This is a genomic window from Marinobacter sp. DSM 26671 (assembly GCF_900112835.1).
Lineage (GTDB): Bacteria > Pseudomonadota > Gammaproteobacteria > Pseudomonadales > Oleiphilaceae > Marinobacter > Marinobacter flavimaris.
This window is the reverse complement of sequence record NZ_FONF01000007.1, coordinates 57,672-173,014: the sequence shown is the minus strand read 5'-3', so window position 1 is coordinate 173,014 and position 115,343 is coordinate 57,672. Positions and strand designations below refer to the sequence as shown.

Below are 115,343 nucleotides of genomic sequence, written 5' to 3'. Positions count from 1 at the left end.
AGCGTAACCAACCCTGCCCCCGGGATTGCCAATGCCGGACATATTCGCCCACTCCCAGGCGCCCAGGGTAATGATGGCACCGGTAAAGAGCGCAAAACCCAGGGGCGGGAGAAAAAAGATCCCGCCAATGGCGATAGGAGCGAGGATCAGTGCGGTAATAATTCGAGTTTTTAACACGGTTAACGTCGCTATCGTTCGTTATTGTTGTACAGCCTTGGCCGCTATCTGATCATCCGTCTGGCCAAAGCGACGCTGTCGGCCGGCATAGGCATGCAGGGCCTTGAGCATCTCTTCCTGTTGGAAGTCAGGCCAATACACCGGTGAAAAGTAAAGCTCTGTGTAAGCCAGGTGCCAAAGCATGAAGTTGCTGATTCTTTGCTCACCGGCGGTACGAATCATCAGGTCCGGCATTGGCAGGTCACCGATGCTGAGGTGCTGCTGAATCAGGTCATCGGTGATGTCAGAGGGTGCCAACTGCCCGGAACGGACCTGCTCGGCCACCTTGCGTGTGGCCTGCGTGATATCCCAGTGACCACCATAGTTGGCGGCAATTACCAGGGTCATCCGGGAGTTGTTGCGGGTCAGCTCTTCAGCCGCCTCCATGTGTTCACGCAGTGAAGCGCTGAACGCTGACCGATCACCGATAATGCGCAGGCGGATATCGTTCCGGTGAAGTTTGCGAACCTCGCGCTCAAGGGCGAACAGAAACAGCTTCATGAGCGCGGACACTTCGTCCTTGGGCCGACGCCAGTTCTCGCTGGAAAAGGCAAACAGCGTGAGCACTTCCACGCCTTCACGGGCACAGGTTTCCACCACTGCCCTGACCGCATCGACACCGGCCTTGTGCCCAGCCACTCCCTTGAGCCGACGGGCCTTGGCCCATCGATTGTTCCCGTCCATGATGATGGCCACATGCCGGGGCCGACTGTCTGCCGACACCGGAATCTCTGCGGATACAGTTCCCGTCATGAAATCCCCTGTGCGGCCGGAGCGCCTCGGTGCTTCGGCCTTTAAATTCGCTTGCAAGTAGGTCCGGACGGTTAAACCGCCATCAGGTCCTCTTCTTTGGCCTTGAGCATCTTCTCGACTTCTGCAATGTAGCGGTCAGTCAGCTTCTGGATATCGTCCTCGCCCTTGCGCTCGTCGTCTTCGGTGATTTCCTTTTCCTTCAGCAGATCCTTGATCATGCTGTTCGCGTCACGACGCGCATTACGGATGGAAACACGACCGTGCTCGGCGTCTGCTTTTGCCTGCTTGACCATTTCCTTACGGGTTTCTTCTGTCAGCATGGGCATCGGGATACGGATGATATCGCCGCTGGTCGCCGGGTTCAGGCCAAGGTCTGATGCCATGATAGCTTTCTCGGTGGTCGGCGTCAGGTTTTTCTCCCAGGGAGAGACCGTCAGCGTGCGGTTATCCTCGACGTTGACGCTAGCCACCTGCTTCAGCGGCGTCTCCTGGCCGTAGTAGTTCACCATGACACTATCCAGGATAGAGGGGTGGGCACGGCCGGTGCGGATCTTGTTGAACGCGGAGTTAAGGGACTCCAGGCTCTTTTTCATTTTCTTTTCGGCTTCTGCTTTGATGTCGTTGATCACTTCAGCATCCTCAATTCGTTCGTCATGTCATTCTGTAATCTGGCGCCACGATCCTGTGGGGCCTGGACAGCGATTCATTCGATCAGTGTACCTTCTTTCTCGCCAGTTACGATGCGAGTAAGGGCGCCGGCACGGTTCATATCGAACACCCGCAGCGGCATGCCGTGGTCACGGGCGAGACAGATGGCTGTCAAATCCATCACACCCAGTTTCTTGTCCAGAACCTCATCATAGGTGAGGTAGTCGTATTTCTCTGCACTGCTGTCGAGGTGCGGATCCGCTGAGTATACGCCATCCACTTTCGTAGCCTTCAGCACCGCATCGGCCTCGATCTCAATGCCACGCAGACATGCAGCGGAATCGGTCGTGAAGAAAGGGTTACCGGTACCGGCGCAGAAGATCACGACATCGCCATCCTTCAGATCCCGTACCGCGCGACGGCGGTCGTAGTGCTCCACGATGCCGCTCATGGGGATCGCGGACATCACACGGGTCCGGATGTTCGAACGTTCCAGAGCATCACGCATGGCCAGACCGTTCATCACGGTGGCCAGCATGCCCATATGATCACCGGTAACCCGATCCATGCCGGCCGCATTCAGGGCTGCGCCACGGAACAGGTTGCCGCCGCCAATCACCAGACCAACCTGCACGCCGATGCCAATCAGCGCACCGATTTCCAGTGCCATGCGGTCAAGAACTTTGGGATCAATACCGAAATCGTGCTCTCCCATCAGGGCCTCGCCACTGAGTTTGAGCAGAACACGCTTGTATCTGGGCTGGGTTTTCGATGATGTCGGCATGATGATCCCCTTGTCGTCTGTTGGCTGCTATCCGGCGTGGTACCCGTTGCAGGCTTGTATCTGACATACTCCTCATAAAAAGGGGTATCTCAGATACAAGCCCGCCACGAGAGCCGGGAATTCCCGGCTAACGTGGCAGACTCAGGTGATACAGTGGCTCAAAGCCCGCTGCATCGAACGAAGGATCAGGCCTTGCCTGTGCCGGCTGCAGCAGCAACCTCGGCAGCAAAGTCCACTTCTTCCTTCTCAATGCCTTCACCCACTTCCAGACGAACGAAGCCAACCAGCTCGCCGCCGTTGGACTTGATCAGCTCGCCCACGGTCTGGTCCGGGTTCTTGACGAAAGGCTGCTCAACAAGGCTGTTCTCCTTGAGGAACTTCTTGATGCGGCCACCCATCATCTTTTCGACGATCTCGGCAGGCTTGCCTTCCATATCCGGCTGGGCCTTGATCACATCCTTCTCTCTTTCGAGTTCTTCAGCCGGCATATCTTCCGGCTTGCCGACACGCGGGTTAACGGCAGCTGCGTGCATGGCGATGTCACGGGCAACTTCAGGATCACCGGCAGTCAGGGCGACAACCGAAGCGATCTTGTTGTTGCTGTGAACGTATCCACCAACAACCGGGCCTTCAACCTTGACGACACGACGAACAGTAATGTTCTCGCCGATTTTCTGAACCAGCGCTTCACGCTTGGATTCCAGATCGCCTTCCATCAGCTTGGCTACGTCGGTTTCGCCATTTTCAAACGCAACGTTCAGCACGTCGTTGGCAAAGTTCAGGAAGTTGTCATCGCGAGCAACAAAGTCGGTCTCGGAGTTCACTTCCAGAATAAAGGCAACGGTGTTGTCGTCAGAGATCTTGATCAGTGAAGCGCCTTCAGCGGCGGTACGGCCGGCTTTCTTGGCAGCTTTCAGACCGGATGACTTGCGCAGCTCTTCGATCGCAGCGTCAACGCTGCCTTCGGCTTCAACAAGTGCCTTCTTGCATTCCATCATGCCAAGGCCGGTACGCTCACGCAGCTCTTTGACCATTGCAGCGGTAATTGCAGCCATGTTCAATCCTCTCAACTGTTCCGAATTCGGTGGGGCGGTGTGCCTCGGAAAACACCAGGCACACCTTACATCTAAACCGTGAAGGTAAAACGTTACTCAGCGGCTGGAGCAGCGCCTTCAGCGTCTTCGCTGACTTCAACAAACTCGTCAGCACCGGCACCAGCAGACTGGGCTGCTTCCATGCAGGTATCAGCAACGGCTTTCACGTAAATCTGGATCGCACGGATAGCGTCATCGTTGCCCGGGATCACGTAATCGACACCGTCGGGATCACTGTTGGTATCAACAACACCGATGACAGGAATACCAAGCTTGTTGGCTTCCTTGATGGCGATACGCTCGTGGTCAACGTCAATCACGAACATCGCGTCCGGCAGGCCGCCCATGTCCTTGATACCACCAATGGAGCGCTCAAGGCGGTCCATTTCACGGGTACGATCCAGTGCTTCTTTCTTGGTCAGCTTGTCAAAAGTACCGTCCTGACTCTGGGTTTCCAGGTCACGGTAGCGACGGATAGACTGACGGATGGTCTTGTAGTTGGTCAGCATGCCACCGAGCCAGCGGTGGTTAACGAACGGCTGACCGGCACGCTCGGCTTCTTCCTTGATGATCTTGGCCGCGGCACGCTTGGTACCAACGAACAGGATCTTGTTCTTGTTCTCTGCCAGCTGCTGAACAAATTTCAGCGCGTCGTTCATGGCAGGAACAGTCTGCTCAAGGTTGATGATATGAATCTTGTTACGGGCGCCGAAGATGAACTTCGACATTTTCGGGTTCCAGTAGCGGGTCTGGTGACCGAAGTGAGCACCTGCCTTCAGCAGGTCACGCATATTTACCTGAGCCATGATAGTTACCTTTTTAGCTTCGGGTTAGTCCTCCACGTATCCGATTACCCCAACCTGACTCCTTTAAAAGCAGGACCAGGCACCCTGGGATAACGTGCCGACACGTGTGTGAATTTGCTGGATTCGTTTCCAGCGGGCGCGTTTATACCATATTCGGCCCGACAAACGCCATTATTTTTGACGGCGAGCTTCCTTGTACCCGGGCAGCAGGCCCCTTAAAATGCCGGTTTGGCACAAACAACGGGAAACCCAATGCAGGTATCGATCAAGACACCGGAAGAAATTGAAAAGATGCGCGTCGCTGGCCGCCTGGCGGCCGAAGTGCTCGAGATGATTGGCGATCACGTCAAGCCCGGCGTTTCCACCGAAGAGCTCGACCGGATTTGCCACGACTATATTGTAAACGAGCAAAAGTGCATTCCGGCACCACTCAACTACAAGGGGTTTCCGAAGTCCATCTGCACGTCGGTCAACCACGTTATCTGCCACGGCATTCCGTCTGAGAAGAAAATCCTCAAAGATGGAGACATCCTTAATATCGATGTCACCGTAATAAAGGATGGCTACCACGGCGACACCAGCAAGATGTGGATTGTCGGCAAGCCGAAACCTGGCACCGAGCGGCTGATCCAGATTACACAGGAGTGCCTCTATAAAGGTATTGAACTGGTCAAGCCGGGAACCCGTCTGGGCGATATCGGGCATGTGATTCAGCAGCACGCCGAGAAACACCGATATTCCGTGGTTCGAGATTACTGTGGCCATGGCATCGGCGCAGTATTCCACGAGGAGCCTCAGGTAATGCATTACGGCAAACCCGGCACCGGTCTGGAGCTGCAGGAAGGTATGACGTTTACCATTGAGCCAATGATCAACCAGGGCAAGTACCAGACCAAGCTTCTGCCGGATGGCTGGACCGTCGTTACCAAGGATCACAAACTCTCTGCACAATGGGAGCACACCATCCTTGTGACGGCGGACGGTCATGAGGTCTTGACCAAGCGAAAGGAAGAGTCCTTCTAAGTGGACCAAAGCGAGCTGGAATCCCGCATCAGTAATGACCCATCTCCGGTTACGGCGGCCCGGGAGCTGTTAAAGGGCAGGTATGACGCCGATGCCGAGGCCTTTCGACAAGGCGCCGATGTGCGCGCCCTTGTCCGCTCCCGGGCTGACACGGTCGATACAGTTCTCAGATTGATCTGGAACCGCTACCCCTTTTCCGATTCACCGGACATTGCCCTGATCGCCGTCGGCGGCTATGGACGGGGTGAGCTGCACCCGCATTCGGACATCGACCTGCTCATTCTCACCCGTGCCGGCATCGAAGACAGTTGGCACGAAGACCTGGGCGCGTTCGTTACCCTGCTGTGGGATCTCAGGCTGGATATCGGCCACAGTGTTCGCAGCATCGAGGAAAGCAAGACAGCCGCCCGCGAAGATATCACCATACTGACCAACCTGCTGGAAACGCGCACGATTGCCGGCCCGGATGAACTCCGGTCAGATCTGAGCGAGCAAGTCTATTCCGATGATGTCAGCACCGACCGCGACTACTTTATTGCGAAGCGTGAGGAGCAGCAGCAACGGCATCAGAAATACGGCGATACCGAATACAACCTCGAACCAAACGTGAAGGGTTCCCCGGGCGCCTTGCGGGACATACAGACGATCGGCTGGATTACCAAGCGACATTTCGGACTGCAGAACATCGCTGACCTGACCCGCTTCAGCATTCTTACCGAGGAAGAGCATCAGATTCTGTTCCAGGGTGAAACCTTCCTCTGGCAACTGCGATACGGCCTGCAGCTGCTCGCTGACCGGAATGAAAACCGGCTGCTGTTCGATCATCAGCGAGCCCTGGCCCAGATGCTCGGCTATAGAGATGAAGGTAAGCGGCTCGGCGTCGAATTGATGATGCAGGCCTACTATCGCACCGTCCTGGCCCTCGCCGAACTGGCGGATGTGATTCTGCAGTATTACGACGAAGCGATTCTGGGTAGCCCATCGGAAGACGCCATCCAGCCCATCAACAAACGTTTCCAGATTCGTAACTACTATATTGAAGCGGTCAACAACCAGGTCTTCGCCTACGCGCCCTATGCCATCATGGAAATCTTCGTTCTGATGGCTCAGCACCCTGAGATAAAGGGCATCCGGGCCACGACGATCCGCTCGCTTCGGGCCCACCGGCATTTGATCGATGATGCGTTCCGATCTGATCTGGCAGTGACTACCCTGTTCATGGAGCTGCTCAGAACGCCCCATGCCCTGGATCAGACGCTGTCTGCCATGAAGAAGTACAACGTGCTCGGGCGCTATCTCCCGGAGTTTGGCCAGATCATTGGCCAGATGCAGCACGACCTTTTCCACATTTACACCGTGGATGCCCACACCATGCGGGTCATCCGCAACATGGTAAGGCTTGGCAGCGCGGAAGCCCGAACCGAGTATCCGCTGGCATCCCGCCTGATTCACCGGCTGCCGAAACTGGAAACCCTCTATATTGCCGGCATTTACCATGATGTGGCCAAAGGCCGGGGTGGCGATCACTCGGAACTGGGTGCCATCGATGCCGAAGCCTTCTGCCAGCGGCATCACCTGAGCGAACGGGACACCCAGCTGATTTCCTGGCTGGTGGAAAACCACCTGCTGATGTCCATGACAGCCCAGCGCAAAGACATCTCCGACCCGGACATTATCCACGGGTTTGCCAGGGCAGTGCCGAGCCAGGCGCACCTGGATTACCTGTACGTTCTAACCGTATGCGACATCAGCGCTACCAATCCCAAGCTATGGAACACGTGGCGGGCCTCGCTGTTGCGCCAACTCTATATCGAGGCCAAACGGGCTTTGCGTCGGGGCACTGAAACGCCCATCGACCGACAGGAATGGGTTCGCGCTACCCAGTCGGAAGCCCGGGAAATCCTGCATGCCCAGAACATGACCGATGAACAGATCGACGCCATCTGGGACACCGTGGACGAAGACTATTTCCTCCAGGACTCGACCGTGGACATCGCCTGGCAGACTGCTGCCATCATCAGACACGGCGACAATACGGACCCGCTGGTGCTGATTCGAGACACGCGGGGCGGCCCGACGGACGGCTACTCCCAGATCATTATCTACATGAAGGACCGGGTTGCCCTGTTCGCTGCGACAACGGCGGTCCTCGAACAGCTGAACCTGAACATCGTGGACGCGCGCATCAGCTCAAGCGAGGGGCCCTACTCGATCAGTTCCTATGTGGTACTTGATGAGAAGGGACAGCCTCTGGGCATCGACCCTGCGAGAAAAGAACGGGTGCGTTTGCGCCTGATCGAAGAACTGGACGACCCGGATGACTATCCGGACATCATCCACCGGCGCACGCCACGCCAGCTCAAGCATTTCGCTTTCCCGACGGAAGTGACGTTCTCGAATGACACCATCAACCAGCGCACCGTAATGGAAGTGATCACGCCCGACCGCCCGGGGCTTCTGGCCCGCATCGGCCAGGTGCTGCTGGAGCACCGGGTACGCCTGAGCAACGCCAAGATTGCCACCCTGGGCGAGCGCGTGGAGGACGTTTTCTTCGTGACGGACGAACACGGCGAGCCCATCCGGGAGCCGGCGGTATGCCAGGCCCTGCAGCAAGATCTCTGTAAAATGCTGGACGACATTCAATGAATCCGAACCTCGACAGACTTCACCCCTACCCTTTTGAAAAGCTTGCCAAACTAAAGGCAGGCATCAGCGTGCCCGATCATCTCCGGCCGATTTCCCTGGGGATTGGAGAGCCGAAGCACCCGTCGCCCGATTTCGTCAAACAGGTCATTGCGAACAATCTGGACAAGCTTGCCAATTACCCCACCACCCGGGGTACGGATGAACTCCGCGAGGCCATCAGTGGCTGGGCAACCCGCCGATTCAATCTGAAGGCCGGCAGCCTCAGCGCGGCGAACAACATCGTGCCGGTAAACGGCACACGTGAAGCCATCTTTTCCCTGGTTCAGGCTGTCGTGGATGCCACCAAGCCTGCCACCGTAGTCAGCCCCAATCCGTTTTATCAGGTTTACGAGGGAGCCGCCCTCCTTGCAGGCGCGACGCCCGTATACCTCCCCTGCGATGGCTCAAATGGCTTCATTCCCGATTTTGATTCAGTGCCCGAATCCATCTGGCAAGAATGCCAGATACTGTTTCTGTGCTCCCCGGGCAATCCCAGTGGTGCTGTTATCTCCCGGGAGGCGCTGACCAGGGTGATAGCCCTGGCCGACAAACACGACTTTATCGTTGCTTCCGACGAATGCTACTCCGAACTCTATCCGGAGGAAGGCAACGCGCCGGAAGGCCTCCTGCAAACCTGCGCCGCCATTGGCCGGGATGACTACGCCCGCTGCGTGGTGTTCCACAGCCTGTCCAAACGCAGCAACCTGCCCGGCCTGCGATCGGGTTTCGTAGCCGGGGATGCCAGCATTCTTGACGGCTACCTGAAGTACCGCACCTATCACGGCTGCGCCATGCCCATCCACAATCAGCTGGCGAGCATCGCCGCCTGGAGCGACGAAGACCACGTTCGGGAGAATCGTGCAGCGTACCGCGCCAAATTTGAGGCAGTGGTCCCGATCCTCCGGGAAGTTATGGATGTTGATTTTCCGGATGCCGGGTTTTACCTGTGGCCGATAACTCCGATGGACGATGAAACGTTTGCCCGGGAGCTCTCGGCACAACAGAACGTGCACGTGTTGCCTGGGCGATATCTTTCCCGAACCGTGGATGGCCATAATCCCGGAGAAAACCGTGTCCGGATGGCCCTGGTCGCCCCGCTGGAAGAGTGCGTAGAGGCAGCGGAACGCATTGTTGAATTTGTTAAGGCGAACAAGCCATGAAACTGTACGGCATCAAAAACTGCGACACCGTAAAGAAGGCCCGGAAGTGGCTGGACGAACAAGGTATCGACTACGAATTCCACGACTTCAAGAAGGATGGCCTGCAGAGTGATTTGCTGTTCCGCTGGGAACACGCGGTCGGATGGGAAACCCTGCTGAACCGCCGTGGCACCACCTGGCGCAAACTTCCGGAGGACGTTCGTGATACCATTGACGCCCAAAGCGCTCACGAGATCATGCTGGAGAACCCATCCATTATTAAGCGTCCCGTTGTCGAAAACGGCGGTGATGTGCGCGTAGGTTTCAGTGCAGACAAATGGTCCGCATGGCTGGCCTGAATCTCGGGCAAACCAGATCCAAACTTTAATTTCAGGGGTCTTCAGGCATTGCCCTGGCCCCACATTCATAACAGGAGCAACCATCAGATGAGCTTTGCATTCGGTATCGGTATCGGCACCCAGAACAACCAGGGCGAGTGGCTGGAAGTGTTTTACCAGCAGCCGGTCATGACACCCGATAACACCCTGATGGACGTCATCTCCAACGCCCTTGATTACAAGGGTGGTAACCAGGCGATCAGCGCGACCGCCGAGCAGCTCAGCCAGCTCGCCAACGCCTTGCGTCAGATCGGCCAGACAGGCCAGGCATCACTGGCGGACAAAGCAGCCGCCAGCAAGCGCCCGGTGGTTGTCACAGTACTCGAAACAGATGACACCGCGTCCAGCACCCCGGAGGTTTACCTCAAGCTTCACCTGATTTCTCATCGCATGGCCAAACCTCACGGATTGAAGCTGGACGGCATTTTTGGCCTGCTGCCGAATCTGGCATGGACCAGCGAAGGCGCGATCGATCTGAACGAACTGTCCGACCGCCAGCTTCAGGCTCGCCTGGAAGGCCGCACACTGGAAGTCAAATCCGTGGATAAATTCCCGCAGATGACCGATTACGTGGTACCGAAAGGTGTCCGCATTGCCGATACCGCCCGGGTTCGCCTTGGCGCCTATGTGGGTGAAGGCACCACGGTCATGCACGAAGGGTTTATCAACTTCAACGCCGGCACCGAAGGCACCAGCATGATCGAGGGCCGTATTTCCGCCGGCGTCATGGTTGGCAAGGGGTCTGATCTGGGCGGTGGATGCTCCACCATGGGCACCCTTTCCGGTGGAGGCAACATCATCATTGCCGTTGGCGAGAACTGCCTGATCGGCGCCAACGCCGGTATCGGCATCCCGCTGGGCGACCGTTGCAAGGTCGAGGCCGGGCTGTACATCACAGCCGGCACCAAGGTTGCGCTGCTCGACGACAACAACGAGCTGGTTGAGGTGATCAAGGCCCGCGATCTGGCCAACCAGACAGACCTGCTTTTCCGCCGTAACAGCCAGACTGGCGCGGTGGAGTGCAAAACCAACAAGTCTGCCATCGAGCTGAATGAAGAGCTGCATGCAAACAACTGATTCCCCGACCCTCGAACTTGCCGTTGATCTGATCCGCCGGCAGTCTGTCACGCCAGACGATGCCGGCTGTCAGGAACTGATGATGTCGCGCCTTGCGCCTCTGGGCTTCACCGGCGAGAACCTGCGCTTTGGCGATACCGATAACCTCTGGGCCCGAAAGGGCTCCGAGGGGCCGGTGCTGGCCTTTGCCGGCCATACCGATGTGGTACCAACCGGGCCGGAAAAGAACTGGTCGCACCCACCCTTTGATCCCGTGATCAGGGATGGCTACCTCCTCGGCCGTGGCGCCGCGGACATGAAGGGCAGCCTGGCAGCCTTCGTAACCGCATGCGAGCGCTTCGTTGCAAGCTACCCGGACCATCGGGGTTCCATAGCCCTGCTGATTACCAGTGACGAAGAGGGGCCAGCCCAACACGGTACGGTCAAAGTGGTGGAAACTCTCGAAGCCAGGAACGAAAAGATCGACTGGTGTCTGATTGGCGAGCCGTCCAGCACCCGAGAAGTGGGTGATGTGATCAAGAATGGTCGACGGGGCTCTCTGCATGGTTACCTGATCGTGCATGGGGTTCAGGGCCACGTAGCCTATCCGCACCTGGCCGAGAACCCGGTTCACCTGGTTGCGCCTGCCCTGGATGCGCTGGCAAAGGAATTCTGGGATAACGGCAACGACTTTTTCCCGCCAACCACCTTCCAGATTACTAAGCTGGAGGCCGGTACGGGCAGCAACATTATTCCCGGTGAATGCCTGGTGCACTTCAACTTCCGCTACTGCACGGAAAACACTGCAGAAAGTCTGGAGGAACGGGTGGTAGCCATCCTGGACCGCCACAACCTGAAATACGATCTGCAGTGGCACCTCAGTGGCCGTCCGTTCCTGACGGACAAGGGCGCACTCGTGTCTGCCAGCCAGAGCGCCATTCGCACGGTGACAGGCCGGGAAACCGAACTTTCAACCTCCGGCGGCACCTCGGATGGTCGCTTCATTGCACCTACCGGCGCGCAGGTGGTCGAACTTGGCCCCATCAATGCGACGATTCACAAAGTGGATGAGTGCGTAAAGGCCGAAGATTTGAATACCCTGTCTGAAATCTACGAACAGATTCTGATCGAACTGCTGGCATAAAAGCAGGAGCCGGAATCCAACGAAAAGGGATCAGATGAAACCTTCATCTGATCCCTTTTTAATGCGCCACTTTCAATAATGAGGGGGAGGTGTTTCGTCCTGCTCTGACTTGATATTGGACGGTGAAACATCTTTCAACTGTTTGTGCAGCAGCCGCTTGGCCTCCCACAACTCACGGATATCCATTTCCTGCTTGGCAACCTGTTCGCTCAGGGTATTGATAACGTCGTCCTGAAAGGCCAGCCGCGTTTCCAGCTCGTCCAGTCGGGTTTCCAGATCGTTCTGGCTCATCGGGTATTGGTACTCCCCTGGGTAGTTCTCTCTAGAATGTGATTGATGACACTGCTTATTCCGTTGCTTGGTCAGCGCTCGGGATAATCTGGTATCATGCCGCTTTTGCCCGCCAGCACTCCCGTTTTTCGGGGTACTGTCGGTTTTCACCGGCCGGATGTGCGATTTTACCCGATATCCGGTTTTTATCGTTAGCGTTACAAGAATGGAGAAATTTCAGTCAATGCGTAATCCATCCAAAGCGATCCTTTTTTCTCTCCTGATCGCCATCCCCGCACCGCTGGTGCTTGCCCTGTTGCTGTCTTTTACACCAGAGCCTCTTCGCCTGATCGCTGCAGGTCAGCTTATTGAGGCCCTCGGTAGCACTCGTGGCATCGCAGCCTACATTATTACGCTGATCGTTTTCGGCATTGCGGGCTTCCTGGCCATTGCGCTTTCAGTCAAGAAACCGGCCGAACAGCAAAGCCCATCCCGGCCGAGCAACCGTGCCCCCAGCCAGAACCACAATGATGACGATGATGATGGCTATGACGAAAGCAGCCCTGAGGGTGATGAAGAAGGCACCGTAAAGTGGTTCAACGTCAAGAAAGGCTTCGGCTTTATCGTGCGTGACAGCGGTGACGAGGTATTTGTTCACTTCCGGGCGATTCGTGGCCGTGGGCGCCGGGTCCTGCGACAGGGTCAACTGGTCCGCTTCAATGTTGTGGAGGCAGACAAAGGCCTTCAGGCCGACAACGTATCCATCCTGAGCGATTGAATCGCCCACTGAAAACAAAGAGGCAGCCCAAGGGCTGCCTCTTTCAGTTCCAGACGACCTGTTGCTCGCCCCGGTGGTCCAGACGCCACCATTTCTCATCCTCTACCGGCTCGCCCTCTTTCCAGTCTCCCGGACTGCAGCGAATTTCGGTATCCATGGCACGCCAGGCACTGCGCGCGCAGTCAAGGTCACTGTTCCAGGGCACCCTTGGCCCCTCGATGACCACTGAGGTGAAACGTTTGCCAAATGCCCCCGGATAAAGCGATATCCGCAGTCTCTCGCCCTCGAAGCGGGCAAAGCCCTTGATCACGCCTGTTACCTCAACGTCATCCAGTTCCAGTTCTTCAAGGTGGTTCTCAAGCCACCCGGAAACCGCCCCCGGCTCCAGATCACGAATGTAAATTTCCAGATCCCGCACCCGCTGAATCTCCATCCTGATTATTGCAATGCCGCACATAGTGAACCGGCCCGGGCCGCGCTGCAACCCAGCGTTCCAGTTCCTGACGCAAATCTTCAGTGCTCAGCTGCCGGAGCTTGCCGGCGGCTTTACGCTCATGCCAGGCAACCTCTGCAGCCACACGATGAAGCTGAATTTCACCAAGCGAAGCCTCGATGTCGTCGATCGGCTCTTTCCGCGCCAGGGCAACCAGGGACTGACGTCTCAGGGTATCGGCCTGCCCCGCCATAGCCATGGCTTCTGGCGGCCCTTTGCGGGCAAACAGATCCAGCCGGGCCGCCGACCGTTCCAACCATTGCAGCATTCCCCCGGGGGTGCTGACACTCCGACTCCGCCGCGACGACGCAAAGCGGATCACCGGCCCCGGAATCTGCACATTCCACTGTCTCTCAATCGCTGCCTGATGGGCAGTCAGAATCGCCTGGCGCTGAACCTTACTTGCAGCAGGCATATCAAAGACATCCAGGGATCGACCAAGGCGATGCTGCAGCGCCAACACACCTTGGCTGTCGCCGGGCTCGTCCGGACCCAATAACAGAATCGGCCCTGCCCATTGAAGAGTCAGGGCAGCGGCCAGGCCATCGGGCAACTCCATCAGGGCAACCAGATTAGCAGGAGACACATTATCGAGCACCAGAACCGGCCAACGTGAGCGGTTGTCCGGCGAGCAACAACCAACCCCGCGGTCTGGAAGAACCGGCAAATCACTGGCCATGACCTCCGCTTCACGCCTCAGATCCAACTCAACGTAATCCAGCTCGATATCGGATAGCAGCGACTGCAGCCACGCCGTTTTCCCTGTGCCACGCTCGCCGCGCACCCAGATCAAGGCCGTCTGAGATGCTGCCAGGCTTACCGCAACATCTTCGGCAAGCTCAATCCAGGCGGCATCCGCTACAACCACAGGCGCACGCTGACTTTCGTCCAGGGGGGACAAATCCCGCTCTTCCGTGTGATCAGGCCAGTGGCTGACCAACTCAAGGACCGCCACATACGCCTTTTCCTGCAACCGCTCGGCATAGCGAGCCAGGGATTCCAGCAACTGTGGCCACCCCAGCCAGGGCAACTCAGTGGCCTCACGGGCCGCTGCAAACCAGTACATCAGCTGGGAGGACAGCGGCCCTTCACCACCGACTTCGGTGACGATAGGCTGCTCACACTGGATGGTTCGGGTGAGTTCGTCCATGTCCACACCGCACCCCCGCAGAAAGCGAGTAATGCCAGGGTCGGAATCCAGGAGGGCGAGCAGGTAGTCTTCTACGGTAATTACGGAGCCCCCGCGGCGCTCAACGCTCTCGCGGGCATGCATCAAAGCAGTCTGGCACTGGGGATCCAGGCATCCTTGCCAATCTTCCATCAAACATCTCCATGTTCTGAATGCATCATCCCGATGCAATGACTGGGTATAACGGCCAAATTATACCACTTTCAACCCTCCGTCGGTCGTAACCGGCTTACCACGTGCCGGTGTTTTCCATGCTGGCCCAGGGTTCTCTGGGTGGCAGTGCCTCGCCTTTTTGCAGAAGCTCGATAGAAATATTGTCCGGGGTACGGATAAAAGCCATGTGGCCGTCCCTTGGCGGGCGGTTAATAGTGACGCCATTGGCCTGTAGGTGCTCACACAGAGCGTAAATGTCGTCAACACGATAAGCCAGATGGCCAAAATTACGGCCACCGGTGTACTCCTCCGGATCCCAGTTGTACGTCAGCTCAACCATCGGTGCCCGATCTTCCCGAGCCCGGGTCTCGTCTCCGGGCGCCGCCAGGAACACCAGGGTGAAACGGCCCTTGTCGCTGCTTTTTCGGCTGATTTCAATCATTCCCAGAAGGTCGCAGAAGAAATGAAGGGTCTCATCCAGGTTACTTACCCGGATCATGGTATGGAGATAGTGCATAAAGCCTCCCTCGGGACAGGATTAATCACGAATTCATCATCTTACCCTGGGCACAGTTTACGGTATTCTGGCTGTATGGATGCAAAAACAGCAAACAACCAAATCCCGGAGCTGAAAACCCCGGCCATCCGGCACCTCGCGTGGTTGTGCCGGGCGCCGCAGCTGCTGCACTCATCGCTGACATTTGAGCCAGCCCGCTATCTCCCGGTGGACGCGGACAAAACGCTCCGGCTATGGGATCAAAACCCTGAGACCGCGCCGGCGCTGCTTAAAGAAGCTCCCCAGAAACGATTGGGCTTTTATTTCGAGCGGCTTTACCGGGTATTGCTGCAGGATCTTCTGGGCTGGGACATTCTTCTGCAGAACCAGCAGATCCAGTCTAACGGACGAACCATCGGTGAACTGGATTTCGTGGTGCACAATGGCTCCGAGGATCGGATTGAGCACCACGAGATTGCCATCAAGTTTTACCTGGGCGTTAATCAGCCGGCCGGGCCGACCTTATGGTACGGCCCGAATGCCAAAGACCGTCTGGATCTGAAAACCGCCGGCATGCTTCATAAACAGAGTCAGCGAACCCACCTGCCCGAGGCTCGCACGTTGCTGGCAAACGCCGGAATCACCGGGCCGGTTACGCCCCGGATTTTCATGCCGGGTTACCTGTTTTACCCCCCTGCCCAGGAAGCTGTCGCGCCAGAGTATGTTCCAATCGATCATCTCCGTGGTCAGTGGTGCTATCTCTCGCAGGTGCGACCCTCCGACGTTCCGGGCTGGGCGCTATTGAACAAGCCTCACTGGATTGGCTCCTGGAGACAGACCGAGCCACCCACTGCGCAGGCAGTGATGGCGGCGCTGAACATGATCCAGCATTACGGTGTCCCTCTTCTTTTCGCGAAGCTCGAGCAAGACAGCGCTACGGGACTCTGGCAGGAAACCCAACGGCTATTTGTAGTGCCAAACAGTTGGCCCTGACAGCTCATCAGGCATCAATAAGATCGCTCGCCCATCCAGGCAGTGTTTCCACAAAGGAGCGCCACTGCCCGTCCTGCCAGACCGCAATTCGAACATAGGGGTGGTCCAGACTGGAGTTGTCGACGAGGTGGAGTTCATCAACCAACCCGATGCATTGGCGAAGATTGGCCAGGGTTCTCGGAATCCTGGCCTCTATCTTGGCTTCAGGGACGTTATGGCCGCCGGCCTTCACCCGGGAAACAACCCGCGCTTTGTTCAACGACGCCAGTTCAAGATGGAAATAAAACAACCTGATGCGAAACCCGGCGGCCTTGGCGGCGCCAACGAAGTCGACTTTTGAGGGATGGGAAAACACGGTTTCAAAGCAGAAACTCTGGCGCTCTTCGAGCAGCCGAAAGCGTTCCCGCTCAGCAATCAAAGCAGCTTCGTAGCTGTGTTTTTCGGGCGCATCCGGCCAGACGCTGCGGGCAATGTTATCGGCATTTACCAGGGGAATCTTCCGGGGGGCCAGGAAACGCTCGTAGAAGGTGGTTTTGCCCGCGCCGTTACCGCCAACCAGCAGCCAGAGTTCAGGCTGCGTTGTCACGGTCACTCAATGCCTCAAAACGCCCGTTGCGAAACTGGCCGACTTCCCTGGTACCATCCGGATCGACGGCCTCCAGGTACCCCGGCTTATCGGCAGACGCCTGATACACCGTGCGCCCCCGGCCAATAGAACGGCCCAGATCACCACTTCCCCGGGCCTGATCCACCTCAGCCCAGAGATCATCACTGGAAACAGACTCCGCCACCACCGGCTCAACTTTCACCTGGCGAATGCCCTGGAGAATGGCAATCAGATCCTCGGCACTCACCTCGCTGGCAACCGCACGCCCTATCTCGGCCCAATACTCAATCTGCTTGGGCGTCGAGCGCCTGTGAACCGCGCCCTCAGCAGCGGCGTGGCGGACCAGAGTATCGTCGAGACGGACAGCGGTTGTCATGGTGACCTCCTGAGTAGGGCTAAGTGTTAGCAACAGGTTACCACAGGTGTTGCAATATGCAACAAGCGAGATTTGGCCTCTCGGTAGGCATTAAATTGGCCAGGCACCAGCAGGCCGCAGCTTCCGATATTCCTCCATCGAGATCTTGCCCAATTGAGGCGTCAGCTTGCAGGTTCGGCTTGCCCACGGGTATGAATTCTGGCGCTGATGCACCTTCGTCCAGCCCTCTCCCTCCTTCCAGGATTCCAGATCCAGATCCCGCCAGTACCTCGGGTTCCTCACGGTTTTTCTGTCATGCTCAGCGGTTATCGGGTCCAGATGACGGAAAGGTTCCAGGCGTGGCGTGTCGGGCAGAGGCTGGGAGACATCCATGTAGCGCTGCAACATATCCCACAATGCCAAGACTTCAGACTTTTCCGACTCGATGGTGCTGAAGCCGGTTTTGTTGAACGTTTTCTGGGTGTAGCGGTGCACCAGCATCAGGCGGTAGAACACCCCGCTTTGCTGAATTACCCGCTCAATGTAGGCGTCAAATTCCACGAACGGGGCTTCAAAGAAGCGACCGCGACCAAGCGCAATGCGGACCTGACCCGTGAGGCGGTTGAATTCGCTGCATCCATCTTCAAGCGTCGCATCCAGCTTTTTGTTGATGTTTTTTTCGAACGGCTTAAGGAGGAATCCGACGCCGGTGCTCATAATCCAGTTTGTGGTTATCGGCGTGACCCAGATCGCGAACCCATACCACCCAATCGTTAGGACAATAGAGCACAATCCAATAACTAATGCCGGGAGCTCCTTCAAGACATCTACTTCGGCAATCATCCAAACCATAACTGCCGGACCAGCCAACCACAGGGAAAGCACCCAGATCAGTGGAATAATCAGCAACAGGAACTTTAGCCCCATCTTCCCGTTCAAAAATCGAATCCGCTGATGATCCCACCACCAGTCCTTGGAATTAAATTCCGGATCGGTCTGTTCATGGTCCTGAAGAGCTTCTGCATCCTGAATGGCGGACAAATAAGGGATCACCTCCGCGTAGGAACCGACCGGTTGCAACTCCTCGCCAAAACGGATGCGATCTTCCGGCGCTCTGGGGAGCGGGCCGAGCGCGGCCGCACGAAAGGCTCTTTCTGAGTACACTGTTACGTTTGATTGTGCACTCATGCGCTTACCTCAGTAAAATACCAGTATGGCGATTTGGGCTGGCTGTAGGGATTCAAAACACGCTTTTCCTTAATCGGTGGCTGGCTGTGCCGAGCCAAGTCAAAAGGTTCAAACTCCTCAAACACGGGTGTTGGAAAGACCAACGGACCCAACTCTGTATCCAAAGTAGCCTGAATGCCAACCCGAACCCGTGTAGTGACAGATTCCTGATAGTACAGACTTTGATAGTCGCTCTCAGTGATCTCACGCCGAACCAGAAACCGGACAGCAGATTGATCAGGAAGTGACTGCCGAGCGGTCACTTTTGTCAATTGAGTAGCCTTTAGCATTTGAGTACTGGTTACAGGCACCGATAGCCCAAGACTGGGAGCCTGACTGGTAGAGGAGATGTAAGCAACTTCCTGCACCACCAGACGAAATGGGGCTTCAGGTAGCTTCTCCCCGCTATTTCTGTGAAGACGCAAGCGACTGACCAATGGCGTCTGTATCGTAATAACATAATCGTTTGGTCGGGGTGCGAAGCTCGGGTGGGCCAGAGCCGGTTCAGGCTCCACATCTGAATACCGTTGCGCTGTTACGTGTATCGGTGACAGCAATGAGAGGAGCTGACTGTAATATGATTCGTCGTCCCGACCCGGTAGCGAATTGTCCGGATAATACCCCCAAGGCCCTCTCTTTAGGAGCTGCTCAAAGTCATCATCAGCCGCCAGTCCGGCGTAAAGGCTGCCGCCAACAGCCAGCCCCAAGCCAAATATGGCCCAGCCCCAGCCCGGAATGGCGAGTAACGAATTCATTAGTGGGGACGCCAGAACAAAAATACTTCCCGCCACAGCTATCGCATGACCATTTGCGGCGTCAAAGTCTTTATTTGCCAAGCTGATTCGCATTTCCCAGTAACTTAAGCCCGCACCGGCAGAGCCAGCTAGAAATGTCGCCAACCCGGTTACTCGAACCAGTGTCGAAACCTTTAACATGGTCAGGCGCTTGCCAATGAGCGGCCAGTTCTTAATGTCGAATAGTGGTCGAGTTGCGACCCTGTATATCCTTGAGGTTTCTCCGCCTAAATTGGCTACGTGACATCCCATGACTTCGCTGAGCTTTAGAGAGGCAGCAACCAAATCAGTAGTTGCGCCAACGATTTTCGCAGAGGAGAGCGCGAAAGCTGAAGAATCATGGCGAGATACCCGATTCAAGGTATGCAACTCCACGAACAAGTTAAACGCCGCCAAAGCCACCAACCCGCGAGACACTGCCGGCCCGTCAACAACATCGTTTGCGCGCTTCGCCAAGTCGACCTTTACAAGGCTCAGCTTACGTACTTCCGGATGATCGCTCGGCGCATAAAACACACTCGTATCACCAGCTATCTTGTTAATTGCTTCGTCAATAGTTCCTGCCACTCGAGAGGGGCTGCTGGACGCAACCAGTTTTCCAGAATCATCGAACAAGTCGGCATACAGATAGTCTTTGGCGCGTGTAAGTACCCCTTTCGAGCGATCAAAATCCGTCAAGCCGCGAACAAGCCCATTACCTGAGACGCCGACAATGGAGCCGCTGGTAACAGCTCCCGCTCTGGTCATAATATCAATTCGCTGCAGGGTCCGATCTACACGAACAAAATTGTTGTAAGCAGCTCCCATAATTCTCTGAATATCAACCTGCTGAATGGAATCGTCCTCGATGAGGCGCTTGCACACCGTAAGTATCGAAGAGCTCCACTCGTTAAGTGAGCTGGATACCATCCCGCTCACTTTGCCGGCGTTGGCCACACCTTTCACGCCTGACTCTACGCCACCGTTCTGTTCATCCAGCTGTTTTTCCAGATAAACCAGAGATTGCAGGTTCAGTCGCTTCAACAGCGCGTCATCGATCTCAGTTTTGTCATCAACCAGTGCCTCAATGCGATCAAGAACCGCGTCTTGGTCACTTCTGTTGCCTGTGTCATCGGGTGCCCAATCCATCAAAAAGGAACCGTCAACGATCCAGCGTCGGAGATCGCTCAGAATATCGGCTCTGTCTGCCACCCCTTGCGCCCGAAGAACGCCGGGTATCTGCTGTAGAAGAATTAGAGCGTCTGCAATCAGCAGGTAACCCTCGCATATCGCCACGTCGTTACACGTTCGATAGTCCTCAAGCACCGAGTCAAGAGTCCGGTTACCCAACATAGGCCTGAGAACAGCAAGGTTTCTGTCAATGACCGCAATGGCGTGGTCTTTTTCACTGGTTTTTAACACTTCATCCAATTTCGACCGGTCTATGGCACTCGAGTACTTTGAAAAGGGATTGCTTTCGCCGGGGCGTGGATCGAAAACAGCTTGCCTGATCAGCATGGCCGAATGTGCCAGGGGATTGTTCTGCACGGACATTTCCACAGCATCCAGGTAATGAAGCGCAAGATGCAGTTGTGTCATCGCGTGCCTGATCACAAACAAGGGGTCTGGAAGGGACACACAGGTCACGCCTTGCCGGGATCGGAGGTGGGCCAAGTGGTCGTTTCCGGGATCGCAAGTCAGATCGAAAGGAGTTTCGAGAAGATTGCCGAGTTTCGTACACAACTCGTGATCCCCCGGTTTTTTGAAGCCGACAACGAAATCACTGGGATTTTCCAGCATCAGCTCGAGGCCCAGATCACGCTCCCGTAGTTCCACCACATCCTCTATCCGCGAGGCCGGAAAGCCGGATGAAAAAGTCAATAAATCAGAAGCTTTCAAAGCCCAGGCGTGCCCGATGGCCGTTGTCCTCAAATTGCGGGCTGATTCATTTTCTTCAAGATATTCAAGGTATGACCAATCCCACTGCACCTCACTGTAGGCCATCCTGAAGTCATTCATCACCGCCCGCCCCTGAAGAAAAACAGGTATGAGCAGATCATCGATCCATTGGCCCACCGATGGGCGAACAATGTGAAGGCCGGATTTTGGATCTGCAATATCCGTGCGGACCGCCTCCAGATCCACATCGCTAAACTGGGAGTGTTCGTTTATTTCCAGTTCACGCCAGAGTCGATTATTTCGAAAAATGTAAAGAAAACCGGGGCGTAAAAGTGCGACGCCTCTCCCCTGGTTAATCCTGATTCCACCGCTTTTGACGGGCAGGTTACTTGCGATTTCGGCAAGCGGCTTGACTCGAAGCAACGTATTTTCCTGATAATCCTCCCGCTCGATATTGGATCTCGCCCGTTCAAGCAAAGGTACCCGGAGCTTGCCACCTTCTCTTGTGGGTATCACCAGCATGAGATCTCTGGGGTCAGTATCATCGTACTCCGCCCGTCTCAGGATTGACCGTTCGCGGGACTCATCGGAAAAATCCAGGGTATCTGTCATGCGTCTTGCTCCTTAACAATCCCTTTTACAGCTTCCACTGAATCCCGCTCCAGATGCCCGCCAATCACATCAATGATCAGTTTCCGGTCAGAGCCAGGTAACTGATTCAAATCCACTTGGTCAGGAGAAGCCGTTTTCCGCTGGCCAACCATGGCCAGCTCGTTAGCTTGAGGTATTGTCGCCCCGTTGGGTTGTAGATGATTGGGCAGCGCCGGATCAGCGACGCTTTGCCCACCTCCACTCCCGGGCCCGCCACCCGAATTAATCTTGATCCCAGGCCCACTCAACGTAACGCCACTCGGGTCCAGTTTGATAAAGCTGCCACCGGCAGAGATCGTAATCTCGGCCCCTGCATCCAGGACAACTTTGGCGCCCGCTTTGTGGTGCACTTGGGTGCCTGCTTCGGACGCGATGGTGCGGGCGGACTTCTGGTGAAAGGTGCCACCAATGCTCTGGCTGCAATCGCCACCGATGGATTCCCGCTTGTCACCACCTACCGTGCAGTGGTCATCGCCCTTGATCTGGCTGAATCGATTGTTCTCGACGGTGAGGTGGCTGTCGTTCTTGATGACCTCGGTGCGGTTGTGTTCGGTGCGCAGGTCCAGATCCTTCTGGGCGTGCAGGTAGATTTGTTCCTGATCCGCCTCGTCCTCAAACCGCAGTTCGTTACTGCCCTCGCCCTTGTGGGTTTTCGTTTTCAGGGTGGTGCGGGTTTTGTGCTCGGGCAGCCCATAGGGTGGCGTGTTGGTCACGTGATGGGTTCGGCCGGTGATGATCGGCTGGTCCGGGTCACCGTCCAGGAAGGAGACAATCACTTCGTGGCCGATCCTCGGTAGCGCCATAAAACCATACTGGCCGCCGGCCCAACCCTGGCTGACTCTCAGCCAGGCGCTGCTGTGTTCGTTATTTTTCGAGTAGCGATCCCACGGGAACCGGACTTTTACCCGCCCATGTTCATCGCAGTGAATCTCCTCGCCTTCCTGGCCGGTGACAATCGCGATTTGTGGGCCGTCCATCAGGGGGCGGTGTGGCGTCTGCGGGCACCAGGTCAGATCTGCAGGTATGGCCTTGAACTGGTTGTGGTACGTGGTGGGTTCGCTGCCGCCTTCCTCTTCCAGAGCCTGGGGCTGCGTTCCGGTGTGGATGATAGACGTTAGCAGCCACTCCCGATTGAGATTGTCACTATCGTGCTCGGTCAGTTCCACTTTCGCGCCGGGGCTGAAATCCGGGCGGTTGCTCTCGCCGGAGGCGGTGCTGGCGTCATTGCGAAGGGATTGCAGTCTGGCTTCGGTAAAAGGCTGGCCACTGGCGTCGGCCTTGAAGCGGCCGGGGTAGTCGTAGTGCTGGTAGTCTTCCCGGTGCTTCAGATCGCCAGAAGCATGCTCATGCATCAGGGCATAGGCGGGATTTCTGAAGGTGTAATCCTTCATTGCCACAGAGGCCACCCGCACCCGTTCTTCATACCGGAACCGATACACCGCCGGGCGCTGGGTGCTGCCGCCTGCTTTGGCGTTGTATGCTGCCGGCTCCAGTTTCGGAGCATCGCCATGATGGTCGGCGATTATAAGCGCCGACTGGGTGTCCCCGTCCACGCTCCCCTGTTCATAGCGGTAATGCCAACCCTCTTCAGCCGCGAGGCGTTCGAGAAAGGCCAGGTCGCTTTCCCGGTGCTGAACACAGTATTCCCGTTGCTCCGGCGTGCGCTTCAGATCGAAGATCGAATCGATAATGCCGCGCTCTTCCAGGAGAGTGCGCACAATGGTGTCGGTGCCCTGGGTTTGGAAAATCCGGCTGTTGTGCATCAGTCCAAGACGCCAGAGCGGCGGCTGGATAATCAGTTCATAGCGGGTACGCCGGTGGCCGGCATCGCCTCGGACGAATTCGTTGACCACCCCGGTAAACCGCCGAAGAGGCATGCTGTCCTGCCAGATAACGAGATCTACTGGTTGCTCCAGAATCTCTGCAGCCTGAATGGAGGGGTCGGTGCTGGCCAGCTCAAGGTGACCCTGAAACACCTCGGACAGGCGCTCGGTCAGTTTAAAGCCAACCACTGAAAATAAATCTGAGGGGAGTCCGCCAACACGGGCGGTAAACTGCAATCCACTTGCCTGGGGCATATCTTCATTCCTTGAAGAGCAATCGGTTTTTAAGCTCGTCCTGAGCAGGCCTCCGATTATAGCCATCAAGCCGTAGAATGAAACCCCGGGGCCAGTCTTGTGTCGGCATGATGAGAGGTTGACCGGAAATCCATTCTGCTGCACCCTAATCTGGTTTCATTATGCAACCGGAGAGAACAAGTGAGCGAATACAAGAACCGAGCCGTCGTGCTCAAACAACGCCCACAGGGCGAAATCCAACAAGGCGATCTCGTTTTGGAAGAGCGTCCTGTCCGTTCCCCTAACGAGGGAGAAGTTGTTGCTCAAGTGCTCTGGCTTTCACTGGACCCCTACATGCGTCCACGCATGAACGATGCCAAGGGTTACATGGACCCCATTGGCATCGATGAGCCTATCGTCGGCGAGAGTGTTGCACGTGTTGTTGAGTCCCGCTCGGACGACCTGAAAGTCGGCGACCTGGTTACCTGCTACTCCGGCTGGCAGGAATACGTCACCTTCCCGGCGGACGCGCCGATGGTCTACAAAATTCAGCAACGAGACAATGTGCCCCTGCAAACCTACCTTGGCGTTGCAGGCATGCCAGGGCGCACCGGTTATTGCGGCCTTATGTACGTCGGCAAACCAAAAGCCGGCGAAACCGTGGTTGTCTCGGCAGCCTCCGGCCCTGTCGGCACTGTGGTTGGCCAAACCGCAAAAACAGAGGGTTGCCGGGTGGTTGGCGTTGCCGGTGGGCCTGAGAAGTGCGATTTCGTGGTCAATGAGCTGGGCTTCGACGCCTGCGTCGACTACAAGGCGGGGAACCTGGAAGCGGATCTCAAAGCGGCCTGCCCCGAAGGCATCGACATCTACTTTGAAAACGTAGGTGGCGCCGTTACGCGCGCAGTTGCCCCATTGTTGAATGAGGGGGCCCGGGTGCCCATCTGCGGTTTTGTCTCTGCCTACAATGCAAAAGATATGGCCAGCGTGGAAACTCCCTTCCACGTGCTCGGGGCACTTGATCCGGCGCCGGAGCATCGTTTTTTCCTCGTGACCGAATGGCAGGACCAGCATCAGGAAATCACGGACATCCTGGCCTCAAGGGTTGCTTCCGGAGAACTTAAATACCGCGAAACCGTTGCCGAAGGGCTGGACAACGCCGTTGATGCCTTTAAAGGCATGCTCAAAGGCCAGAACTTCGGCAAACAGCTGGTTCACATTGCAGACTGACTGCAATACCTGAGACGCGTGTGGTCTGTGTAAATCAATCCGAGATTTTCAGGAGCACCTTGCCGGTGTTCCTGTTCTCGGCCACATAGGCCATCGCCTCTTCCACCTCTTCTATCGGCCAGGTGCTATCGATCAGAGGTTCAATCTGGCCGGCTGCGAGCAGTGGCCAGACGTGCCGGTAGAGCGCCTGCATCACCTCGCCCTTATCCTCGACCGTGCGTGAACGGAGGGTGGAACCGATCAGGCGCTGGCGTTTGATCAGCATGATGCCCAGATCCACTTCGGCCATACGGCCACCCATGAGTCCGATGAGCACAATGCGGCCATCGACGTTCAGAACCCGCTGATCTTCGGCAATATAATTGCCACCGACCGGATCCAGAACCATATCCACGCCACCCCACGCTGTAACAGCATCAACGAAGGAGCCTTCGTTCCGGTTCCAGACGCCACTGGCTCCCAGATTGCGACAAACCTCCAGTTTGGCCTTATCACCGGCGGTCGCAAAGACCGGATTGCCAAAGGCCGTTGCGAGCTGAATCACCGCAGTGCCAAGGCCGCTGGCACCCGCATGCAGGAGCACACGCTCTCCCGGTTTCAAGGCTGCTTCGTGATACAGATTCAACCAGGCGGTCGCAAAAACCTCGGGAATGGCCGCAGCTGTCTCCAGCGACACCCCTTTGGGAACGGGCAAAACCTGCACCGCGGGTACCACCACACGAGTCGCATAACCGCCGCCGGTCAGCAGGGCGCAGACTTCATCACCGGATTTGAGGTGGGTAACGCCGGATCCGACCGAAGCGATGCGACCACTGACCTCCAGCCCGAGAATATCGGATGCTCCCGGAGGCGGGGGATAGACGCCAGCGCGCTGCATGAGATCCGCACGATTGATGGCTGTCCAGACAACCTCGATTTCCACGTGGTCTGCGGGCGGTTCACCCGGTCCTTCCCAGGGCTCCCAGCTTAGATTGCCCCCGGTTACCTTGATTGCTTTGATCATGTATGACGTCTCGGCCTTGCTCATATGGGCACAGGATACCCCAAGTTTTCCGAGCATTGCACAAATGGCGCAAAGACAGGATCAGCCGGTAACTTCCAGGTTGGACAGCCACACACTCTGATAAGGTTTCAGGGTGATCGAGCCAGACAGATCATCAATAGTCATACCGGAAATCAGATCCAGCCAATGATCGGTGCCGATGAGATTGATGTCGCTCAGCGCTACCTGCTGTACCTCGTTACTGATGTTGTGAATGCAGAAGATGGACTGGTCCCGGCGCATACTCTGGCGCCAGAAACCAAACAGCTGCAGGCCAAGATGCAGGGTGAACTGGGTGGCGTTCGGGTGAAACGCTGGCTGTTTACGCCGGATGGCAATCAGCCGTTTCAGCTCCTGGAACGCCTTGCTGTGGTGGCTCAGGGGATCTGCGAGCTTCTGCTCCAGAGTACCCAGTTGCCACTGGCTGCGGTTAATGGATCGAAGCCGGCCGGTGTGCTCCACCCGCTCCAGATCGTTCTCAGTCGCCAGCAGACTGTGAATGTAGAAGGCCGGAATCCCCTCCAGCGCCAGCATTACGGTGTGGGCGCAGACGAAGCGCTGCAACTGCCAGTGATCCCGGCCCGACTCCGCCGTGCCTTGCAGCGCATCGTACAGGGCGATGTTGATTTCGTAGGGCTGGTCGCGGCCATCCGGCGTGCGCCGGTACGAGACCTTGCCGCCGAACGAGTCCATGGTGTTGATCAGTCGCTGCTTCTCTTCCTCCGTCAGCAGACCATCCGTTGGCCGCATACCCACACCATCGTGGGACGCAATAAAATTCAGATAGGTGGTGCCCATCTGCGCGGGCGGCATGCTCATCAGCCAGGTTTTCAGGTGCTTGCAGTCACCGGTAACCAGGGTATTGATCAGCAGGGGCGGCAGGGAAAAGTTATAGATTACATGGGCTTCGTTGGCGTTGCCGAAATAGGTGAGATTTTCACGGTTGGGTACGTTGGTCTCGGTAATCACCACCGCATCCGGGCTGTGGTGCTCGATCAACAGGCGCAGGATCTTGATCAGCTCATGGGTTTGCTGCAGATGGATGCAGGGCGTACCCGGTTCCTTCCAGAGGAAGGCGACGGCATCGAGCCGGAAAATGATAATGCCACGCTCCAGGTAGCGCCGGATGATAGCAGCAAACTCGATGAGCACCTTCGGGTTGGCAAAATTCAGGTCAACCTGATCCTCACTGAACGTACACCAGACATATCGCTCGCCATCGTCGGTCTGGACCGGGTTAAGGAGCGGTGAGGTACGGGGCCGCACAACGGCACTCAGATCATCCCTTGGATTGCCCTCGAAGAAATAATCCTTGCCCGGGTCTACCCGTTTGCGGAAATTCTCGAACCAGCGGCTGCGGGCCGACATATGGTTGATCACCAGGTCCGCCATCAGCTTGTAATCCCGGGCGATGCCCTCGATATCCTCCCAGTTTCCGTGGGACTCGTTGACGGCCAGATAATCCATGACCGAGAAACCGTCGTCGGAGCTGTAGGGGAAAAACGGCAGGATGTGCACCGAAGAAATTGAATCTGACAGGCAATCCGCGAGGAACCGATGCAATGTCTGCAGTGGTTTTTCTTCCGCCCGCTGAACCGTGTCGGCATAGGTAATCAGCACCACATCGGATTCATCCCAGTTATTCTGGTGCGCAGGCGGCGGGGCCTGGTTGGGCTCCAGACCCATAGTGGTCAGCAACTGTTCGGCCAGAAAGTCACAGTCCAGCTCTGGATAGACGACATCCAGCATGGAAACCAGCTTCGCTTTCAGAGCCTGGGTCATGGCCGGAATTCCTCATTATCCAACTCCACGGCCTCCAGCAACTGCTCCTTGATGTCGGGAATCGCGCTTGTGACCCGGTTCCAGCTGGGAATAAAAGGTGTGTCCATCGGGTTATCGAGGAAATAGGCGCCCGCCCGCATCACGTTCTGGGCGAACAGCTCCACCGCCTTCTCTTCCTTGTGTCGATCAAACGTCAGGCCGTTGATAATGGCGTCGTTCTGATAGGTCTCCACAAAATCCAGTGCAATACGGAAGTACGTGGCCTTGATAGTCCGGAATTTCTCATTGGAGAAAATCTCACCGTTTGTCGCCAATTTTCGGAACAGAGCCTTGGCGATATCCATGCTCATTTTGGACAGGCCCTTGCTGGCATCTTCCGGTGAGAGCTCCTGATGCTTGTGATCATAGATATCGGCAATATCCACCTGGCACAGGCGGTTGGTGGCGTAGTTGCGCTTCATCTCCGAGAGCACACCGATCTCCAGTCCCCAATCGCTGGGAATACGCAGGTCATTGATCACATCCGTGCGAAACGAAAATTCCCCGGCCAGTGGGTACCGGTAACTGTCCAGGTAATCCAGGAAATCGTTAGGGCCGCAGACCTTCTTCAGGGATCGGATCAACGGTGTTACCAACAGGCGACTGACCCTTCCGTTCATTTTTCCGTCCGCTACACGGGCGTAGTAGCCTTTGCAGAACATGTAGTTGAAGCCGGGGTTAGCCACAGGGTAGATCAGCCGGGCCACAAGATCCCGGGAATACGTAAGGATGTCGCAGTCGTGCAAGGCAACGGATTTGCTGACACCCGAGGCCAGCACATAGCCAAAGCAATACCAGACGTTTCGCCCTTTACCCATTTCCGTTGGTGCCAGGTTCTGCTCCCGAAGCTTCAGGTCAATGTTCCTGAGTCGAGGCCCGTCGTTCCAGAGCACCTTGAAGTTCTGTGGCAGCTCGGAGAAGTACTCCAGGGCGTGGCGGTATTGTTCCTCGTTGGCTCGGTCCAGGCCAATGACCACCTGGTCCAGATAAGGCACCTTGCCCAGCTCATGCACGATATTTTTCAGGGCCGGCCCTTCCAGCTCCGAGTACAGGGAGGGCAACACCAGGGACATGGGCCGGGTCTTGCGAAAACTCATCAGCTCCGCTTCGAGTTCCTCTACCGGACGCCGAACCAGGTTATGAAGGGTTGTGATAATGCCATTCTGGTAAAAGTCGCCCATGGAGGCTCTCCTTTTTTATACCCGCACTCGAACGGGTCAGTACCCGTACTCAAACAGGAGATTGAGCACGCACTCATTCCAGCCTTCGGGGCCGGGCTTGAGGGAGCGAATGGCGTGTTTTGCCGAAGGCAACTGAACCTCTTCGCTTTTTATGCCCCGGATCACCACCGGTATATCCGCCGATTCAAGCATCTGCTGATCGTTGGGGCTATCACCCAGGGCAATGGCCAACACTGGCCCATCGCCATACTGCTCCCGGTATTGCTCTTTGTATTTGTTTAGCAAGAACCGGGCCCCATCGGCTTTATCAAATATACCCATGGCATGGAGAAAACGTCCGCCCGCTACCAGGCGGAGATCCTCGGCACTCAGAGCCGCTTCAAACTCCGCCAGCTCCTGCTCCGAGCCCTGCCAGATCAATGGTTCGGTTCCCAGCCGCTCTTTGGCCCGCCCGGCCGCTGCCGGATCCAGGCCGGTCTGCGCTGCCAGTTCATCGGTAGACATGTCGGCAAAGCCCCTGAATCGCGCGCCCTTCTTCCGTTGCGTGCCCAGCACCTCAAGGACGCGTTCCCGGGTTGCACCAAAATTCACCACTTCTTCTTCCGCATTGCCCAGGGCGTGGGGCGGAATAACCACGGCTGCACCGTTTTCGACAATAAACGGATCGTTGTTTCCAAGTTCTTCCCTCAAAGCCCGGATCTCCGGCATGGTTTTGCTGGAGTTAAGCACCAGGGGAATATTGGCTGCCTTCAGCCTTTCCAGGGCGGGCCCCGCCGCGTGCCAGCGGTAGTCGTCGTGGTCCAGCAGGGTGCCGTCCAGATCCGAGAAGAGAATCAAATGGGGTCTGGCCATGGCCGGTCTCCGTTAGGCTTCGCGAAACTGCGGAAGGCCAAGGGAATGGTCCTCGGCCACGTTGATCAGAACATCAGCCCGCCCAGGCATTTCTGCGAGGCAGGCACGAGTAACCCGTTCATAGTGCATCACGAAGCGGCCGACTTCTTCGTCGGTCATAATGCGCAACTCCTGTGCACCATCATGGGGCCCGCCACTTTTTGGTGCATTACGGATTTTATTTGCCAGCTTTTGCTCCTGAAGCCGACGCCACTCAAGAACACACGCCATGGAGGGAGCCTTCAACATGATCAGAAAATCGATTTCGTCAAAAAACTTCCGATATTCCCCTTTCAACTGATCATTAACATAGCTGCGCCAGACGCCGTCCGGGTCCTCGTTCTCCTCCAGAGGATTCATCGGCTGGGCAAGCGCACTGTCTTGCTCCGGTCGCGCATCAAGGCACCACCCCTCAAGAAGAATGACCTCCGCCCTTCCCCCGAAGACAGGCCACTGATCCCGGGGAACCCGGTCGTCCCGCGACTTGTCGAATGCAGGAATCGGGGTGGCATCTTCAGGCGCTGCACTGCGCAAGCGGTTCAAGACCTGTTGCCCGAGCGCAACGTCGTGTGTTCCCGGCACGCCACGGGTTATAAACAACGGGTGCACCCGTTCGGCGAGGTCCTGGCGCTCACCCCTGGTAAGGTAAATATCATCCAGGGAAAAATTGGCCGCAGACCGGTTGCGGTGGCGCAGCAGAATTTCCCGTAAAAAGAGTGTCAACGTAGACTTACCCGTACCCTGGGCTCCGTGAATACCAACCACAATGGGTTGCTTTTCCGTATCATGGAGCGCACAGATTCGGTCTGCGAGCGGCAGAATGGTCTTTTCTACCGTTTCGGCGTAGGCATCGGGCAGGCCCTCCTGTTGAATCAGGGCACTGACGGTTTGTTCGAGCGAGCGATCAGACACGTTGGATTTCCGGTTTAATAGATTATTTAAGAGAGACGGCAGCAGAATTCATACCAATGGGAGTATAGGCGTTTTATGAGTGGCAACGATTTTCGAATAGAGCATCGCTACCTGGAGCTCCCGGACAGCTTTTATACCCGGGTTCAGCCCTCACCACTGAAAAACGCAAAGATGGTGTGTTTCAACCACAAGCTCGCCGAGCAGATGGGCTTTCGCGCCGATTCCGAATCGGACTGGACCGGCGTGGGCGCAGGCTCTGAATTACTGGAGGGCATGGACCCGGTGGCCATGAAATACACGGGCCATCAGTTCGGCGCCTACAATCCCGACCTGGGCGACGGCCGTGGACTGCTACTGTGGGAAACCGTTGGCCCCGATGGACGACGCTGGGACTGGCACCTCAAAGGCGCCGGTATGACTCCCTACTCCCGCTTCGGGGATGGCCGCGCCGTGCTTCGCTCCACCATTCGCGAATACCTGTGCAGTGAAGCCATGCACGGACTGGGTATCCCTACCACCCGGGCACTGTTCATGGTGAGCGCCAAAGACCCGGTGCGCAGGGAATCCATCGAGACGGCGGCTGCACTGGTGCGCGTGGCTCAAAGCCATATTCGCTTCGGACACTTCGAGTTCGCCGCGCACCACGAAGGGCCTGAAAGCGTAAAGACTCTGCTTGAGCATGTGATCTCGCTGCACTTCCCTCACCTGATCAACCTGCCAAATGACGATCGATACGCCCGCTGGTTCGAGGAAGTGGTGGAACGCACCGCAAGAACGATTGCGGACTGGCAGGCAGTCGGCTTCTGCCATGGCGTGATGAACAGCGACAACATGTCCATCATCGGCGACACCTTTGATTATGGCCCTTTCGCATTCCTTGATGATTTCGATGCCGGCTATATAAGCAACCATACCGACCAGGGCGGGCGCTACGCCTACAACCGTCAACCACAAGTCGGGTTCGAGAATTGCCGCTACCTGGCCACAGCCCTGCTCCCGGTAATGGAGGAGGACGACGTGCGCCGGGGGCTTCGCCGCTATGAAGTGGCCTACAACGAGCGCTTCCTCCAGAACATGCGAGACAAGCTTGGCCTGATCATCGAGGATGAAGCGGACCTGAGCCTGATCATGGATACCTTCAGCATGATGCACGAGCACCATGTCGACTACACGGCCTTCTTCCGGGCGCTCTCGAATCTGCACAGCCATGGCCATGGGCCGGTGCGGGATCTGTTTGTAGATCGAAGTGTGGCAGACCAGTGGCTGGAGCGTTATGAGGAGAGACTCCTGAACGAAAGCCGCGCTCATGATGAGCGGGAATACGCCATGCGCCGCGTAAATCCGAAGTATGTGCTGAGGAACTACCTGGCCCAGCAGGTCATCCAGGAAGCTCGAAACGGGGATTACGAGCCGATGAAAGCACTATTGAAAGTTCTCGAGCGCCCCTATGACGAGCAACCGGAAAGTGAGGCTTATGCTGCATTGCCGCCGGATTGGGGCAAGCACCTGAATATCAGCTGTTCAAGTTGAGGTAGCTGCGCCAGCCAACGAAAAAGGGCCGGACGATATACTCGTCCGGCCCTTTTGTTTTTTCGGCAACCTACCGAGATCAGACCGCCTTGGCAGCAATGATCTTCTCGTGCCACTCCGCAGGGCCTGTCTGGTGCACAGACGAGCCGCGCGAATCAACGGCGACTGTGACCGGCATGTCTTCGACCTCGAACTCGTAAATGGCTTCCATTCCCAGTTCCGGGAAGGCAACCACTTCCGCATTCTTGATGGCCTTGGAGACCAGGTAAGCGGACCCGCCCACGGCCATCAGGTAGACCGCACCGAATTCCTTGATGGCGTCGATGGCCACCTGACCGCGCTCTGCTTTACCGATCATGCCGGTAAGGCCGGTCTTCTCGAGCATGGTGTGGGTAAACTTGTCCATTCGGGTCGCAGTCGTCGGGCCTGCAGGACCAACGACCTCTTCGCGCACCGGATCAACAGGGCCCACGTAATAAATGAAGCGACCCTTCAGATCGACTGGCAGTTCCTCGCCTTTCTCGATCATGTCGACCATCTTCTTGTGGGCAGCATCCCGGCCAGTCAGCATCTTGCCGGAGAGCAGGACGGTTTCGCCCGGCTGCCAGTCCTTTACGTCTTCCGGGGTCACCGTATCGAGGTTCACGCGACGCACGTTGTCGCCCACTTCCCAGGTGATTTCCGGCCAGTCTTCCAGGCGCGGCGGCGTCTGCAAGGAAGGTCCGGTGCCATCCAGAGTGAAATGCGCGTGGCGAGTCGCAGCACAGTTCGGGATGATGGCCACCGGCTTATTGGCAGCGTGCGTCGGGTAATCCTTGACCTTAACGTCCAGAACGGTGGTCAGGCCACCCAGCCCCTGGGCACCGATACCGAGATCATTCACCTTGTCGAACAGCTCAAGACGCAGTTCCTCGGCTCTGTTCGACGCACCGCGCGCTTTCAGGTCGTGGATATCGATCGGATCCAGCAGGGATTCCTTGGCCATTTCCATCGCCTTTTCGGCGGTACCGCCAATACCAATACCCAGCATGCCAGGCGGGCACCAGCCAGCCCCCATCTGCGGGACCATTTTAAGAACCCAATCGACAACCGAATCGGACGGATTCAGCATCGCGAACTTGGACTTGGCCTCTGAACCACCACCTTTGGCAGCCACGTGCACTTCAACCGTATCGCCCGGAACCATCTTGTAGTGGATGATAGCCGGCGTGTTATCACCGGTGTTCTTACGCTTGCCGTCCGGGTCATCCAGAATAGAAGCGCGCAGCACGTTGTCCGGATGGGTGTAGGCGCGACGCACCCCTTCGTTGATCACATCATCCAGGGGTAGCTCGCAGTCCCACTGAACGTTCATACCAATGTTGACGAATACCGTCACAATACCAGTGTCCTGACACAAGGGCCGATGACCTTCCGCACACATGCGCGAGTTGATCAGGATCTGGGCCATGGCGTCCTTCGCCGCCTGGGACTCTTCCTTTTGGTAAGCCTCATACACACCATCAATGAAATCTTTCGGATGGTAGTAGGAAATGAACTGCAGCGCGTCCGCTACGCTTTCAATCAGATCGTCCTGGCGGATTACGGTGGTCATAGGCGCCTCATCAGCTTGATATCGTTATGTCGTGTCATCAAAAATCGGGAGGCGAGAGTTTACCAGAAAATCGGTTTGGCGAGTGATTCGACAGATGGCGAAGCAAGGATTAAAACCCGTGAACAACGCCACCAGAAAAAGGTATCATCCTAACCAAACTAGAATAACACCGCAGGAGGCACCGTGACTGACCTTGTCCTCACCGAAATCAAAGCCCGGATTCTCATCGTTCGACTGAACCGGCCAGAGCGCAAGAACGCCCTCACCCACGCCATGTACACCGCCATGGGCGATGCTCTGGAACAAGCCAGGGATGATACCAAAATCCGGTGCGTACTCTTTACCGGCAGCAGCGAGTGTTTCACCGCAGGCAACGACCTGGGCGAGTTTGCCGCCGGCTTGCCCGGTGATTTCGAACAAACGCCCGTAGGTCGCTTTCTTTTGTTACTGGCCAGTGCAACCAAACCTGTGGTGGCGTCGGTTAATGGCGCGGCAGTCGGCATTGGGACCACCATGTTGCTGCACTGCGATCTCGTGTTCGCCGGCAACAACACAGCATTCCAGATGCCCTTTGCCAGCCTCGGCCTGTGCCCCGAAGGCGGCTCCAGCCTGCTACTTCCCTCCTGGATTGGCCGGGTGCGCACCGCGGAGCTGCTGATGCTTGGTGGTGCCTTCTCCGCGGAAGAAGCTCTTCGGCTTGGCCTGATCAACCGGGTTTGCGAACCTGAGCAGACCGAAGCCAATGCCTTTGAAGCCTGCCAGCGGCTCACTGAAAAAGCCCCGGCGGCGATTCGAGCCACCAAAGCGCTTCTTAACAAGCCAACCATGGAAGCACTTCGGGAAACCATGCTGGAAGAGGGACAGCTGTTTGCAGAGCGTCTGAAATCCCCGGAAGCCGCCGAAGCCTTCCGGGCCTTCATGGAAAAACGCGCACCGGATTTCTCGCGCTTCGAGTAAACCTCGACTGCGCCTCAATTTCCCTGTTGCCGGACCTCGACAAACCGTTATCCGGCAACTATTTTTCTCAAAGGCCGAACTCCAACTGTGCGGGGAGGATTCAATCCAGAAGAATCACACTTTTGGCTGATCAACACTTGCCATACTGTCGCTATAGTCAGAGATACAGAAATTGGCTTACAGCGCTGGCTACAATTTCAGACAACAGTTTAAGCAGAACAGGCCACTGACAACGGGCTTACCGGATCAGACCGGCCCCGTCAGCTGCCGAACATAACGACACAACAACAGGAAAAGGTTCCACCCATGTTCAAGAAAACTCTAATAAGTCTTGCCGTGGCGTCTTCCGTTGGACTTACAGGCTGCTTTGATAGCGGCGAGACGGGGGCGAATGCCAATCCGGAATATTTAATTGAAGATACGACGATTGATAAGTCAATCGTTCGCCCAATTTACGACCCGAACCCCATCGCCGCAGAGCCAAAGTTCCCAATCAACTCTGACCTAATCCTGTTGCTGGGTGCCACCCAGAGCGCTAACTATGACTTTACAGGTCTCTCTGGCGGCACTTCTCCGGCCGATGATGCGGTCAACGATCTTTCCGGCTTTTCTACCTCCGGCGCATTCACCTTGAAATTTGATGGTGAATTGAATCCTGCGACCGTGATGGCGAATGCAACGGTTTTCTTGCTTCCCCTCAACGTCGGACCTGCTATCGAATCTGCACCGGAAGCTCTGCCTAACACCAATCCATCGAGCATCGTCGCCACTAACCCTTTCGGACAAGGATTGGATCTGGAGCAGCCCAACTTCCGCGCTGACGTCGTAAGCGTGGATGGCGGGGCAAATAATGCCGTTCGCGTTGTACCGCTTGAACCACTGACTGAAGGCCAGAAGTACCTCGTTGTCGTCACCGATGATGTTCTTGGTGCAAATGGAAAACCGATTGAGCGTTCCGTTCAGGATGTCGCGCTGGCGGATGGTGTTCTGGGCAATCCTGCACTGGCAAACGTGAAAACTCTGCTGCAAACTTCTGATCAGTTGGCCAACGGGTTCCTGGCAACTCTTCCTGTCGAAGACACGCCAAAATCGGCCCTGGCCTACACCTTCACGACCAACTCCGACATGGACGTGCTGCGCGCCATGATGGCACCGGCAGCTTATGGCACAGCTCTCGGTCAGAAGATTGGTTTTACAGCCCAGCTCAAAGCTGTTCGGGATAATTTCCCCGACCTGAATTTCTCTGAGCTAACAGCAAAGCTCACCGATATTCTGGAGAAAGTAGCTCTTCTGTCGGCAGAACCGCCGCAACTTGACCCATCGACCTTGACAGCCCAGGAACTGGCAGCCATCACAGCGCTTTCCAATGTGCAGGAAGCTTTGACTGCAGATCCAGAGACCGTTCTGCGCACCGCCATCGGAGCTGAAGTTGGCGATACGATTCATCTGCCTGTACCACGTCCGTCGTTCTTCTATCCGAAGTCCGAGGCAGGGGACCTGACCACCATTCAAGGACTGGCTCTTCAAGACCCAACGAACGCTATTGTGCAGGCAGCTGCTCAGGTTCAGGTTCATCAAGGCGCAATAACCTTACCTTACTTCCAGCGTCTTCCGGGTGAAACCGGAACTGGTATTGTCACAGGCAGCTGGACCGGCAATGAAAGAATGGAAGCAGGTCTGAATGAGAACCTCGCTCCTGGCGAAACAATTTTCTCGTTCCTTCGTGATATAGACGGAACGCTCAACGTGAATGGTTATTTCCCGTTCCCACAGAAAAACGCAGACACTACGGTTCCGGTTGTCATATTTAATCCGTCAACCGATTCCAGGCCCCAAGCCTGTGTTGATGCCACCAAGCCAAACGGCGTAACCATCTTTCAGCACGGCATTACCGTCGATCGCAGTGTGGCGATGCTCCCTGCAATACTTCTTGCGCAAAGTTCCTGTCAGGCGGTGGTCGCAATTGATCAGCCTCTGCACGGCCTAGCCGGCGCAGAACCCGGAGCAGTTCCTGGGCCGGGGACAGTGCCGGGGCTCTCAGCGCTGGACGAGACCACTCTGACAGCAGCAGTGAATCAATTGCTGCAGGCGCCAGGAGTTGCTGGCAGCCCGTTGGAGGCCCAACTCAATGCACTCATCAACGCCGACTACATTGGTGAACGCCACTTCGGTTACACGGCCAACGAGTCGCTACAGCCGGTGGCCACTGATCTGGCCAACATTTCCTCCGGCAGCCTGTTCATCAATCCGCTGAATATGATGAACAGCCGCGACAACCTTCGCCAAGGCGTTGTGGATCTGCTGAACGTAGCAGCGTCAATCCAGACCATGGACATCGATGGAAATCCCGGAACCCAGGGAGATCTCGCCGGAGTTCCGGTCAACTTCATTGGGCACTCGCTAGGCGGCATTTCTGGGACGGTCTTTGCCTCTCTGGCAAACGACGCGACTCTGAACTTTGTGCTTAACAGCACCTACGATCAGGCCGGAGCTCCGCTTGATAACTTCACGTTCCCGACCCTTGGCTCTGTGGTTTTACACAACACGGGTGGTCAAGTCACCCGCCTGATCGAAAACTCTCCGAGCATCTCCGGTCGGGTTCTTGGTGGACTGGCAAACGCTGGTGTAACCCAGGGCAGCTCTGATTTTGAGAGCTTCTTCTATGTCTTCCAGTCCATCTCTGATGCAGGTGATCCGGTGAACTTTGCCAAGGGGCTTGGCGCCTCTACAAGCAACCTGCTGATCACGGAAGTGGTGGGCGACAGCACCGTACCAAACGAAGCCAACGTCAATCCACTTAGCCCGGCATTCTCCGCACCACTAGCTGGCACAGAGCCTCTGATGGCACTGTTGGATCTGGGCATAGGTGGTACCAACCTTGCAGATGATGCCGACCTTAACCTGCTTCAGGGTGAAGACCTCTCAGGCTCTGCCGCTACACCGGTCGCTGTATTCTTTGATGGCAGTGACCCATGCTCTACCGCAAATCACGGTACTTTTGTAGCGCCTCAAGCGCCAAATGATGCTTGCCCGGGTGGGTTTGCCGTTACCAGTGATGCATTTACAGTAATGGTCACTCAAACAGCTCAAGCGCTGAGCGGTGGTAACGTCCCAGCGTCCCCCAATAACATCGATGCACTGGGAACCAGTCCGACTCTGGCCAACGCACTCGATCAGGACGAACAGGCTGCTCCGTAAGGACTTGCTTCTGTCTACCAAGCCCCGGCATCGCCGGGGCTTTTTTTTAGGATGCCCAGCAGTGGTCAGGGACGAGCGATCAACATATCGAAGAGCCCCCACACCCCAGGACTTTTGCAGCAGTTCAGAAGCTCACACTATTGAGACAAACATAAATTATGAGGATGGCTGACAGCGCTTCGATAGCCAAAGGGGGCAGTGGTATAGCGGAAGAAAGATAGCTAAAAAAGAGGGGTTTGCCTGCTTTACAAGTGGCTAGATGGCGCTCTTAATTGAGCTCAACGGCATGACTAATAGCAACAAAAAACGCCGCACTCGTTAGAGCGCGGCGTTTTCATCCTGATTTGAGCCTTACTCTGAAGAAATAACAGTCTCACCCTGCGGCAACAGATTCGCCTGAATATCTCCTTCAGTAAAGAACAACTGGCGGTAGTCCTTGTTGGAATACTGCTCGCTCTGATCACTGAAGAATGGTGACATGGCATCTGTAGACTGGGAATAACTCACTAGACCATAAGCCTCCGGGCCATTGTCCGTAAATTCCAACCCGAAGTGCCAGCTAGTACCCCTGGCCATGAGCCAACCGTCGATGCCATCAGAGCCGTCTGATAGCCCTGCCGTGTTATCGATGGTTGAAGGTGCAATCCGCGGGAACCGGGTATCCTCCAGGAACGGATCTGTCACCACACCGATCGCATTGAAAGCCCCGTCAATGCTGCCGTCACCGCCGTGCCAGGGAATTGGCTGGGTCTGGAAAACGGGAGCCCCACCGGAACCGGGAACCACACCACCGGAAGCGCGGTAATATTGCAGGTCGCCCAATGCATCAGTCGGCAAAATTCCCTGAGACTGCAGAGCAGTCACACCATCAGCAAGCGCCAGAAGCATCGTGTCGCTCGCTGTACCTGCATTCTCGTCGGAAGGATCCGCCGGTGTGCCTACAGGGTCAGCCGGGCTAAACGGCGTTGTAAGATCTGAATCCAGATCATTACGATAATTCGCCATGAACACCCGGAAAATATGAGCGCCCACGCTGTCCCGATTGTACAGGCCATCCCAAGTGCTCAGAGATTGGCACCAGGAAGACAGATCGACGCCATTAACTGCCGTACTGCCAATCGCATCACAACGCTGCAAAAGCTCCGGCAGGAACTGTTCTGCATACCAGGCCCGGTTGTTCCAGATCACGCCGATCAACTCTTCTGCACTGAACTTTCCGTCCTGTCCGGCTGGAAGCGGCGCATCCGGAAAGCCAGGATCCATCAGATTCTGAAGCATCTTGATGCCCAGGCGCGTCCGAGCATTGATAGGGGCTTTTTCATCACCAAACAGAGGTGAGAAGCCTGTCAGGAACTCGTCCGGATTGGTTGACCAGTAGCTGCTGTTGGAGTTCTGTACCCAATCCGATCTAACCAGTTTTGGCTTCTGGTCATAAGGCACCAAAGGACCACAAGCGGTCTCCACCCAGTCCTCCTGGGAGAGTCTGCCGTCGAGCAACGTAACGCCCTGGTCAAAGAGGCCAGCGTATGCTGCACTGCCTGCCCTTCTGAAATTCACGAGCGCAATGGCTTTCTCGGAAAGGTTCGGTACCGAGCTGCTGTCGATGTAGAACGCATTGCCCTGATCATCCGCATAGGTGGTATTGGTCCAGAGGGTGGAACCACAGTTCTGGAAGACACCCTGGAACTCCTCAAGATTACTGGCTCGACTCATACCCAACCAGGTGTCCAGAAGACCACCAGTGTTGGCATTGGCATCACGATAGGTGTGAGCCACCATTGAGGAGGTATTCAACGCACCGTTGTCACCCCAGGATGGCAGCTGATTACTGACAGCGTTCGCGGCGATCATCGGGCCGTACTCGGAGAAGTAGAACGTTCTCTCCAGAACCACAGGTTGAGCCATCCCCATATCGACCTCAATCTGATAGGTCTCAGAGGTGATCGGCTTTTCCACTCCGTCTTTCACATAAGTGAGAAACTCTCCGTCGTCCTTGAGTACCAGCTCATACCAGGTAAAACGACGGCTGGTCGTTACTGTGTGAGACCAGGCAAGATTCTCATTAAAATTGATCAGAGGAATCGCCGTACCCAGCAGTCCAGCGCCATGAACATTCAGGTAACCCGGCACGGTCATCTGAACCTCGTAGAGGCGCCGATGTCCTGTGTAAGGGAAGTGCGGGTTCGCCAAGAGAGCGCCCCGGCCCTGCTCGGTCAGCTCGCTACCAATACCCCACGCGTTACTGGCAAGGCCCATATCCGCGAAATTGGTCTGTGATTTCGCGCCAGCCTCTGCAGTTGCCACGACGTTCTTGAGAAGCTGATTAACCTCATCAACATTGGTCACCGAACTTACCGGTGTCGGTGCCGGAGTCTCTCCCGGAGGAACTGCGAGGAAAACCGCCCCTGTGGCAAACAGCGCACCGCTGGCGTACTGACCAACAATGCGATAATGAGCCAGCAAATCCACCGGCGTTATCGGTTTGACCCAATCCTGATCCGCACATTCTACAGGGAACTGAGAGGCATCGGTTTCGTTGACGTACCGGTTGTACCCCTCTGTAAAGCCTTCAATCAGCGCTCGACTCTCAGGGCTCAGCGTGGGGAACTCGGCCTCTGCGCCGGCGTATATCTGCTGAGCCTTGTAACTAAAGTCATTGACTATATTGATACCGACACCAAATCCCGCATCCGGTCCAGGCCCAAAGTACTTCGCTCTCTCGCTTCGGGCCTTCACAACCGCCTCAGCCAGCATACAAACATTGTCCTGCGCCTGCGCATAGCCATGTCCGAAAGCCGCAGATTTCAGGTCGTCAGCGACGATATGAGGCACGCCGCCCGTAGTTCGACGGATGGTCGCCTCTAGCTGACCATCAGACGGAAAAAGATTGGGATCCACCTCAGCCTGTGAGGGGCCGGAAGAGTCGTTATCGCTATCAAAACAACCTGCCAGCAAAGTACTGCCAAGCAGGGCGACAGTGAGACTGAGGGCATGTTTGCCACTCGGGGTTTTCCTGAGCTTCATAGTGTATTCCTTGTATTTGTTCACTACGTTTTCACCATTTCCGGTGACATTTATAAAACTAGCAGAGCCCTCCTTTTCAGCCAGACAAAACTGAACACTTATTCACGTTATTTTCTTCTAAAGAAACTGATCGTTATCAGCTCCGAGCATTTTGCCAATGCGGGACGTTTCCGATGGCGTTTTCTCGAACTTGATCGGGAATCCGATCTGCGGTTGTTGAGTGCCATCCCCCCTATCAACACCAATCACCATGTCCCTTGCCTTAAGCTGTGGGTGCTCGGCGGCCTCCGAAATGGTCAGAACCGGCTCCACGCAGGCATCCTCGTCGGCAAAAATCTCCTGCCACTCCGCCAGGGGTTTCTCTACAATCTTTTCTTTCAGAACCGCTTTCAGGTGTTGCTGATGCTCAGGATTCTGGCTCATGGCGAGGCTGGTTACCTCAGAGATCCCCAGGGTGTGGAACAAGCGGGAAGCGAACTGCGGCTCGAGACTGCCAACTGAAAGCCAGCGACCGTCGCGCGTCTGGTAGTAGTCGTAAAAGGAGCCGCCGTTCAGCAACGCGCGTTCCGGCTTCTGTTCCTGGCCTCCGGCGAGGCAGGCCGCCCCGGCCATGGCGTTCAGCGCGAACGCGGCATCGGTCATGCTGATATCAACAAACTGCCCTTCTCCGGTTTGTTGCCGGTGAATTACCGCAGCCAGGATGCCCATCACGGCATGGTGAGAACCACCAGCCACATCCGCAATCTGTATACCCATGGGTGGCGGGCCGCTGTCGGCTCGGCCGCAGTGGCTGCTGACGCCCGCCAGGGAGAGATAATTGATGTCATGGCCCGCGCGGTCCTTGTAGGGGCCGGTCTGGCCGTAACCGGTAATGGAGCAATAGATGAGACGAGGATTTACTGCCTTGAGGGCCTCGTAGCCAATGCCGAGCCGGTCCATCACTCCCGGGCGGAACTGCTCGACAACAATGTCGTGGTCTTTGACCAGCTCCAGGACTTTTTCCCGGCTCCCCGGCTCTTTGAGGTTGAGACCGAGCGACTTCTTGCCTCGATTCAGAAAACCATGAGCCGTGCTCACTCCCGCATCATGGGGCGGCATCACCCGTGTCAGATCCACCCGGTCCGGCGCTTCCACACGTAATACATCTGCCCCCATATCGGCCAGCAGCATGGTGGCGTAGGGACCGGGCAGCAAGGTACTGAAGTCCAGAACTTTCAGCGAAGTCAGAGGACCCGCCATGATGATCTCCTTTTTATTGTGAGAGTTGTCCGAATAGCATTCGTTTCCTTCATGCTGCCCGGTTTTGCCAACGGGGCCAACTGCCGGTTCCGTCATTCCGATTGGCCGTTTCTACCAGCCTGTCCGGACGGCTTCGGTTGCATTGTTCTGCCGGGGTTTTATGATGGGTTTCGTTTTTATGGAATGGCGAGCGTGATGTCCGATCTGACGGTTTCGAAGCACTTTGTTCAGGCTGCCCTGGGGGGTGCTGAAAGACTTGGTTTTGATACCCGGGAAATGCTCCGGGAGGCAGGAATCTCGCCCGATCTCCTACGTATCGAGATGGCCCGGGTCAGCAGCGACCAGTTCAGCCATCTTATGCAGGTACTCTGGAACCGGATGGGGGACGAGTTTATGGGGCTTGGGCCCCGGCGGGCCCGGACAGGCACCTTCGCAACCATGTGTGCGCTGGTGATTGACTGCCCCAACCTGGAATCGGTGTACCGGCAAGCCTTCCAGTTTTCCCGGCTCTTCGAGCCCATGGTATCGATGGAGCTCGAAATCGGCGAGGACAATGCCCGACTGGTGGCCCGGATGGAAGGCGAAATAAACGATCCCAGTTTCTTCTTGAGGGAAAGCATCCTCGTAATCTGGCATCGCTTGGGAAGCTGGCTCATCGGGCAACCGATAGAACTGGAAAAGGCGGAGTTCGATTACCCCCGGCCGACCCACGGCGACGAATACCGGCACATTTTCCACTGCCCCCTGGCGTTCGAATCCGACAGGATTGCCCTCACCTTCGACAAACGCTTCCTGTCTGCGCCAGTTATCCGCGACAGGCCGGAGATGCGGCAATTCCTGAAGACGTCGCCCGCAGACCTGCTGTCCCGGCCTGACGAGAGCAACACCTTTACGGGGCGGATTCGTGCGCTGATCGGGAGAGATTTCTCAAAGCCGTTACCGGATTTCGAATGGATTGCCGCAGAGCTACATACCAGCCCGCAAACGCTGCGTCGCCGGCTGAAGCAGGAAAATACCTCGTTTCAGGAAATCAAGGACCTGCTACGGCGGGATATGGCGATTTACTACTTGAGCCGGCAGGACCTGCCCATCAACGACATCGCGGCCAAGGTTGGCTTCACCGAGCCCTCAACCTTCCACAGGGCTTTCAAGAAGTGGACAGGGGTGACGCCCGGCGCATACCGGGAGGGCGAACGAGGCAACCTCCCTGATTGAATCAGGATCCGGACGGTAGCTGAAGTGTCCGGATCAACTGCCCCAGCGTCTCAGCAATCTCCTGAACTCGCTCACGGTTCGCGGCCAGTTGAAGCAGGCGGGAGCCATCCCTTGGATCGTAAACCCAGCAGGTCGAAACAGCGGCTTCACAACGCCACTCAACCTGGGGGTTAATGCCAAACACCGACATCGGCTCGGTGCTCCTCAGTATACGGCCATCTTCGGCTCGCCTGATTTCCTGCACCTGAATCTCGTCTCCCTGGGTTCCCAGGCGATATTCCACATCTGCCGGCCGGTCCAGCCGCACCACTGCCTGATCACGGCGCCAGCCTGCGAGTTCAAGAAGGCTGTTGATATGAAGGGTCAAGGCTTCACGGTCTGAATCCGCCAGATAGAGCTTGCGCAGTGACTCAACGCGGCCCTCACCCGCTGGTTCAATAACCGCAACCGGCTCGCTTTCGCCAGCAGCCTGGGGTGCGACAGCGTTCTGTCGCCTGGTCTTCTCGATAGAGGTGATCAGCTGAAGGGATTCCTGATAGTGGGCTCCCTCCGCACCCGCCTGGCTTACATAGGTCTCAAGGGCCGACTGGGCCTCGTTCAAATGGGAGGACTGGAGCATCACCCTGCCCCGATAAAAATAGTAGTCTTCCGGCTTTTCCCCCTCCAGTTGCTGCAACCGGTTGAGGTATTCCGCAGCCTCACCCCAGTTTTCTGCAACAACGGCCTCTTCCGTAGCCAGCATCAGCCTGCGGGTTTCATGTTCGGGCGCCAGCGCCAGCGCGGGCCCCGCCAGGAGCATGGAAGCCAGGGCGGCCCCCAGGACAAAACAGCGACCTGTTCCAAATAATACTGCCATGGCATCTACTCCTGCTCGTTATCTGCACCAATCGCCTGCTCCTCAGAATCAGGCCGGTCGTCGTCCCCGGAATGAAGGAATTCGTCGGAATCGTCCACTTCCGCCTGATCCATGATCCCCTTGGGCAATTCTTTCTTGACCCGAACACCCAGCTCAACAAAGCGATTGGCCTGCGAGATCAGGTTACCCCGCCCGCGGGTCAGGGTGTTCATGGCCGAGTCGTAGGTTCCCTGGGCGGTATGCAACTGGGTGCCGAGGCGTTCCATCGCTTCCACGAACACCCTGAGTTTGTCATAAACCGCGCCTGCCCGCTCGGCGATTCGTCGGGCATTCTGGCTCTGACGCTCATAACGCCAGATGTTTTCGATTGTTCTCAATGTTGCCAACAAGGTTGTTGGAGTTACCACAATAATCTTTCGCTCAAAGGCTTCTGCGAAAAGGTTCTCGTCCTGTTGAAACGCCGCCACAAAGGCAGGCTCGATTGGCATGAACAAAAGCACGAAATCCGGCGAATGAAGGCCATGCAGTTGGCTGTAGTCCTTTTCACTCAACGTACGGATGTGATTTCGAACGGCCTCAACATGCTGTTTCAAAGCCTCTTCCCTGACCACGGAATCCTCGTCTTCCGTAACCCACTGCTGGTAAGCCACCAAAGACACCTTGGAATCAATGATCAGGTTACGGTTGTCTGGCAGATGCACGATGACATCCGGCCGATACAGCTGATTATCGCTGTCCCGATAACTGCCCTGGGTGTCGTATTCAACCCCCTTACGGAGGCCGGACTTTTCCAGTACACGCTCGAGAATCAGCTCACCCCAGTTGCCCTGGATTTTCTTGTCACCCTTCAGTGCACGGGTCAGGTTGGCGGCTTCTTCCGTGATCTGTCGGTTCAGGTCCTGTAGTGATTTGATCTCACTGCGCAGGGCCTGACGGTCCCGGGTTTCATTGGTATACACGTCCTCGACGCGCTTTCGAAAGTCCTGCAGCTGATCCCTGAACGGATTAAGCAGGGTATCCAGGCTGGTTCGTGTCTGCTGGCTGAAACGCTCGCTCTTCTGCTCGAAAATCTTGTTGGCAAGGTTTTCAAACTCCTGCTTCAGGGCGTCACGGTTACGCTCAAGCAGCTCCAGCTTCTCACTGGCTGACCGGCGCTCCTTATCAATTGTCACTTCCTGCTCCCGGAGCGACATGCGGGCCTCACCCAGCGCTTCGGACAGCTCTTCCGCCTTTGCCCTCAGGGTCTGACGTTCGCTTTCCACCTGCGCAAAGCGCTCTTTCCGGCTCTCCAGCTCCGACTCAAGCCCGGCCAGTCGGTTCTCGAGGCTTGCGGCATGCTGCCTCCAATGTTCGACGTTCTGCTCAAGTCGACCATTCCTGCCCCAAAGCCCTTTCAGAACGACCAGAAGAATCAAAACAACCATCAGCGCCGCCATCAGATCAGGACGGGACAACATCTGTTCCATGATGGCTTCAGGCACCTGGCAATACTCCCATTAAAACTCTTTTCAGATGAATGATCGGTACGATTCTGCTTGAACAAAGTCTAACCCACGCAGGGAACCTTTTGCCCGGCGCACCGTCAAGTTGACTGGTGCTGCCAGTAAGGACCACGACTGTTTGGCAATAATTCGAAGCCCGGGCATCTAGCTCTGGACGCCCAACGTAATATCGTCTAAAAGGGTAAAATGTTCACCCGCCAAGTGGTTATTACCCTTTGGTAACCGTATGACGGGCACGGACGGGATCAGAAATGGATAACAGATCATGCTGAAAGAATTGTGGCGAAAGCTGGGGGCGGAGTTTCTCCACGATGACGGCTCCAGTCAGGACAGCCAATCCGGATTGTTCGGTACAGGCGCATCTGGCAACAAGGAAGCATTCAGAATCCTGCCGCACATTACCCACACTGGCGAGTTTCACCTCGAGCGCCTCACCAGCCTGCTTAAAACCCGGTACGGAAAGAGTTTCGGGATGCCTTCCAGCAGTGCCGAAAGCGACGAGAACATCCGGGAGCTGATCAGTTTTGCCGCCCGAATTCAGGATCAGGATGTGCAGCGCGAACTGCTGCTTTTCTACCTCAATTGCTCCCCCGTGATTCAGGAATACCTGCGTGCTGAAACCGTGCTCGGTGAAGGACATTTCCTGTCACGGTAAACACTACTGCCCCTTAACCATCTGTAAATCAACCACACAGGTTGGATGTTGTATACTTCCATTCCGTTTTTATCCGGTTTCACATGCACAGACCGTCATCACCGTTCCCACTCGGGTATGACAGGCTGCCAGCTCAGGGGTTATTCATGGGTTTGAAATGTTTTCGGGCTGGACTGCCTAAACCTTCCTTCATCGCACTCGCAGGCATCCTCACACTGACGGGATGTTCGGCAGACCGTTATTTCATGGTTCCCAAAACAGACCTCAATGAGCTGCAGGGATCCGTCAAGAGCCAGCGTGCTACTCTGGTTACCATGGAAGAGAATGCAGCGACTCGACACGAGCAAGCCGTTGCCCAGACCCGCTCATCGACTCAAACCATACTGGACGCGATCGCCACCCAGGTAGAAAAGCCCGAATGTCCGCCCGTTCAGGTCCAGAAGCAGTGCCCCGCAACAGACAACTCAAAAGGCCGCGCTGATCGCCTGAAGGGGAAAGTCATTGTCGGCGAGGTAGAGAATTTCTACCTCGCGGGTCCCGGCTTGATCTACAAAGCTCGAATCGACAGCGGCGCCGAAACTTCCTCCATCGACGCACGCAACATCACGCGGTTTGAGCGGGATGGCAGCAACTGGGTGCGGTTTGATGTACCCGTTCCCGGCGCCGACAAGTTCGTGACCCTGGAGAAAGAAATTTCCCGTCGTGTCCGGGTTATCCAGGCCAGCGCGGACGAGGCTGAGCGCCGTGTTGTTGTCGAACTCCAGTTCTTTATTGGCGACCATCGGCAGGTAGCCGAGTTCACACTTGCCGACAGAACAAACCTGACCTACGAAGTTCTGATTGGCCGCAATATCCTGCGTGACGTAATGCTGGTCGATGTCGGCAAGGAGTACGCCACCGAATTGCCTGAATCCATCCGCAAAAGCAACGGGAACGAATCGTGACCACCCGCTCGCGCCTGCCATTTTATATTGCCGTTTTTCTCCTCATCGCAGCGGGCATTTCGCTTGCTGTCTGGAGACACATTGAGCTTCGTATCCCCTGGCTGACAGGCGAGCAGCGTCCTGTCTGGATGGTCGAGGCCCGAATCGATTTTGACGCCGGCGACGGATCAGTGCTTGCCAGCCTCAACATACCCGAGCAACCTCCGGGATTCCGTATCCTTACCGAGCAGGCTGCATCACCTGGCTACGGCTTCTCTATCATCGACAGCTCGGGAAGCCGCCGGGCGGAATGGAGCAAGCGGGAAGTCTCCGGACCGCAGACACTGTATTTCAAAGCCCAGTTTATTCCGGATGCTAACGCCCAACCGGAAATTCCCGTGCGGGAACCGAAAACACCAAGGACCTTTTGGGAAGAACCCGAAGCCACAGCCGTTCAGGAAATACTGGACCAGGCCAGGGTCCGTTCGAGTACTCCAGAAAGCATGACCCGAGAGCTGATCCGGCTGATGCAGCCAGACACCCGCACCCAGAACACCACCCTGCTGGTCTCGGAAGAGAACTACCTGGACCTTCTGGTCGATATGCTCAACCATAGCGGTATCGCTGCCAGGATAGCCGACGGCCTCAGGCTTGAGGATGCGCGCCGGCGGCAACAGCTGATGCCCTATCTGCAAATCTACAATGGCAAACAGTGGCTCACCTTCAACCCGAAAACCGCTGAACAGGGCGTACCTGACGATCTGTTGCTCTGGCGTCAGGGCTCTGCTTCTTTGCTGGATGTCGTGGGCGGGGAAAATTCCGAAGTGAGCTTCTCCATGCTCCGGCAAACTGTTCCGGCCCTGCAACTGGCGACCATGGAATCCGCCTCCAACGGCCTCGGTTTCCTGAGCTTCTATGAGCTGCCCATTGAAGAACAAAGCATGTTCCGGATGCTGCTGTTGCTACCACTCGGCGCACTCATGGTGGCCTTCATGCGGATCGTCATCGGCATCCGTACCTCTGGCACTTTCATGCCCGTGCTCATCGCCGTGGCCTTCGTCCAGACAACTCTGGTGCCCGGGCTGATTGCTTTCCTGTCGGTTGTCGCCATAGGTCTGCTCATGCGCGGTTATCTGTCCAGTCTCAACCTGTTGCTGGTGTCTCGAATATCCGCCCTGATCATTCTGGTTATTTTCATCACCGCGGGCTTGAGCATTATCGGTTACCAGATGGGATTCAACACTGGCATGACGGTCACTTTCTTCCCGATGGTTATCATTGCCTGGACGATTGAGCGCATGTCCATCCTCTGGGAGGAAGAAGGCGCCCACGAGGTCATGGTTCAGGGTGCCGGCAGCCTGTTCGTGGCCATCTGCGCCTATCTGCTGATGAGCGCGCCTCTGGCTGGCCATCTGACCTTCAACTTCCCGGAGCTGCACCTCGTGATCCTCGGGCTGATCCTGTTGATGGGCCAATACACCGGCTACAAGCTCAGCGAGCTTCGACGGTTCACGCCAATGAAGGCTTACGACTGATATGGACTGGATTTCACCGCGATCTCTCAAGAGGCTCGGGATGCTCAATATGAACCGGAGAAATGTCGACTACATTTCCCGGTACAATGAGCGCTCGTCGTACCCTCTGGTGGACAACAAGCTGAAGACCAAGCTGGTGGTTGCTGAATACGGGGTAAAAACGCCCAAGCTGCTTCAGATTGTCCGCCAACAGCATGAAATATCCCACTTCCGGGAGATGGCTGAAGACCTTGAAGGCTTTGCGATAAAACCGGCGAAGGGGTCGGGCGGCAAAGGCATTACGGTGATCACCGGGCGCGATGGTGATGATTACATCAAGGCTTCAGGTTCCCGTGTCGATTCTCCTTTCCTTGAGCGTCACCTGACCAATATTCTGGCCGGTCTCTACTCTCTTGCAGGCACTCCGGACGTTGCGATTGTCGAGAACCTGGTGGAATCCGCTCCTTCACTGGCAAAGTATTCGCATCAGGGTGTGCCCGACATCCGTATTGTGGTGTTCCAGGGTTACCCAGTGATGGCCATGCTGAGACTGGCTACAACCGCATCGGACGGTAAAGCCAATCTGCATCAGGGAGCCGTAGGCGTCGGTCTTGATATCGGGTCCGGTCGAAGTCTGAACGCAGTTCAGTTCAACCGTCCCATTACACTTCACCCGGATACCGGTCTTGCTCTGGAAAACATCCAGATTGAAGCCTGGGACGAGATGCTGGAAATGGCCTCTCGTTGCTACGAAGCGACCGGACTCGGCTACATGGGGGTTGATCTGGTGGTAGATGCCAACGAAGGGCCACTGTTGTTGGAACTTAACGCCAGACCCGGGCTGGCGATCCAGATGGCAAACGGTCGAGGGCTTCTGCCTCGCCTGAGGGCTATTGAGGCTCTCAAGCGGCCACACTTCACGCCACTGGAACGCTCTCGTTTCGCCATGGACACGTTCGCCAGTTTCTGAGCGCTAATCAGACATAAAAAAACCGGGGCCAGGGCCCCGGTTTTTTTATCTCAAAGCACTCTTAGGCGAGCTCACCTCTGGCAATCAGAAGTTTACGCTCGTGACTGAGGCCCTTCAAAAGTCCCCACGTCATGACCAGGAGAACGACCGTAAACGGCAGACCAGCACTGATCGCAGTCGCCTGGATTGCGCCGAGCGCATCCTCACCACCACCAAAGATCAGGGCTGCAGCAATGGCACCCTCTGCAACTACCCAGAACACACGCTGAGCGGTCGGAGCGTCGGTCTTGCCGCCGGCTGTGATGCTGTCGATAACCAGCGAGCCGGAATCCGACGAAGTTACGAAGAACACCAGCACCAGAATAATGCCCACGAATGACAGGATCCCGGTCAGCGGCAGATTCGCAAACATCTGGAAGGTCGCAAGTGAAACCTCAGTCAGACCGTTCTCAGCCAGTTCACCAACGCCCTGCTGAATCTGTTCGATAGCAGCACCACCGAAAGCACTCATCCAGACAACCGTGATAACGGTCGGAACGATCAGCACTGCAGTCACAAACTCACGAACGGTACGTCCCTTGGAAACACGGGCAATAAACATACCTACGAACGGTGACCAGGAAATCCACCAGGCCCAGTAGAATACAGTCCAACCCTGGAACCAGGCCTCATCTTCACGGCCAAACGGGTTACTGAGCTGCAACGCGTTGCCAACATAGTTGGAAGAAGTCACCCACAGGGTTTCCAGAATGGTCATGGTTGGACCGGCGAAAATAACGAACAACAGCAGAATGGCTGCAACGCCCATATTGATGTTACTCAGGACTTTCACGCCTCCATCCAGGCCCCTTAACACTGAGATCAAGGCAAGCGCTGTAACACCCACGATAATTGCCATCTGGACGTTCGTTCCAGCGCCCACATCAAACAGATAATTGAGGCCAGAAGCCGCCTGCTGGGCGCCAAAACCGAGGGATGTCGCAAGACCAAAAATGGTCGCTACAACCGCCAAAACATCAATAATGTGACCGGGCCAACCCCACACTTTGTCTTTAAGCAAAGGGAAAAAAGCCGAGCGGATGGTCAGAGGCATGTTCTTATTGAAGGCAAAAAACGCCAGGGAAAGAGCAACGATCGCATAGATGCCCCAGGGGTGCAGACCCCAGTGGTACATGGTCGCGCCCATGGCAAGATTGCGGGCTTCATTTGTTCCGGCCTCCACGTTGAGTGGCGTCTCATACCATCCTGTGTAGTAAGCCACGGGCTCGGCAACGGCCCAGAACATGAGACCAATACCCATGCCGGCCGCGAACAGCATGCAAAACCAGGAAATCGTAGAGAATTCAGGCTTGCAGTCTTGGCCGCCAATACGGATCTTGCCCATTGGCAAGAAGATCAATGCCAAACAAACCACCACAAAAATGTTGGCACTGATCAGGAAAAACCAGTCAAACGTCGCGATAATGTCCCATTTCGCTCCATCGAGCAGCTCTTTGGCCTGCCCGGGGAACATCAGGGTCCCTATTACGAACGCAACAACCAGTATCGCCGTAATCGGAAATACCGGTGCGTGGAGATCCAGCCCGAACGGTGTGATATTGTCCTGGCCGGCCACGTAGTCCGTCGAATATTCGTCTTTAACTACCTCGCCCACGTTATGGCGCCTCCTGAGTTGATAAGTCGTTTATTCAGAATCGGAGTTCAAACATTACAAGCGCGTTATCATAATGTTTTGAGTTCAAAACATCAAAACTACAATTATTACCGCCGCCTTGATATTTATCATAGACCATGATCGACAACGGACCAGCCAAAGTCCGGACCAATCGCGGCAGAACTCCGCTTCGTAGGACTAAACTCTTCTTTATCCGGTGAGCGGGTCGAGCCGGTTTTGTGAGACAACCAGAGGATCCCATGGAAAAAACCAAGACCTTTCCGCTTCGCTATTCGGCCTACGCGCTCAGCATCATCGGCTTTATCGTCTCTTTTGGACTGGTCATGTTCGCAGGCGTAAGCTTGGCGTTTCCGCTGATCTTTGGTGCCTTCGCAGCCCTTGGCACCTACGACCTGCTGCAAAGACGGCACACGGTCAGCCGGAATTACCCGATCATGGCCAACTTCCGGTACCTGCTCGAATCCGTCGGGCCAGAAATCCGCCAGTATTTTATCCAGTCAGACACCGAGGAGCGTCCCTTCTCTCGGGAGCAACGCACGATCGTTTATCAGCGAGCCAAGAATGTCCTCGACAAACGCCCTTTTGGCTCCCAACTCGGGATGTATGACGAGGGATTCGAGTGGATGAACCATTCACTCGCTCCCACCCGCCTCGACAGCAGTGACTTCCGGATTCTGATCGGCAGGAACTGTGATAAACCCTACAACGCCAGTGTGTTCAATATTTCCGCAATGAGCTTTGGCTCGCTTTCCGCCAACGCCATCCTGAGCCTGAATACCGGTGCCAGAATGGGCGGTTTCTATCATGACACCGGAGAGGGCTCCATCTCCCGATACCACCGACAGCCAGGTGGCGATCTGGTCTGGGAGATCGGCTCAGGGTACTTCGGCTGTCGCCACAAAGACGGTTCGTTCAACGAAGATATGTTTCGGCAGAACGCCACGATTGAACAGGTCAAAATGATAGAACTCAAACTATCTCAGGGTGCCAAACCGGGCCACGGTGGAATTTTGCCGGGTGCCAAGGTTATCCCTGAGATCGCCGAAGCCCGGGGCGTTTCGGTGGGTGAGGACTGCGTTTCTCCCGCCAGTCATTCGGCGTTCTCAACCCCCATCGAGATGCTTGAGTTCATCGACCGCCTGCGTGAACTGTCTGGCGGCAAGCCCGTCGGCTTCAAGCTTGCCATTGGCCACCCCTGGGAGTGGTTCGCCATCGTCAAAGCCATGCTGGAAACCGGTCGAAAACCTGATTTCATCGTCGTCGACGGAGGTGAAGGCGGCACAGGAGCCGCTCCACTGGAGTTTATCAACCGCCTTGGCATGCCAATGACTGAGGCACTTCTGCTGGTTCACAACACACTGGTCGGCACCCATTTGCGGGAAGACATCGCCATTGGCGCAGCGGGCAAGATCACCTCGGCCTTCAACATAGCCCGAACTCTGGCCCTTGGTGCGGACTGGTGCAACGCGGCCCGTGGCTACATGTTCTCCCTGGGCTGCATACAGGCGCTCAGTTGCCACACAGGGCGCTGTCCGAGCGGCGTGGCCACCCAGGACTCCAGGCGCGGCAACAAGCTCGACGTAGAGCTCAAGAGCCAGCGGGTGTACAACTACCATAAGAATACTCTGGACGCGCTGCAAAACCTGCTTGAGGCTTCCGGGCTCAAGCATCCATCCGAGCTTGGTCCGGAACACGTTGTCCGGCGGGTGTCTAAAACCGAAGTTCACTCTTACATGGACCTTTTCCCGTTCCTTGAGCCGGGGGCCCTGTTGGAGGGAAAAACAGACCTGACTGTGTTCGATAAGTACTGGGAATCAGCCCGGGCGGACACCTTCGAACCACCGGAATTCATCCTCAAACTTCGGGAGACCAAGCTACGCTAAAAATTGCGATCAAAATCGCCGTCGGATGTTTATTTTTTCCATGGGCTCGTGTAGACTTCGCTCCCGCTAAGCCACTGAGAATACTCTCAAGTTTCGATGTGGCAAAGAGCGAATCGGGGCGTAGCGCAGCTTGGTAGCGCACTTGCATGGGGTGCAAGGGGTCGTAGGTTCAAATCCTACCGTCCCGACCAGATTCCGACAAAAAGCCCGGGCCGAAAGGTCCGGGCTTTTTGTTATAGGCACTTACTCGGCAAACGAACCCGTAAATTCAATTTTGCCGCGCGCGAGACGCAACCTGCCCTTTCGCTCAAGCTCTTTGAGCAGCCTGCTTATCACCTCTCTCGCTGTGCCGAGCTCAATGGCAAGCTCCTGGTGGGTGATGGTGATTGCGCGGTGCCCGGCTCTTGCCTCAAGCCAGTGAAGAAGTCGTTCGTCCATTCGCCTGAACGCAACCTCCTCCACCAGCAGCATCAGATCGTTCAGGCGGCGACCGTAAGACTCCATTATGCCCAGCCGGAAATCGGCGGACTGGTCCATGAGCCGATCGAACAACCCCCTGGGCACCATCAACACTTTGGCATCCTCCTCAACCACGGCCTCTGCGCGAAAGCCGTCACCGGTCATCAGGCACCCGATCGAGAGCGTGCAAATGTCATCCGCGCCCATCCGGTACAGGACGATGCTATTCCCCGACAGCCCTGTCATCTGAACCTTTACACTGCCATGGAGCACCAGTGGAAGGCCCTGACACGGATCTCCCGCTCTAAAAAGCACCTTTCCATGCTCAAATTGAATCGCCTGCAGTCCGTTCAGAGCGTCCCGCCGAAGGGATTCCGGCAATGTTTCAAGAATGCTGTGTTGCAACGTCAGTTTTTCCATAGTTAACGAGACTAGCTTATCCAGTGCTTTTCCTTGTGTGACTTTATCACTGAACAGCCCGGGAGCAGGCGTTAGAGTGGCCTTACTGCCTCAAATCAACCAAGGAGAATGGATCATGAGCATCAATATGGGATCTGCGGACCGTATCATACGCGCCATTGTCGGCATTGTACTTCTGGCGCTCGTATTTGTGGGCCCACAAACCGCCTGGGGCTGGATTGGCATCGTTCCTCTGGCCACTGCCGCAGTGGGCAACTGCCCCGCCTATTCAATTCTGGGCATCAAGACCTGCAAGAAGCAATAAACCTGCAGGCATAAAAAAACCGGGGCAGCTTCTCGCTATCCCGGTTTTTCTTCAAAGCTTCGGAAGCATTATTTGACCGGCGCGTTGAGAACCTCGAGCACCTCTTCCAGCTCTGTAATCATCTGCCGGATCAGCTGCTTGTACTGGGAGGTATCGTCTTTCACCTCGTGACTGCTCAGCTTCTGCTTCGCGCCACCGATAGTGTAGCCCTGGTCATAGAGAAGGCTACGAATCTGGCGGATGGTAATAACGTCCGCCCGTTGATAGTACCGACGGTTGCCCCGACGCTTTACCGGCGACAGCTGCGGAAACTCCTGCTCCCAATACCGCAGGACGTGTGCTTTCACAGCACACAGCTCCGCTACTTCACCAATGGTGAAATAACGCTTCCCCGGAATGGTGGGAAGTTCGTTGTTATGACTGGGTTCCAGCATACGCTTCTACTTTTTGCTTTAGTTTTTGTCCCGGGCGAAACGTAACGACACGCCGTGCACTGATCGGAATCTCTTCACCGGTTTTCGGGTTCCGTCCCGGCCGCTGCTTCTTGTCCCGCAGATCGAAGTTACCGAAACCCGACAGCTTCACCTGCTCGTTGTGGCTGAGAGCGCCTCTGATCTCATCGAAAAAAGCTTCTACCATTTCCTTGGCTTCGCGTTTGTTCAGGCCCAATTCCTCGTACAACCGCTCCGCCATTTCCGCTTTCGTCAAAGCCGCCATCTCTCAACTCCTCAGTGTTGCCCCCAGCTCTTCTTTCAATGCGTCGATCACACCGTTGAAGAGCGAATGCACTTCATCCTCGTTCAATGTACGTTCGGGGTGCTGCCAGAACAGACTCAGAGCCAGGCTTCGGTTACCCTCACCCAGACTCTCGCCCTCATAGACATCGAACGCACGCAACGCTGTCAGCTGCTCGCCGGCATGCTTTCTCGCTACACGCTCCACATCGGCGAACGCTACCTCGCTTCCGATAATAATAGCCAAATCCCGACGAACTTCCGGGAATTTTGAAATTTCTTTGAAATTAGGCACATATCCGGTAACGATTGAATTCAAGAATAGCTCAAACATCAGGATCGTGCCATTAAGTTCAAGATTTTTCTGAACTTGTGGATGCAGAGTCCCCAGCCAGCCCACGTGCTCGCCGTCGCGCATGAGTTCTGCAGTCTGTCCCGGGTGCAGCGCAGGATGCTGGCTGCCAACAAAATGGATCTCAATGCCCAGCAGACTGAACAGACTCTCCAAATCCCCTTTTACATCAAAGAAATCCGCGGTTCTGCGACCGTTTGCCCAGTTTTCAGGATACTGGCTGCCAACCACCACACCGGCCAACATCGGTTGTTGATCAATCCGCTCGCCCTCCTGGAGGAAGCGCAGACCGGTTTCGAACAGACGTATGCGCGGCTGCTGGCGATTCTGGTTATGGGCCACGGTTTTCAACAAGCCACTCCAGAGGCTGGTACGCATCACCGACAGATCCGAAGAAATCGGATTGGCCAGCGCGATGCCCTGACGATCGGGGTCCACCAGTTGCTGAACCTTAGGATCGACAAAGCTGTAGGTCACCGCCTCCTGGTACCCATGATCCACAAAGAAGTTGCGGATGGCCGATACCGGGCGAACAGCTTCCTGCTCCGGGCGCAGACCGAGTGAGCCCGTAGGCTCGGTTACAGGCAGATTGTTGTAGCCATAAATTCGACCGACTTCCTCGATCAGGTCTTCTTCAATAGAGATGTCCGGGCGGAAGCTGGGCACACTGACACGCCAGCCGTCTTTCAGGAGCTTTTCCACCCGCAGGCCGAGCCTGGTCAGGATCTCCTCGACGGTGGTGCGATCAATTTCCATACCCAGAACATCGTGAAGCCGGCGGGATCGCAGGTCGACAACCCGATCCTCGGGAATATCCTCATCGCTGGCAACTTCGACGATTTCGCCAGGCTCACCACCAACGATGTCCATCAGCAACCGGGTGGCCCGCTCCATCGCATCCCGCGCCAACTTGTAGTCAACACCTCGCTCGAACCGGTGCGATGCGTCAGTGTGCAAACCATAGTGACGAGCCTTGCCCGCCAGCGTAATCGGATCGAAGTAAGCGGATTCCAGCACCAGGTCCCGCGTTTTCGGACTGACTCCGGAATGCTCACCGCCCATGACACCGGCAATGGCAATCGGCTTCTCATGATCCGCGATCACCAGCGTTCCCTGGGTGAGCTCGACCTCCTGACCATCCAGCAGAACGAGCTTTTCACCAATTCGCGCCATTCGGACAACGATCCCGCCCTGGATTTCGTCACGATCGAAGGCGTGCATGGGCTGGCCTAGTTCCAGCATGACGTAGTTGGTGACATCCACGGCGGCATCAATGGAGCGAATACCTGAACGGCGAAGCTTTTCCTGCATCCACAGGGGCGATTCCGCCTGCAGGTTCACATTGCGCAGAATACGGCCAAGGTACCGCGGGCAGCCTGCCGGCGCCTCCACCCGGATATCAGGCACTTCAGAGTGCACCGATTCCACGGGCTCGATTGCCGGGCTGTTGACCAGCATGCTGTTCAGAACACCCACTTCACGGGCGATACCCTTGATAGACAGGCAATCGGCGCGATTCGGAGTCAGATCCACATCAATGGTGACATCGTTCAGCTTCAGGTAATCGGCCACGTCCTGCCCCACCGGTGCGTCCGCCGGGAGCTCCATCAGGCCATCGTGATTATCGGAGAGCCCAAGCTCTGACTCGGAACAAAGCATGCCCTCAGAAGGCTGACCGCGAAGCTTGGCCTTCTTGACTTTGAAATCACCGGGCAGAACCGCCCCCACCACGGCAAAAGGAACCTTCATACCTTCACGGACATTGGGAGCGCCACAGACCACCTGAACCTCGGAGGCACCATCACTGACCTGGCAAACCCGCAGCTTGTCTGCATCAGGATGTGGCCCTACTGACTGAACTTCTCCAACGACCACGCCGCTGAATTGACCGGCCACCGGCTCGAAACCGTCCACTTCCAGACCTGCCATGGTGATCTGGTCCATTAATTCCTGGGTATCGATTTGCGGGTTAACCCACTCGCGCAGCCACTGTTCACTGAATTTCATGGTTATTGCCTTGTCCTGATGCGGTTATGCCTGTTTGATTGGATGCCGTGATCTTGCCGGTTAACGGAACTGGCGCAGGAAGCGCAGATCATTTTCGAAAAACATACGCAGATCGTTCACGCCGTAGCGAAGCATGGCCAGGCGCTCTACCCCCAGACCGAATGCGAAGCCACGGTATTCCTCGGCATCGATTCCGCAATATTCAAACACCTTGGGATGCACCATTCCGCAACCCATGACTTCAAGCCACTTGATGCTGCCATCGGCTTCCCGACCCCATTCAATGTCCACTTCTGCGGAGGGCTCCGTAAACGGGAAATAGGAGGGCCGAAAGCGGACCTGAAGGTCCCGCTCAAAGAACACTCGCAGGAATTCTTCAACAGTACTTTTGAGATCCGCGAAGCTGACATTTTTCTCGACCAGCAACCCCTCCACCTGGTGGAACATGGGGGTGTGCGTCATATCCGAATCACAGCGGTAAACCCGGCCCGGGCAGATCATCCGGAATGGTGGCTTGCCCGCTTCCATGGTTCGAATCTGTACCGGCGAAGTGTGAGTTCGCAGCAGGGTGCCCGGGTTAAAATAGAACGTATCGTGCATCGCGCGAGCAGGGTGATGGCCAGGGATGTTGAGGGCCTCGAAGTTGTGGTAATCGTCTTCGATCTCGGGCCCCTGCTCGACGGTATAGCCGGCCCGGGCGAAGAAATGCTCGATCCGCTGGAGGGTGCGGGTAACCGGGTGCAATCCACCCAGGTCCTGACCACGGCCAGGCAGAGTCACATCAATGGATTCACTGGCAAGTTTCTGCTCGATGGCGGCACGTTCAAGATCGCTTCGCCGGGCATTGATGGCTTCTTCGACCTGCCCCTTGGCTTCATTGATTTTCTGGCCGGCGGCAGGGCGCTCCTCAGCAGAAAGCTTGCCCAGAGTTTTCGCCTGCTGGGTAATCACACCCTTCTTGCCAAGATACTCAACACGAATTTGATCAAGTGCCTGCAGGCTGTCGGCGCTATCAACTGCTGCCAGCCCGTCCTGAACCAGTTGCTCCAGGTTTTCCATTGACCCTGCTCCAAACCAGAAATGGAAGTGCTTAAAAACGTAACTTCAAAAACAAAAATAGGGGAAGAGCGTGCCCTTCCCCTATCAGGAGGCGCCGTCATGAAATCATGAGACGCCCATATCGATCAGCAATCGATGAAAGAGCTAAGCGATCACAGGGACGCTTTGGCCTTCTCAACAACAGCGGCAAACGCCTGCTGCTCGTTCATGGCCAGATCGGCCAGAACCTTACGATCGATTTCAACGTTAGCCTTTTTCAGACCAGCGATCAGACGGCTGTAAGACAGACCGTTAGCGCGGGCACCAGCATTGATACGGGCAATCCACAGAGCGCGGAAAGCACGCTTGCGGTTACGACGGTCACGGTAGGCGTACTGACCGGCCTTGATAACCGCTTGCTTGGCTACACGGAATACCCGGCTACGAGCGCCGTAGTAACCTTTGGCCTGATTGAGAATCTTTTTGTGACGACGGCGTGCGACCACACCACGTTTTACACGAGCCATACTTTAATCCTTCTACCTGTACTTTCTAAGGAATGATACTCGCGGCTGGATCAGCACGCGGTCATACGCTTGATAGATGCAACATCCGACTTGGCGATGAGCTTGGTGCCGCGCAGCTGACGCTTACGCTTCGGGCTCTTCTTGGTCAGGATGTGACTGGTGAAGGACTGCTTGTGCTTGAAGCCGGTGGCGGTTTTCTTGAACCGCTTGGTGGCTCCGCTTTTGGTTTTCATCTTAGGCATTTTTTAAAACTCCGCATTCTATTTTTAAATAAACAATAATGTGCCCCTGAACGACAAATCCCCCGCATGCGCGGGGGACAAGCACCCGATCAGGTTCACTTCTTCTTGCGGGGCGCCACAACCATGGTCATCTGCCGGCCTTCCATTTTCGGCCGCATCTCTACCTGGGCAAGCTCTTCAATATCTGCTTCTATGCGCTGCATGAGCTGCATACCAATTTCCTGGTGTGCCATCTCACGGCCACGGAAGCGGATAGTGATTTTGCCGCGGTCCCCGTTTTCAAGGAAACGTACCAGGTTGCGTAGTTTGACCTGATAATCCCCTTCTTCAGTTCCTGGACGGAACTTAAGCTCTTTGACCTGCGTCTGCTTCTGCTTTTTCTTGGCAGCCGCCTTGGCCTTCTTCTCGTCGAAGATTTTCTTGCCGTAGTCCATTATCTTACAGACGATCGGATCGGAATCCGTAACCTGGACCAGGTCAAGAGATGCCTCTTCTGCTTGCTTGAGAGCATCCTCTATTGGTACTACACCGACCTGATTGCCTTCTGCGTCAATCAGTCGGACTTCGGTTGCGTCAATATTCTCATTGATAGGCGCCTTTGGTGTGCGCCCACCCCGATTCGCTCGCTGTTTAATAATCAGATCTCCGTCTTTGTTTTGCCCTTGCGTTCAACATCTTCACTTAAGAATTGCTCAAACGCTTCAAGCGATAAAGTTCCCAAATCTTCGCCCTTGCGGGTTCTCACCGCAACGGCGTTGTTGTCGACTTCTTTGTCACCGACAACGACAAGGTAGGGAACCTTGTTAAGAGTATGCTCGCGGATTTTAAAGCCGATCTTCTCGTTTCTCAAGTCAGCATTAACCCTATAGCCCAAAGAATCCCACTTTTTCGCCAGATTCTGACAATAATCACGCTGATTATCGGTGATATTGAGGATAGCCACCTGAGTCGGCGCCAGCCAGGTCGGGAATGCACCTTCGTATTCCTCGATCAGGATACCAATAAAACGTTCAAAGGATCCCAATACCGCCCTGTGCAGCATGACCGGGGTCTTCCGCTCGGAATTATCGGCAACATACTGCGCACCCAGACGACCCGGCATCGAGAAGTCCACCTGAATAGTGCCACACTGCCATACCCGTCCGATACAGTCTTTCAGCGAGAACTCGATTTTGGGTCCGTAGAAGGCGCCTTCGCCTGGCAGCAATTCCCAGTCTACCCCTTCGCGATTCAACGCTTCTTCCAGGGCGGCTTCCGCCTTGTCCCAGACCTCATCGGAGCCAACCCGTTTTTCCGGACGGGTTGAGAGCTTGTACAGGATTTCGGTAAACCCGAAGTCTGTGTAGATCTCGTGCAGCATTTCAATAAATGCCGAGACTTCCTGCTGAATAGAATCTTCTTCGCAGAAAATGTGGGCATCGTCCTGGGTAAAGCCCCGAACACGCATCAGTCCATGCAGCGCCCCGGAGGCCTCGTTCCGGTGGCAGGAGCCGAATTCCGCCAGTCTCAGGGGCAGATCCTTGTAGCTTTTCAGACCCTGGTTGAAGACCTGCACGTGGCAGGGACAGTTCATGGGCTTGATGGCGTAGTCGTGCTTCTCCGACTCGGTGGTGAACATGTCGTCCTTGAACTTGTCCCAGTGCCCTGACTTCTCCCACAGGGTCCGTGACACCACCTGTGGTGTCTTGATCTCCTTGTAGCCATGCTCCTGCTGCTTGCGGCGCATGTATTGCTCAACTTCCTGATACAGCGACCAGCCATCCGGGTGCCAGAAAACCATGCCCGGTGCTTCTTCCTGCATATGGAACAAGCCAAGCTTCTTGCCGACCTTCCGGTGATCCCGCTTCTCGGCCTCTTCCAGACGGTGCAAATAGGCTTTGAGATCTTTCTTGTTACCCCAGGCGGTTCCGTACACGCGCTGAAGCTGCTCATTGCTGGTGTCGCCACGCCAATACGCGCCGGCCACCTTGGTCAGTTTGAAGGCCTTCAGCTTGCCGGTGCTGGGAACGTGGGGACCGCGGCACAGGTCGATAAAATCGCCCTGGCTGTAAAATGAAAGGTCCTCATCGCCGGGAATGTCCTGAATGATACGGACCTTGTATTCTTCGCCCATATCCTCAAAGAGCTTGATCGCCTCATCGCGGGACATGATGGAGCGAGAAACCGGCAAGTCCTGTTTGGAGAGCTCTTCCATCCGCTTCTCGATCCGCGCCAGATCCTCATTGGTGAACGGGCGGTCGTACTTGAAGTCGTAGTAGAAGCCATTGTCGATAACCGGGCCAATGGTGACCTGGGCTCCTGGAAACAGTTCCTGGACAGCCATGGCCATCAAGTGCGCCGTAGAATGGCGAATGATATCAACGCCGTCTTCATCACGCTCGGTGACGATTGCCAGCTCGGCATCGTTTTCGATGCGATAACTGGTGTCCACGAGCTGGCCATCCACCTTTCCGGCAAGGGCGGCTTTGGCAAGGCCAGCGCCGATATCGGCGGCGACATCATGAACGGTTACGGGTTCGGCAAAACTGCGATGGCTACCATCGGGCAGGGTTACGACGGGCATGAAAGGCTCCTGTTGGTTACTCAGCGGTGATCTATACCAGAGACCACATGGTGACGGCACGGCGCGATACAAACCGCGGGCCGCTTCGAGGCGAAGTCTAACAGAAAAAAACCCGGCAGGTTAATGCCGGGTTTGCACGGACAGGTGTGGCGTCAGGCTGGCTGGCCGGCGGCTTCCTCCCTGGCCCGCCGACGCAACTGACCAAACGCCAGAAGGCCGAGTAACACCAGAGCAGGAATGAACATCAGCTCTTTTGGCGGCCGTTCCAGGTCAACCTGCACGGCATCGATGGTCCAGCCAAACTGGATGCCAGCATCCTCCGCCGGGCTACCGAAACCAACGAAGTCTACCGCCATCTTTTCGCCATCCGGGCTGAGTTCAAGGCCGGCGTCCATCAGACGTTGCTCGGGCGTGTCGCCAGCGGGAATCTCAAGCCGCACATAGGTGGTCACCTCGTCGCCGTCAATCGTCATCCCGGAAGCCTTCAGGACAATCGGTTTGTCTGCTGGCACATCCTCAACATACTCCATGATCTCGGCGCCGGGCCGATCTGCCGTGGGCGGGTAAACCATATCCCACCAGAAGCCGGGCCGGAACATGGTGAACGTAATCAGCAGCAATAACAGCGATTCCCACTTATAGCTCTTGGTAAACCAGAACCCCTGCGTGGCCGCGGAAAAGACCAGCATCGCAGTGACTGCACTGAAGATCGTAACCAGCAGGTCAAACCATCCGGTCAACCCAATGAGCAACAACTGGGTATTGAAAATAAACATGAACGGGAGGATCGCCGTACGGATGTCGTAGGTGAAGCCCTGGATACCCGTTCGTATGGGATCGGCGCCGGATATGGCAGCGGCGGCATAAGCCGCCAACCCCACGGGCGGCGTATCGTCCGCCAGAATGCCAAAGTAGAACACAAACAGATGCACCGCAATCAGCGGCACGATCAGCCCATTCTGGGCGCCCAGAGTGACGATTACCGGCGCCATCAGCGTGGACACAACGATGTAGTTGGCAGTGGTCGGCAAACCCATGCCGAGGATCAGGCTGATAATGGCCGTGAAGATCAGCATCAGCAGCAGGTTGCCGCCAGACAGGAACTCGACAAATTCGGTCATCACCAGGCCAATACCGGTCAGGGTAACCGTACCCACCACGATACCGGCGGTGGCAGTTGCCACGCCAATACCCACCATGTTTCGGGCACCGGTGGCGAGCGAATGCGCAAGATCAAACACGCCATCCTTGAACGCAGTGAGGAAGTTGCCGTGCTTGTAGAAAAAGGCCTTCAACGGTCGCTGTGTAACAACAATGAAAATCATGAACAGCGTGGCCCAGAACGCCGACAGCTGTGGCGAGAAACGCTCAACAGTAAGGCACCAGACCAGCACTACAACGGGCAGAAGAAAGTACAGCCCGGTCTTTACAGTTGGGCCAACCGGCGGCAATTCGCCCATGTCCTTATCCGGATCGTCTTCCTCGAGTTCCGGAAATCGGGTGGCATAGCCAACCAGGCCGATATAGATCAGCACCAGCAAAGGTGCCAACACCCACATCGCCGCTTCACCGAAAAGCGTTTTCGTCCAGCCGATCCCGTAATACACCACCAGGGTCAGCACACTCAGGCCGATGAGGATAACGACCCAATTCAGCATCCGCTGGGCAAGAGTCGGCTTGTTGAGACGCTCAATGCCCTGCATGTTCAGCTTGCAGGCCTCAAGGTGCACGATATAAATCAGTGCCACATAGGAAATCATCGCAGGGAGGATGGCGTGCTTGATGACCTCCAGGTAGGAGATACCCACATATTCGACCATCAGGAAAGCGGCAGCGCCCATGATGGGCGGCGTAAGCTGGCCATTGGTAGATGCGGCAACTTCTACAGCACCGGCCTTGGTCGCCGGAAAGCCGACTCGCTTCATCAGTGGAATAGTGAACGTGCCGGTTGTAACAACGTTCGCGATGGACGAACCGGAAATAACGCCGCTCAGACCGCTGGAAACCACGGCGGCTTTGGCAGGGCCGCCTCGCATATGCCCCAACATGGCGTAGGCAACTTTTATAAAATAGTTACCGGCACCCGCCCGCTCAAGCAACGCACCAAAAAGCACAAACAGGAAAACGAAGCTGGTGGAAACCCCAAGTGCAACACCAAACACGCCTTCGGTGCCCAGCCACTGGTGAGACGCCAGTTTACTGAGGCTCACGCCTTTATGGGCAATCACATCCGGCATGTAGGGGCCGGCAATCGAGTATGTGATGAAGACCGCAGCAACGATAGTCAGCGGGAGCCCGAGCGACCTACGCGTTGCTTCCAGCAAAAGCACGAGACCGATAAGCGCAACCCACAAATCCTGAGTGATTGGCGCGCCGGGTCGCGTTGAAAGCTCTTCGTAAAAAACGTAGAGATATGAGGCGCAGAAAGCAGCAACAAGCGCCAGAATCCAGTCGTAGATGGGGACGATATTTACATGCCGCCCCTTGATCATCGGGAAGGCAGAAAACGCCAGGAAAACGGCAAACGCAAGATGGATTGAGCGCGCTTCCGTGGAATTAAAGATTGCGAAATTGAAGATATAGGGCAGCGGTGACGCAATCCAGAGCTGAAACAGTGACCACACCAGGGGAACGATAAAGAGAATAACCGCAGCGTATCCACTGGTCGCCCTGCCCCCGGTTTCAGTCTGCAGGATCTGGTCTACATTACTGCTACCACCAGCACCAGCTCCGTTAGCCGGATCGCTCGTCGCCATAAATTAGTCCCGTACGTAAAAATCAATCTCTGAAAGGGCGTCACAGCGGGCTTGAGCCCGCTGTGACGGAGTGCAGGCAGATCAGTCGATCAGACCAGCTTCCTTGTAGTACTTGGCAGCACCCGGGTGCAGAGGCGCACTCAGGGCATCAGAGACCATCTCTTCCTTATTCAGGTTGGCAAACGCAGGATGCAGGCGCTTGAAGCTGTCGAAGTTCTCGAAAACAGCCTTCACAACCGCGTAGACAACGTCATCGGGCACATCAGTGGATGACACGAAGGTTGCCGCAACGCCGAAGGTGGTAACGTCATCGTCACTGCCACGATACATACCACCAGGGATGACTGCCTTACGATAGTACGGGTTCTCGTCGATCAGCTTCTGTGTGGCAGCGTTATCAACGTTGACCAGGACACTGTCACAGGAAGTGGTCGCTTCCTTGATGGCACCAGAGGGGTGTCCAACCGTGTAGAAGAAGGCATCAATGTTACCGTCACACAGGGCCTGGGACTGCTCCGCGGCCTTGATTTCGGCAGCCAGGGAGAACTTGTCCAGCGTCCAGCCCATCTCATCCATCAGAACCTCGGCGGTGGCGCGCTGGCCAGAGCCCGGGTTACCAACGGATACCCGCTTGCCTTCCAGGTCTTCAAAGGTCTTGATGCCCGAGCCCTTGCTGGCAACAACGGTGAACGGTTCCGGATGCAGGGAAAACACCGCCCGAAGGTCCTTGTTGGCGCCATCGTCCTTGAACTGGCTGGTGCCGTTGTACGCGTGGTACTGCCAGTCGGACTGGGCTACGGCCAGATCGAGTTCGCCCTGGCGAATCGCATTCAGGTTGTATACGGAACCACCGGTACTCTCAACGGAACAGCGGATTCCATGCTCTTTGCGGTCCATGTTCACCAGACGACAGATCGCACCGCCGGCCGGATAGTAAACACCGGTTACACCGCCGGTACCGATGGTCACGAAACGCTGCTCCTGCGCGGAAACAGAGGTTGAAGCAGCACCCAGGCTGACTGCGGCAGCGACAGCAAATGCGGAGGCTTTCAGTTTCAGTGTCATGTGAGTTCTTCCTTTTTCTGCTCGTTGTAATTAGATGACCGCCTGTAGGGCGGGCAAGACATACGGTCACGGTAAAACATAGACCACTTCACGTCATAAATAAAGCACGGATTAGCTCGCTAACCGGTTGACCAGACGACAAAAAAGCCCGCAGTGCGGGCTTTTTTGCAGGTCGGTGCGAATGTTATTTCGCAGCTCGAGCCTTGGCAAGCATCTGATCCGGCCGCAGCAGGAACCGGGCCAGGGCCGGCAACAGCCAGATGGCTCCAACCATGTTCCAGAGGAACATGAAGAACAGCAGGAAGCCCATGTCGGCCTGGAACTTGATTGGCGAGAATATCCAGGTGACAACACCCAGACCCAGAGTCACACCGGTAAACATAACCGCCTTACCAGTGGAGCGCAGGGTCTCGTAGTAAGCCTCCTGAAGCGTTTTGCCTTCAAGCAGGTATTTCTCCAGCTTGCTGTAGATATAAATGCCGTAGTCGACACCTATACCGACACCCAGGGCAATAACCGGCAGGGTCGCCACTTTGATACCAATGCCGGATACCGCCATGATTGCCTCACAGAGGATCGAAGTCAGTCCCAGAGGTATCACGATACACAGCACCGCACGGATCGAACGGAAGGTCGCGAAGCACAGCAAACTCACCACACTGTAAACGAGGATCAGCATCTTATCCTTGGCGCCGGAGATAACCTCGTTAGTAGCGGCCTCGACACCGGCGTTACCCGCCGCTAGCAGGAACCTGTGCTCATCAGTGCTGTTGTTCCCGGCAAACTGTTCGACGCGCTCAACGACGGTTTCCAGAGTTTCTGCCTTGTGGTCCTCAAGGAAGACCAGTACTGGCGTCAGGCTGCAATCAGTGTTGATCAACCCGGCAGGCGCCTCACGAATGGACGCATTGATAATGGTCTGGTTGCGGGAGATCTCATACCACTTCCAGTTGCCCTCGTTCAGAGCCTTGGTCACCATCTTGGAAACATCTGCAAGTGATACCGAAGACTGAACGCCCGGCGTGTTCTGAAGCTCCCACTGCAGAGTATCCATGGCCCGCAGCACATTATACTGCGTGCACTGCTCTTCCGGTGTTTTGACCATCACCACCAATACATCCGCACTGGTCGAGTAATTATTGATGATGTAGGCATTGTCCTTGTTGTAGCGGGAGTCCGCACGAAGCTCAGGCGCACCCTGATCCAGGTCGCCAATCTTCAGGTCCTGCTTGTAATAAAGACCAAGACCGAGACCAATTACAGCAATCAACAACGAAATTGGCGCAACGCCCGGATGGGAGAAGTAGGACAAAACACGCCATTTCCGATCCTGTTTTTCGCCGTGATTCTGCACGTGACGAATACCCCCTTTGGAGATACCGACATAGGACATAATCAATACATGCAAAACCAGGTTGGTGAAGATCACGAACGCCACACCAATACCTGCGGCAACAGCCAGGTCCCGGATAACGTCGATCTCGATAAAGAACAGGGTCAGGAAACCAAAGGCATCCGAAATCAGAGCCAGCATGCCCGGAATGTAAAGAGCACGGAAAGCCAGGCGCGCAGCGGTCACCGCATCAAAGCCCTTGGCAGCTTCAACCGCCATGGCATTCACAATCTGAACGCCGTGACTGATACCAATCGCAAACACCAGGAATGGCACCAGCACCGAATAAGGATCCAGCCCGTAGCCCAGCAGCCGAAGCGTACCCAACTGCAGGAACACTGCAATGATTGAGGTAAAGACAGGAACCAGGGTGCCGGCAATAGCCCGCGAGTACCAGAACAGAAGCAGCGTGGTCAGCAGAATGGTAATCCCTGCAAACCAGGCAATAGAACCAATCCCCTCAATCAGATCGCCGACCTTCTTGGCGAAACCGACTATATGAATCTTGATGTTCGGGTTCTGTTCTTCGTACTTTTCACGAATCTTTTCTTCAAGCTGACGGGAAAATTCGCCGTAGTCCAGAGCCTCACCGGTCTCCGGATTCTTCTCGTACAGCGGCGCGTAAACGATCGTTGATTGGAAGTTATCAGAGATCAGGCGCCCGACTTCGTTGGAACGAAGAACGTTCTGGCGAAGCTTCTCCAGACTGTCCCGGGAGCCGTCATAGCCGTCCGGTATGACAGTGCCACCCTGAAAACCCTGTTCGGTAACCTCAACCCAGCGGACATTCGACGTCCAGAGGGATTTGAGCCCCGAACGATCCACGCCGTTGAGATAAAAAACCTCGTCGGTGATCTGCTTCAGGGTTTCCATGTACTCTTGGGTGAAAATATCGCCCTCTTCTACCTCGACGGCGATACGAACGAAGTTACCGAGGTTTTCAAGATCATCCCGGTGCTCAAGCATATTTACAATGTAGGGATGCTCAAGCGGAATCATTCGCTCGAAGCTGGCATCCGGCTGGATCTTGACGGCGTTATACCCCAGAAACAGCGTCAACACGGCGAAGACGACAAGAATGATTGGCCGATTATTGAAGATCAGCCTTTCGAGAAAGGGTTCGGCCTTGGGCGTGGTCAGATAGTGCTCGCCCTTGTCATGCTTAGGGTTGGACATTCAAAAGCCCCTCTATTATTCGTTCGGTTGTTGCCACATCAGGGCGTTATTGAAGGTTTCTTCCACGGGCGTCTGTGATTTTTACGCCACCTTCGCCGACAATCAGCAGGTCTGTTCCTGAGATAGGCACCGCGCTCATGACACCTTCACGATCACTTCTGAAATGCTCGCGGAAGGTTTCGGCGCCATTGGTGCTCATCAGTACCGCACCACTATTACCTACCAGGGTGATACGACCATCTTCCGAAACGACGCCGTCGTTGAGCGTAGCCCCAGCTGAATTGGGGACCATCCGCCAGCTTCTGCCGAGGTCTGAAGAGAACAGCATGTTGCCACGAAGGCCGAAGGCGAGCATCTCGTTCACCCGGCCTGTACCGATGACACCGAACAGGGAGCCTTCATAAGGCGCCTCACGGCGCTCAAAGGTCTCACCACCGTCTACAGAGACATGTATCTGACCGGCTTCACCAACGACCACCAGTGCACCACCCGTGATCCGGGTAATGCCATTGAGATGGAAGTTCTGCCGGTTATCAATTCTTGGCGCCCAGTCTTTCCAGGTCTCACCACCGTCCATGGTGCGCAGGAACATACCGTAAGCGCCTACCACAAAACCGCGGTTCTCGTTTTCAAACCAGACATCCAGCAGCGGGTTAACTGGACCAATGTCCATATCCGCCTGAATGTTCTCGAGGGCAAAGTAAAGGTCGTCCAGTGCCCACTCGAGATCCTCTTTCTCTTCTTCGGGCGCTTCTTCGATGCGCTCCTCCATGGCGGCAATCTGCTCTTCCCGGCTCTCAATGGCCAGTTCCATGGCGCGGATACCGTCAATCTGAAGGTCCCAGGTGGCCCCGGCGTCGCTGGTATGGAGGACAACGCCGCTGTGGCCCACGGCCCAGCCATGGCTGTCGGAGCCAAAATCGATCCCTGTCAGGGTCACAGAAACAGGTACCTCACCCTGAACCCAGGTTTTCCCCTCATCATCCGAGTAGATGATATGGCCGCGTTCTCCCACGGCCACAATGCGATCCCCAACCCGGGTCGCATCGGTGAGAAGATTTTCCGGGGCCAGATCCGTCGGCCGGGCCGGGGTTTCGATGATATCTGCAAGCGCAAACGCTGCAGGGGCAGACCAGACCATGGAAAGTCCAAGGCAGGCAGCGCCCAGAGTCTTGCACATCAACCTTTTAGCCATTCAGATTGCCTATTATGTTGTATTGAACTGTGTCTCTGACCGGCAAAGCCGGGAATAACTGTAAACATACCGGCAACCTTACGATTGCCGGTATGTCGGGTCGCCACTTCCTGTGGGCGGGGACGCATCCCTCGGCCAACAGTGCGTTAGCGAACACTCCTGCGGCGCAGGGAAGCCGGCGAGAAGTAACGCTTGTTCGGGACCTCATTGGTGAACACGCGGGTATTGGCCTCTTCTGTGTCCAAACCGAGTACATGATAACGACGGGCCTGAAGGTCATGATAGACGTCAAGAACCGTCCACACACCTGGAAGTTCATAATAATTTTTCGGCAGCCCCATCGTGACACGCCAGAGTTCGCCGCGACCGTCGTATTGATCCAGCAGAACCGTGTTCCAGCTGTCCTCGTCGATATAGAAGCGGCGCTTGCCATAGATATGGCGCTCACCGTCTTTCAGTGTGGCTTCTACCACGTGCACACGGTGAAGCTCCCAGCGGGTGAGGTCCGGATTCAGATGGGAGATACCGAGGATTTCCTCGTAAGGAAGACCTTTTTCCCCAATTCGGTAATTGTTGTAGGGGATGTAGATTTCCCGCTTGCCTTCGTAATTCCAGTTATAGCGATCCAGGGCCCCGTTGAAGATATCGGTATCATCTGCGGTCCGGAGGTTGTCAGCCGCTGCAATCGGGGAGTCGTACCCCAGGTTTGGCGCCCGACGTACCCGACGCTGACCGGCGTTGTAGCCCCAACCATTCCGGGGATTGATGATCTGATTCAGGGTCTCATGAATCAGAATGGCGCCACCGGCAAGGCGGGGTGGTGACTGGGTAAACGACAGGTAGTAGAAGATCACGTTATCCAGATCTTCTTCACCGCCTTCCGGGTTGTAGTAGTTGAAGAAGGCTTCCTGTTGAGAGGTAACCAGCGAGTAGTCACCGTTGGTCTGGACTGCCACCTCACTGGAGCGACGGGTTATATTCACGCCCCGCCAGCGGGTCAGGTGGTTCCAGACCGCCTGCCAGGCCTTCTGCTCGTCATTGCCGTGCAGGATCGGGAATGGGTAACCGCCAAAGGCTCCGTCCAGGCCTTCGCCCTGGCCAACAATCTCCGCGCTTACCGCGTTTTCACGGGTATTCTCAGCCACCCAATCAGGGACCGCATGGGTACGACGGGACTGGTAAACGGGCACACGGAATGTGGTCGGGTAGGTTTCGAGCATCGCCTTCACACCGTCAGTGAGGTACTCCTCATACTGATCCATGTTGGCAGGCGTAATGGTAAAAAGGACTTCATCATCCGGGAACGGATTAATGTGGTGCTGTCCGCTGCCCTCATAGCCGGGAGGCGGTTCTGTCAGCCCTCCGGTCCAGGCCGGGATGGTGCCGGCACTGTTGCCGGCCTTGGGCGAGCCAAAGGGTGTCAACTCCTGGCCCAGACGGGCCGCTTCACTGGCGGAGACCGCCGCCCACGCAGGCGCTGATGCCACGGAGAAAGCCAGCAGGCCGCCGAGAATCGCATTTTTGTTATACATCATTGTGAAACCTTAAGTGCGTCTGGAAGCCTCTGCGGAGGCTTTTTTATTGTCGTCTGATGGAATTACAGACCTTACTCCAGATTACCCGATCCCAGACTAAAGTCTATCGACCGAAAGTGCGATTTTGTATCTGGCTTCACTCCGCGAGGCTCTTGTGCACCACCTCATAAACATCCCGGGACAATCCGGATTTGTCGCGAATACGCTCCAGGGCAGATTTCATCTGAGCGCTGTACGCGGGCGCAAACTTTCTCCATCGGGTAAGCGGCGTCACCAGGCGCGCAGCAATCTGCGGGTTGCTGTCGTCCAGGCGGCAGACCTGATCCGCCAGGAATTCATAACCAGAACCGTCAGGCTTGTGGAAAGCAGCCAGATTCTGACCCGCAAACGCACCCACCACAGAGCGAATCTTGTTGGGGTTTTTCCAGTCGAACGCCGGATGCTCCAGAAGCTTACGGATGTCCGCCAACTGCCCGGCCTGATCACTGGACGCCTGCACAGAGAACCACTGTTCAACAACCTGCGGATCTTCCTGGAACCGATCATAGAAGTGATCAAGCGCCTGCCGGCGATCAGCCTCAAAGCCCGAATTGACGAGCGCACGCAAAGCACCCATGCGATCGGTCATATTGTCAGCAGCGTTCAACTGGCTCACAGCCAGGCCCCGACCCTCCTCGTCATCAATCATCAGCAACCAGGCCAAAGCGGTATTGCGCAGGCTACGACGGGCAATGGCCTCCGGCGTCACCTCGTAGGGACCACTGTCCTGTTGGCGCTGGTAGCAATCAATCAGCTCGCCTTTCAGGGCACCGGCCAGGTGCCGCAGCACTGAGTCACGAGCCCGGTGAATGGCTGGCACATCGGCGTTTTCGGTAAGCTCAATCAGGTACGCTTCCGAAGGAAGCTGTAGCATTTTCGCCACCAGGGCCTGATCCAGATCGGTGTCGGAAATCAGCTTGCGATAAGCCTCAACCAGTCTTGGTTCGATGTCCGCATCGTCCGGCGCTCCGACCAGTGACTGGATGACATCGACGGCCAGTCTCTGGCCCGCATCCCAGCGGTTGAAACCGTCCGGATCATGGCTCATCAGGAAGAGCAGCTGTTCTCGGCTCCAGTTGTAGCGAACCCGAACCGGCGCGGAGAAGTGCCGCAAAAGTGATGGCACAGGTCTGGATTCGACGCCATGGAATTCGAACGTGTGGACGGCTTCGGTCAGCTCAAGCACCCGCTCCGTCGGCGCACCCGAATCTCCGGATTCAAGCTGCAACGGCAGGGGCTGGCCATCCTGTCCAAGCAGACCCAGCGCAAACGGGATGTGCTGGGGTTTTTTGTTGGTCTGGCCCGGGGTATCCGGAATGCTTTGCTCAATAGTCAGGCGGTACACACCTGTCTCCGCGTCAAAGTCGTCCGAAATGGCCAACACCGGCGTGCCGGCCTGCTCGTACCACAGACGGAACTGGCTCAGATCACGGCCGGAGGCATCCTCCATGGCTTTTACAAAATCATCGGTTGTGACGGCCTGGCCATCGTGGCGCTTGAAATACAGGTCACTGCCCTTGCGGAACATGTCCGGCCCCAGCAGGGTATGGATCATGCGTACGACCTCTGCACCTTTCTCATAAATGGTCAGGGTGTAGAAGTTAGAGATTTCCATATAGGAAGCCGGCCGCACCGGATGCGACATCGGGCCTCCGTCTTCAGCAAACTGGGCGGTACGCAGCAGCGTGACATCCTCAATCCGCTTCACAGTCGGCGAACCCATGTCTGCCGAGAACTGGGAATCCCGGAAAACGGTAAAGCCCTCTTTCAGGCTGAGCTGAAACCAGTCGCGGCAGGTGACCCGGTTACCCGACCAGTTGTGGAAATACTCATGGGCAACGATGGCTTCAATGCGCTGGAACGCCATGTCAGTGGCGGTTTCCTGGCTGGCCAGCACACAGGAAGAGTTGAAGATGTTAAGCCCCTTGTTTTCCATGGCGCCCATGTTGAAGTCGTCGACGGCCACAATCATGAAGATATCGAGATCGTACTCACGACCATAGACCTCTTCATCCCAGCGCATGGAGCGTTTCAGAGAGTCCATGGCGTGATCGCACTTCTCGGCGTTGCGGGGCTCCACGTACATTCTCAGATCAATATCGCGTCCGGAGCAGGTAGCGAAGGTGCCCCGCTTTTCCACGAGATCACCGGCGACCAGGGCAAACAGGTAGCAGGGTTTGGGGAACGGGTCCTCCCAGGTAACGAAATGCCGGCCGTTTTCCAGCTCGCCTTTTTCAACATCATTGCCATTGGACAGAAGCACCGGATAGGCGTCCTTGTTGGCCTCGATGCGAGTGCGGAAACGCGCCATCACGTCCGGGCGGTCCGGGAAGAAAGTAATGCACCGGAAGCCTTCCGCCTCACACTGGGTGCAGAACATGCCGGAGGATTTGTACAGACCTTCCAGGCGGGTGTTGTTCTGGGGCTCCAGCCAGGTCACCACAGTCAACTTGAACTGATCCGGTACCGACCGGATTACCAGCTGGTCGCCCCGGTCTTCGTACTCACCTGCAGTCAGTTCACTGCCGTCAAGGGCGACGGACTCAAGCTTCAGGCTGTCACCATCAAGTTCCAGTGGCGCAGCTACTTCTTCAGATTCGGGATTCCGACGAAGCTCCAGCGTGCTGTGCACCCGGGCACCATCCTCGAAAAGCTCGAACCGCAGGTCTACAGTATCGACCAGATACGCAGGTACCTTGTAATCGCTCAGATAAATGGTCTGTGGCTGGCTGGTACGCATTGGGTTTCTCCAGAGTTCGCGGCCGGCGGGCGCTGGAATTCAGGGCCCGCTGGCGTGAAAAGATCGGCCGGGCAAGGCGCTGTCAGCCTTCCATAACCCGGAAACGGACTTCATAACCGGTGAACTTCCGAATATTGATCACACCGGTATCCAGAATAAGGTATTGCCCCTTAATGCCCTCAAGGACGCCCTCCACTTCCGGCGTTTTGTCGAGATTATGGGTTTTGATCTTTGCTGGCCAGACCTGAACCGGATAGCTCAGGCCAAGCCCCTGCTCATCCACTTGCCGGATCGAGTCCTGACCATGGGTCTCCCTGAGCGCCTCAAGATCTGCAGCAATCAGCCCGAGCATCCGCTGACGCTCCTGTGCCAGATCGAGCTCAGGAACATCGCCCTTGAGCATGGCCCGCCAGTTGGTCCGGTCAGCGACATGGGCCTTGCAGGCGACTTCCACCAGGCCGGCAATATACCGCGTTGCAACACGTACCATCGGTATGGCGTCTACTGCCCCCTGATCAATCCAGCGTGTTGGCACCTGGGATCCGCGGGTAATGCCCACCTTCAAACCCGATGAATTGGCCAGATACACCACGTGTTCCACCATGCAATGGGTTTCTCCCCATTCCGGCTCCCGACAGGTACCAAGGTGATAGTGGCACTTCTCCGGACTCATGATGCAGCTGTCACAAGCGGCAAGCTTGCGGAAACAGGGGTAACAAAAGCCCTGATTGAAGCTTTTGTTGGTTTTCCTGTCGCAATGAATACAACGAATCACGCCATCAAAATCCAGGCGCAAAGGCCTGCCGATCAGATCATTCAGAGGAATGCGGGTATCGCCAACGGCAATGGAGTAGGCCACCGGGTTTCCGGCCTCCGCCGGCATTTTCCGGAGCCGGCCGGTGACATCAATCAGTTCGCTCAAGACTTGACCTCGACAAACTGGCTGGGATCCATATCGTCTTTATCCTGCTTGCGCTGCACCGAAGGATCGCAGGCGGTACCGGCTTTGCTGCCCCGATCCAGGTAGCCAGTGCGCTCTTCTTCAGGAATGTTGTGAAGGTTCTCGTAGTAGATCACCGCTTCCAGGCTGATTTCACGCTGTTCGGGCGTCAGTTTTCGGCCATCAGGCCATTTGCCGAGTTCAATTGACTGCCGGAGGCTCCGGTAGACATTGGGATCCAGTCGCTCGATCAGTTCTTCGTAAGTCATCCCGCTCTCCTGAAAAAACGTTCATTAAAAATATGGCGGAACCGTTTGACAGCATCAAACGATAATGATTATCATTACTTCACCAAATGACGACGGTCGTATCATTTGGTCTCTCTCATCAGGAGCTAAAAGCTCTTTTAATGCCCCGCCTCTGGCGGGGCTTTTTTATGCACCCCTTCTGCCTTTTACGGGCAAAACCACCGCAAGGGCCAGGCCGGCAACAAACCCGCCCAGGTGCGCCTCGTTGGCCATACGCCCGAGCCCGATCATTTCCGGCAGCGGGGTAAATCCGATGACCATCCACGCAACGGCAAAGGTTACCAACGCAGGTGGAAACTGAAACCTCGGTGCCGATCGCTGGCTGAGCCAGCAATAACCCAGAATCCCATAAACCACTCCCGATAGCCCACCGAACAGCGGACCCGAGACAAAATACTGCAGGCCGTTGGAAATCAGGCTGGTGATCACAAACAGCATGATTAGCCGGGCGCGACCATCAAACCACTCGATCTGGCTACCCAGAAACCAGAGCATGACCGAATTGAAAATGATGTGGGTCCAGCTGAAGTGCAGAAAATCCGGCGTCAGCAGCCGCCAGACCTGGCCGCTTGCCAGCGTCGCTGTGAGCGCTTCAATGCGGCCGGCCATGGTGCTCCAGTCGTAATCCCGGGGGTCGATCACCATCAGGCTGGCCGCCAGCTCATTCTGCCCCATGGCCGTGAGCCAGACCATCGCTACGGCAAACACGATAATCCCCAGCACCAGCGGCGCATGACGTGGAGAAGGTTGCCAGCGGCCACCAACAAACACCGGTGAGCGGTTCTGACGATCCACCGCTTCCCTGATTTCCGGTTCCGCCATAAAACGGTCAAGGGCCGAGAGCACGGGTTCCGCATGGGCAGGATCTTCCAGCCAGAGCACCTGGAACCCGCCCTCTTCCGTGATGCGGTGGGTCACACCCTGACCGTTCAGCCAACGGCTGAAGCCCGCCAGGTTTACCGTGGTATCCAATTGCTTGACTCGGTACACCGCTTACTCCGCCTCCGGAAATGATTCAGCCACAACGCTCGGTCTAGCGTGCAAGACTGTCCTCGCTATTGGGATAATCCGCTTGCTCCGGTCTTTCCACATCAACCCAGACAAATTTGTCCCGGGAAAGTGCCCGCTCACCATCCATTCGGTAAGCGACCAACCGCCCGTACTTCACGGCACTGTAGTCGATGCACGCGACATTGGATTTGAGCGGCGCCGGCTCTCCTTCCATCCAGTAATGCCCGACAAAAACCGGGGGCGCATCGAGAGGATAACTGATCAGCTGCTTTCGCTCGCTTTCCGTCAATACGCGGCTTGCCACTTCCGGTGGCAACGGGTCCGGCTGGAAGACAACATCGGCATAGGTATGGGGATCGTCGGCCCAAAACTTGGTTCGGAAAAACTCGCGCACATAGCCATCCCGACCGGTGATGGTCATTCCCCGGGGGAGCCGTAGATCCGTCCCCCTCAAAAGGGTATCCATAACCTGCCCGGCAAAAGACTCGATGGCGGCAGAGGCGTGCAGGAAATCCTCATCAATGCACGCACCACCCTGCGACTGCTTGAATTTCTCGATCAGGTCGCCATCCCAACAGGCGTGCACAACGCGGAAATCCTCGTCGTCGATGAACAGCGGTATGGTGTAGAACCACTCGAGAAACTCATTCCACTCGTAGGGGTGCGCTTCGAACTGCTCGAGAGTCTCGCGGATCAGGCGGTCGTGACGCGCGTTGTGCTCGCGCAGGAAGGTTTTGCCGCTGCCCGGGCGCGCCCGCGTACAGTAACCCAGGGCATTGTACTCATGGTTGCCCATGACAATTCGAGCCGAACCATGTTCCACCATATCGCGCACAAGGTGCAGGGCTTCACGGATGCGTGGGCCACGATCAATGATATCGCCGATGAAGATCGCCTGACGACGGGGGTGCTGGTAGACCCCGTTGATCTTCCGATAGCCCATCTGGTCCAGCAATCGGGCCAGGGTATTGGCACAGCCGTGAATGTCGCCAATGATGTCGTAACCGCGGTTTGCGGTCGGTTTTGTAGCAGCCATGATCAACTCGCTGATATTTCACTAGCCCAGCCAAGCTTGTCACGGCAGGTGGCGTAGAAATTATGGTCTGTGGGGTGAATCAACCGGATCTTGAACGGCTTTTTGGTAATGCGAATGATATCGCCTGGCGCGCAGGCAATGTTCATCTGGCCGTCAAAGCTGATTTGCGGATAGGTTTCATTGGTCTCCCCGATCACCAGTTTGATTTCACTCTTGCCATCGACAACGATCGGCCGGCTACTGAGAGTGTGGGGAAACATGGGCACCAGAACAATGGCGTCCAGCTTCGGGTGCATAATCGGACCACCGGCAGACAGCGAATAGGCGGTAGACCCTGTCGGCGTAGAGACAATCAGGCCATCCGAACGCTGGCTGTAGACGAAATGGCCGTCGATGAAGAGGTCAAAGCCAATCATCCGGGTGGATTTACCGGGATGCAGTACGACATCGTTCAGGGCCGTACCAAACCCCAGGGGCTGGCCGTTGCGCTCAACATTGCCATCCAGCAGGAACCGCGTCTCCTCCATGTACTCGCCTTCCAGAACCTTGCCCAGGCGTTCCTCAAGATCGGACGGCGAAATGTCAGTCAGGAAGCCCAACCGCCCACGGTTCACCCCAAGCAGGGGAATCTTGGACTTGGCCAGCTCCCGGGCGGCGCCCAGAAGGCTGCCATCCCCGCCAACCACGATGACCAGATCACAGATTTCGCCCAGAAGCTTTTTGCTGGCCACCTGCAGGCCATGCCCTGGCAGCATGCTGGCTGTGTCTTCTTCAAGAATGACGTGGTAATTGTTGGTGATCAGGTACTGTTTGAGCTGGCGCAGTGATTCAACCACTTTCACACTGCCCATTCGGCCAATTACACCAATGTTCCTGAACTGATCCATGAAGTTTCCTGTGATGTCGGGATGCGGCGGGGACCAACGAAACCGTTACCCCGGTGACAATCTGGCGTACAGTTTAACGAAAGTCACCCCGATACTGAAAAAGTTCAAACCTCAGGCCTGGTGTTTCTCACACCGATCGTCAACGCCCGGGCGGAATTCCGAGGGCTGGCTTACCCGCAGGATCGGCTCACCACAGGGTTTGCCATCGTTGCCCTTGTGGGTGCACACAGGATTTTCATAGTGATCCAGCCATTCACGATAGGCGGGCTCATTCATGCCGCAGCGTTCCGCGGCGTAGGCGGTGGGGTTGCTGAAGTAGGTCTCAATGTCCTTGAAGGGCAGCGTTACGTGACCGACGCCTGGCTGGTAGGCCACCAGGAACACCGTCTGGCGCTGCAGATGGTCCATGATGGAGTCTTCCGGAGGTTCGCGGTTTCTAAGCTCGTGGTTTTCTTCCTCGAGAGCGACAATCTTCTCGTCTCTCAGCTCCAGTTCACGCTGACGCCGCTCCAGCTGCTCCCTGAGGAGCAGGAGCTCGGCACCCGCGTTTGAATCCTCCCGCTGTTTCTCCTCACCTACCGCGGCCATCTGCTCCTGCATGGCGAGGTACTGCTCGTTTCTTTCGGAAAGTCGCTTCTTGAGCTGCTCATTACTGAGGCGCTGGCGTTCGTATTTCTGCTCGAGATCCGCAATATCACTGCGTAACCCCTGGACCTCCAGCCGGTGCTCTCGCTGGATATCCGAAAGCGCGTCGCGGTGAACACTCTGGAGGGTCTTGATCCGCAGACGTTGCTCACGAATCAACTGCGCCAGGCGGGAACGGTCGGCGGCGGCTGCGGCCTCTTCGCGCTCCGAAGAATCTTCTGCCTGCTCACTCAGAACCGGAATATTCTCTTCCTGTACCGGCTCAACTTTACGGAATTTAAGGCTATTGGCCTCTACTGCCTTGCGAATGGCCTGGAAATGATTATTACCCGGGGTCATGTCCGGGTCCCAAAGATCCTCCTTGAACTTGGGATCGGGGCATTGGCTTCGGCAAACCAGCCGGATCGGACCACCGCCCATGTCCGGCCCCTTGGCGCCTTGCCTGGCGAGCTCTTCAATCGGCAGGTTCCAGTGACTGTCTGCCCTGCCCTCCTCATCAAACCAGATTCGGAAAAACACGAGTGCCTGAACCCGAAGATCGGGACTCAACTCAACCAGAACAGCCCTGACATCGGTTTCGGCAAGATCGGACAGCCCAACATAGCCATCCAGGAAAGCGCCGAATTCCGTGGCCCGCATTTCGCGAGCCACCTGGCTTCCTTCCACAAAAAATACCGCCGAATAACCATCGGTTGCCTGGTCGGCAGACACCATTGCACGTTCTCCAAAGTTCAACGACTCGACACCACACGACAGAACACTGAGAGATGTTCCATCCGATCGTAGTGCCGGCCTCTTCAACCCCAGCCTCCCGGAGCCGGGGCGAAGACGCAAGCTGACAGACTCAAAGCTATTAGTCTAGCCAGACAATCGTTTCTGCACAGGGAAAAAGTGCAACGATTTGTGATCGCGTTTGCGCTTAAAGCTCTGCTGCCAGGCGACTGCCCTGGTTGATCGCTCGCTTGGCATCGAGTTCAGCCGCCACATCCGAGCCACCAATCAGGTGAACTGGCAGGCCCGCTGCCTCAAGCTCGCTTTGCAGTTCGCGCAGCGGCTCCTGGCCCGCGCAGACGATAATGGTATCCACGGGCAGCACACGATCTTCGCCCTGCTCTGCACCTTTCGGCGTGACCGTTATATGCAGCCCCTCATCATCGATTTTACGATAGGTCACACCGGGCACCATCTGAACCTGACGGTTTTTCAGGGAAGTCCGGTGAATCCAGCCGGTGGTCTTGCCCAGGTTTTTGCCCACTTTCGAGGCCTTGCGCTGAAGCAGGTAGACTTCCCGGGCCGGCTCCGGTACCTGGGGCTCAACGCCCTGGATGCCACCACGATGCTCGACACTGAGATCCACACCCCACTCACGCATGAAGTGATCGGTATCCAAAGCAGCTGACGTGCCCTTGTGGACGATAAACTCGGAGACATCGAAACCGATACCGCCGGCGCCGATCACGGCCACTTTCTGGCCAACCGGCTTGCGCTCCAGCAGCGCGTCCAGATAACCGATCACTTTGGGATGATCGATACCCTCGATTTCCGGCGTACGCGGCTTTACGCCCGTGGCCAGAATCACTTCGTCAAAGCCACCGGCTTTCAGGTCGTCAGCGCTTACCCGGGTGTTCAGGCGTACATCGACCTGATGCTTGTCGAGCATCACCCGGAAGTAACGCAACGTCTCGTAAAACTCTTCCTTGCCCGGAATCAGCTTGGCAACGTTGAACTGGCCACCAATCTCACTGCCGGCGTCAAACAGTGTCACCTTATGGCCACGCTCTGCCGCCACGGAAGCAAAAGCCAGTCCTGCCGGGCCGGCACCAACCACCGCGATGGATTTGGGCTTCGCGGTCTTCACGTAGGTCAGCTCGGTTTCATGACAGGCGCGGGGATTGACCAGGCAGGACGTCAGCTTGCCACTGAAGGTGTGATCAAGGCAGGCCTGATTACAGCCGATGCAAGTGTTGATCTCCTCCGCGCGATCTTCCGCCGCCTTCAGAACCAGATCGGCGTCTGCGAGGAACGGCCGGGCCATGGACACCATATCGGCATCGCCCTCGGCCAGAATCTTCTCGGCGACGTCCGGCATGTTAATCCGGTTGGTGGTGACCAGAGGAATGCTCACTTCACCTTTCAAGCGCGCGGTCACCTTGGTAAATGCGCCCCGGGGAACTGAGGTGGCAATGGTAGGTACGCGGGCCTCATGCCAGCCAATACCCGTATTGATGATGGTTGCACCCGCCTTCTCGATTTCCTTGGCCAGATGCACCACCTCTTCCCAGGTACTGCCGTCTTCAATCAGATCCAGCATGGACAGGCGGTAAATCAGGATAAAATTCTCGCCCACTCGTTCACGAACCCGGCGAACGATTTCGATGGGCAGACGAATGCGGTTTTCGTAACTGCCACCCCAACGGTCAGTCCGATGGTTGGTGTGAGACACAATGAACTGGTTAATGAAGTAACCCTCTGACCCCATCACTTCAACGCCGTCATAACCGGCGCTTTGTGCCAGTGCGGCGCACTCCGCATAGTCCTGAATCTGCTTCTCGATGCCGTCTTCATCCAGCTCCCGGGGCTTGAACGGATTGATTGGCGCCTGAATGGCAGAGGGTGCCACCAGCTCCGGAGAATAGGCGTAGCGGCCAGCGTGGAGGATCTGCATGCAGATCTTGCCATCAGCTCCATGCACCGCATCGGTAATGACCCTGTGCTTCTCGACTTCCTCTTCGGTGGTCATCTTGGCGGCGTGCTGGAAAACGCCCCCCTCCACATTCGGAGCAATACCGCCAGTCACGATCAGGCCGGCACCGCCTCTGGCACGCTCTGCATAGAATGCCGCAAGGCGTTCGAAGCCATTTTTGGCCTCTTCCAGGCCGGTGTGCATGGAGCCCATCAGGGTGCGGTTACGCAGTTTGGTAAAACCAAGGTCCAGTGGCTCAAGCAGGTTCGGGTACTTGGCAACGCCTGGCGTCGTGCTCGCGGTCATGTTTGCTCTCCTCATCGTGATCTTGGGCGGAACGCCTGTAAATGACAGGGCTCCGTTCATTGTTGAGCCTTAAACTACCCGCGCATCTTGCCATCGACAATATCCAGGGATAACATTTTATTATCTTTGCATAACATGTCAGACAAAGGCTTCAATGAACGCCCACCTCTCCAGCCCGTCAAAAAACCGAAACTCACTCGGAGACATCAGTGTTCTCTATGTGTCGGCTCTTTTGCGGGCCGCCGAAGCCGAAGGCGCCAGCAGCGCAGAACTGGCATCCCGTTTCCAGCTTGACCACCAGACCCTGACATCACCGGAAGCGCGCATCAGCATCCCGCGGTTTATGCGTCTGGGGCATGCCGCTATCAACGAGACCGGCAACCCGGCTCTCGGGCTGAGAATGGGGGCGCTATCACGCGCTGTCGACGCGGGTATTGCAGGGCTGGCCGGAGAAACCGCCGCCACCGCTGGCGCGGCACTCGCCACGCTGATTCGCTACGCTCTGCTAACCAGCCGCAATAGCCGTGGCGTTCCAACGGTCCAACCGGAAACCCGGCAAGCAAAGTTCTACTCGATTCGTCCCTATAACGGCTTCAACTACTTCGTGGTGGATTCTGTTCTTGCCGCGTGGACCCAGTTTCTCAGGACCGTTACGGGCCGTTATGACGTTCTGGAGAAGGTCACTATCGAATACCGATCAATCGGCCAGGATGATTTGTTCGAGAGCTGGTTCCGCTGCCCCGTGCAGTTTGGAGCTTCGAACAACAGCCTTACCGTTCGTCAGGATATTTGGGAAAGCGCCAGCCAGCAGGCTCAGCCGGCCATGCATGAAAAGCTTTCGGATCTCTGCGAACGGGAACTGCAGCAGATACGACGGGGGTGGACCACAGGCGACCGCGTAAAAAACCTTCTCACACCCCTGTTTCGGGGCGAGACACCCAGCCTGGAAACCATTGCAGTTAAACTGGGGATTGCGCCATGGACGCTCCAGAGACAACTGGCCGCCGAGGGAACCGGATTCAGGGAACTGGTGGATGAAACGCGAAAACAGTTAGCGCGGGATTATATTCGGGAGACAGAGACATCACTGGCGGAGATTGCCTGGCTTCTGGGTTTTGCCAATCCTGCGGCCTTCCACAAGGCCTACCGGCGCTGGTTCAATCTAAGCCCCGGGGAGCACCGAAAGCAGATCAGACATGGGTGACATCGGTGATGGTTTCATCCCTTGCCTATAACTCCATGGCGTCGTCCCAGCCATCATCGTCTTCATATTCTTCGAACTGGTTTTCAATCAACTCTTCTTCGTAATCCCGCATCACAGCCTTCCTGATTCCTGAATTTTCAGAAATAGCCTAGAAGTTCTCAATGACAGAACGATGACAATGAAGCTTGGCGTTGAATGTAATGCAACTGGAGAAGTCGGATAACGTGAAAGGTAAAACGAGGGAAAAAATGGCGGAGCGGACGGGACTCGAACCCGCGACCCCCGGCGTGACAGGCCGGTATTCTAACCAACTGAACTACCGCTCCGTGCGGGTCATCACAACTTGCCTTGAAAAGGCTTGGCAATCAAGGGTGTGATTGCTCTGTGACAACGAGGGCGCATTATAAAGAGGCGCCCTGTTATGTCAACGCTTTTTCTTAAATATTTTCAGAAAAAGCGTTCTGTTACATGGCATCGACCATCGCGTCCTTGCCCTGGGCGGTTTTGCGGTATTCGATAGGTGTCATTCCGGACCAGCGTTTGAATGCGCGATAAAAAGTGCTGGGCTCAGAAAAGCCGGTCAGGTAGACAATCTCATCAATGGATTCATCGGTGGTTGCCAGCAACTGACGGGCCAGGCGATAGCGAAAATCCGCGAGTACCTGATTGAAACTGGTCTCGGCCTCTGTCAACCGGGTACGCAGGGTCCTCGGCTTGATGCCGAGCCGCTCGGCCACGGCATCGAGGGTGACCTCTCCACTATCGAGGAGCTCTGCGACAATCCGCTCCACCTGACCAACGATGTCTTTCTTCTCCAACCGGGCAACCTGTTCGCTGGCAAACCGCTCGTGCAGATCCAGCAGCTCCGGCTCGGCATGCGGCGAGGCATGGGAAAGCAGCTTGGCCGGGAAATACAGCCGGTTTTCCGGCGCACCGAAGGTGACGTCGCACCCCAGCACCTCGCGAACATGATCCTGGCCCTCGGCACGCTCATGCTCGAACTCGATGCGTGACGGGTAAAAGTTGCCATCGGTGATGGAGCGAAAAAAGGTAATCAGTCCCAGCACGAAACATTCATTGAAATGCCGTAAACGACGTACATCATCAGACGCTGCATCCAGAACCATGCAGGCATCGTCGCCCTCAATGAAGAAATCGGTGTTAGCAGCATCACTCAGCAGACGCTGATAGTTCTGGGCCCGACGCAGGCCCTCGCCGAAGGTTGGGCTGCTCAGAAAGAGGTATTCCAGCACCTGCCCCTTATACGCTGGCAGCAACTGTCCCAGATGCAGGCCAACATCCGGATCGCCGGAAACATCCTCAACAGCCTGCCAGAAGTACATCTGCGCACTGTGGGGAGTTCGAAGCTGTTCGGTATAAACGTAATTTTCATCCACACCCAGACGGCTGAAAATCGCATTGGTATCGATTCCCTTCTTTTTCATCGCCTCATAAATCAGGCGCAACATCACTCCCGCGTCACGAAGTTCCTGCATAAGATCCCGTTTTCTTATTTGTTGACTTCTACTTTGGCCGGCCGGACAGTCGCCGGGGCTCGCCAGGTCAATGCCTGATCTGGCAGGGTTTGCCACACTCCAGAGGTTTGTCAGATCCAGAGGGCCCAGAAAAGGCACCCTGTTAGACAATCGTCTTATATTAGAGCATATCAGGCCACGAACGCCGAGTTGTACCAAAATGTAAAAAAAAGCATATCCTCTGCTACTACGCTTTTACTCAGGCAGCGCCGGCATTTCCGGTCGAGGCTATAAAGGAGAACATCCATGCCAGAGACCCTCGTTTACCACACGACACCACCCGCCCTATTGCCCATGTATGGCAGAACACTGCTGCCGAAACAAAAGCAAACCGGCGGTGACGTCAGCATCCCGGAGTTAGCCGCCAGCCTGCTTGGCGTCAGTACTGCCGGCAAGAACCTCAAGCGCTACCAGCAGGTCTGTGGCTTCGCGGCAGGTAGCCATCTGCCCGTCACCTGGCCCCATGTGCTGGCTTTTCCACTGCACCTGAAACTGCTCACCGAGAAGGCCTTCCCCCTCCCGCTGCTTGGCCTGGTGCACCTGCGAAACACCATTACCCAGCACCGGCCGATCGGCACCGGGGAGAACCTGGATTTATCTGTACGACTGGGGAATACCGTGAAAAGTGACCGGGGCGTGGAGTTTGATCTCATCACCGAGGCTCGCTCGGCTGGCAAACTGGTCTGGGAAGAAGCGAGCACGACGTTGTTCCGACAACCGGATGGCGAGAGCAAGTCGTCCGGCAAAAAAACACCGCCAGAGCTGGAACGTTATCCAAACACCGAAAATTTCAAGGCGCCCGAATCGATTGGCCGGCAATACGCCCGGGTATCCGGCGACAGCAACCCGATCCACATGCATGCCCTGAGCGCCAAAGCGTTCGGCTTTCCACGGGCAATCGCCCACGGTATGTGGACCAAAGCCCACGCACTGGCGTTACTGGAACAACAGGAAGGCTGGCAAGCCAGTGCCCTCAGCATCAGCTGCCAGTTCAAGAAACCGCTGTTTCTGCCTGGTACAGCCCAACTGAACTGGAAAACCGGAGAAACGGGGTGGGACTACCAGGTGCTGAATGCCAAAGGCGATGCGCCCCATCTGACCGGGCGCGTCGACTGGTTTTAGGCAGGCTTGCCATCCGGTGCGCAGGGGGAACCCTGGGCGCCGGCAACGGGCAACGTGAAATAGAAACAGGCACCACCGCCTTCCGGCCGCTCGAAACCGATGTCGCCACCCTGCGCCTGTATGAGGGAACGGCAGGTTGAAAGACCAATCCCCATCCCTTCATCCTTGGTCGTGAAGAACGGCAGGAACAGTTTCTCTTCGGCATCTTCCGAGAGGCCGATGCCGTGATCCCGCACCTGGATTCGAACACAGGTGCCACCCTGCACACTGGCACTCACTTCTACCGGCGCGCTGGAATCAATACTGCTGGTCGCTTCCAGAGCGTTGCGAATCAGATTCAGGGCGACCTGCTGTACCTGAACCGGATCGGCCAGAACCTCAGGCATATCCTCAGGCACGGACAGCTCAATAGCGCCCTTGTTATTACGCATATCCACCTCGGCAAACTGCCGGGTGTCTTCCAGCAACGCAGGCACCGACAGTACTTCCTTGCCCGTCGCCGGTTTTTTCATGAATCGACGAATGCGTCGGATGATTTCACTGGCGCGGTGGGACTGTGCCTCGATCTTGTCGAGGGTCTCCTGGAGCAGCCCCATATCAGGGCTTTCCTTTGCCATCATCCGCTTGGCGACCCGGGCATAATTGGTGATGGCGGTCAGCGGCTGGTTCACCTCATGGGCAACGCCGGCGGCCATTTCACCCATGGTGGTCAGGCGCGAGGTATGGGCAAGCTGATCGCGCTGTTCCTGAACCAGTTGCCGGGCATCCTCCAGCGCCTTTTCATTGTCCAGTTCGGCGGTGATATCCCGGAATACAACAACAGCACCGTGGAGCTCGTCAGAGTCCAGTTTCGGCGTTGAGCGGTACTCCGCCGGAAATCCGGTTCCGTCGGCCCTTAGCATTCGGATATCCCGCTGGTTCTCGGCCACACCCTGCTGACAGGTCGCCTTCACCGGCAGTCCGTCCGGATTGTCACCGGCAGTCGCGAAGTGGGTTTCGAAGAAATCACGACCAATCAACTCTTCCACCGGGCAGCCAACAATTGATGCCGCCGCCGGATTGGCAAATTCAATAATGCCGTTCTCATCGAGGCCGTAGATGCCTTCGCTGATGGAGTTCAGAATCCGGGCCTGGTCACTCTGCAGCTCCCGGTTGCGGGCCTGCAACTCTCTTTCAAGACGAATAACGCTGGCGTGGGTTTTCACGCGAGCGATCACTTCCTGGGACTGGAACGGCTTGGAGATGTAGTCGGCACCGCCGAGTGAAAAGCCCTTCACCTTTGCCTGCAGGTCGTCCAGCGCAGACAGAAAGACGACGGCACAGTCGGCCGTCTGCGGGGCGGCCTTGAGGCGCTCGCAGACTTCATAGCCGTCCATCTCCGGCATCATGATATCGAGGAGAATCACTTCGGGCTGATGGCGGTGGGCAAGGTCGAGGGCCTTTTCACCCTCGTTGGCAATGAGTAGCCGGTAACCTTTGTCTTTCAGGGTCTCATAGAGGACTTTGAGGTTCTGCGGATTGTCATCCACGAGCAGAACCGTCACCTCCGAGTTCTCGCTGACAGCTTCAGTCATAAATGTCGGGCCGGTTAGAAAAGTAACCGTATGATGCCGCCGGGATCACCCTGCGTCGATAAGGTCCTTTACGGACAGGACCATACGAACGAGATGTGCCAGGGAATGGGTCCCCATCTTGTGCATAACGCGGGAACGGTGGATCTCGACCGTGCGCTGGCTGATTTCCAGCTCAATGGCAATCACCTTGTTGGCCTGGCCAGCAATCATCCGATCCATGATCTCGTGTTCCCGGGGGGTCAGGCTCTTGATGCGGCGAATGATCTCCCGCTTCTCGTCCAGAGACTTGCGCTGCTCAAGGTCCTGTTTGAGGGCTGCCTCAATTTTCTCCAGCAGTGCCTCCTCACGGTAGGGCTTCTGAATGAAGTCCACAGCGCCCTCTTTCATGGCGTCGACGGCCATGGGGACGTCACCGTGACCCGTCACAAAGATAATCGGCAATATAGAGTGTTTTTCATTGAGCTTTTTCTGGAGCTCCATACCGTCCATGCCCGGCATGCGAATATCCAGCACAATGCAGCCTGCCATCTTGTCGGAATAGTCCTTCAGGAAAGCGGTTGCACTCTCATAGGTCTTTACCGGCTTGCCGTCGGATTTCAGCAGCAGCTCCAGGGAATCGCGGACTGCTTCATCGTCCTCAACAACGTACACGGTTTGCTGGATATCAGTCATGGGTGTGTTCTCTCCTGTCCGTTTTCTTATGATCGCCGGTCAGTGAATTGACGGGTCTTTATGGTCGTCACGGGCATGTTCCTGGCGCTCGTGTTCCCGCATTTTTTCTAGCCGTTGCTGGATAATGCCAAAAACGCTCTGCTTCGGGTACCTGCCTTTGTCATCGGCCTTGCCCGCAGGCTTTCCAAGCAGCAGCGTGATGGCCTCTTCAACACGGGCGACCGCGTAAACCGCAAACTGCCCCCCGCGCACTGCCTGCACCACTTCGCTGTCAAGCATCAGGTTCTGCACATTGGTGGATGGCACAATGACACCCTGGCTGCCTGAAAGCCCACCCTTGAGCTGGCAGGTGGTAAAAAAGCCTTCCACTTTTTCGTTGACACCGCCAATGGGCTGAACCTCACCAAACTGGTTGACCGACCCCGTAATCGCAAGATCCTGCCGAACCGGTATACCGGAAAGAGACGAAATCAGCGCGCACAGCTCTGCCAGAGAAGCACTGTCTCCGTCCACTTCACCGTAGTTCTGCTCGAAGGTCAGACTGGCCGACAGGTGCATCGGATCGTTGACCGCAAAATGGGAGGCTAGCCAGGAGCTCAGGATCATCACGCCCTTGGAGTGCAGATTGCCACCAAGCTTTACATCTCGCTCAATATCCATGACCGCGCCATCTCCATAATAGCAGGTAGCGGTGACACGGTTGGAAAGACCGAACTCAAATCCACCCGTGGACAGCACCGAGAGTGCATTAACCTGGCCAACACACGTGCCACTTGTAGTTACGAGCGTTGTGCCGTCACGGATGGAATCATAAAACTGATCCCGGATCCGGCTGCTGCGGTATTTCGCGCTTTCCAGCGCGCGCTCAACGTGCAGGTCCTGGATCAGCTTGGCACCGGCCTGACGGGCCCAGAAATCGGATTCCCGCAGCAGGTTGGCAATATCGGCCGCATGCAGGGACAGTCGATCCTGATGCTCGGCCATACGGGCACTGTGCTCAATCACCCGGGCAACCGCCTTGTTCGAACAGTGCAGCAGCTTCTTCTCGCTCACCAGGCTGGCGATAAACTTGGCATATAGCAGCTGACTGTCATCGGAACGGTACATTTCGTTCTCGAAATCCGCCGTGACTCGAAACAGCTCGGCGAATTCGGAATCGTACTCCTGCAGCAACATCCAGGTTTCACGGTCGCCGAACAGAACAATCTTGACGTCCAGGGGCACCGACTCCGGTTCAATTGAGATGGTTCCGGACAGCGTCAGTTCCCGTTCCAGGGAATTTATCTGTATGGACTTCGAACGCAGCGCACGCTTGAGGCCATCCCATACGAACGGTTGCTCCAGAACCTTGATGGCGTCCATCAACAGATAGCCGCCGTTGGCCCTGTGCAGGCTGCCCGGGCGAATCAGGGAGAAATCCGTGAACACGGTGCCCTTGTAGGTGACGTTCTCAACGTAACCGAACAGGTTGTGGTAGGTGGGGTTATCCTCCACAACCATCGGCACTTCGTTGGTTTTCTGATGCACCAGAACATTGACGAGGTAACGGCGGGGCATCTTCTTGTCGAGGGACGCATACGCAATCGCTGCCTGTTCCTCGTTGTCATCGAGGAAAATCTCGAGATTTTCAACCAGGTCCGCCCGAACCGCTTCAAAGAAGGCGACCACGTCCGGCAGATCCTTGTATTTCTCGATCAGCTCATCGATCTGATGACCTGAGATACTCTCGAGGGTCTCCTGGTTCAGGGCTTGCTGTTTATCAGCGTATTCCTGCTCCCAGTCCGCCAGTTTGCGAAGCGCCTGCCGGAGCTTTTTCTCAAGCTTGTTGATGGCATCTTCGAACTTGTCGCGCTGCTCATCGGTCAGAGCCTGGAAAGATTCCGCAGTGTGGGGTTCGTCGCCATTCATGGCCACCAACCGATAACCGCCCGGGGTTGTCACAGTGAGGCTGACTTTTTTGCGCTTGGCCTGGGCCGCCACCTTCTCCAGCTCGTCTTCCTGCTTTTTGCCGTATTCGTTTTTCAACTGTTCCGAGCGCTCAAGAAAGCTGTCGCTGTCAAAGGTCTGGGGAATAACCTTGACCAGGCGACTCATCAGCTTTTCCATATCCTGTTTGAGCTGGGTACCCTTCCCGGCCGGGAGCTGCAACAGCTTCGGAATGCGCGGCTCCTCGAAGTTGGCCACGTAGCACCAGTCATGGCTCTGCTGATCCGTATCCACATGATGCTCGAGGTAACGCAGCATCATGGTGCGCTTACCCAGGCCATTACGGCCAACGGCATAGACGTTGTAACCGCCATGGGGCATTGCCAGAGCAAAACGCACAGCCTCCTGGGCACGGTTCTGGCCAACGATTTCAGCCAGGGGCTCCAGTTGCTTGGTGGTTTTGAACGGCAGATCTTTCAGAACACAGGCTTTGTAAAGCTGGTGCAGAGGCAGTGACTTCAAGGTTTGGTCCTGTAACGGTTAACACATTGGCCGGTCATTGTAGATTCTGCGGTCGGCTCTGTCGCGTTCAGCACGAAGATTTCTGGAGTCGCGCACAGTGCGCGGGATTTTGTTAGGCAGTTCACAATTCCGCCGCCGCTCATTTTTCAGCCAGCCTTTCCGGAACTACACTTCATGTCCCAACCATAAAAACAATGCACGCAACGGACGCCAGCGTATGACCAATGATTCCGCAGAGCGCAGAATCAAGGATCGTTACCCCGCCTCCTGCCTGAAGGTCCAGCTCCGGGAGCGTAGCTTCCTTGGTCGTGGCAAACACCCCACGCCGGTTACCTGCCTGGACCTCAACCGGTACGGAATGGCAGTGCTATGCCCCCGACCAGTAGAGCCGGGCGCCCGTCTGTTCATGGATTTTGACGGCAAGTACATCAGCGAATCGCGGGTTTGTGCCCGGGTGGTGGAATGCCAGCCCTTCCAGACCGGCTATCGCGTCAGTGTCCAGTTCAGCTATTGCCTGGACAAGAAGGGCTATTCACGAACTGTCGACAATGCCCTGTCGCGGATTGAAGGCTTCTACAACCGGTTTGCCAGCTGAGCCAGGCCTTCGGAATCAAACCAGCCCGGCGTCAAGGCTGGCCGCAACATACATCCCCAGCTCCCGACACTGATCTTCAAACTCTTCCCGGTATTCACCCCGGCAGATCAAAGGCTCCTGGACCAGCTTCCAGCGTAGCCCGGTAGTAATGCTTTCTATTGCCCGCTTGGTGCCCGTGCCGTCATGGCCGGCGCGAATGTAATAGGCAAAAGGCAGCCCCTGGGTTTTCTCGAGGCAGGGATAGTAGCTGCGATCGAAGAAGTCTTTTAAAGCACCACTCATATACCCGAGATTCTCAGTGGTGCCCAGAATAATGGCGTCGCAGGCAAGAACGTCTTCGGGACCGGCATCCAACGGTGCCAGAACGGTTACTTCAACGTTTTCGATATCTTCATGGCGGGCACCCTCATCCACAGCTTCTCGTAGGCGGAGGGTGTTCGGGGAAGGCGCATGGGCAACAATCAAAAGTTTCTTCATGCCATCCATACGTCCTCCCTACATCAAGCTTAGAGCAGCTCGCCGTTGGCTTCTGAAGGCTCTTCTTTTGCGTCTTTCTTCGGTTCAGGCTTGGGCATCAACTTGTCCCGAACCTTGGCTTCGATCTCGTTGGCAATGTCCATGTTTTCTTCCAGGAACTTGCAGGCGTTGGCCTTGCCCTGACCGATCTTGTCGCCATTGTAGGCGTACCAGGCTCCGGACTTGTCGACAAAGCCTTCCTTGACGCCCATATCCAGCACTTCCGCCATGTGGTAAATGCCCTTACCGTACATAATCTGGAACTCAGCCTGCTTGAACGGCGGCGATACTTTGTTCTTGACCACTTTCACGCGGGTCTCGTTACCGACCACTTCGTCACCATCTTTCACGGCACCAATGCGGCGGATATCAAGGCGAACGGAGGAGTAGAATTTCAGCGCGTTACCACCGGTGGTGGTTTCGGGCGAGCCAAACATAACCCCGATTTTCATACGGATCTGGTTGATGAAAATCATCAGGCAGTTAGCGTGTTTGACATTACCGGTCAGCTTGCGAAGCGCCTGGGACATCAGTCGCGCCTGCAGACCCACGTGGCTGTCGCCCATTTCACCCTCGATTTCCGCTTTCGGGGTCAGGGCCGCCACGGAGTCCACGATGATCACGTCTACCGCATTGGAACGAACCAGCATGTCGGCAATTTCCAGGGCCTGCTCACCGGTATCCGGCTGGGACACCAGAAGGTCGTCCACATTGACGCCCAGCTTTTCGGCGTAAACCGGATCGAGCGCGTGCTCGGCATCCACGAATGCACAGGTTTTGCCGGCTTTTTGTGCTTCGGCAATTACCTGGAGGGTGAGCGTCGTCTTACCGGAACTTTCCGGACCGTAGATTTCGCAAATTCGACCATATGGAAGACCGCCAATACCCAGGGCAACGTCCAGGCCAAGGGAACCGGTGGAGACCGCAGGAATGGCTTCGCGGGGCTGATCGCCCATTTTCATCACGGCGCCCTTGCCGAACTGGCGCTCAATCTGCCCAAGTGCTGCGCTCAATGCTTTCTTGCGGTTGTCTTCCATCAGTGCAAACCCTCTGTCGCCTGGGCCGCCACCCTCAGGAAAAGGCTGGCAGCGAAATAGTGAATCGGGAATCTGTACAGCTCGAACAGCCCATTCCCTGTATATTTGAACAGTATTAAAACATAACCCGCAGAGGAGACCAACCCCTCCGGATGTGAAAGCCGTCAGACTTCGTCCACAAAATTGTTAACCCCTTGAAGGGCAAAGAGAACGGCCTGCCTGCGGACCTGATCACGATCACCCTCAAAGTGTTTTACCACGGCCACGGTGGAGGCCGGGCTGCTACCCCAGGCAAACCAGACGGTGCCCACAGGCTTGTCATCGCTGCCACCGCCGGGCCCGGCAACACCACTGATAGCCACGGCAACGTCAGCATCTGTCGCCACCAGGGCACCGGCAACCATTTCCCGCACCACCGGTTCGCTGACCGCACCGTGTTCATCCAGCGATTTCCGGGTTACGCCCAGAAGCCCCTGCTTGGCCTCATTGCTGTACGTGACCAGGCCACCCAGCACGTAGGCCGAAGAACCGGCACGATCGGTCAGTACCTTCGCAACCCAGCCGCCGGTGCAACTCTCCGCCGTCGCAACGGTACGGCCGGTTGTCAGCAGTCGTTCACCAAGGCGGTTGCCTGCCTCTTCCAATTCCTGATCGCTGGCCAGCATAATGACCTCCTTCGTTTCATCACGGCGGTTATTTTCTTACAATTCACGCCTTCATCCAAAGCAAGGCTACCGGACCCGTTCATGTCAGCAGCTCAGACCGATCTTTCCAAGCACACCCCAATGATGCAGCAGTACCTGAAGATCAAGGGCCAGCACCCCAATGAACTGGTTTTTTACCGCATGGGGGACTTTTACGAACTGTTCTACGAAGATGCCAAGAAAGCGGCCGAGCTGATGGGTATTACCCTCACCGCCCGGGGCCAATCTGGCGGCAATCCGATCCCCATGGCCGGCATCCCCTATCACTCTTCTGAGGGCTACATTGCCCGGCTGGTTCGGGCAGGTCAATCCATCGCCATCTGCGAACAGATCGGAGATCCTGCCACCAGCAAGGGTCCGGTTGAGCGACAGGTGGTGAGGATCGTCACACCGGGGACCCTGAGCGACGACGCCTACCTGGAGGATCGACGGGACAATCTACTGGTGGCTATCTATAACCATCGGGAGCAGTTCGGTTTTGCCTCGCTCGATATTTCCAGCGGCCGTTTTGCCGTGTCGGAGCTGGAAAACCTGGAGGCCCTGCAGGGCGAACTGCAGCGCCTGCGTCCGGCGGAAATCCTGATCAGCGAGGATTTTCCCTACGAGGACGTTCTGGAGGGTTTCACCGGAATACGCCGTCAGGGGCCCTGGCTCTTCGAATCCGATACGGCCCGCAGGGTTATTACCCATCAGCTTCAGGTCAGGGACCTGACAGGTTTCGGCTGCGAGGAACTCAATCTCGCCGTCTGTGCCGCGGGCTGCCTGCTGCAGTATGCCAAGGAAACCCAGCGTACCGCCCTGCCCCATATTCGCAAGCTGACCCGCGAACGGCGCGATGAAGCAGTCATCCTGGACGCGGCCAGCCGTCGCAATCTGGAAATTGACACCAATCTCATGGGCGGCCACCAGTATACCCTCGCCTGGGTCATGGACCGCACCGCCACATCCATGGGTGGACGGGAACTCCGGCGCTGGCTGAATCGGCCGCTTCGGGATGTGGAAATCGTCCGCCAGCGTCAGCAGGCGGTATCGGCACTGCTGGACGGGTTCCACTATGAGCCGGTGCACGATCTGCTGAAAGCTGTTGGCGACATTGAGCGCGTGCTCGCACGGGTCGCCCTTCGTTCGGCCCGCCCAAGAGACCTGGCGCGGCTTCGGGATGCCTTCCAGGCCCTGCCGGACCTGCAGGAAACCCTGAAACCGGTCAATTCCCACCACGTCGTCAGGCTGGCGACCATCATTGGGGAATACCCGGAACTGGCGGATCTGCTGGAGCGCGCCATCATCGACAATCCCCCGGTCGTGATCCGTGAAGGCGGGGTCATCCGGGAAGGCTTCGACGAGGAGCTGGACGAGCTGCGCAACATCAGCGAAAACGCCGGCCAGTATCTGCTGGATGTCGAAACCCGGGAGCGGGATCGCACCGGTATCAGCACCCTCAAAGTAGGTTACAACCGGGTCCACGGCTACTACATCGAAATAAGCCGGGCCCAGTCCGATCAGGCGCCGGTGGATTATATTCGCCGGCAGACCCTGAAAAACGCCGAGCGATTCATCACGCCGGAACTCAAGGAGTTCGAGGACAAGGCCCTGAGTGCCAAGAGCCGGGCCCTGGCCCGTGAGAAAGGCCTTTACGATGACGTACTGGAAACCGTCGCCGGGCAACTTGCGCCACTTCAGGATGCCGCGCAGGCACTGGCAGAACTGGATGTGCTGAGTAATTTTGCCGAGCGCGCCACCTCTCTGCGCTTTTCCGCGCCGGAGTTCAGCGAATCCCCGGGTTTTGACATTGAGGAAGGGCGCCATCCGGTGGTTGAACAGTTGCTGGACGAGCCCTTCGTACCGAACGATCTGCTAATGGACACCCAGCGCCGCATGCTGGTGATAACCGGCCCGAACATGGGCGGTAAATCCACCTATATGCGTCAGGCCGCGCTGATTGCGCTGCTCGCCTACACCGGCAGTTTCGTGCCCGCCAACCGGGCAGTGATCGGCCCCGTGGACCGGATTTTCACCCGGATGGGCTCCTCCGACGACATCGCCGGCGGCCGGTCCACCTTCATGGTGGAAATGACCGAAACCGCCAACATCCTGCACAACGCCACCGAGCACAGCCTGGTGCTGATGGACGAGGTGGGCCGGGGCACCAGCACCTTTGATGGCCTGTCACTGGCCTGGGCCACCGCCGAGCACCTGGCCCGGGAAATCCGTTGCTACACCCTGTTTGCCACCCACTATTTCGAGCTCACCCATCTGGCCGATGAGTTGCAGCATGCCGTCAACGTGCATCTGACAGCCACCGAGCACGATGACAGCATCGTATTCCTGCACAACGTGCATGATGGCCCGGCGAGCCAGAGCTATGGGCTCCAGGTAGCCAAGCTGGCCGGCGTGCCCCAGGATGTGATCCGAAATGCCAAAACCCAGCTTTCCAATCTGGAAGGCTCTGCCTCTCCAAAGGCGCCGGCAGACATGGGCGGCGAACCGCAAAAAGACACACCCCGCACCAAACCGGCAACGCAGGTCAGCGAACCGGTTTACCAGGGCGATATGTTCGCCAGCATGGAGCCCAGTGCCGTGGAAGACGCGCTTAAAGAGCTGGATCTGGATGGGCTGACACCCCGCGATGCCATGAACCAGCTCTACGAACTGAAGGCGCTGATGAAGAAATAGCGCAAAATTGATCTGTGTAATAAGGTTATAGCAGCCCAATGCTTGCGGCTGTGCGGGTCGCTCCCTACAATATCGCGCACCAAAATATAACGGTGGCGCCCGAAGGCGCTCCTGATGAGACTGACCGACCACTGGACCAGGGATCTGACTATGGCGTTTATCGTTACTGATAACTGCATCAAGTGTAAATATACGGACTGCGTGGAAGTCTGCCCGGTAGACTGCTTCTACGAAGGCCCAAACTTTCTGGTAATCGACCCGGACGAATGCATCGACTGCGCCCTGTGTGAGCCCGAGTGCCCTGCCGAAGCCATCTTCTCGGAAGACGAGCTGCCCGCCGATCAGGTCCAGTTTGTAGAGCTGAATGCTGATCTGGCCGCAAAATGGCCGAATATCACTGAAAAGAAAGACCCGCTGCCCGACGCCGAAGAGTGGGATGGCAAGCCGAACAAGCTGCAGTATCTGGAAAAGTAAGACTTCAGAGCTGAAACGGAAAAAGGGAAGCTGCGGCTTCCCTTTTTCTTTGTGCGAAGAGCATCAGAAACGGTCAGGTACTGGCGAGCTTGGCCCCCATGGCCACGAAAAACCCGCCGGTCAGGCCGTTCAGCATCCGCTTCATCCGCGCATTCACACCCAGACTCCGGAAGGTGACCACCACCCAGGCCAGACCGCACTGCCAGAGCATGGCCAGCAGGAAATGCACCCCGGCCAGCATCAGGGACTGCTGAAAGGCGTTACCGACGGGATCCACAAACTGGGGTAGCAGGGCCATATAGAACAGCGCCGTTTTCGGATTCAGAACGTTGGATAACAGCCCCTCACGGAACGACGCCACCATGGTGACCTTCCGGCGAGCAACCTTTTCCTCTTTTACCTCGGGGGCGTCGCCACGGCGAAGGGCCTGACGCAATGAACCGATGCCCAGCCACACCAAATAGCAGGCACCGGCCCATTTCAGGGCGGAAAAGGCCCAGGCGGTTTCCACCAGCAGAAGGGAAATGCCGAGGGCCGAGAGCGTGGCATGAATGAACAGGCCGCTGCAGATGCCAACGCTGGTGACACAACCATCCCGCAAACCACCCCGGCCGGTATTGCGCATCACCAGAAGGGTATCAACACCCGGTGTAATGGTGAGCAGGGTAATGGCGACGAGATAGGCCCAGAACAGATCCGAGATCAAAACCATTCCCTCATAAACTCTTGAACGAAACGTTCCAGAGGAGCCCGAACAACACAATCCGGGAAGTCAGGCTTCCTGCTGGAGAATCTTGCGCGCAGCGGCGGACTTGTAAAATGGCGCAAGCCGCCGGCGAATCAGGGCCTCAACATAGCCCTCTTCGCGCAATACGTCTATAACCGGAATTGCGTAGGCATCAATCTCCGCCATGACGACTTCACGGCTGACCCCCATGTCGCCTAGCAAGTCAGTCAGCGGGCGTTCGCCATATTTTACGAACAGGTGGGAAACCACCGCCCGGGCACAGTTCTCGAAGTATCCGGTCTTGCGGAACTGCAGCCAGAACTCATACCCCAGCACCACAAACTCCTGCAGTTCCACGTCGCCAAGACCTTCATGCAGCTCGGCAATGGTACGGTCTTCCAGCGACACCCAGGCCGCCATGACACTGTCCCGGAGCTCGTCGTCAGACAGGGCACTATGCAGGAACTGCTCACTGCGGCTGATCAGTCCGGGCAGGCTGTCCGACAGCCAGGCCTTCAGACGCCGCTCCAGGGTTTCATCCAGTCCCGGCACCGCCCGGTTGGCCATGCGCTTGCCGAACTTCATCATTGAACCAACGCCCGGTACGGATTTGGCGATCAGGTTATCCTCATAGAGGTAGTTCACCAGACCGTGGTAAACCACATTGGACACCAGCTCCTGATAAACCGGGTGCGCCATGATTTCGCTGATCACCCGCTCCCGCTGCTGCCGGAGCTCCAGAGCCTCTTCCAGAAAGCCGGTGGCCTGTTCGCGGGTGATGATCTCGCCCAGGGTGGTCTTTGACTGCACATCGGCATTGAGCACCTCGGTGGCCATCTCCGCAGCCAGTTCCGGAATGCCTGCATCCAGTTCCATGTCCATAACGATACGCTGGATAACGCCCATCACCTGCTCTTCCGAGGTTATCCGGCCAAGGGTTATCTCGCCGGCATAATGCCAGAGCTCATCGAGCTCCTGCTCCAGGAACTTGCGCAGCTTTGCGCCCTTTAGCGAAGCCAGCTCATGTTTCACATGCTGCTCAAGCAGTTGGTTGGCGAGATCCGTTTTGCCTTTGGTCATGGCGTCAGTTGTCCTGTTGAAGAAATGAAACACACAGGCCAGAGGCTAACACGAACGAAACGCTGGCAGGTTTGCCAAAACTACAGGTGGAGAGGCGCGGCCGGGCCAGTATGATTCAGTCACGCACTCTGAGAAGGAGTTACTGAAAATCGTTGAAGGTGTGGGGTTCCGCAGCAAGTGCGAGGCAAAGACTGCCGGGGCCAACGTAGATGCTGCTGGTAATCCCCATCTGGGAGAGCAGCAGTTCCACACCATTGCGTTCGCAAGCATCGCGCAGTCGGTTGAGCCCGGGCAAATCCTCGATCTCCGTCCAGGTAAGACCACAGGACAGGCTTACATAGGGTGTCAGAAGCCCGGCTTCGACACGGGCAGCGGCATAGTTCATCACCTTTTCCACGGCCACGTCGAAACTCCGGGTTTTGGCCGCGGGCTGGCCCTCGGCCCCTTGCCCGAAGATAACCGGCGTAATGTTCAGTGCTTTGCCCAGGAAGGCAACCAGCGCCGATACACTCTTGTCGCCACGCCGCCGTGCCCGTTCACGGATGTAGTGCAGATCCCTCGGAATGACGCAGGTGTAGATCTTGTCGCTGAAGGTTTCCACCTCATGGCGCAGGGCATTCTTGGACACATTCTGGCCGATCAGCTTGAGCGTGTGGGCTGCCAGCAGGCCCTGGCCGGCAAAAATCTGTTTACTGTCGATCACACGCATAAAGAACCGGCCATCACGACCGGCGGCTTCCCGCGCACCTTCGTAATTCGCCAGGACACTGTTCATAGCCTCGGTGGCATTCTGGAAAATCAGGCTTCGGGATTTCGTGACCGTCTCGCAGATAGCAATATCGAACTGGGTGACGATCTTCTCCATGAACAGATCGTGTATCTGCTCTGCGGTGAAGGCGCGGGTTTCCGCCTGATGTCCTTTCTGCAACAGGCCGCTCTGATAGAACTCCTGGGTCCGAACCGGATCATGCTTGTCTATGTAGGTCTGGCCATCGATTACAGCGGTTACCGGCAGCACGAACAGGTCGTGCTTGCGGCTGAACTCATAGGGTAAGTCGCACGCAGAATCGACGATCAAACCAACTCGCATGGTGGGCCTCCAGCTCCGGGTAGCTTCTCGAACGGAAGCCCCCTTTATTGTCGTTATTCTTTGTGCCGCACAGTTTTACACACCGCGATCAGAATTTCAGCAACCCGGCCCTATCGTGCTGCCGATGTCATATCCAGCTCACGGAGATTCTGCTCGAGCAGTTCGCGGTTATCCTGCTGCCAGGGGTGAAAGCCTTTACGGAAATACGCCAGGAATTCCGGCAGACACTTGCGGAGCACTCCGGGCTTGCCCCAGAGAAAATTAAACCCGCCAACCCAGGTGCGCAGGCTCCAGAGTTTGCCATCGGCCTTCAGCAGGCTACAGGTGTTCAGGAAGGTGTACTTGAAGAAGTTCCAGGTCACAAACAGGAAGACGATCCGGCGCAGCCGCTCGTTGCCGACACATTCCCGGTAAACATCAAAGGCAACGGATTTGTGTTCGGTTTCCTCGATGGCGTGCCAGCGCCAGAGCTTTGCCATGGCCGGGGTAGCCCCTTCCATCCATTCGGGGTGACTCAGGATGGCGTTGGCCAGTACCGCCGTGTAATGCTCGGCACCGCAGGTGCCCGCCAGTTGCCGGCTCGGCGGAAGTTTGCCAACCCACGCCATATGCTTCTCGAACCGCCGGTCGAGGGCATCGATATCATAGCCCCGCGCCTTCAGAGCTTCGTTGTAGCTCTTGTGCTCCCGGCTGTGCAGCGCCTCCTGGCCTATAAAGCCGCGAATTTCCGCTTTCAGCTTGGGATCCTCAATCTGGTCCCGATAGAGTCGCACGGCATTAATGAATTGCTGTTCGCCATCAGGGAACTGCAGGGAAAGGGCATTGAAAAACGCGGTCCGGAAGGCATCGTTGCCGTGCCAGAGCGTTTTCAGATCTTCACTCACATCGAACCGCATGTGTCTCGGCTCAACAGACACCCCCTCTGGCGTGGAGCTGATGGTCATGGCGGCCTCCTGTCATCGGCATTTTGTTCTATGTGTTTTTCACCACGGATGTTCTTTGACCAGATCTGTGAGTGTAACTCTGCCTGACTTCAAACAGGAAGGCTGTCCTAGAGCAAATCAGACAACTTGTCACAATATGACAAGCTGTCACACACCTGTCAGCTCTTTGTCTTCAGGCAGAATCCCCCACTCAATAAACATCCTCCAGATACCGGCCTTCCGCTCTCAATTGATCCACATCCATGCGCAAGGGCCTGAGAATCTCCTCGAAAACCTGTTTCACCCCGGCGGCCATGTCCCTGCCGCCACACACCAGAACCTGGGCACCGGTATCAATCATCTGCTGCAAGGCGGTCTGATCCTGCCGGAGCCTGTCCTGCACGTAGGCCCTTTCATCGGATCTTGAGAACGCGGTACTCAGCCCCGTTAGCCGGCGATCCTCAAGGTAGTGTCCCAGTTCCGGTTGATAGAGAAAGTCCGAATTCGCACTTCGCCCGCCCCAGTACAGGTACATGGGGTTACGGGCGGTGTTTTTCCGGATAAATCCCGTCAGCGGGCCGATCCCCGCACCGGCACCAATCAGAATGACGGGCACTGTGCCAGTGGCCGGGCGAAACCCCGGATTCTGGCGAATGAAGGCCTCAATACTGTCACCCGGTTTCAGGCCATGCAGGTAACCGGAGCAAAGGCCACCGGGCTGTTTGCGAACGCAGATCTCAAACACACCGTCACTGGCCGACGAAGCCAATGAGTAAAACCGCGCATCCTGCCCCTCCTGTGGCGGCAGGATGCCAAGCAGGTCACCCGCCTCGAACACTGGCAGGCTATTGCGGCCAGACCGGGAAAACCAGCACCGCCATCTCTGCCCCGCGTCTGCCAGCCGGAAGCGCAGTATGCTGGTCGGTGCCTGCACTGCGAGCCCGTAATCCACACGTCCTGCAAGCTCCAGCCGGAAGGTGCGCGGTGGGACCGGATCATGGCTCAGGGAAAGCTGAGCCCCGATCGCAGTGCCAAGCCGGTCACCCCACTCGCTGAACCGGGCAGCGGAGCAGCGGTCAATCAGTTCAACGGGCTGTATCCGGCTCAGCCCCTTGCCGGCGAGCGCTTCATCGACCTCCAGAGCAAACCGGCAGAAGTTCGGGAACTGACGGTCACCAAACCCCAGTACGGCATATTTCAGCGCGCTTCCGGCCCTGAAGTCGCGGAGTCGGTCCATGAATCGCCCGGCAGAGCCCGGCGCATCACCATCACCATAGGTGGAGGTCAGCACGAACAGCATGCCGGCCCTTGGATAGGAATGCGCCAGTGCATTCATCTCCGCGCAATGTACCCGATATCCCGCCTTGGTCAGGCCCGCCTTCAATGCCCGGGCAAAGCCCCAAGTAGCACCGGCCTCCGACCCCACAAGAACAATCACGTCGGCCTCGGCGGCAGCGGCATTGTCCTGGGTCTGTAACGACAACCGGCGCCGCTGCCACCAGATGATCGTTCCGGTCACCGACAGTGCCGGCACGGCCAGCGCGGCCACACCGAGGATCAGGCCCAGCCACCAGAGGCCCTCACCGGTATGCAACCTCATGATCCATTGCTGGACCACGCTGCCGGTGGACCGGGGCTGGAACTGCAGCAGCTCGCCGGTAGCCTGATCAACGAACCCGGAGCCCCCAGTGGTGGTCAGGGAGTACACATCCTGAGGGTCATCCGGATAGGGAAACACGAGTTCCCGGAGATCGTTAAGATCAACCTGTGAGAGCGCCTGAAGCCGATCCACGGGACGGGGTTGGCCCCCGGAAACCTCTGCCGGGAAACCTGGCCCCAGATCGGAGGCCTCGGGTATCAGGCCAAATCGCTGGGCTGACATGAAGCTGCCGGTCAGTGCCGACAGCAACAGCCCCAAAACCGCCAGCCGGGCCATTTCGGCGTGAACCCGTTTGCTGCCGGTGCCGGCCAACGGCCGCATCAATGCTCTCCAGCCACCGCTCCGACGGGCCAGCAATACCATGCCCGATAGGCAGACAAACAACATCAACGCGGCCGAGATGCCCGCTACCATCCGCCCTGGTGTATCCAGCAGGAACGAACGGTGCAGGTCCCTGATCCATACAAAGAACGCCGATGGCTGGTAGGCTCCCAGACGCTCGCCGGTCACCGGGTTGACCAGATCCGCCCCGGCCTGGCCATCCCGGCTGTAGTAAACGACCACCTGGCCGGAGAGGTCACGCACAATCTGTTCAGTACCCGGGTAGTTTGCCACCACCCGTCCTGCCAGCTGGGCAACGCTGGCCTCACCGGCAGGCGGAACCACTGCGCCGGCCCGGTCTAACGCCGGCGCGAGGGCCAGGATTGAACCGGTAACAGCAAGTGTCACCAGAAACACCACCGCAAACAGACCGGGCAGACCGTGCAATTTACGCAACATCAAACTTGCTCCTGGCTAACCATTAAAAATCGTAGCGGAACGAGCGAACGTAACCCCGCCCGGAGACCGGCTTGCCCGCGCCCTCGGTGGTCAGCGGTACCGACACATCGGCCCGGTTGTCCCGCATATCCTCAACCGCGGTGTCGACCAGGACTTCGTGGCCGCTGTCAATCAGCGTGTCATCAAGATCTAGGGTGATTTTCAGGGTTCGGCCGCTGGTGATGCTGGCGCCCGTCAGCCCGTCGTATTCTGCGGGGTCCAGCCTGCTGCCACGGGCCCAGCCGCTCAGATGCTTGTAGTACTTGGACTTTTTGCCGGCAACCCAGAGAGTTCCCTGATACGCACCGGACGCATCCGTCAGGTAGAGGGCCATGTAGGCGCCATCTCCGCCGTAGTCGAGTAACTCGGTTGTGAAGGTCACTTCACGAGCCTGAGCAAGAGCGGGCAAGGCGACTGAGACAGCCAGGCCCAGAGCAAGAAGAATCTTTTTCATACCGTACCTCTCCATACCGTACTTCCGGTATCACGTTGAATTACAGAAACAGCGGGTAAAACAATGGGGGGTTATTCCACGGTCACTGTCGGGCGCCCCTTGACGATGCCATTACGGGGAACCGGACGATCGGCCCGAGCCTTGTCCCGGGCCTGGCCGTCACCTCGGTCATCTCTGTTATCGTCTTCGTCTTCGTCGTCATCGTCTTCCCGCTCCAGATCCATCAGCTCGAAAGTAGCCGGTGCAAACGATGCCTCAGCACTAAAACCTTCCGGGGCCATACCCTTCACTTCATAACAACCGTCATCCACCTTGATGCGGTAAACCGTCCAGCCTTCTGACTCCAGTTTCTGACGCAACTGCTCCCGTGGCTGCCAGTCAGTCATCGGGTCATCACAATCATCGTCCGCCAGCACCGGCGCACTGAGGCACAGTAGCGCGAGGCTGATAATCACAGGTTTGGTTTTCATCGGATGTCTCCTGTTGAGTCCACACCATCTATTCTGGGGCGCAGACCTGACACTGGCCTGAACGCCCCGGAAATGATTAACGGAACTGGAAGGCTTCCTTATGGAAGCGTGACAAACGCAACGGTGCCGCCCGCAATCCCCGCTCCAGGGTCTGCCCCAGTCCTGCCGGGCCACAGAACCAGACTTCGGCCCTGGCACCCGAGGACTTACTGGCAGACAAGGCTTCTGCCGAAAGGCTCTCCCCCATGCTGCTGTCGTGAATCTGCAGCTTGATGCCCGGAAAGTCCTGGCAAAGGGCCTGAAGCCGCTCTACCACCGGGTCCTGGCCCGCGTTGCGGGTGCAGTAATGCAAATCCGCTTCGGGTTCGGGCTGGTTGGCGGCACTCGCCGCTTCGAGCCAGGCGAGAAACGGCGTGACACCAATACCGCCGGCAATCCAGATCTGGTGGGCCTTGCGATTTCTTCGGTTGAAATCGAAGCAACCGTAGGGACCTTCCACGGTCACCGGCTGACCCACCCTGATCTTATGGGCAAGGTTGCGGGTGAAGTCGCCAAGAGACTTGATCAGAAAAGTGACGCGGCCATCACCACCATCGGCACTGGCAATGGTGAAGGGATGAGAGCCTTCCAGCTTGTTGAACGTCACCAGGGCAAACTGCCCGGGCCGATGCCCCCGCCAGGCCTGGCCCAGGTCCAAAGTCACCTCGGTGATATTCGGTTCCGGGGTATCGATGGCTGAGATAGTGCCCTGCACCTGACGATGCCGACCGACTCTTCCGGCCAGTGAAAGCACGCTGGCAAGGCTGCCACCTGATAACAGGGCTGCCATCAGCCAACCGATAGGCTGCTGCCACCAGTCGAGCGGGGCCAGCCAGGCAGCATGGAACGCGAGCAGCAGGTAAAGCGCAGGCATTGCCCGGTGCAGATACCGCCAGTACCGATAGGGGAACTTACGCAACAGGGTAATCAGCAACATGGCGAACAACAGGTAAATGGCAAACTCGCCCACCTCTTCTGCCGCATCTCGCATGGCTTCGACCAACCCCGAATCGTGCTGGTCTTCGAGTCGACTGGCTCCACCGAAGATTGATTCGATGACATCGTCCCCCATCTCGATCAACCAGTGAGCCGCCGCGAAGGTCACCGCAAGAATGCCCGCCCATTTATGGGTTCGGTAGATCTTGTCCAGCCCACCCATGGGTCGTTCAAGCCAGGCCGGGCGTAGGGCCAGCATCATGGTCAGGGACAGTAAGGCGATGGATAACCAGCCGCTGAGCAAGAGGCCCTGATCATAGACGGACCAGGCCCCGCCCGATGTTGTCAGGCTCCATGCCCACAGGCCGGTAACCACAAGAATGAAAGGTAATATCAGCCGGATCATGGTGTCTCCTCTGATCAGTTCCGGGAATCGTCACGATCAGGCTAGCGCCGGAACCTGACAGCCAGCTGAAGCGGATCAGAAAACAGGGCCGATCCTTGACTTTTCAGGCTGCCGTCAGGTTCTGGCTGTAGTATCTTCGTCGGAAATTGCATCAGAGGTGAGCTATGCGGATATTGCTGGTGGAAGATACCGTGGGCCTGGGCGAGGCCGTGCGGGATCAGATCACCGAGGAAGGCCATGCCGTGGACTGGGTGGAGTCACTGAGGTTTGCTGAAGCAGGCTTCCGAACCACCACCTACGATTTGATTCTTCTCGACCTGATGCTCCCGGATGGCCATGGCCTGGATTTTCTGAAAACCATCAGAGCCAGCGGAAACAGCACCCCGGTGATTATTCTCACGGCGCGGGACCAGGTATCTGACCGCATTGAGGGACTGAATGCCGGTGCCGACGACTACCTGATAAAACCCTTTGATCTGTCCGAACTGTCCGCCCGTGTGGCTGCCGTCGCCCGTCGTTACAGAGGCAACCCGAATCCGCGGATCCAAGTGGGTAACCTGGAGGTGGATCTTCGCGATCACCGCATCCAGCGCAATGGTCAACCGGTGGAACTGACCGCCCGCGAGTGGGCCTTGTTTGAGGGCTTTATCCAGCGACCCGGGATGCTGCTTTCAAGGCAGCAACTGGAGGATCGGCTGTATGCCTTCGGGGCGGAAATCGAGAGCAACACCATTGAAGTCTATGTCAGCCGTATGCGAAAAAAGCTGGGGCGCGATGCCATCGTAACGGTCCGGGGCATGGGCTACCGTCTGGAAACCCATGAGTCGTAACCGCAGCCTGCAAAAACGCCTGGGCATTGGCCTCACCCTGGGAGCCACTCTCCTGTGGCTGCTGGGCGTTGCCGCGTCCGGGTTGGTGGCGCAGCATGAAATGAACGAAGTCTTCGACAGCGCCCTTGAGGAAACTGCGCAACGCATTTTGCCGCTGGCCGTTACCGACATCCTGAATCGCGATACCATTACCGGCAATCAAACCGCTCCTGCACTGAAAGAGCATGACGAGTACCTCACCTACGTGGTCAGGGATCGCCAGGGCAACCTTCTGCTGCAGTCCCACGATGCCAACCCCGATATCTTCGCGGAACTGCCCCGCGAAGGTTTCACCAATACCACCACCCATCGCATCTATGTTGCTTCGGCGGTCAACGACACCCTCTACATTGAAGTCGCCGAACCCCTGGCCCACCGGCGCGAAGCCGCGCTGGAAGCTGGCCTGGCTCTATTGGTGCCGCTGATTGTCCTGATTCCGGTCAGCCTGTTCGGGATCTGGTGGGTTGTCCGGTTATCCCTGCGCCCGGTGATCGAATTCCAGCACTCGATCGAAGCCCGGGGAGCCAGCGACCTCTCACCCGTGGACAAAGACGCGCTCCCTGAAGAGTTCGAACCAACAGCGGTTGCCGTCAATCGGCTGCTGGAGCGGCTGAATCGCGCGCTTGACGCAGAACGGAGTTTCACCGCCAACAGCGCTCACGAATTGCGCACCCCACTGGCCACGGCGCTGGCCAAAGTGCAACGGTTGAAAACACAGCTTGAGGATAACCGCCTGAGAGAGAATGTGGCCGAGATCGAAGAGGCGCTGCATGGCCTGTCCACATTGTCCGGCAAGCTGCTCGAACTTGCCAAGGCCGAAGGCGGAGGCGCACTTTCACAAAAACCGCATGACCTTGTGCCGATACTCGCGATGATCACCCGCGACTTTGAACCTCTGGCGCCTGGCCGGATTCGCCTGACTTTGCCGGACCATGAAGTGAACTCCTTCCTGGATCCGGATGCCTTTGCCATTCTGGCCCGCAACCTGATCGAAAACGCTCTGAAGCACGGCTCCATGCAACAGCCCGTCGACATAATCATGACCGACGATGGCAGCGTGAGAGTCTGCAACGGAGGCGACATCGTGCCTCCAGAACAACTGACCCTGCTGCGAAACCGGTTTTCCCGCTACGACACCAAGTCCGCCGGCTCCGGCCTGGGACTCGCCATAGCCGATGCCATTGCTTCGGGTGCTGGTATGACCCTGCATTTGCGCTCGCCGGCAACCGGACGGGCGGATGGTTTCGAAGCAGACATCAATGTAACCCATGCCGGCAGGGATTCTGGCCAGTGTACCTGACCTTGACCGACCTCATTCTGCTGACCAGTATTATTCAGGCGCTGAGTCTGGCCACATTCTTATTGCTTCCACCCAATAATCGACTGGTAAGCAACCAGCTTCTTGTTGCGACACTGGTTTTCTTCGCGGCCGGGCTTGGAGAGATTTTTCTCTACAGCAGCGGACTGGCGCTTGCACACCCCAATCTGGCGTACCTCGGCACCCTTATCGGGCTACTGCAGGCGGGCACGCTCTTTTTATACACCCGGGCTCTGATGTATCAGGATTTCCGCTTGCGTAAGGAGCATCTCGTTCACACCCTACTGTTCTGGGTCGTCGGTGCCATTTTCCTGATCGAGTACTATTTGCAGCCAACCGGCGAAAAACTCCGCATTCTGAACGAACGCGATCATCCGGGCGTGTTGACCTCGCCTCTGCTCGCTGTTGCCATTCACGCTGTTTTCCTCGGGTACCTGTACGCCACCATTCGCACCATCAACCGCTTCGGCCTCAGCCTGCGACAGGTCTTTTCAAGTATCGAAAACAAACAGCTCTCATGGTTAAGACTACTTCTGATTGGCTACGCAATAGCCTGGACAGTCAGTATGTTCTACTGCATGACGGCCCATGTCTTCAAAAGCGCACCGGGCGCCGATTGGGTGGCAGGGGCCGGCGCTGTTACCGGGTTTCTGTTTATCAACTTTTTGATGGTTAATGCGCTTCGACAGCCGGTAATTTTCACGGGGCTGGCAGCCGACCAGGCTGCGCTGCTGGACGACACCACAGTTCCTGAATTTGATCAGCACCTTAAACAGAAACTGGCACAGTTTATGGCAGAGGATAAACCCTATCTTTACTCGAACCTTACGCTGGAGCAGCTCGCTCAAAAAGTCGGAGCCCACCCCAGAGAGGTCTCCCGAGCGATAAACCAGGGGTTCGGGTGCAATTTCTTCGAATTTGTCAGTAGCTACCGCGTACAGGAAGCGAAGCGTCGACTGGCCGATCCTTCGGACACTTCCAGCATCCTGCAGGTGATGTACGATTCCGGCTTCAATTCCAAGTCCGTTTTCAATACGGCTTTCAAAAACAACACTGGTCTGACCCCCAGCGATTTCCGTCGCATGCACACTCGCAACGACAACAACCGCACCCAACCCTCATCGTGAGACCAGCCATGGCGTTCGACTTTGGATGCCCGCAAACAAGAACCTCCAACCCATTGGTTTATATGTCTTTTATGCCTACCACTTTCCAGGTCTGACTTCACGTTTGCGAACGATTCGCCGGGGCGTTTTCCCTAAGCTGGTTCCCAGGTTCCACCGAAACCGGAACTTGTCTCAATCACCAAAACGCGAGGAAACGTCCATGAAAACCAAACTACGAAAAGCCACCTTTACCGCAAGTGCTGCCGTCCTCCTGGGGCTCATGCTGGCAGGTAATGCCCAGGCCCATTGCGATGCGCTGGATGGCCCTGTCATTACCGAAGCCCGGGCAGCGCTCGAAGCCGGTGATGTTACCCCACTACTGAAATGGGTTCCCGCCGAGGACGAGGCCGAAATCAGGCGTGTATTCGCCGATGTCCGGGACATCCGGGGCGAGGGCGAGAAGGTACGCAAAATTGCAGACAAGCATCTCTTTGCAACACTGGTAAAAGTTCATCGTGCCTCCGAGGGTGCACCCTTTACCGGGATCAAGCCGGCAGGGAACATCGACCCCGGACTGAAGGCGGCAGATGCTGCACTAAGCAACGGCGAGATTGACCAGCTGATTGCAAACATCACCCGGAAAATAGAGACCGGGATTCGGGAACGCTATGACCAGGCCCACAACTCGTTGGCCAGCGCCGATCAGAGTGTCAAGGAAGGGCGCCACTTCGTGACCGACTATGTTGACTACATCCATTACGTAGAAGCTGTTCACGGTGCGGCTGGAGCGGGTAAACACGGTCATTGAAGCTGCCGCGCAACGAAAAAAGGGAGGCACGAAGCCTCCCAAGGACACACAGGGGGTCAGCGCCTTCCGGTGCAGAGCCGGAAGGCGCTGGTTTAGTGCTCTTCTGCGGCTTGTACGCCCGGCGCTTCCGGGTCGGCGGTAAAGCCAAGCAATTTGGTACGTTCAATCAGGAAATAGAGGACGGCGCCGGTGGCCAGGCCCCAACCTGCACCGTATACCGCGAGAACCACACCCATAGTGCCGGCGATGCCACGCTCGGTGTTATTCTCCAGCTGCTCCAGGCCTACCATCAGGCAGATATAGCCGGTCAGCAGCAGTGTCAGTGACAGGGCAATCGGCAGCACCGGTTGGAAGAAGCTCACCAGCGGCAGAACGAAAAGCGCAATAAAACCCGTAATCCAGAAAGTACCGCCGCCACTGTAGATGGAGTCCATGGCGTTACGACCGTACTTGTAGCGCTCGGCCATGGTGGCAGTGACAGCCGTCCAGATCGGGCCCGCCAGCCCCGGATAGGGTGCGAAGAACGCGTGGCCACCATTGCGGATAGCGGTTACCAGATGCACCCGGTCGATGCTGTTATCGATATCTTCGTCTTTGCGCAGATGATCAACGCGGTTCATCAATGACTGGCCGACCACGATATCGCCGAAGGCAATCACGTAGGCGATCACCGCCGTGGGAATGGCGTACAGGAAGACGTTGGCATCCGGGAATCCGACGGCGAACGGCAGGTAGTTCCACAGCTCATCAAACGCGGGTTTGGTGATGCCCCACTCCACATTGGGCACCTCGTATTCGCCAGTTGCAAAGCCAACCAGGATCGCAACCACCATACCCGGCACCATGCCGTAGTTGGCAATCTTGCGGGCGATTGAATTGCTTTCCACAAAACCTTTGAACGATACCGAGAACATCAGGTAGAGGCACACCAGGCCACCGATGATCAGGGAGATCGGCGTGTTGGCGAGACGGCCGCCTGCCTCAATCTCACCCATCAGGGCGGCGATACCGGCACCGATGATAATCCCGCCTTTCATGGAACGGGGAATCAGCTCCACCAGTTTGCTGCCCAGGCGGGTAATACCCAGAACCAGGAAGATAATGAACACCAGGAACTGCAGCGCGAACAGCGCCTGAATCGCCTCGGGGCCCGGCTCATAGTCGCTCAGGAACAGCAGAACCACAGGAATCCCCGGCGTAATCCAGCCCGGAACCAGGGGAACACCCAGCAGTGCCGGCAGCATGAAACCGATACCACAGATCACCACGTAAGCCAGAGCCACGTCGTAGGGCACACCCAGGTATTTCTCAAGAAGGGGAATCATGGCCAGGCTGACCACGAACATGATCAGAGCCTGCACCATCTCCGCGAACTCCCAGCGGTAATGAACGAACGGCAGACGAACCTTGAAGGGACCGGCCGGCCAGAACGGCTGCTCTTCCCCGTTCTTTCGGTGAAACATTTGCATAAAAAGGTCTCCGGGCTCACGCGGCGCGTGTGCCTGACAGCGTTGTTTTTTCTGGTTTAATTCGGCTGCGCCGGGGCCGGCGCAGCCGATCGGGGAATCAGTCCAGTTCTTTGGCCTGGTCCCTCAGCACGAACTTCTGGATCTTACCCGTGGAGGTTTTGGGCAGCTCCGAGAAGACGATGGTCTTCGGTACCTTGAACCGGGCCAGATGCTCGCGGCAAAAGTTGATGATGTCTTCTTCGCTGACATCACCGGCTTCCGGCTTCAGGGTCACAAAGGCGCAGGGGGTTTCGCCCCACTTCTCGTCAGGCCGGGCAACCACAGCCGCCTCAAGCACAGCCGGGTGACGATACAGGGTATCCTCGACCTCAATGGTGGAGATGTTCTCGCCGCCCGAAATGATGATGTCCTTCAGGCGATCCTTGATCTCCATGTAACCGTCTTCGTGCCATACCGCCAGGTCACCGGTATGGAACCATCCGCCCCGGAAAGCCTCTTCGGTAGCCTTGGGGTTTTTCAGGTAACCCTTCATCACGGTATTACCGCGCAGGAAGATTTCACCAATGGTTTTGCCGTCTTTCGGCACCGCTTCCATGGTGTTCGGATCGCCGACCATGGTGCCTGCCAGGGTGTGATAGCGAACGCCCTGACGGGCCTTTTTCCGGGCACGATCATGCAGTGGCAGCTCATCCCACTCGGATTTCCAGGCACAAACGGTTACCGGACCATAGACTTCGGTCAGGCCGTAAACGTGAGTCACCTGGATGCCCATTTCCTCGATGGCACCAATGACCTGAGCGGGGGGCGCCGCGCCGGCTGTCATGGATTTCACTTCGTGATCGATACCCGCCTTGGCGGATTCCGGCACGTTCAGCAGCGCGTTGAGAACAATCGGAGCGCCGCACATATGGGTAACCTGATGATCGCGGATCAGCTGCAGGATCTTCTCAGGGTCAACCCGGCGCAGGCAGACGTGGGTCCCTGCCATTGCGGTGATAGTCCAGGGGAAGCACCAGCCGTTGCAGTGGAACATCGGCAAGGTCCACAGGTACACCGGATGCATGTCCATGGACCAGACTGTCTGGTTGCCGATGGCATTGATGTAGGCGCCACGATGATGATAGACCACACCTTTTGGATTGCCGGTAGTGCCGGAGGTGTAGTTGAGAGAGATCGCATCCCACTCGTTCTCCGGGAAGCTCCACTGGAATGCCGGATCCCCTTCCTGCAGGAACGCCTCGTAGTCCAGATCGCTGACCTGAACACCCTCGCCATACTCTGGATCGTCCACATCGATCACCAGCGGCTTGGTGTCCAGCCGGCTGACGGCGTCCCTGATCACCTCACCGAACTCCCGGTCGGCAATCACAACCTTGGCCTCACCGTGATCCAGCATGAAGGCGATAGCCTCAGCGTCCAGGCGAACGTTCAGGGTGTTCAGCACCGCGCCAATCATGGGCACCCCGAAATGGGCTTCCACCATTGCGGGAATATTCGGAAGCATGACAGCAACGGTATCACCGCGTCCGATGCCGCGCCCTTTGAGGGCTGATGCCAGACGGCGGCAACGTTCGTAGGTCTGCGCCCAGTTGTAACGGATGGCCCCGTGAATGACGGCGGGATACTCCGGGTAAACCGTGGCGGTCCGTTCGATGAAATCAACGGGGGATTGGACGGCGTAGTTGGCGTCGACGGGCGCCAGGCCTTGATCAAATATCGAGGTCATTGCGTGGTCCTCTTGAGTACTGTTGTTCTTATGGCGTATTCAGGAATATCGCTAAACTAGCTATACTTCGGGCTGGTCAGAATAGTATTGGATAGCAAAAACACTAGAAACTATACCAACGTATTATAGTTAATTTACTATAACGATAAGCCATGAACGATTTTTCCACTCCAAGTGTATTTAGTTTGCATGACGCCGACCCGCAACCCGGTTTGATCCTGGATGCGACAGGCAGCGTTCTGGAGGGCAACCTGGCCAGCCATCATCTTTGCCAGAACGCCAACCTGACCTCGCTGTTCCATCTGCTGCCGATCAACGTTCAGGCGCTTGTGAAGTCGTCCCTGGAGCAGGAACGGTCGATCGAGAATGTGGAAGCCAGAATTCCGGCAGACACCACCGAGCGTTTCCTGGTGTGGACGTTCGTCCCCGATATCGGGAGCTCGACGGTTCTGGCGCGGGCCAGAGACGCTACAGACGAAATCATCAACCGGGAAGAAGCGACCCGCTCCAACCGTCTTTACCGGCTGATTACCGAGAACACCACCGACCTCATTTCCCGCCATGCCCCGGACGGACGGTTTATCGATGCCACGCCCGCATCCTGGCGGCTGCTGGGCTACTGGCCGGAAGAACTGAGGGGTAAGCCCCTGGAAGAAATTTTCCGGGGCGATCAGGTGGTTCAGAAGCTGGCTGAAACCCGCAACCAGCTACGGGACGACGGCTACGCCACCATGACCCTTGAGATTATTCACCGGGACGGTTCCCGCCGCTGGTTCGAGATTGCCAGCAGGGCCATTCGGGAAACCTACACTGGCGCTGTGATTGAAGTCATCAGCGTATCCCGGGATATCACCGCCCGGGTAGAGTCCGAGGAGAACAACCGCAGGCTGGCCGACGAACTCGCCCACACCGCCAGGCTCGCCACTCTGGGGGAGCTTGCCTCAAGCATTGCCCACGAGATGAACCAGCCATTGGCCACCATCGTGAACTTTGCCAGCGCCAGCCAGCGCTATCTCAAAAGCGCCCGAACCAATCCCGAATGCCTCGATCGAGTGGACGATGGCCTCCAGAAGATTGTTCACCATGCCAACCGGGCCTCGGAGGTCATCAAACGTTTGCGAGCCTTCCTGCGCAAGGGGCAGAAGCGGACCGCACCAATCGCACTGAATGAAGTCGTCAGCAATGTCGCCCGTCTTTGCCAATGGGAGGCCGAGAAAAACAAAGTGCAGATCCGCGAGAATCTGGCCTGTTGTGCGCCCGTCATCACCGCCGACCCGGTGCTTCTGGAACAGGTGCTGATCAATCTGATCCGCAACGGTATCGAAGCCACTGTTGAGGCTCGCGGTGAGGACAACCCGGGCCCACACTCGCAGATCGCCATAACGACCTGCATCAACGATCAGAACGAAACCCTGATTGAGGTCATCGACGAAGGCCCGGGGCTCGACGCGCAGGGCATTCGCCAGATGTTCCAGCCGTTCTATACCAGCAAGCCCCAGGGGCTTGGCCTCGGGCTCTCGATGAGCCGTTCGATTATCGAAGGCTTTGGAGGCTTCCTGGACGCCAGGCCGGCAGCAACGGGCGGACTCTCCCTGATCTGCCGTTTCCCGGCCGGCCCGGGCCACAAGAACAGAACCCCGAACACGGAGATGCAGCCAGATGAGTGATCAAGCGACACCGGAAGCCACCACCGTTTATGTGGTTGACGACGACGCCGGCATGCTGGAATCCACCCAGTGGTTGCTGGAATCGGTCGGCTTGAACGTGGAAGCCTACAGCGACGGCCGGAAATTCCTGGATGCGGTTGGCAACAAGAAAGCGGGCTGCGTGGTTCTGGATGTGCGGATGCCCGGGCTGGGCGGCCTGAACGTTCAGGAGGAGCTTCAGAAGCGGGGGCTGGACCTGCCGATCATCTTTGTCTCCGGGCACGCCGACGTTCCCATTGTGGTGAGGGCGTTCAAGTCCGGGGCCTTCGATTTCATCGAGAAGCCGTTCAATGAACAACTGCTCCTGGACAGCGTCCAACAGGCGCTGCAGGAACATCAGCAGTCCGCTCCACAGTTGCAGGGTGATGAGGCAACCGAAGCCCTGCTGGCCACCCTCACCCGCCGTGAACGGGACGTGTTCCTGCCACTGGCCCAGGGCTACACGAGCCGGGAAATCGCAGAACAGCTGGATGTCAGTGTCAAGACGATTGATCTCTACCGGGCACGAGTCATGAAACGCCTGGGCGCCGATCGCTTGCCGGATGTGACCGGCACCGCCATTGCCGCCGGCCTTCTCGATCCGCTGGACATGCGTGGCGAGAAAACCTGAACGGCACTAACGCGCCGCAGACTGGACGTCGTGCGCCAGCACACCCAGCCTGGCCACGGCATGCTCGATGCGCTCACTCCAGGGGTTGGCGCTGTTCAGTCTCAGGCAATTGTCGTATTTGTCGGCGGTTGAGAACATCAGCCCCGGCGCCACGTTGATATCCTCCGCCCTGGCCCTGTGGTAAACCTCGGTGCCGGAAACGCCGTCGGGCAACTGGACCCATAGCACAAACCCACCCTGGGGACGGCTCACTGCCGTACCTTCCGGGAAGGCCCTGGCCACAGCAGTCCGCATCCGTTCGGTGGCATCGCGATAGTGCTGCCGGGCTGAACGGAGGTAGCGATCATAGCCGCCCTGCTCCAGAAAATGCGCTACCGCCATCTGTGGAATCGATGACGTGGCCAGATTAACGAAATACTTGTGCTGCCTGGCGCTGGCCATATGCCGCCCCGGCACCATCCAGCCCAGCCGGAGGCCCGGTGAAATAGTCTTCGAAAACGAACTGCAATAAATCACATTGTCCGCCCGATCAAAGGCCTTGGCCGGTTTCGGCCGGTCCCCGGTGTGGTGAAGGTCGCCGTAGATGTCGTCCTCGATCAGCGGAACAGCCGCTGCCGCCAGCATGGAGACCAGCTGCTTCTTGCGCTCGTCGGACATTTGCGCACCCATGGGGTTGCTGTGATTGGTCACGACCACACAGGCTTTGAGGGGCCACT

General features: G+C 56.7%; 96 protein-coding genes and 2 tRNA genes (2 of these 98 cut by a window edge). 31 read left to right on the top strand and 67 right to left on the bottom strand.

Features of this window, described 5'->3' with window-relative positions:
- From BM035_RS10210 to rpsB, 6 genes are all read right to left on the bottom strand, one after another.
- A protein-coding gene (locus tag BM035_RS10210) for a phosphatidate cytidylyltransferase (protein ID WP_092031631.1) crosses the window boundary here: on the bottom strand, positions 1-177 show its start. The gene continues 663 nt to the left of window position 1, outside the view; only the first 177 of its 840 coding nucleotides appear in the window; the start codon lies at positions 175-177; the stop codon falls past the left edge of the window.
- 21 nt (positions 178-198) lie between these two features.
- A complete protein-coding gene (gene uppS / locus BM035_RS10205) occupies positions 199-969 on the bottom strand; it encodes a polyprenyl diphosphate synthase (RefSeq protein ID WP_092031628.1) in 771 nt (256 codons plus the stop codon).
- 71 nt (positions 970-1,040) lie between these two features.
- Positions 1,041-1,598 (bottom strand): ribosome recycling factor, encoded by a 558-nt coding sequence (gene frr, locus BM035_RS10200; protein ID WP_092031625.1) that lies wholly within the window; start codon positions 1,596-1,598, stop codon positions 1,041-1,043.
- Between the two features lie 74 nt (positions 1,599-1,672).
- Entirely contained in the window at positions 1,673-2,401 is a 729-nt protein-coding gene (pyrH, locus tag BM035_RS10195) for a UMP kinase (protein WP_008170379.1), read from the bottom strand.
- 185 nt (positions 2,402-2,586) lie between these two features.
- A complete protein-coding gene (tsf, locus tag BM035_RS10190; protein ID WP_008170381.1) occupies positions 2,587-3,456 on the bottom strand; it encodes a translation elongation factor Ts in 870 nt (289 codons plus the stop codon).
- Positions 3,457-3,548: 92 nt separating this feature from the next.
- Positions 3,549-4,301: a 30S ribosomal protein S2 gene (gene rpsB / locus BM035_RS10185; protein WP_008170383.1), complete on the bottom strand. Its 753-nt coding sequence runs from the start codon at positions 4,299-4,301 to the stop codon at positions 3,549-3,551.
- A 252-nt stretch (positions 4,302-4,553) separates the two neighbouring features.
- Between rpsB and map the strand changes: the two genes are divergently transcribed.
- The 6 genes from map to dapE all read left to right on the top strand — a co-directional run bounded on the left by map (position 4,554) and on the right by dapE (position 11,746).
- Entirely contained in the window at positions 4,554-5,324 is a 771-nt protein-coding gene (gene map / locus BM035_RS10180) for a type I methionyl aminopeptidase (RefSeq protein ID WP_008170385.1), read from the top strand.
- The gene (locus BM035_RS10175) at positions 5,325-7,970 is read left to right on the top strand and encodes a [protein-PII] uridylyltransferase (RefSeq protein ID WP_008170387.1); all 2,646 of its coding nucleotides are present in this window, start codon (positions 5,325-5,327) and stop codon (positions 7,968-7,970) included.
- On the top strand, positions 7,967-9,169 hold the full coding sequence (dapC, locus tag BM035_RS10170; RefSeq protein ID WP_008170389.1) for a succinyldiaminopimelate transaminase: 1,203 nt from the start codon (positions 7,967-7,969) through the stop codon (positions 9,167-9,169). The genes BM035_RS10175 and dapC overlap by 4 nt, the downstream gene beginning before the upstream one ends.
- The gene (locus BM035_RS10165; protein ID WP_092031623.1) at positions 9,166-9,507 is read left to right on the top strand and encodes an ArsC family reductase; all 342 of its coding nucleotides are present in this window, start codon (positions 9,166-9,168) and stop codon (positions 9,505-9,507) included. Before dapC ends, BM035_RS10165 begins: the two co-directional genes overlap by 4 nt.
- An 87-nt stretch (positions 9,508-9,594) precedes the next feature.
- Positions 9,595-10,623 carry a 2,3,4,5-tetrahydropyridine-2,6-dicarboxylate N-succinyltransferase gene (dapD, locus tag BM035_RS10160; RefSeq protein WP_008170392.1) on the top strand — a complete coding sequence of 343 codons (1,029 nt, stop codon included), beginning with the start codon at positions 9,595-9,597 and terminating at the stop codon, positions 10,621-10,623.
- Positions 10,610-11,746 carry a succinyl-diaminopimelate desuccinylase gene (gene dapE / locus BM035_RS10155; RefSeq protein ID WP_092031621.1) on the top strand — a complete coding sequence of 379 codons (1,137 nt, stop codon included), beginning with the start codon at positions 10,610-10,612 and terminating at the stop codon, positions 11,744-11,746. The genes dapD and dapE overlap by 14 nt, the downstream gene beginning before the upstream one ends.
- Before the next feature lie 72 nt (positions 11,747-11,818).
- On the opposite strand, the gene BM035_RS10150 is transcribed toward dapE, so the two are convergent.
- Complete coding sequence (locus BM035_RS10150) at positions 11,819-12,037, bottom strand: SlyX family protein (protein WP_008170396.1); 219 nt, start codon at positions 12,035-12,037, stop codon at positions 11,819-11,821.
- 223 nt (positions 12,038-12,260) lie between these two features.
- Here BM035_RS10150 and BM035_RS23135 point away from each other — a divergent pair, with 223 nt between their 5' ends.
- Positions 12,261-12,794, top strand: a complete 534-nt coding sequence (locus BM035_RS23135) for a cold-shock protein (protein WP_008170398.1) — start codon at positions 12,261-12,263, stop codon at positions 12,792-12,794.
- Between the two features lie 43 nt (positions 12,795-12,837).
- On the opposite strand, the gene BM035_RS10140 is transcribed toward BM035_RS23135, so the two are convergent.
- The 3 genes from BM035_RS10140 to BM035_RS10130 form a co-directional block, all read right to left on the bottom strand.
- Positions 12,838-13,212, bottom strand: coding sequence for a hypothetical protein (locus BM035_RS10140; RefSeq protein ID WP_092031619.1), 375 nt, complete (start codon positions 13,210-13,212; stop codon positions 12,838-12,840).
- Positions 13,184-14,608, bottom strand: a complete 1,425-nt coding sequence (locus BM035_RS10135) for a hypothetical protein (RefSeq protein WP_092031617.1) — start codon at positions 14,606-14,608, stop codon at positions 13,184-13,186. Before BM035_RS10135 ends, BM035_RS10140 begins: the two co-directional genes overlap by 29 nt.
- 97 nt (positions 14,609-14,705) lie before the next feature.
- On the bottom strand, positions 14,706-15,146 hold the full coding sequence (locus BM035_RS10130; RefSeq protein ID WP_092031615.1) for a VOC family protein: 441 nt from the start codon (positions 15,144-15,146) through the stop codon (positions 14,706-14,708).
- A gap of 75 nt (positions 15,147-15,221) precedes the next feature.
- On the opposite strand from BM035_RS10130, the gene BM035_RS10125 reads away from it, so the two are divergent.
- Complete coding sequence (locus BM035_RS10125) at positions 15,222-16,118, top strand: DUF1853 family protein (protein ID WP_092031612.1); 897 nt, start codon at positions 15,222-15,224, stop codon at positions 16,116-16,118.
- A 7-nt stretch (positions 16,119-16,125) separates the two neighbouring features.
- On the opposite strand, the gene BM035_RS10120 is transcribed toward BM035_RS10125, so the two are convergent.
- From BM035_RS10120 to BM035_RS10100, 5 genes are all read right to left on the bottom strand, one after another.
- A complete protein-coding gene (locus tag BM035_RS10120) occupies positions 16,126-16,704 on the bottom strand; it encodes an AAA family ATPase (protein WP_254775458.1) in 579 nt (192 codons plus the stop codon).
- Entirely contained in the window at positions 16,688-17,101 is a 414-nt protein-coding gene (locus BM035_RS10115) for a TA system antitoxin ParD family protein (RefSeq protein ID WP_092031607.1), read from the bottom strand. Before BM035_RS10115 ends, BM035_RS10120 begins: the two co-directional genes overlap by 17 nt.
- Before the next feature lie 90 nt (positions 17,102-17,191).
- Positions 17,192-18,268, bottom strand: a complete 1,077-nt coding sequence (locus BM035_RS10110; RefSeq protein ID WP_092031605.1) for a hypothetical protein — start codon at positions 18,266-18,268, stop codon at positions 17,192-17,194.
- Positions 18,265-21,591 carry a hypothetical protein gene (locus BM035_RS10105; protein ID WP_092031602.1) on the bottom strand — a complete coding sequence of 1,109 codons (3,327 nt, stop codon included), beginning with the start codon at positions 21,589-21,591 and terminating at the stop codon, positions 18,265-18,267. Before BM035_RS10105 ends, BM035_RS10110 begins: the two co-directional genes overlap by 4 nt.
- On the bottom strand, positions 21,588-23,708 hold the full coding sequence (locus BM035_RS10100; RefSeq protein WP_254775457.1) for a type VI secretion system Vgr family protein: 2,121 nt from the start codon (positions 23,706-23,708) through the stop codon (positions 21,588-21,590). Before BM035_RS10100 ends, BM035_RS10105 begins: the two co-directional genes overlap by 4 nt.
- Before the next feature lie 180 nt (positions 23,709-23,888).
- On the opposite strand from BM035_RS10100, the gene BM035_RS10095 reads away from it, so the two are divergent.
- Positions 23,889-24,914 (top strand): NADP-dependent oxidoreductase, encoded by a 1,026-nt coding sequence (locus BM035_RS10095; RefSeq protein ID WP_092031600.1) that lies wholly within the window; start codon positions 23,889-23,891, stop codon positions 24,912-24,914.
- 34 nt (positions 24,915-24,948) lie between these two features.
- On the opposite strand, the gene BM035_RS10090 is transcribed toward BM035_RS10095, so the two are convergent.
- From BM035_RS10090 to BM035_RS10070, 5 genes are all read right to left on the bottom strand, one after another.
- The gene (locus BM035_RS10090) at positions 24,949-25,914 is read right to left on the bottom strand and encodes an NAD(P)H-quinone oxidoreductase (RefSeq protein WP_404935313.1); all 966 of its coding nucleotides are present in this window, start codon (positions 25,912-25,914) and stop codon (positions 24,949-24,951) included.
- A gap of 84 nt (positions 25,915-25,998) precedes the next feature.
- The gene (locus tag BM035_RS10085; protein ID WP_092031597.1) at positions 25,999-27,738 is read right to left on the bottom strand and encodes a sugar phosphorylase; all 1,740 of its coding nucleotides are present in this window, start codon (positions 27,736-27,738) and stop codon (positions 25,999-26,001) included.
- Positions 27,735-28,958, bottom strand: a complete 1,224-nt coding sequence (locus tag BM035_RS10080; protein ID WP_092031595.1) for a glycosyl transferase — start codon at positions 28,956-28,958, stop codon at positions 27,735-27,737. Before BM035_RS10080 ends, BM035_RS10085 begins: the two co-directional genes overlap by 4 nt.
- Before the next feature lie 36 nt (positions 28,959-28,994).
- Positions 28,995-29,810, bottom strand: coding sequence for an HAD-IIB family hydrolase (locus tag BM035_RS10075; RefSeq protein WP_092031592.1), 816 nt, complete (start codon positions 29,808-29,810; stop codon positions 28,995-28,997).
- Positions 29,811-29,822: 12 nt separating this feature from the next.
- Positions 29,823-30,761: a hypothetical protein gene (locus tag BM035_RS10070; RefSeq protein ID WP_092031590.1), complete on the bottom strand. Its 939-nt coding sequence runs from the start codon at positions 30,759-30,761 to the stop codon at positions 29,823-29,825.
- A gap of 75 nt (positions 30,762-30,836) precedes the next feature.
- On the opposite strand from BM035_RS10070, the gene BM035_RS10065 reads away from it, so the two are divergent.
- Entirely contained in the window at positions 30,837-32,291 is a 1,455-nt protein-coding gene (locus BM035_RS10065; protein WP_092031588.1) for a protein adenylyltransferase SelO, read from the top strand.
- A gap of 79 nt (positions 32,292-32,370) precedes the next feature.
- Here the strand turns inward: BM035_RS10065 and BM035_RS10060 are convergent, their stop codons facing one another.
- Complete coding sequence (locus BM035_RS10060) at positions 32,371-33,885, bottom strand: fumarate hydratase (protein WP_014576609.1); 1,515 nt, start codon at positions 33,883-33,885, stop codon at positions 32,371-32,373.
- Positions 33,886-34,068: 183 nt separating this feature from the next.
- Here BM035_RS10060 and BM035_RS10055 point away from each other — a divergent pair, with 183 nt between their 5' ends.
- Complete coding sequence (locus BM035_RS10055; RefSeq protein ID WP_092031585.1) at positions 34,069-34,842, top strand: enoyl-CoA hydratase; 774 nt, start codon at positions 34,069-34,071, stop codon at positions 34,840-34,842.
- A gap of 306 nt (positions 34,843-35,148) precedes the next feature.
- Complete coding sequence (locus tag BM035_RS10050; RefSeq protein WP_092031582.1) at positions 35,149-38,040, top strand: MECDP-synthase; 2,892 nt, start codon at positions 35,149-35,151, stop codon at positions 38,038-38,040.
- 351 nt (positions 38,041-38,391) lie between these two features.
- On the opposite strand, the gene BM035_RS10045 is transcribed toward BM035_RS10050, so the two are convergent.
- Positions 38,392-41,064 carry a penicillin acylase family protein gene (locus BM035_RS10045; protein WP_092031580.1) on the bottom strand — a complete coding sequence of 891 codons (2,673 nt, stop codon included), beginning with the start codon at positions 41,062-41,064 and terminating at the stop codon, positions 38,392-38,394.
- Positions 41,065-41,181: 117 nt separating this feature from the next.
- On the bottom strand, positions 41,182-42,303 hold the full coding sequence (locus BM035_RS10040) for a CaiB/BaiF CoA transferase family protein (protein ID WP_175497377.1): 1,122 nt from the start codon (positions 42,301-42,303) through the stop codon (positions 41,182-41,184).
- A gap of 195 nt (positions 42,304-42,498) precedes the next feature.
- Between BM035_RS10040 and BM035_RS10035 the strand changes: the two genes are divergently transcribed.
- Positions 42,499-43,518 (top strand): AraC family transcriptional regulator, encoded by a 1,020-nt coding sequence (locus tag BM035_RS10035; protein ID WP_092031574.1) that lies wholly within the window; start codon positions 42,499-42,501, stop codon positions 43,516-43,518.
- Between the two features lies 1 nt (position 43,519).
- On the opposite strand, the gene BM035_RS10030 is transcribed toward BM035_RS10035, so the two are convergent.
- The gene (locus tag BM035_RS10030) at positions 43,520-44,374 is read right to left on the bottom strand and encodes a hypothetical protein (RefSeq protein WP_092031572.1); all 855 of its coding nucleotides are present in this window, start codon (positions 44,372-44,374) and stop codon (positions 43,520-43,522) included.
- A gap of 5 nt (positions 44,375-44,379) precedes the next feature.
- A complete protein-coding gene (gene rmuC, locus BM035_RS10025) occupies positions 44,380-45,855 on the bottom strand; it encodes a DNA recombination protein RmuC (RefSeq protein WP_092031569.1) in 1,476 nt (491 codons plus the stop codon).
- 286 nt (positions 45,856-46,141) lie between these two features.
- On the opposite strand from rmuC, the gene BM035_RS10020 reads away from it, so the two are divergent.
- The 4 genes from BM035_RS10020 (at position 46,142) to BM035_RS10005 (ending at position 49,938) form a co-directional block, all read left to right on the top strand.
- Positions 46,142-46,531: a hypothetical protein gene (locus BM035_RS10020; protein ID WP_014576600.1), complete on the top strand. Its 390-nt coding sequence runs from the start codon at positions 46,142-46,144 to the stop codon at positions 46,529-46,531.
- A 245-nt stretch (positions 46,532-46,776) separates the two neighbouring features.
- Positions 46,777-47,475, top strand: coding sequence for an ATP-dependent zinc protease family protein (locus BM035_RS10015; RefSeq protein ID WP_014576599.1), 699 nt, complete (start codon positions 46,777-46,779; stop codon positions 47,473-47,475).
- On the top strand, positions 47,472-48,989 hold the full coding sequence (locus tag BM035_RS10010) for an inactive transglutaminase family protein (protein ID WP_092031567.1): 1,518 nt from the start codon (positions 47,472-47,474) through the stop codon (positions 48,987-48,989). Before BM035_RS10015 ends, BM035_RS10010 begins: the two co-directional genes overlap by 4 nt.
- A gap of 1 nt (position 48,990) precedes the next feature.
- On the top strand, positions 48,991-49,938 hold the full coding sequence (locus BM035_RS10005) for an alpha-L-glutamate ligase-like protein (protein ID WP_092031564.1): 948 nt from the start codon (positions 48,991-48,993) through the stop codon (positions 49,936-49,938).
- Between the two features lie 61 nt (positions 49,939-49,999).
- On the opposite strand, the gene BM035_RS10000 is transcribed toward BM035_RS10005, so the two are convergent.
- Positions 50,000-51,592: a BCCT family transporter gene (locus tag BM035_RS10000; protein ID WP_092031561.1), complete on the bottom strand. Its 1,593-nt coding sequence runs from the start codon at positions 51,590-51,592 to the stop codon at positions 50,000-50,002.
- A gap of 260 nt (positions 51,593-51,852) precedes the next feature.
- Here BM035_RS10000 and BM035_RS09995 point away from each other — a divergent pair, with 260 nt between their 5' ends.
- Positions 51,853-53,496, top strand: a complete 1,644-nt coding sequence (locus tag BM035_RS09995) for an FMN-binding glutamate synthase family protein (RefSeq protein WP_092031559.1) — start codon at positions 51,853-51,855, stop codon at positions 53,494-53,496.
- Between the two features lie 114 nt (positions 53,497-53,610).
- Positions 53,611-53,687, top strand: a tRNA-Pro gene (locus BM035_RS09990).
- Between the two features lie 52 nt (positions 53,688-53,739).
- On the opposite strand, the gene BM035_RS09985 is transcribed toward BM035_RS09990, so the two are convergent.
- The gene (locus BM035_RS09985) at positions 53,740-54,375 is read right to left on the bottom strand and encodes a Crp/Fnr family transcriptional regulator (protein WP_053114791.1); all 636 of its coding nucleotides are present in this window, start codon (positions 54,373-54,375) and stop codon (positions 53,740-53,742) included.
- Positions 54,376-54,490: 115 nt separating this feature from the next.
- Between BM035_RS09985 and BM035_RS09980 the strand changes: the two genes are divergently transcribed.
- Positions 54,491-54,679 carry a YgaP family membrane protein gene (locus tag BM035_RS09980; RefSeq protein WP_053114790.1) on the top strand — a complete coding sequence of 63 codons (189 nt, stop codon included), beginning with the start codon at positions 54,491-54,493 and terminating at the stop codon, positions 54,677-54,679.
- Between the two features lie 68 nt (positions 54,680-54,747).
- Here the strand turns inward: BM035_RS09980 and BM035_RS09975 are convergent, their stop codons facing one another.
- From BM035_RS09975 to BM035_RS09875, 21 genes are all read right to left on the bottom strand, one after another.
- A complete protein-coding gene (locus BM035_RS09975) occupies positions 54,748-55,113 on the bottom strand; it encodes a MerR family transcriptional regulator (RefSeq protein WP_008170477.1) in 366 nt (121 codons plus the stop codon).
- The gene (gene ihfA, locus BM035_RS09970) at positions 55,094-55,396 is read right to left on the bottom strand and encodes an integration host factor subunit alpha (RefSeq protein ID WP_007151838.1); all 303 of its coding nucleotides are present in this window, start codon (positions 55,394-55,396) and stop codon (positions 55,094-55,096) included. Before ihfA ends, BM035_RS09975 begins: the two co-directional genes overlap by 20 nt.
- A gap of 3 nt (positions 55,397-55,399) precedes the next feature.
- Positions 55,400-57,772: a phenylalanine--tRNA ligase subunit beta gene (gene pheT / locus BM035_RS09965; protein WP_092031557.1), complete on the bottom strand. Its 2,373-nt coding sequence runs from the start codon at positions 57,770-57,772 to the stop codon at positions 55,400-55,402.
- 60 nt (positions 57,773-57,832) lie between these two features.
- Positions 57,833-58,831 carry a phenylalanine--tRNA ligase subunit alpha gene (gene pheS / locus BM035_RS09960; protein WP_008170484.1) on the bottom strand — a complete coding sequence of 333 codons (999 nt, stop codon included), beginning with the start codon at positions 58,829-58,831 and terminating at the stop codon, positions 57,833-57,835.
- A gap of 152 nt (positions 58,832-58,983) precedes the next feature.
- Positions 58,984-59,337 carry a 50S ribosomal protein L20 gene (rplT, locus tag BM035_RS09955; protein WP_008170485.1) on the bottom strand — a complete coding sequence of 118 codons (354 nt, stop codon included), beginning with the start codon at positions 59,335-59,337 and terminating at the stop codon, positions 58,984-58,986.
- Positions 59,338-59,387: 50 nt separating this feature from the next.
- Positions 59,388-59,579: a 50S ribosomal protein L35 gene (gene rpmI, locus BM035_RS09950; protein ID WP_007151842.1), complete on the bottom strand. Its 192-nt coding sequence runs from the start codon at positions 59,577-59,579 to the stop codon at positions 59,388-59,390.
- 95 nt (positions 59,580-59,674) lie between these two features.
- Positions 59,675-60,220, bottom strand: a complete 546-nt coding sequence (gene infC, locus BM035_RS09945; protein WP_075267677.1) for a translation initiation factor IF-3 — start codon at positions 60,218-60,220, stop codon at positions 59,675-59,677.
- A complete protein-coding gene (gene thrS, locus BM035_RS09940; protein WP_008170491.1) occupies positions 60,217-62,142 on the bottom strand; it encodes a threonine--tRNA ligase in 1,926 nt (641 codons plus the stop codon). Before thrS ends, infC begins: the two co-directional genes overlap by 4 nt.
- Before the next feature lie 152 nt (positions 62,143-62,294).
- Positions 62,295-64,898 carry a TRAP transporter permease gene (locus tag BM035_RS09935; protein ID WP_008170492.1) on the bottom strand — a complete coding sequence of 868 codons (2,604 nt, stop codon included), beginning with the start codon at positions 64,896-64,898 and terminating at the stop codon, positions 62,295-62,297.
- A gap of 81 nt (positions 64,899-64,979) precedes the next feature.
- Positions 64,980-65,963: a TAXI family TRAP transporter solute-binding subunit gene (locus tag BM035_RS09930; RefSeq protein ID WP_008170494.1), complete on the bottom strand. Its 984-nt coding sequence runs from the start codon at positions 65,961-65,963 to the stop codon at positions 64,980-64,982.
- Between the two features lie 184 nt (positions 65,964-66,147).
- On the bottom strand, positions 66,148-68,532 hold the full coding sequence (locus tag BM035_RS09925; RefSeq protein WP_008170496.1) for an efflux RND transporter permease subunit: 2,385 nt from the start codon (positions 68,530-68,532) through the stop codon (positions 66,148-66,150).
- 46 nt (positions 68,533-68,578) lie between these two features.
- A complete protein-coding gene (locus tag BM035_RS09920) occupies positions 68,579-69,727 on the bottom strand; it encodes a WD40/YVTN/BNR-like repeat-containing protein (RefSeq protein WP_227497736.1) in 1,149 nt (382 codons plus the stop codon).
- 146 nt (positions 69,728-69,873) lie between these two features.
- A complete protein-coding gene (locus BM035_RS09915) occupies positions 69,874-71,259 on the bottom strand; it encodes a DUF1329 domain-containing protein (protein WP_008170500.1) in 1,386 nt (461 codons plus the stop codon).
- A gap of 139 nt (positions 71,260-71,398) precedes the next feature.
- Complete coding sequence (pepN, locus tag BM035_RS09910) at positions 71,399-74,041, bottom strand: aminopeptidase N (RefSeq protein WP_092031554.1); 2,643 nt, start codon at positions 74,039-74,041, stop codon at positions 71,399-71,401.
- Between the two features lie 82 nt (positions 74,042-74,123).
- Entirely contained in the window at positions 74,124-74,963 is an 840-nt protein-coding gene (locus BM035_RS09905) for a DUF2797 domain-containing protein (protein WP_092031552.1), read from the bottom strand.
- The gene (locus BM035_RS09900) at positions 74,960-75,250 is read right to left on the bottom strand and encodes a YeaC family protein (RefSeq protein WP_008170505.1); all 291 of its coding nucleotides are present in this window, start codon (positions 75,248-75,250) and stop codon (positions 74,960-74,962) included. Before BM035_RS09900 ends, BM035_RS09905 begins: the two co-directional genes overlap by 4 nt.
- Positions 75,251-75,415: 165 nt before the next feature.
- Positions 75,416-76,279 (bottom strand): rhomboid family intramembrane serine protease, encoded by an 864-nt coding sequence (locus BM035_RS09895; RefSeq protein ID WP_092031549.1) that lies wholly within the window; start codon positions 76,277-76,279, stop codon positions 75,416-75,418.
- A 43-nt stretch (positions 76,280-76,322) separates the two neighbouring features.
- Complete coding sequence (locus BM035_RS09890) at positions 76,323-77,336, bottom strand: metallophosphoesterase (protein ID WP_008170510.1); 1,014 nt, start codon at positions 77,334-77,336, stop codon at positions 76,323-76,325.
- A gap of 2 nt (positions 77,337-77,338) precedes the next feature.
- Positions 77,339-78,223 carry an NAD(+) kinase gene (locus BM035_RS09885; RefSeq protein WP_008170512.1) on the bottom strand — a complete coding sequence of 295 codons (885 nt, stop codon included), beginning with the start codon at positions 78,221-78,223 and terminating at the stop codon, positions 77,339-77,341.
- Positions 78,224-78,334: 111 nt separating this feature from the next.
- Positions 78,335-79,582: a DNA repair protein gene (locus tag BM035_RS09880; protein ID WP_092031546.1), complete on the bottom strand. Its 1,248-nt coding sequence runs from the start codon at positions 79,580-79,582 to the stop codon at positions 78,335-78,337.
- Between the two features lie 205 nt (positions 79,583-79,787).
- Positions 79,788-81,857: an NADPH-dependent 2,4-dienoyl-CoA reductase gene (locus tag BM035_RS09875; RefSeq protein WP_062785208.1), complete on the bottom strand. Its 2,070-nt coding sequence runs from the start codon at positions 81,855-81,857 to the stop codon at positions 79,788-79,790.
- Positions 81,858-82,011: 154 nt separating this feature from the next.
- Here BM035_RS09875 and BM035_RS09870 point away from each other — a divergent pair, with 154 nt between their 5' ends.
- On the top strand, positions 82,012-83,061 hold the full coding sequence (locus BM035_RS09870) for an AraC family transcriptional regulator (protein WP_092031544.1): 1,050 nt from the start codon (positions 82,012-82,014) through the stop codon (positions 83,059-83,061).
- 249 nt (positions 83,062-83,310) lie between these two features.
- On the opposite strand, the gene BM035_RS09865 is transcribed toward BM035_RS09870, so the two are convergent.
- A tRNA-Asp gene (locus tag BM035_RS09865) sits at positions 83,311-83,387 on the bottom strand.
- A 138-nt stretch (positions 83,388-83,525) separates the two neighbouring features.
- On the bottom strand, positions 83,526-84,557 hold the full coding sequence (locus tag BM035_RS09860; protein WP_008170520.1) for an AraC family transcriptional regulator: 1,032 nt from the start codon (positions 84,555-84,557) through the stop codon (positions 83,526-83,528).
- Between the two features lie 285 nt (positions 84,558-84,842).
- On the opposite strand from BM035_RS09860, the gene BM035_RS09855 reads away from it, so the two are divergent.
- Positions 84,843-85,718, top strand: a complete 876-nt coding sequence (locus BM035_RS09855; protein WP_092031542.1) for a MaoC family dehydratase — start codon at positions 84,843-84,845, stop codon at positions 85,716-85,718.
- Here the strand turns inward: BM035_RS09855 and BM035_RS09850 are convergent.
- Genes BM035_RS09850 through BM035_RS09840 form a run of 3 tightly spaced genes read right to left on the bottom strand, consistent with a single transcriptional unit; the run spans position 85,715 to position 90,412 of the window.
- Positions 85,715-87,292 carry an ATP-binding response regulator gene (locus tag BM035_RS09850; protein ID WP_088557704.1) on the bottom strand — a complete coding sequence of 526 codons (1,578 nt, stop codon included), beginning with the start codon at positions 87,290-87,292 and terminating at the stop codon, positions 85,715-85,717. The genes BM035_RS09855 and BM035_RS09850 overlap by 4 nt on opposite strands.
- A 45-nt stretch (positions 87,293-87,337) precedes the next feature.
- Positions 87,338-87,964, bottom strand: a complete 627-nt coding sequence (fixJ, locus tag BM035_RS09845; RefSeq protein WP_092031540.1) for a response regulator FixJ — start codon at positions 87,962-87,964, stop codon at positions 87,338-87,340.
- A gap of 39 nt (positions 87,965-88,003) precedes the next feature.
- Entirely contained in the window at positions 88,004-90,412 is a 2,409-nt protein-coding gene (locus tag BM035_RS09840) for an ATP-binding protein (RefSeq protein ID WP_092031537.1), read from the bottom strand.
- Positions 90,413-90,629: 217 nt separating this feature from the next.
- On the opposite strand from BM035_RS09840, the gene BM035_RS09835 reads away from it, so the two are divergent.
- Positions 90,630-91,007, top strand: coding sequence for a PilZ domain-containing protein (locus BM035_RS09835; protein WP_008170530.1), 378 nt, complete (start codon positions 90,630-90,632; stop codon positions 91,005-91,007).
- 15 nt (positions 91,008-91,022) lie between these two features.
- Here the strand turns inward: BM035_RS09835 and BM035_RS09830 are convergent, their stop codons facing one another.
- The 3 genes from BM035_RS09830 to pncC form a co-directional block, all read right to left on the bottom strand.
- Positions 91,023-91,493 (bottom strand): flavodoxin family protein, encoded by a 471-nt coding sequence (locus BM035_RS09830; protein WP_008170531.1) that lies wholly within the window; start codon positions 91,491-91,493, stop codon positions 91,023-91,025.
- A gap of 20 nt (positions 91,494-91,513) precedes the next feature.
- The gene (recA, locus tag BM035_RS09825) at positions 91,514-92,560 is read right to left on the bottom strand and encodes a recombinase RecA (protein ID WP_092031535.1); all 1,047 of its coding nucleotides are present in this window, start codon (positions 92,558-92,560) and stop codon (positions 91,514-91,516) included.
- A 164-nt stretch (positions 92,561-92,724) separates the two neighbouring features.
- Entirely contained in the window at positions 92,725-93,225 is a 501-nt protein-coding gene (pncC, locus tag BM035_RS09820) for a nicotinamide-nucleotide amidase (RefSeq protein ID WP_008170536.1), read from the bottom strand.
- 81 nt (positions 93,226-93,306) lie between these two features.
- Between pncC and mutS the strand changes: the two genes are divergently transcribed.
- Together mutS and fdxA are read left to right on the top strand one after the other, a co-directional pair.
- A complete protein-coding gene (mutS, locus tag BM035_RS09815; RefSeq protein ID WP_092031532.1) occupies positions 93,307-95,937 on the top strand; it encodes a DNA mismatch repair protein MutS in 2,631 nt (876 codons plus the stop codon).
- 150 nt (positions 95,938-96,087) lie between these two features.
- Complete coding sequence (gene fdxA, locus BM035_RS09810) at positions 96,088-96,411, top strand: ferredoxin FdxA (RefSeq protein WP_008170541.1); 324 nt, start codon at positions 96,088-96,090, stop codon at positions 96,409-96,411.
- A 73-nt stretch (positions 96,412-96,484) separates the two neighbouring features.
- Here the strand turns inward: fdxA and BM035_RS09805 are convergent, their stop codons facing one another.
- The 8 genes from BM035_RS09805 to BM035_RS09770 form a co-directional block, all read right to left on the bottom strand.
- Entirely contained in the window at positions 96,485-97,123 is a 639-nt protein-coding gene (locus tag BM035_RS09805) for a LysE family translocator (protein ID WP_092031530.1), read from the bottom strand.
- A gap of 60 nt (positions 97,124-97,183) precedes the next feature.
- Positions 97,184-98,218: a hypothetical protein gene (locus BM035_RS09800; RefSeq protein WP_092031527.1), complete on the bottom strand. Its 1,035-nt coding sequence runs from the start codon at positions 98,216-98,218 to the stop codon at positions 97,184-97,186.
- Between the two features lie 139 nt (positions 98,219-98,357).
- A complete protein-coding gene (locus BM035_RS09795) occupies positions 98,358-99,308 on the bottom strand; it encodes a DegV family protein (protein WP_008170544.1) in 951 nt (316 codons plus the stop codon).
- Between the two features lie 110 nt (positions 99,309-99,418).
- Positions 99,419-100,252: a metal-dependent hydrolase gene (locus tag BM035_RS09790; RefSeq protein ID WP_092031524.1), complete on the bottom strand. Its 834-nt coding sequence runs from the start codon at positions 100,250-100,252 to the stop codon at positions 99,419-99,421.
- 190 nt (positions 100,253-100,442) lie between these two features.
- The gene (locus BM035_RS09785) at positions 100,443-102,671 is read right to left on the bottom strand and encodes a PepSY domain-containing protein (RefSeq protein WP_092031522.1); all 2,229 of its coding nucleotides are present in this window, start codon (positions 102,669-102,671) and stop codon (positions 100,443-100,445) included.
- A gap of 22 nt (positions 102,672-102,693) precedes the next feature.
- Entirely contained in the window at positions 102,694-103,164 is a 471-nt protein-coding gene (locus tag BM035_RS09780; protein WP_092031727.1) for a DUF2271 domain-containing protein, read from the bottom strand.
- Positions 103,165-103,235: 71 nt separating this feature from the next.
- Positions 103,236-103,634 (bottom strand): PepSY domain-containing protein, encoded by a 399-nt coding sequence (locus BM035_RS09775; protein WP_092031519.1) that lies wholly within the window; start codon positions 103,632-103,634, stop codon positions 103,236-103,238.
- A 76-nt stretch (positions 103,635-103,710) separates the two neighbouring features.
- Entirely contained in the window at positions 103,711-105,015 is a 1,305-nt protein-coding gene (locus BM035_RS09770) for a ferredoxin reductase family protein (RefSeq protein ID WP_092031516.1), read from the bottom strand.
- 164 nt (positions 105,016-105,179) lie between these two features.
- Between BM035_RS09770 and BM035_RS09765 the strand changes: the two genes are divergently transcribed.
- The 4 genes from BM035_RS09765 to BM035_RS09750 all read left to right on the top strand — a co-directional run bounded on the left by BM035_RS09765 (position 105,180) and on the right by BM035_RS09750 (position 109,116).
- On the top strand, positions 105,180-105,845 hold the full coding sequence (locus BM035_RS09765) for a response regulator (protein ID WP_092031514.1): 666 nt from the start codon (positions 105,180-105,182) through the stop codon (positions 105,843-105,845).
- Positions 105,835-107,184, top strand: a complete 1,350-nt coding sequence (locus BM035_RS09760) for an ATP-binding protein (protein WP_092031511.1) — start codon at positions 105,835-105,837, stop codon at positions 107,182-107,184. The genes BM035_RS09765 and BM035_RS09760 overlap by 11 nt, the downstream gene beginning before the upstream one ends.
- Complete coding sequence (locus BM035_RS09755) at positions 107,175-108,329, top strand: helix-turn-helix domain-containing protein (protein WP_092031508.1); 1,155 nt, start codon at positions 107,175-107,177, stop codon at positions 108,327-108,329. The genes BM035_RS09760 and BM035_RS09755 overlap by 10 nt, the downstream gene beginning before the upstream one ends.
- Positions 108,330-108,528: 199 nt before the next feature.
- A complete protein-coding gene (locus BM035_RS09750) occupies positions 108,529-109,116 on the top strand; it encodes a DUF6448 family protein (protein WP_092031505.1) in 588 nt (195 codons plus the stop codon).
- Positions 109,117-109,208: 92 nt separating this feature from the next.
- Here the strand turns inward: BM035_RS09750 and BM035_RS09745 are convergent, their stop codons facing one another.
- Positions 109,209-110,585, bottom strand: coding sequence for a solute carrier family 23 protein (locus tag BM035_RS09745; RefSeq protein ID WP_008170547.1), 1,377 nt, complete (start codon positions 110,583-110,585; stop codon positions 109,209-109,211).
- 97 nt (positions 110,586-110,682) lie between these two features.
- On the bottom strand, positions 110,683-112,311 hold the full coding sequence (locus BM035_RS09740) for an acyl-CoA synthetase (RefSeq protein WP_092031503.1): 1,629 nt from the start codon (positions 112,309-112,311) through the stop codon (positions 110,683-110,685).
- Between the two features lie 152 nt (positions 112,312-112,463).
- On the opposite strand from BM035_RS09740, the gene BM035_RS09735 reads away from it, so the two are divergent.
- Positions 112,464-113,978 carry a PAS domain-containing sensor histidine kinase gene (locus BM035_RS09735; RefSeq protein WP_008170553.1) on the top strand — a complete coding sequence of 505 codons (1,515 nt, stop codon included), beginning with the start codon at positions 112,464-112,466 and terminating at the stop codon, positions 113,976-113,978.
- Complete coding sequence (locus BM035_RS09730; protein ID WP_014576512.1) at positions 113,971-114,627, top strand: response regulator transcription factor; 657 nt, start codon at positions 113,971-113,973, stop codon at positions 114,625-114,627. Before BM035_RS09735 ends, BM035_RS09730 begins: the two co-directional genes overlap by 8 nt.
- A 6-nt stretch (positions 114,628-114,633) precedes the next feature.
- Here the strand turns inward: BM035_RS09730 and BM035_RS09725 are convergent, their stop codons facing one another.
- Positions 114,634-115,343 carry the 3' portion of an aminotransferase-like domain-containing protein gene (locus BM035_RS09725; protein ID WP_092031500.1) on the bottom strand. 706 nt of this gene lie beyond the right edge of the window, so 710 of the gene's 1,416 nt are visible here — the last part of the coding sequence; its start codon lies off the right edge, out of view; it ends in the stop codon at positions 114,634-114,636.

Coding starts and splice junctions, on each gene's coding strand:
- BM035_RS09900 (WP_008170505.1), bottom strand. CDS start 75,250: ATGACTTACGAAGAACTGATCGAGCGACTGGATCCCAATGTCTACCGG.
- BM035_RS09930 (WP_008170494.1), bottom strand. CDS start 65,963: ATGACACTGAAACTGAAAGCCTCCGCATTTGCTGTCGCTGCCGCAGTC.
- BM035_RS10040 (WP_175497377.1), bottom strand. CDS start 42,303: ATGGCGGGTCCTCTGACTTCGCTGAAAGTTCTGGACTTCAGTACCTTG.
- BM035_RS10125 (WP_092031612.1), top strand. CDS start 15,222: ATGGATGCAAAAACAGCAAACAACCAAATCCCGGAGCTGAAAACCCCG.
- dapC (WP_008170389.1), top strand. CDS start 7,967: ATGAATCCGAACCTCGACAGACTTCACCCCTACCCTTTTGAAAAGCTT.
- uppS (WP_092031628.1), bottom strand. CDS start 969: ATGACGGGAACTGTATCCGCAGAGATTCCGGTGTCGGCAGACAGTCGG.
- BM035_RS10020 (WP_014576600.1), top strand. CDS start 46,142: ATGCTGAAAGAATTGTGGCGAAAGCTGGGGGCGGAGTTTCTCCACGAT.
- BM035_RS10060 (WP_014576609.1), bottom strand. CDS start 33,885: ATGACCACCGTAATCCGCCAGGACGATCTGATTGAAAGCGTAGCGGAC.
- BM035_RS09800 (WP_092031527.1), bottom strand. CDS start 98,218: ATGACCAAAGGCAAAACGGATCTCGCCAACCAACTGCTTGAGCAGCAT.
- map (WP_008170385.1), top strand. CDS start 4,554: ATGCAGGTATCGATCAAGACACCGGAAGAAATTGAAAAGATGCGCGTC.
- mutS (WP_092031532.1), top strand. CDS start 93,307: ATGTCAGCAGCTCAGACCGATCTTTCCAAGCACACCCCAATGATGCAG.
- BM035_RS09745 (WP_008170547.1), bottom strand. CDS start 110,585: ATGCAAATGTTTCACCGAAAGAACGGGGAAGAGCAGCCGTTCTGGCCG.
- BM035_RS09995 (WP_092031559.1), top strand. CDS start 51,853: ATGGAAAAAACCAAGACCTTTCCGCTTCGCTATTCGGCCTACGCGCTC.
- BM035_RS10115 (WP_092031607.1), bottom strand. CDS start 17,101: ATGACAACCGCTGTCCGTCTCGACGATACTCTGGTCCGCCACGCCGCT.
- BM035_RS09750 (WP_092031505.1), top strand. CDS start 108,529: ATGAAAACCAAACTACGAAAAGCCACCTTTACCGCAAGTGCTGCCGTC.
- rpsB (WP_008170383.1), bottom strand. CDS start 4,301: ATGGCTCAGGTAAATATGCGTGACCTGCTGAAGGCAGGTGCTCACTTC.
- BM035_RS09980 (WP_053114790.1), top strand. CDS start 54,491: ATGAGCATCAATATGGGATCTGCGGACCGTATCATACGCGCCATTGTC.
- BM035_RS09855 (WP_092031542.1), top strand. CDS start 84,843: ATGCCAGAGACCCTCGTTTACCACACGACACCACCCGCCCTATTGCCC.
- dapD (WP_008170392.1), top strand. CDS start 9,595: ATGAGCTTTGCATTCGGTATCGGTATCGGCACCCAGAACAACCAGGGC.
- BM035_RS10150 (WP_008170396.1), bottom strand. CDS start 12,037: ATGAGCCAGAACGATCTGGAAACCCGACTGGACGAGCTGGAAACGCGG.
- BM035_RS10085 (WP_092031597.1), bottom strand. CDS start 27,738: ATGACCCAGGCTCTGAAAGCGAAGCTGGTTTCCATGCTGGATGTCGTC.
- BM035_RS10075 (WP_092031592.1), bottom strand. CDS start 29,810: ATGGCCAGACCCCATTTGATTCTCTTCTCGGATCTGGACGGCACCCTG.
- BM035_RS09775 (WP_092031519.1), bottom strand. CDS start 103,634: ATGAAAACCAAACCTGTGATTATCAGCCTCGCGCTACTGTGCCTCAGT.
- BM035_RS09785 (WP_092031522.1), bottom strand. CDS start 102,671: ATGTTGCGTAAATTGCACGGTCTGCCCGGTCTGTTTGCGGTGGTGTTT.
- pncC (WP_008170536.1), bottom strand. CDS start 93,225: ATGCTGGCCAGCGATCAGGAATTGGAAGAGGCAGGCAACCGCCTTGGT.
- BM035_RS10100 (WP_254775457.1), bottom strand. CDS start 23,708: ATGCCCCAGGCAAGTGGATTGCAGTTTACCGCCCGTGTTGGCGGACTC.
- BM035_RS09805 (WP_092031530.1), bottom strand. CDS start 97,123: ATGGTTTTGATCTCGGATCTGTTCTGGGCCTATCTCGTCGCCATTACC.
- BM035_RS09830 (WP_008170531.1), bottom strand. CDS start 91,493: ATGGATGGCATGAAGAAACTTTTGATTGTTGCCCATGCGCCTTCCCCG.
- fdxA (WP_008170541.1), top strand. CDS start 96,088: ATGGCGTTTATCGTTACTGATAACTGCATCAAGTGTAAATATACGGAC.
- BM035_RS10130 (WP_092031615.1), bottom strand. CDS start 15,146: ATGCACTATCTCCATACCATGATCCGGGTAAGTAACCTGGATGAGACC.
- BM035_RS10015 (WP_014576599.1), top strand. CDS start 46,777: ATGGTTCCCAAAACAGACCTCAATGAGCTGCAGGGATCCGTCAAGAGC.
- BM035_RS10005 (WP_092031564.1), top strand. CDS start 48,991: ATGGACTGGATTTCACCGCGATCTCTCAAGAGGCTCGGGATGCTCAAT.
- BM035_RS09765 (WP_092031514.1), top strand. CDS start 105,180: ATGCGGATATTGCTGGTGGAAGATACCGTGGGCCTGGGCGAGGCCGTG.
- BM035_RS10165 (WP_092031623.1), top strand. CDS start 9,166: ATGAAACTGTACGGCATCAAAAACTGCGACACCGTAAAGAAGGCCCGG.
- pheT (WP_092031557.1), bottom strand. CDS start 57,772: ATGAAATTCAGTGAACAGTGGCTGCGCGAGTGGGTTAACCCGCAAATC.
- BM035_RS09885 (WP_008170512.1), bottom strand. CDS start 78,223: ATGGATCAGTTCAGGAACATTGGTGTAATTGGCCGAATGGGCAGTGTG.
- BM035_RS09925 (WP_008170496.1), bottom strand. CDS start 68,532: ATGTCCAACCCTAAGCATGACAAGGGCGAGCACTATCTGACCACGCCC.
- BM035_RS09860 (WP_008170520.1), bottom strand. CDS start 84,557: ATGCAGGAACTTCGTGACGCGGGAGTGATGTTGCGCCTGATTTATGAG.
- BM035_RS10035 (WP_092031574.1), top strand. CDS start 42,499: ATGTCCGATCTGACGGTTTCGAAGCACTTTGTTCAGGCTGCCCTGGGG.
- tsf (WP_008170381.1), bottom strand. CDS start 3,456: ATGGCTGCAATTACCGCTGCAATGGTCAAAGAGCTGCGTGAGCGTACC.
- BM035_RS09770 (WP_092031516.1), bottom strand. CDS start 105,015: ATGATCCGGCTGATATTACCTTTCATTCTTGTGGTTACCGGCCTGTGG.
- BM035_RS09760 (WP_092031511.1), top strand. CDS start 105,835: ATGAGTCGTAACCGCAGCCTGCAAAAACGCCTGGGCATTGGCCTCACC.
- BM035_RS10105 (WP_092031602.1), bottom strand. CDS start 21,591: ATGACAGATACCCTGGATTTTTCCGATGAGTCCCGCGAACGGTCAATC.
- BM035_RS09920 (WP_227497736.1), bottom strand. CDS start 69,727: ATGGCTAAAAGGTTGATGTGCAAGACTCTGGGCGCTGCCTGCCTTGGA.
- pheS (WP_008170484.1), bottom strand. CDS start 58,831: ATGGAAAACCTGGAGCAACTGGTTCAGGACGGGCTGGCAGCAGTTGAT.
- thrS (WP_008170491.1), bottom strand. CDS start 62,142: ATGCCCGTCGTAACCCTGCCCGATGGTAGCCATCGCAGTTTTGCCGAA.
- BM035_RS09870 (WP_092031544.1), top strand. CDS start 82,012: ATGAACGCCCACCTCTCCAGCCCGTCAAAAAACCGAAACTCACTCGGA.
- BM035_RS10050 (WP_092031582.1), top strand. CDS start 35,149: ATGTTCAAGAAAACTCTAATAAGTCTTGCCGTGGCGTCTTCCGTTGGA.
- BM035_RS09890 (WP_008170510.1), bottom strand. CDS start 77,336: ATGGCTGCTACAAAACCGACCGCAAACCGCGGTTACGACATCATTGGC.
- BM035_RS09935 (WP_008170492.1), bottom strand. CDS start 64,898: ATGGCGACGAGCGATCCGGCTAACGGAGCTGGTGCTGGTGGTAGCAGT.
- BM035_RS10065 (WP_092031588.1), top strand. CDS start 30,837: ATGAGTGGCAACGATTTTCGAATAGAGCATCGCTACCTGGAGCTCCCG.
- BM035_RS10080 (WP_092031595.1), bottom strand. CDS start 28,958: ATGGGCGACTTTTACCAGAATGGCATTATCACAACCCTTCATAACCTG.
- ihfA (WP_007151838.1), bottom strand. CDS start 55,396: ATGGCGGCTTTGACGAAAGCGGAAATGGCGGAGCGGTTGTACGAGGAA.
- BM035_RS10110 (WP_092031605.1), bottom strand. CDS start 18,268: ATGAGTGCACAATCAAACGTAACAGTGTACTCAGAAAGAGCCTTTCGT.
- BM035_RS09850 (WP_088557704.1), bottom strand. CDS start 87,292: ATGACTGAAGCTGTCAGCGAGAACTCGGAGGTGACGGTTCTGCTCGTG.
- BM035_RS10045 (WP_092031580.1), bottom strand. CDS start 41,064: ATGAAGCTCAGGAAAACCCCGAGTGGCAAACATGCCCTCAGTCTCACT.
- BM035_RS09730 (WP_014576512.1), top strand. CDS start 113,971: ATGAGTGATCAAGCGACACCGGAAGCCACCACCGTTTATGTGGTTGAC.
- recA (WP_092031535.1), bottom strand. CDS start 92,560: ATGGAAGACAACCGCAAGAAAGCATTGAGCGCAGCACTTGGGCAGATT.
- pyrH (WP_008170379.1), bottom strand. CDS start 2,401: ATGCCGACATCATCGAAAACCCAGCCCAGATACAAGCGTGTTCTGCTC.
- BM035_RS23135 (WP_008170398.1), top strand. CDS start 12,261: ATGCGTAATCCATCCAAAGCGATCCTTTTTTCTCTCCTGATCGCCATC.
- fixJ (WP_092031540.1), bottom strand. CDS start 87,964: ATGACTGATATCCAGCAAACCGTGTACGTTGTTGAGGACGATGAAGCA.
- BM035_RS09880 (WP_092031546.1), bottom strand. CDS start 79,582: ATGGTGTCTGCCGACCAGGCAACCGATGGTTATTCGGCGGTATTTTTT.
- BM035_RS09835 (WP_008170530.1), top strand. CDS start 90,630: ATGACCAATGATTCCGCAGAGCGCAGAATCAAGGATCGTTACCCCGCC.
- BM035_RS09915 (WP_008170500.1), bottom strand. CDS start 71,259: ATGTATAACAAAAATGCGATTCTCGGCGGCCTGCTGGCTTTCTCCGTG.
- BM035_RS09795 (WP_008170544.1), bottom strand. CDS start 99,308: ATGCGAGTTGGTTTGATCGTCGATTCTGCGTGCGACTTACCCTATGAG.
- rplT (WP_008170485.1), bottom strand. CDS start 59,337: ATGGCTCGTGTAAAACGTGGTGTGGTCGCACGCCGTCGTCACAAAAAG.
- pepN (WP_092031554.1), bottom strand. CDS start 74,041: ATGCGTACCAGCCAGCCACAGACCATTTATCTGAGCGATTACAAGGTA.
- BM035_RS10030 (WP_092031572.1), bottom strand. CDS start 44,374: ATGGCAGTATTATTTGGAACAGGTCGCTGTTTTGTCCTGGGGGCCGCC.
- BM035_RS09735 (WP_008170553.1), top strand. CDS start 112,464: ATGAACGATTTTTCCACTCCAAGTGTATTTAGTTTGCATGACGCCGAC.
- BM035_RS09975 (WP_008170477.1), bottom strand. CDS start 55,113: ATGCTGGAACCCAGTCATAACAACGAACTTCCCACCATTCCGGGGAAG.
- BM035_RS09740 (WP_092031503.1), bottom strand. CDS start 112,311: ATGACCTCGATATTTGATCAAGGCCTGGCGCCCGTCGACGCCAACTAC.
- BM035_RS09790 (WP_092031524.1), bottom strand. CDS start 100,252: ATGACCATCAGCTCCACGCCAGAGGGGGTGTCTGTTGAGCCGAGACAC.
- BM035_RS09780 (WP_092031727.1), bottom strand. CDS start 103,164: ATGAAAAAGATTCTTCTTGCTCTGGGCCTGGCTGTCTCAGTCGCCTTG.
- BM035_RS10135 (WP_092031617.1), bottom strand. CDS start 14,608: ATGGAAGATTGGCAAGGATGCCTGGATCCCCAGTGCCAGACTGCTTTG.
- BM035_RS09875 (WP_062785208.1), bottom strand. CDS start 81,857: ATGACCGCGAGCACGACGCCAGGCGTTGCCAAGTACCCGAACCTGCTT.
- dapE (WP_092031621.1), top strand. CDS start 10,610: ATGCAAACAACTGATTCCCCGACCCTCGAACTTGCCGTTGATCTGATC.
- rpmI (WP_007151842.1), bottom strand. CDS start 59,579: ATGCCTAAGATGAAAACCAAAAGCGGAGCCACCAAGCGGTTCAAGAAA.
- BM035_RS09985 (WP_053114791.1), bottom strand. CDS start 54,375: ATGGAAAAACTGACGTTGCAACACAGCATTCTTGAAACATTGCCGGAA.